Origin of the sequence: Bacillus pfraonensis (genome assembly GCF_050768835.1) — a bacterium.
Lineage (GTDB): Bacteria > Bacillota > Bacilli > Bacillales > Bacillaceae_G > Bacillus_A > Bacillus_A pfraonensis.
The window spans coordinates 57,672-165,281 of sequence record NZ_JAHCDO010000013.1 but is presented as its reverse complement, the minus strand read 5'-3'; the positions used below and the strand labels follow the sequence as shown (position 1 = coordinate 165,281).

Here is a 107,610-nt window from a genome sequence, read left to right as displayed (position 1 = left end):
TTTGTGAATTTTATTTTTGTATAGAATGGAGGGAGATTTCTTGACTGAACAAAAAGGATATGGATATGGCTGCGGTGGTCATGGAGGATTTGCTTTACTAGTCGTGTTGTTTATTCTGCTTATTATTATTGGAGCAAGCTGTTTTTATTAATTTGTGAATTTTATTTTTGTATAGAATGGAGGGAGATTTCTTGACTGAACAAAAAGGATATGGATATGGCTGCGGTGGTCATGGAGGATTTGCTTTACTAGTCGTGTTGTTTATTCTGCTTATTATTATTGGAGCAAGCTGTTGGGGTGGCGGATATGGTGGTTAAGTAACACCTTTCGCATCTCTTTAAAGTCAAATAATGGATTGCTTCACATTATGTGAAGCAATCCTTAACTCATATATCATATGTTTAAGATAATCTATATGTTCATTGTGAAAGGAGGAGAAAAAGTGAAATCTATGCCCTATTTCCCTAAAAACGCTTCATATCAATTGTCATCATCTATGACAAAGAATGAGGAATCAAAAATAAAAAATTCATCACAAAAAGAAATTATCGAACAGATAGCAAAAACAAAGAAATACATCCATCTTCCGCCAAATCAACCTTCTAAACAAACAACGAGTAAAGTAAATAAAACGCAAAAGCAAGATTTTAAATCTAATACCCCTTTCCCATTTCAAATTAATATTCCTTATTTCAATATACACTTAGATTCGACAGAACTGCTAAGTATCGCCAAATCTGTACTTATAGAAACGCTATTGAGGAAAATTAAGGATCCTGAATTTTTAATCAATATTTTAAATAGTGAAGGTGGAAATAAGTTACTTAATTTAGCAGGTAACTTTTTGAATGATAGCAATAAAACAACAGGAGAAAATACCAATGAGAAATAATTTTAATCATTTACGTTACCTTAAATTATAAATTTCTACTGTATTTGCTACTATTCCAAATCAAAAATAATCATATCATGCCCAACCTTCTTAATCCTGCTCCACTCTACCTTTACTTCTTGCTGTTCTCTTTTGAATCCACCCCATTTTCCAACTGGTATGATGAGGGCTTGAATCTTCCCATCTTTTTCATTAATTTCTAAATCAGCGTGACCTAAAACCCCCATTTTTTCTGCCCGCTCTAGGTCCACAATTTCTTTTCCACTTAATTCACTTAAACGCATATGACTCTCTCCTTTCTAAACATCTTTCATACAGTATCCTCAAATCCCATCCTATAATAAGTACGTATTCTACATGTCTGTAAAAAATACCAAAAAATGCGCTCCACTCCCCCCCATTCAAAAGTTTTATAATTACAAAAGCTTTGTACACAAAAAACCGCATCTCCTCGTAAGAGATACGGTTTTTTCTCCTTATTTCATTCCTTTTGGAAGCTCTCCATTCGGACTAATTAGCGCAGCAGAAAACTCATTTGTAAACATGTTGCGAATCAATTGATCCACATCTGTTTTCGTAACATTGTTCACACTCTCAATGATTTCATCAAGTGAACGATGCTTTCTTAGAAGCAATTCATTTTTACCATTACGGCTCATACGACTATTCGTACTTTCTAAACTTAACATCAGATTTCCTTTAAGCTGCTCTTTACTATTCACAAGTTCCTTCTCTGTAATACCTGTATTTTTTAACGTCTCTAGAGTTTCTTGCATTGTATCATATAGAGTATCCAATTGTTGGCTTCCTGTACCACCATAAAGTGTTAGCATTCCTGTATCTTCATAAGAAGAATGATAAGAGAACACTGAGTATGCTAAACCACGTTGTTCACGCACTTCTTGGAACAAACGGCTACTCATACTACCACCTAATATATTATTTAATACAATTAAGTTATAAATATCATCATGACCCATTTGCAAACCTTGGAATCCTAAACATAAATGAGCTTGTTCTGTTTCCTTTTTGCGAGCCACTTTATTAAAATGAAAAATCGGGCTATGTACTTGTTCACGATTTGTTGTTCCCTCGTAGTTACCAAAATATTGTTCCACTGTTTGCACAAATGCTTCATCAATATTTCCAGCAATCGAAACGACAACATTTTCAGGTGTATAATGATCTTTTATATATTGACGTAGTGTATCCCCTGTAAATGTTTCAAGCGTTTCTTCTGTACCTAAAATTGGGTATCCCAGTGGATGCGTTTCATAGGTCGCTTTTGTTAACATGTCATGTACGATATCATCTGGTGTGTCCTCGTACATTTTAATTTCTTCAAATACAACGTTCTTCTCTTTTTTCAATTCTTCCTCATCAAATGTGGAGTTAAAGAACATATCAGCTAACACATCAAGCGCATATTTTGCATGTTCATCAAGTACCTTTGCATAATAGCACGTGTATTCTTTTGAGGTAAATGCATTCACTTGACCACCAATGCTATCAAATGACTCTGCAATTTCTCTTGCACTACGTGTCTCTGTTCCCTTAAAAAACATGTGTTCTAAAAAGTGTGAAACGCCATTATTTTTTTCATTTTCATTTCTTGAACCTGCATGAATCCATATACCAATTGCAACAGAACGAACAGTTGGTATATTCTCCATAACAATTCTTACACCATTTTTACAAGTATATTTTTTAATCAAAAACTTTCCTCCTAATGCCAGTTTCTCTAAATAATTGCTATTATTTAATGATAACAAGTTTGCACATGAATGTCATGCAAATGTATTTAATCAATACGTTTTTCATCTAGTAATTCTGTAATATTCCCTACTTTATACCCTTGTTTTTTTAACTGTGAAATCATCGTATCTAGCGCCTCAGCTGTTGGAGATGTCGGATGCATCAATACAATTGCACCTGGGTGTACTTTCCCCATCACACGCTGGAGAATCACTTCAGGCTCCGGGCGTTTCCAATCGATTGTATCTACTGTCCACATAATAGTCCCCATCTTTAATCCATCCGCCACTTCTACAACTTCATCACGGAAACTTCCACTTGGTGGTGCAAACCATCGTACTTTTTGATTTGTAGCTGCCTCAATAATTTGATTTGTCTTTTGTAATTGCTCTAGTATTTGACTTTTAGACAGCGTTTTCATATCCGGATGTGTATAAGAATGATTTCCTACTTCTTGCTTTGCATCTACAATCATTTTTGCGAATCTTAAATTTTCTTTTACCCAGCGTCCTTCTAAAAAAAAGGTTGCCTTTACATCATGCTTTTTCAACGTTTCTAATATACGCGGAAGATACTCATTTCCCCATGCCACATTTATCGTTAATCCTACCATTTTTTTATGTGGATGCCCCCGATAAATAGGAGAAGGCGATAAATCTTCTAAATGCGTGTTTGGTGAAACTTCCCGATATACAAATTGCTTCTCATCAAATTTCCCTATTTTCTTCATGTTATTATATGACGCTTCAATATCAACCTCTTTACCATTATATCCTGGCGTAGCCTTCCAAATCTTATCAATTATTGCATTTTGCGGTGCAATTGAATATTGTTTGGCATGTTTCTGAATTTCCTCATAAAGATTATCATTTGCTAGCGCTGAATATGAGCATAAACTTATACAAAGAAAGAATACGGATATGAATATAACTATACGAGTTCTCATATAAACCCTCCCATTAACTATACAAATAAGAAAAATCCTTTTTCCTATTATCCTTGTTAATTTGAGCGTTATCATGAAAACTATACCTTTTTATCAATAAAAATCGATGCATCAAATATATTTTGTTTAACAAAAAAAGCCAGGAAACCTGGCTTTTTTACTTATTTTTGTTCTTGTGTATTTTCTTGTTTTGAAGCTTCTTCTTTTGCCGCTTCTTTTTCTTGCTCTTCTTTTAGCAATACTTTTCTAGATAAGTTTACACGACCTTGTTTGTCAATCTCGATAACTTTTACTGAAATCTCGTCGCCAATTTTTACAACGTCTTCTACTTTACCTACACGCTCAAGCGCAAGCTCAGAAATATGAACAAGACCATCTTTACCACTAAATAATCCAACGAAAGCACCGAATTTCTCGATACGTTTTACTTTTCCTAAGTAGATTTCGCCTACTTGTACTTCGCGAACGATATCTTCGATAATTTTCTTCGCCTTTTCATTCATTTCTTGATCAACGGATGAAATAAAGACTGTACCATCTTGCTCAATATCAATTTTCACGCCAGTTTCTTCAATAATTTTGTTAATTTGTTTACCACTTGGCCCAATAACATCACGGATTTTATCCGGATTGATTGTCATTGTAATGATTTTCGGAGCATATGCAGATAGCTCTTTGCGAGGCTCAGCGATAGCAGTTAACATGTGATCTAGAATATGCATACGACCAATCTTAGCTTGTTGCAATGCTTCTTCTAAAATTTCACGAGATAACCCATCGATTTTAATATCCATTTGCAATGCAGTTACACCATTCGCCGTACCTGCTACTTTAAAGTCCATATCACCTAAGTGATCTTCCATACCTTGGATATCCGTTAAAATTGTGTAGTGCTCACCAGATTTCACTAGTCCCATAGCAATACCAGCAACCGGTGCTTTTAATGGTACACCAGCATCCATCATGGCTAAAGTACTACCACAAATACTTGCTTGTGAAGTAGAACCATTTGATTCTAAAACTTCAGATACAAGACGAACTGTATACGGGAAGTCTTGCTCAGATGGAATAACAGGTTCAAGAGCACGTTCACCTAATGCACCGTGACCGATTTCACGACGACCTGGTCCACGCATTGGTCTTGTTTCACCAACACTAAAAGATGGGAAATTGTAATGGTGCATAAAACGTTTTGATTCCTCTACACCAAGACCATCTAAAATTTGCACATCACCTAATGCACCTAATGTACAAATACTTAACGCTTGTGTTTGTCCACGAGTGAATAAACCAGAACCGTGCGTACGAGATAAAATACCTACCTCTGATGCTAAAGGACGGATTTCGTCACTTTTACGTCCGTCTGGGCGGATTTTTTCAACTGTAATAAGACGACGTACTTCTTCTTTTACAATTTTATATAAAATCTCATGTACTTGTCCTAATACTTCAGCTTCAACTTCTTGCTCTTCATAATGTGCAATGACACGTTGCTTTACTTCATTAATTGCTTCTTCACGTGCATGCTTTTCATGTACTTGAATTGCTGCATGCATATCTTTCTCTGCCATTTCACGAATAGCTCTTTCAAGATCAGCATCGACTTCATAAAGCTTTACTTCTGTCTTTTCTTTTCCGACAGCTTGTACAATCTCTTCTTGGAAAGCAATTAGACGTTTAATTTCTTCATGACCGAACATAATTGCTTCTAACATTGTTTCTTCAGGTACTTGGTCTGCACCTGCCTCTACCATGTTAATTGCATCTTTTGTCCCAGCTACAACAAGGTGAATATCACTTTGTTCCTGTTGTTCTACTGTTGGATTAATAATAAATTCGCCGTCGATACGACCAACTGTCGCACCAGCAATTGGACCTTCAAATGGAACATCTGAAATCGATAAAGCTAATGAAGACCCCAGCATAGCCGCCATCTCAGAAGAACAATCTTGGTCAACACTCATAACGATGCTGACAACTTGCACTTCATTACGGAAACCATCTGCGAAAAGTGGACGAATTGGTCGGTCAATTAAGCGACTCGCTAAAATTGCTTTTTCACTTGGACGGCCTTCACGTTTAATAAAACCGCCTGGGATTTTTCCGACTGCATATAAACGCTCTTCATAGTTTACTGTAAGCGGGAAGAAATCTACATTTTTTGGCTCTTTTGATGCAGTTGCTGTAGATAGAACTGCTGTGTCGCCATATCTTACTAGTACCGCGCCGTTTGCTTGTTTTGCAAGTTGGCCTGTTTCAATTGTTAGCTGGCGACCAGCTAAATCTATCGAGAAGACTTGCTTTTCTTGACTCATTTAAGTACCCCTCTCAATTTAAAATATTCAATTCTTCTATGTAAATGGATGATATATCACAATATTCTTCCTCTAGTATTACCGAAATTTAAGTAAGCTATTAAGAGTAGAAGATATATTTTTACCTAACAAAAAAGCGGGAATATTCCCGCTTCTTTGACTATCGACGTAAGCCAAGCTTTGTGATTAATTCACGGTAGCGTGTGATATCGCTATTACGAAGGTAAGTAAGTAAATTACGACGTTTACCAACCATCTTTAATAGACCACGACGTGAATGATGATCTTTCTTGTGAGTACGTAAGTGCTCGTTTAGAGTGTTAATTTGCTCTGTTAGGACAGCAATTTGAACCTCTGGAGAACCAGTATCAGTCTCATGAGTTCTAAATTGTGCAATGATTTCATTTTTACGCTCTTGTGTTAAAGCCATCCTATTTCACCTCCTAATAATTAAACCCCCAATTACCTAGCAAGCGTCGGTGAGTCGCAATGCCAAGCAATGGTTGTCATAAAGTACATAACATAGAATACTACTTTTCATTGGAAAAAGCAAGCATATTCTTTGCTGTGCTAAAATATTCTTGTGCTGTTTTTTTATCTTTTGCAATTTGAGCAACTAGTTCGTCGATGCCATTAAATTTCTTCTCTTCTCGAATGCGCATATGCCACTCCACGGTAACAACCTGATCATATATGTCCTCATTGAAATGAAATAAATGTACTTCAATAGACAGTTTACGCTCATCTTCTTTAAAAGTTGGTTTATAACCAATATTACATACGCCATCATGCCACTCATCATGGACTTTTAACCTTACTGCATACACACCAACAGGTGGCAGAAGATATTCCTCACTTAAACCTACATTAGCTGTCGGAAAGCCGATTTGACGTCCACGTTTATCCCCGTGAACAACCGTTCCTTCTACTGTATAAGCTCTACCTAAAATAGATGGAATCTGTTCCATTTCTCCATTTCGGATTAGTTTTCGTAATACTGTGGAACTTACTTTTTCTTCTTGGAATTCAACTTTTTCAATCACGGTTTGTGTAAACTCCCCTCTTGCATGAAATGGTAAAGTCTCCATCGTCCCTTTTCCTAAACGTCCATATGAATAATCAAAACCTGCTACTACATGCTTTACATTTAGACCAATAATATATTCATCTACAAACTGTTGTGGCAGTAATCCAGCAAATGATTCATCGAATTTCACCACATATAACATATCAATCCCTAAATCTGCAATTACTTTTTCTTTAACGGATAGTGGTGTAATATACTCCACATGCGCTTCCTTTTTTCCTAATACAACAGATGGATGTGGATGAAATGTTATAACAGCACTTTTACATCCTCTTTCATCCGCTATTTTTTTTGCTGTTCGAATCACACGTTGATGTCCTAAATGAATGCCATCAAAAAATCCTAATGCCATTACAGTAGGTGGTAATTCTATTTTATTTTGTTTATGTGGATGAGTTAAATGAATAAGTTTCACGCTTGAATTCACCTTTTTCTGTAATAATCCTTCCAATAATCCATTATAGCTTTAGTTCCTGATTATTCACAAGTACTTTCATTGGCTTTAACATACCAGAGTGTTTTGGATGATGTTCATAAATTGCTAGACAACGTTCGTTTTTATCAAACACTGTAATAAATGGCGCTGTCACTTGTAATTCGTTCTTTAAAAACATCCCATTTTTTATTTTTTCTGCTTGTTTTTCATCTACAACCATTTTTGGAAATTTACTTAACGCCTCATCAATTGAGATAAAAATAGACTCTACTGTTCCATTTTGCATGTTTTCTTCAATTTCTTCAAATGATATGCAATCTTCTAGCAAAAATTCTCCTGAAGCTGTTCGCACAAGATGTGACATATGTGCTGGAAATCCTAATTTTTCACCAATCATAACCGCTAATGTTCTGACATATGTCCCTTTGCTACATGTAACACGGAAGCGGAATGAAATGTTTTTCCCTTCAAATACTTCACGATCATCAAGTAACACAAATTCATGAATTGTTATCGTACGAACTGGACGTTCTACTTCTTGTCCGGCTCTTGCATATTCATACAGTTTCTTTCCATTTACTTTTACAGCTGAATACATGGGAGGTACTTGCTCGATTGTACCTGTTAATTCTGCTAGTACAACTTCCACTTCCGCACGTGTAATAACGCGATTTACATCTTGTTTTTCTACTACCTCACCAGAAGCATCTTCAGTCGTTGTCGAAAATCCTAGTGTAACTTCACCTTCATATGTTTTCGTTTCACTTGTTAAAAATTGCGCAATTTTCGTTGCACGCCCTACACAAATCGGTAATACGCCTGTCACATCTGGATCTAATGTTCCTGTATGGCCAATTCTCTTTTCACGCAATATCTTTCTTAACTTAAATACACAATCGTGTGATGTCATTCCTTTTGGTTTATGTAATAGTAATACACCTTCCATATGTTCACCTCATCGTTATACTTTTGTAGAGGATGTTCAAGAAATCCGGTACAAATTGCAATCGCATTTCTTCATTTCGTCACCAGTCCTCATGTAAGTCTCAGTTATACGCTGTCTCCTTCTGGTCTCTTCACCTCGAAATGCTCCACTCTCTTTATCCTTCCTTTTGAACACTCACTTGTATGCAATACTTACTTTCCATTGAAAAAATGGATAGACAAATGTCTATCCATTATTCTTCACGTTTACCGTCTTTATTAATTTCATGTAAAAGTGTATCAATTCGATGACCATATCCGATAGATTCATCAAATTCAAAAGAAATCTCCGGTGTTTTACGAAGACGAATACGTTGGCCGATTTCTGAACGAATAAAGCCTTTTGCCTTCGCTAAGCCTTTTAATGTATTTTCTTTCTGTTCTTCGTCTCCTAAAACAGAAATATATACTTTGGCAATTTGTAAATCTCCACTCACTTGTACATCTGTTACTGTAACAAATCCAATACGTGGGTCTTTAATTTTACGACTAATAATATCGCCTAATTCTTTTTTCATCTGCTCGCCCACACGGTTTGCACGTAATTTCATAACCACTCACCTCATTCAATACCATTCCAATTGTGTTATCGTACGTTCAATTTCAGGAAATGAATCGATATACTCAAGTACACGATTCATTTCTTTTTCACAGACAACACGATTTGAGGATACGGAAACAATCGCAATTTCTGTGCGTTGCCATACATCTTGGTGTCCTACTTCAGAAACAGCTACATTGTAACGCTGTTTCACACGAGTTAGCACACGCTGTAAAATTGCTCGTTTCTCTTTTAAAGAATGCACATCATAAATCATACACTCGAATGAGAGTGAAGCGATAATCATCGCTTCACTTCTTCCATAATGTATGCTTCAATGATGTCTCCTTCTTTAAGATCGTTGTATTTCTCAATTGTAATACCACACTCGTAGTTTTGCGCAACTTCTTTTACGTCGTCTTTGAAACGTTTTAGCGTATCAAGTTGTCCTTCGTAAATTACTACACCATCACGGATAATACGAACACCGCTGTCACGCGTGATTTTACCGTCTGTTACGTAACATCCTGCAATTGTTCCAACTTTTGTTACTTTAAATGTTTGACGAACTTCCGCTTGACCAATTACTTTTTCTTCGAATTCAGGATCAAGCATACCTTGCATTGCTGCTTCAATCTCTTCGATTACTTTGTAAATAATACGATGCAGACGAATATCAACATTTTCTAACTCAGCTGTACGTTTCGCATTCACATCAGGACGTACGTTAAATCCGATTACAATCGCATTAGATGCAGACGCTAAAATAATATCAGACTCTGTAATCGCACCTACGCCTGTGTGGATAATTTTTACTTTTACACCTTCAACATCAATTTTACGAAGTGATGCTGCCATTGCTTCCACAGAACCTTGTACGTCTGCTTTTACAATTAGGTTAATCTCTTTTACATCGCCTTCTTGGATTTGTTGGAATAAATCTTCAAGGCTTAATTTAGATTTCTCACCACGCTGCGCAAGCAATGCTTGTTGTGCACGTGATTCACCAATTTGGCGTGCTTTCTTTTCATCAGCAAATGCCATGAAACGATCGCCCGCTTGTGGCACTTCATTTAAACCTGTAATTTCAACAGGGGTAGATGGACCAGCAACTTTCACGCGACGTCCAATGTCATTTACCATTGCACGAACACGTCCAAATGTTGTTCCAACTACAATTGGATCTCCAACTCGAAGTGTACCATTTTGAACAAGTAATGTTGCAATTGTTCCTTTTCCTTTATCAAGCTGTGCTTCAATTACAGTACCAGTTGCATAGCGGTTTGGATTTGCTTTATATTCTTCTACTTCACTTACAAGTAGAATCATTTCTAGTAAGTTGTCAATTCCTTCACCTTGAATTGCAGAAATTGGTACAAAAATTGTATCTCCGCCCCAAGCTTCTGGAACTAATTCGTATTCTGTTAATTCTTGCATTACACGGTCTGGATTTGCAGCTGGTTTATCCATTTTATTCACAGCTACAATAATTGGTACTCCAGCTGCTTTTGCATGGTTAATTGCTTCAACTGTTTGTGGCATAACACCGTCATCCGCTGCAACAACAAGAATTGTAATATCCGTTACTTGTGCACCACGTGCGCGCATCGTTGTAAACGCTGCGTGACCCGGTGTATCTAAGAACGTAATTTTCTTGTCATTTACTTCAACTTGGTATGCACCAATATGTTGCGTAATTCCACCAGCTTCACCAGCAGTTACTTTTGAATGACGGATCGAGTCAAGCAACGTTGTTTTACCGTGGTCAACGTGTCCCATAATTGTAACTACAGCAGGACGTTCTTTTAAGTTTTCTTCAGCGTCTTGCTCGTCGATAAATGTTTCAAACTCTGTTTCACTTACGATTACTTCTTCTTCTACTTCAATGCCATAATCAGCAGCGATTAACTCAATTGTATCTTTATCTAAATCTTGGTTAATTGTTGCCATAATGCCTAGCATAAAGAGCTTTTTAATAATTTCAGATGGCTCTTTGCTTAGTTTCTTTGCAAGATCACCTACTGTAAGTGTACCAGAGAAAGTGATTTTATCCGGTGTTTCTACCGTTTGTGTTTGCTGTCTTCCAGCAAAGTTTTCTTGACGTTTGTCTTCATTTCCTTTGCCTTTTTTCTTCTTCTTATTACTGTTCTTTTTACTACGAACAACTTTTTCTTCTACCTCAAACTCATCTGCAACAGAAGGCTTTTCTGCTCCAGTATTGTATTGATTATCTAATTTGTTTACTACTTCATCGTCTAACATTGTCATATGATTCGAAACCTCGATATTCATTTCTTTTAGTTTTGTAATAATATCTTTACTTGAGATATTGTGTTTCTTTGCATATTCATACACTCGAATTTTACTCATACCTTCACCCCCGGTAAGTTGTATCGAGCATGCTACGCAGCTTTTTCGCAAAGCCCTCATCTAACACAGCTACAACGACTCGCTCGTCTCTCCCAATCGCATGCCCTAATTGTTGTCGATTTTCGACTTTTCTCATTGGTATGTTGTAGTACGTGGTTTTATCTATGATGCGCTTTGTAGTGTTCACTGACGCATCTTCAGAAAGCAATACAAGCTTTGCTTTGCCACTTCGTACTTCTTTTAAAACGAGTTCTTCACCCGAAATTATTTTTCGAGCACGGTTTGCTAGTCCTAAAAACGATTTCCAATCGGACACTTATTTCGACTCCTTCTCAACAAGCTCGAGAAGTTCTTCATAAAGGGAACTGTCGACTTTCGCTTTTAGATGATGTTCCAAAATGTTTTTCTTCTGCGCTTGGATAATGCACTCTTTATCTTTTGACAAGTATGCACCACGTCCTGATTTCTTTCCAGTTAAATCAATGGACACTTCGCCCTCTTTGGAACGAACAATGCGAACGAGCTCGCGTTTTGATTTCATTTCTTGTGTTGCAATACATTTTCGTAACGGAACTTTTCGATTGCTCACAATCATCACCTCTATTCGATTTCGTCTTCAACTGAATCGAATGCGATCATGTTGTCTTCTTCTGTTACAATGCCAAGTTGCTTCGCATCAGACTCGCTTTTAATATCAATTTTCCAGCCAGTTAATTTGGCTGCAAGACGTGCATTTTGCCCGCGTTTTCCAATTGCTAATGAAAGCTGATGATCTGGAACAACAACAGTTGTTGCTTTTTCCTCTTCATTCACAAGTACTTTTACAACTTGTGACGGACTTAACGCATTTGCTACATATTCAACTGGATCGTTTGACCAGCGAACAATATCAATTTTTTCACCTTTTAGTTCATCAACAATGCGTTGTACACGTTGCCCTTTTGGACCTACGCAAGAACCTACTGGATCAACATCGATATTCTCTGCATATACAGAAATTTTAGAACGGTCGCCTGCTTCACGTGCTACAGAACGAATTTCTACAGTTCCATCATAAATTTCCGGCACTTCAATTTCGAATAAACGTTTTAAAAGACCTGGATGTGTACGTGATACGTAAATTTGTGGTCCTTTTGTTGTTTTTTCTACTTTTGTAATGAACACACGAATTCGATCATGTGGTTTATATTGTTCATTCGGCATTTGCTCACTTACTGGTAGTAAAGCTTCTACTTTTCCTAAGCTTACATAAATAAAACGAGCATCTTGACGTTGTACAATACCAACCATGATGTCTTCTTCGCGGTCACTAAATTCTGAATAAATGACACCGCGTTCTGCCTCACGTACACGTTGTGTCACAACTTGTTTTGCAGTTTGCGCTGCAATACGTCCGAAATCTTTTGGTGTTACTTCAATCTCTAATACATCACCATCTTGATAGTTCGGATTGATGTGTCTTGCTTCTTCTACAGAAATTTCAAGACGTGGATCAAACACATTATCTACAACGTCTTTACGTGCTAAAACTTGAATTGTCCCCACTTCTGGGTTAAAGCTAACACGTACGTTTTGTGCTTGGTTAAAATTGCGTTTATAAGCAGAGATTAAAGCTGCCTCAATTGCATCAATAATAATATCTTTGCTAATACCTTTTTCTGATTCTAATACGAGCAAAGCATCTAACAACTCAGTGCTCATGAAGATCCCCCTTCTTACTAAAACGTAACAGCAAGTCGCGCATTCGCAACTTTATCCATTGGAATTTGGATTTCTTTTTTACGTGTTTTAATTGTTAATAATAGTGTAATTGTTGTACCATCATAGGACAGTAGCTTGCCTTCAAACATCTTTTCACCATCAATCGGCTCATATGTTTTAACTGCCACTTGTCTTCCTACCGCTTGCTGGAAGTCTTTTTCTTTCTTTAATGGGCGTTCTGCTCCAGGAGATGATACATCCAAAAAGTAAAGATGAGGAATTGGGTCCTCTTTATCTAAAGCTTCGCTTAAACGTTCACTTACCGCACCGCATTCTTCAATGTCTACTCCTGTCTCAGAATCGATGAATACGCGTAGGAACCAGTCTTTTCCTTCTTTCACATATTCTACATCTACAAGTTCAAGATTTAACTCTTCAACAATCGGCTGCGCAAATGCTTCAACAACTTCTGTGACTTTCTTATCCATAAACAGCCTCCTTCCTGCCGCCATGTACCATTTGAAAGAAAAAGAATCCGCTCATACAGACGGTCTATCTTATTCTTTCTCGTTAGCTAACAAAAGCCCCTGCCGTTAAGCAGGGAATATCTGTCTTAGTATTACCAAATTTAAGAAGTAAAACTTGTAACAAAATATGTATATACGACAGAAATATCTCACCTACATACATAGGTAAAACATAGATAGTAACACGAAAGAGTGGGTTTCCCCACTCTTTTTTTTCATAAAATATACATGACATGGTTATCTCGGTTAATAGTATAACATAGCAAATACTGATTTGCAAAGACTTTTCCTGCCTGCTAGAACAGTGACAATTGGTTTTTGTCTGGCAAATCTCCTAAACAACCTTGGCTATCTAAATATTCAATAATTGTTTTGGAAATCTTACTACGTTGTTGCAAATCTTCTTTTGATAAGAATTCACCATTTTCACGTGCTTCAACGATACTTATGGCAGCGTTCGTACCAAGACCAGGTATTGCATTAAACGGAGGAATTAACGTCTCTCCATCAATAATAAAGTCAGTCGCGTGTGAACGATATAAATCAACCTTTTGGAATGAATAACCACGTTCACACATTTCAAGTGTCATTTCTAATACAGTTAGTAAACTTTTTTCTTTCGGTGCTGCATCTAACCCTTTTTGTGCAATCTCATCAATCCGCGCCCTGATTGATGCCGAACCTTTTGCCATCGCCTCTACATCAAAGTCATCGGCACGTACTGTAAAGTATGCTGCGTAGAACAGGAGTGCAAAATGCACTTTGAAATAAGCGATACGTACAGCCATAAGTACATAAGCAGCCGCATGGGCCTTAGGGAACATGTACTTAATCTTTTTACAAGAATCAATATACCAACCAGGTACATTGTTATTGCGCATTTCCTCTTCCCACTCTTCTGGTACACCTTTACCTTTACGCACGGATTCCATAATTTTAAACGCTAACGATGGATCTAATCCTTGATAAATTAGATAGACCATAATATCATCACGACAACCGATAACTTCGCTCAGTGTACATGTACCGTTATAAATCAGTTCATTCGCATTACCAAGCCATACGTCTGTACCATGGGATAGTCCAGAAATTTGGACTAGTTCTGAGAATGTCGTTGGCTTCGTCTCTTCTAACATCTGTCTTACGAACTTCGTACCAAACTCAGGAATACCAAGTGTACCTGTTTTACAATTAATTTGTTCTTCTGTTACACCTAAAGACTCTGGACCAGAGAAGATTTTCATTACTTCTGGATCATCGGTCGGGATTGTTTTCGGATCCACACCACTTAAATCTTGCAACATACGAATAACGGTCGGATCATCGTGTCCCAGTATATCTAGTTTCAACAAATTGTCATGAATCGAATGGAAATCAAAGTGCGTTGTTCTCCACTCCGCCCCTACTGAATCGGCAGGGAACTGAATTGGTGAAAAATCAAAAATATCCATGTAGTCTGGCACAACGATAATACCACCTGGATGCTGCCCCGTGGTACGTTTTACACCTGTACAACCTGAAACAAGACGATCAATCTCAGCGTTTCGAATCGTTAAATTATGATCATTGGCATAACCTTTTACATAACCGTAAGCCGTTTTCTCTGCAACTGTACCAATTGTTCCAGCACGATATACATAGTCCTCACCGAACAGTACTTTCGTATAGTTATGTGCTCGTGGTTGGTATTCTCCGGAGAAGTTCAAATCAATGTCGGGTACCTTATCTCCTTTAAAACCAAGGAACGTTTCAAACGGAATATCATGTCCATCTTTTACATATGGAACATTACATGCCGGACAATCTTTATCTGGTAAGTCAAAACCAGAACCTACAGAACCATCATTAAAGAATTCTGATTGCTTACACTTCGGACATACATAATGTGGTGGTAATGGGTTTACTTCGGTAATTTCCATCATCGTCGCAACAAATGATGATCCTACCGATCCACGTGAACCTACAAGATAACCGTCTACAAGTGATTTTTTCACGAGCTTATGTGAAATTAAATAGATAACGGCAAATCCATGTCCAATAATACTTTTTAATTCTTTTTCCAAACGGGCTTCTACAATTTCTGGTAGTTCTTCACCATAGATGCTACGTGCCATTTTATAACTCATATCACGTGTTTCATCGTCTGCACCTTCAATTTTCGGTGTGTATAGGTCATCTTTTACTGGATGAACGTCACCAATCAATGATGCAATCTTTTGTGTATTTGTCACAACAATTTCTTTTGCTTTCTCTTCTCCTAGGAATGAGAAGCAATCTAACATTTCATCTGTTGTGCGGAAATATACAGGTGGTAATGAATGACGATTTAATGGATTTGCCCCACCTTGCGAACTTACTAAGATTTTACGATACATTGCATCTTCTGGATCTAGATAATGTACATTCCCTGTCGCAACAACTGGTTTATCTAATGTTTCACCTAATTTTACTAAGTTGGAAATGATCGTTTTTAATTGTCCTTCATCTCGAACTAACTCAAGCTCTACTAAATGACGTAACACTTCTGGAGGCATTACCTCAATGTAATCATAAAATTGCGCAATCTCTTCTACCTCTTCAGGAGCCTTTTGCATCATCGCTTCAAATACTTCACCTTTATCACAAGCAGTACCTACTAATAAACCTTCACGATATTTTTTTAATAATGATCGTGGTATTCGTGGTACGCGGTAAAAATAATTGATATGTGAATATGAAACAAGTTTGTATAAGTTTTTCAAGCCTTCATCGGATGTTGCAAGTAAAGTTACATGGCTCGGTCTCCCGCGTTTATATGCATCTCCTTGCCCCATACTTTCATTTAATTGATCATGATATTCAAAACCTTTTTCAATTACATCCTTTAGCATCTTAACTAGTAAATATCCCGTTGCTTCTGTATCATAAATTGCACGGTGATGCTGTGTTAATTCAATGTCGAGCTTTTTACACATCGTATTTAAGCGGTGGTTCTTCATCTCTGGGAATAAGAATCTAGCTAATTCCAATGTATCAATAACTGGGTTCTTCGGCTTATCTAAGCCACATTTCTTAAAGCCTACATTTAAGAATCCCATATCAAAGCTTGCGTTATGGGCAACAAGTGTATGATCACCCATCCATGCTTCAAACTTTTTAAATACTTCTCCTACTTCCGGTGCATCAGTTAACATATCGTCTGTAATACCAGTTAATTCAATAATTGTAGCTGATAGCGGTTGATGCGGATTGGCAAAAGATTCAAAGCGATCAATAATTTCTCCGCCCTTCACTTTTACAGCGGCTAACTCAATGACCGTATCATATACAGCAGATAACCCTGTCGTCTCAACGTCAAAAACAACATATATTTCGTCTGCCAGTAATCGATGTGACTCATTATAAGCAATTGGAACACCGTCGTTAACTAAGTTGGCTTCCACACCATAAATCACTTTTATACCAGCTTTTTTACCAGCAGAATATGCTTCGGGGAAAGACTGCGCAACAGCATGGTCTGTAACCGCAATCGCTTCATGTCCCCATTTCCCAGCTTGTGCAACAAGCTTAGATACTCCGGTAACAGCATCCATTTGACTCATTGGTGTATGCAAATGTAGCTCTACTCGTTTTTCCCCTTCAGGTGCTTTATCTTTACGAGAAGGTCCTGTTATTTCGTTTATATCATTCGCAATCATGACTAAATCACGGACAAACGTATCATTTTGAACAGAACCTCGCGCTTTTACCCACATTCCTTTTTTCAATGATTGTAGAAGCGGAAGATCCTCTTTATCACGTGAGAACATTTTAATCATAATGGAATCCGTATAGTCAGTTATTTTTAAAGTTAATAACGTACGTCCACTACGAAGTTCTTTCGTTTCCACATGGAAGACATAACCTTGAACGGTTTTTCGTCTTTCTTCGTCTTGGATCTCACGCATCGGAGTGATTTCTTCATCAGGCTTAATAAGATACCCAAGTACAACTGGTCCTTCATGTACAATATCGCTTTCTTCAGCCTGTTTTTTCGCCATCTCTTCCATAGCTTGTATAACACGCTGACGATCCTCTTGTTGCGTTTGCTCACGAAACTTTTGAACTTCCTCATCATTTTGTTTTATATTTGTGTCAAGCTGAAAACGTGGGAATCCAAAGATCTCATATTGATCTCCTACTGGCTTCACAAGATTTTTCTTTAACGCAGTAGATTCTAGCTCATTATTCACATCCAGTAACAACCTCACTCCGTTCACACGTGGAAGCTGTGTTTTTAAATAGGCAAACATCGGAGAGAATGTGATTCGATCTGTGCAAAGAGGCCAATATGCCCTAACCTCTTCCTCTGTAAATTGTTTATTCTCTGTTTCTAGTGCAAATGACGTTTTTGCAATATGTGAAAATGACTGCTTTATCTGCGTTTCTAGCAATTCGTATAATTCTGTTGGCAAAATACGTGGCACCTGCAAATCAAAATGCCAACTTTTATTTGCTTTATCGACAACTAGTCTTTGTATGCCACCACCTTGTAAATATTGATTTATAAGGTCTTCAGGCATTTGCAACTGCTGGAGCAAAATTTGAAATCGCTCTTGTTGTTCATTTGTTAACGACATAAGCAACCTCCTTCCATTTGCTATTATAAAATGAAACTTCCAGCAAAGAAAGATTTCTCCCTTCTTCACTTACAAAGATTATTCTCCAAAGAAAGAGAAGGTACCTCATAACGAGGTACCTCTTCTTATTTTAAAATATTATTGATATATGTGCTAAGTTCTTCAACTTTCACTTCTGCAGATTCATTTGTAGCACGTACTTTTACTTCAACGATTCCTTCATCAGCCTTTTTACCAACTGTTACTCGAACTGGAAGACCGAATAAGTCTGCATCAGCAAATTTAACACCTGCACGCTCTGCACGATCATCTAACAGTACTTCATATCCTTGTTCTTGTAATGAACTGTAGATCGTTTCGCCCACTTCTCGCTGTGCATCAGACTTCATATTTACTGGAATCACATGTACATGGAATGGAGCTACAGCTTTTGGCCAAACCAAACCACTTTCATCATTAAACTGTTCAGCAATTGCCGCAACTGTACGAGATACCCCAATGCCGTAGCATCCCATGATAAGCGGCTTCGTTTTTCCATTCTCATCTAAGAATGTAGCATTCATTGCCTCGCTATAACGTGTACCTAATTTAAATACATGTCCAACTTCAATTCCACGCGCAAAACGAATTGTCCCATTTCCATCTGGAGATTGATCTCCTTCTTGGATGAAACGTAAATCTGTATATTGACTTACTTTAAAGTCGCGCTCTGGATTTACATTTACATAATGGAACCCTTCTTCATTTGCACCACAGCAACCATTTACAACCGCTGCTACAGCGTGATCAGCAATAACTTCAACATCACCTGTTACACCAATTGGACCTAAAGAACCTACTTCACAATTTAATAGACTTCTTACCTCTTCATGTGAAGCAAGTTCAACAACTGAAGCACCATATACGTTCTTCACTTTTACATCATTTACTTCGTGGTCTCCACGAACAAGTACAACAACAAACTTCTCATCTACTTTAAAGATCATAGATTTAATACAATGTGATGCTTCAATGTTTAAAAATGTAGATACTTCTTCAATTGCCTTTTGATCTGGTGTTGCTACTTTTTCAAGTTCTTTTTCTATTTCATCGCTCTTTGTATAAGAAGCAACAACAGGAGCCATTTCAATATTCGCTGCATAATCAGACGTATCAGAATACGCAATTGTATCTTCCCCTACATCAGATAATGCCATAAATTCATGTGTATCTTTACCACCCATTGCTCCAGAATCGGCAATAACCGCACGGAAATTCAAACCACAACGAGCAAAAATATTAGAATATGCTTGATATAAACGGCTATAAACTTCATCTAAACTTTCTTGTGTTGCATGGAAAGAATATGCATCTTTCATTAAAAACTCTCTTCCGCGTAATAAACCAAAACGTGGTCTTTGCTCGTCACGGAATTTTGTTTGGATTTGATATAATGTTAACGGCAGCTTTTTATAAGATTTAATCTCATCACGTACAAGGTCTGTAATAACTTCTTCATGCGTTGCTCCTAGCGCAAACTCACGATCATTACGATCTTTCATACGCATTAACTCAGAACCGTAAGAGTACCAACGACCTGATTCTTGCCATAATTCAGCAGCTTGTAATGCTGGCATTAATAATTCTACAGCTCCTGCTCGTTCCATTTCTTCTCGAACGATACGCTCCACTTTATGCAATACTTTTAGACCAAGTGGTAAAAAACTATAAATTCCAGAAGCATTTTGACGCATAAATCCTGCACGAAGTAGCAATTGATGACTTTTAATCTCAGCATCTGCTGGCACTTCACGTAATGTAGGACTAAATACCATACTTTGTTTCATCTATTCGCACCTCTTTATTTTACTCTCATACGCAGTAAAACCCCCCACCTCAGATCAGGTGAGGGATTACAACTCTCAGAGCTCTATTCATTTCATTCACTTTCCACAAAAAACATTGGGAATTTCACACTTACTACAAGTTTCACTTCATTTTACAAGAAAAACTTGCGAATGTCATTCCACGTGACAACTAACATAAGTAACATTAATAACGCAAAACCAATAAAGTGAACCATTCCTTCTTTTTGACGGTCAATTGGTTTCCCTCGCAGTGCTTCAATTAAGAAGAAGAACAAGCGTCCTCCATCAAGAGCGGGAACCGGTAATAAGTTAAATAAACCAAGGTTTATGCTTAAAACAGCTGCCAAGCTAAGAACACGAATGACACCATAATCTACTACTTGGTCTGTTAAATTATAAATTCCTACTGGACCTGATAAATCATTAATAGAAAACTGACCCGTTACTAATTTTACTAAGGAATCAAAAATTAGTTTTGTCCATGTATACGTCTGCTCAAAACCTGATTTAATAGAACCAAAAATAGATTTCTCTACAGGAGAGTAGACACCAATTCTACCAACCTTTTCTTTACCTTCTGTATCAGTTGATGGCGTTACTTTTACATTAAACTGTTCGCTATCACGTTTTACATGAAGCGTAATTTCTTTATTTGGGTGTTCCCGTACAATCGTTACAACATCTTTCCATGTGTTCGTGTCTTTTCCATCAATTGCTTGAATCATATCATCTTGTTTCAAGCCTGCTTGTTCTGCCACACTATCCTTCATTACTTTCCCAATCATTGGTTTGTCCACAGGAATACCTTGTACCAATCCAATAATAACAAAAATAACAAATGCAAGAATGAAGTTCATAGCAGGACCTGCAAAGATTGTTAATGCTCGCTGTCCTAACGTTTTAGAACCAAATTGCCTGTTAAACGGAGCGATTTGTATTTCTTCTCCTGCTGAAACAATACGAGCTTTTTCACTCACACGGAATGTTTGCAATTCCTCTTCATACTCTTCGTAACCAGAAATTGTAAGATTATTTTCTAAATCAGCTTGTTCTACTTCAATCACTCGAACATTCGGATACTTTTCGCGCCCGTCTAAAACTAATTTCATAACCTCTTCGTTTTCATTTAACACAAGTCCAACTTTTTTTCCTGGTTTTAATTCAACCGTTTCGGCATCCTCGCCAGCCATTCTAACATAGCCTCCAAGGGGCAGTAGCCGAACTGTATAAACTGTTTCATTCTTTTCAAATGAAAATATTTTTGGTCCAAAACCAATTGCAAACTCACGGCATAAAATACCTGCTCTTTTTGCGAAATATAGATGCCCTAGCTCATGGAAAAATACGAGTGCACCGAAAATTAATATAAAGGCAATCGCTGTATTCAATTCCATAACCACCTTTGCTAAATTTGTTCCATCACAAACCGTCTTGTGGCTGCATCAATTTCCTGAATTTCCTCTAAGCTCGGACGTGCAATGACATTGTGATGGTGCATTGCTTTTTCAATGAGGTCTTCTACTGTTAAGAAACCAATTTTCTTTTGTAAAAAGGCTGCTACAGCTACTTCATTCGCCGCATTCATTACTGCTGGCATGCTTCCGCCCATTTTTCCAGCTTCGTACGCAAAACGGAGGCAACGAAAACGTTCTTGATCCATTTTTTCAAAATGCAGTGTTCCGATTTCCCACAAATTTAACTGTTTTGTATCTAAAAGTGGTAATCTGTCAGGATATGTAAGTGCATATTGAATTGGTACACGCATATCTGGTGAGCCGAGCTGCGCCATTACACTACGATCTTCAAATTCAACCATAGAATGAATAATGCTTTCTTTATGTAAAACAACATCGATTTGCTCATAAGGTATGCCGAAAAGCCAATGCGCTTCAATCACTTCCAGCCCCTTATTCATCATTGTAGCAGAATCAATTGTAATTTTCGAACCCATTGACCAGTTAGGATGACGAAGCGCATCCTCTACTGTCACATGATGCAATTCATCTCTCGTTTTATCACGGAAACTCCCGCCTGAAGCAGTGATAACTAAACGAGAGATGCGTTTTTCATTTTCTCCATTCAAACATTGAAAAATAGCCGAATGCTCACTATCTACTGGAAGTAACGACACATTATGTTTGTGCGCAGCTTCCATAATAATATGTCCCGCAGTTACTAATGTTTCTTTATTTGCAATTCCAATTGTCTTTTTCGCCTCAATCGCACGAAGTGTAGGTAACAAGCCTACACTACCTACAACAGCAGTGATTACAACTTCTGCATCTGGGTGAAGAGCTACCTCTAATAATCCATCTTCACCGTAAACTACTTTTGTATTTCCAGAAACGGCTTGTAACCTTACAACATCTTCTTCTCTTTGTACAGAAACAAGCTGAGGAGAAAATTCTTGAATGACTTTTACTGCATATTCAATATTTTTCCCTACAGAAAAAGCAACGAGACGGAATTGGTCTGGGTGCGAGCGCAGTACATCTAAAGTTTGTGTTCCAATTGATCCACTTGCACCTAATAAACTAATGTTTTTCATAACTCCAACCCCTCGTTTTATTATGAAATGAAATGTAAGAAATGTAAAATCGGTAATACGAACAACCAACTATCTGTTCGATCTAATATCCCGCCGTGTCCAGGTAAGATTGTACCTGAATCTTTCACACCGTAATGACGTTTAAATGCAGACTGTACTAAATCACCAATTTGTCCAAAAATGGAGATCGCAATTGTAACAATAATTAGCATTCCAACATTTTCATGAACTGTGAAGAACATATTATATACAAAAGCAACGACAATCCCACAAACAATACCACCTAATGAACCTTCTATCGTTTTATTCGGACTAATCTCTGGCCATAATTTTCTTTTTCCAATTGCTTTCCCTATGAAATATGCGCCTGAATCAGTTGCCCAAATGACAAATAATGCATAAAACACATAATGGATTCCTGCTATTCTCGTTTCATTTAAATATAAGAACCCCATTGCAACATACGTTGTTGCCATAAGTAAAAATGAAGCATTGTCAAAAGTAAATGTATTCTTCGAAAGGACTGTATATGATAAAAGTAATAAAACAATCAAAAATGTGATTTCTAATTTATCTAATCCAATCCGGTCAAAAATACCTAGTGCATTACTTGGAACTAAAATAATCCATAATAATAATGCAGCTAAAAACGTTGGTACCGAAATAAGTGTAAGCTTGTTCATACGAACTAACTCATATAATCCAATAGAAGCAAGTACATACACTAAAACTGTAAAAGGCACGCCACCGTAAAATACGATGGGAATGAATAGCGCGGCAGCAATCACTCCAGTAATAATTCTCTGTTTCACTACCAAACCCTCTCTTTCTACACGCCTCCGAATCTGCGCCCTCTATGTTGAAAGTCTGTAATCGCATTTAGCAAATGTTCCTCGGTAAAATCTGGCCAATACACATCTGTAAACCAAAGCTCCGAATACGCAATTTGCCATAGCATGAAATTACTAATACGCAATTCCCCACTTGTACGAATAAGCAAGTCTGGGTCAGGTAAAGAACTTGTCATTAAATATGAAGAAATCATTTCTTCATTTATATCTTCTGAACGAACTTTCCCTTCTTCGCTGTCTTTCATCATATGTTGCACAGCAGAAACGATTTCATCGCGACTTCCATAGTTTAACGCAAAATTGAGAATTAATCCCGTGTTCTCTTTTGTATCTTCCATGGCCTTCTCCATCGCTCTGCGCGTATGCGTAGGAAGACGATCTTTTTGTCCAATTACTCGAACTTGTACATTTTCTTCAATCAATTCTGGTAAAAATGTACCTAAAAATTCTTCTGGAAGCTTCATTAAATAGTCGACTTCCTTTTTCGGTCTTTTCCAGTTCTCAGTAGAAAAAGCATAAAGGGTCAGCACTTTTACATCAAGTTTACTAGCAAATTTCGTAATTTTTTTTACTACTTGCATTCCTTCATGATGTCCAGCAATACGAGGCATTGCTCTTCTTTTCGCCCATCTTCCATTACCATCCATAATGATCGCAATGTGCTCCGGGATATATCCCTTTTTCACTTCTTCAATGAGATGATCAAACGATGTGACCTTTTTACCTTTAAAAAAAGGAAACTTTTTAAACATCATTCATACCCTCCAACAAGCAGACGTATGCCTAAAAGTGTAAAAAGACCCCCTTAAGAAGAGGGTCATATTTGCGAAGGTATCGCTATTACACTTCCATGATTTCTTTTTCTTTGTTTTTTGCGATTTCGTCAACTTTTGCAATATATTTATCTGTTTCTTTTTGGATATCTTCTGTGTACCCTCTTAAGTCGTCTTCTGTAATATCGCCAGCTTTTTCAAGCTTTTTAAGATCATCATTAGCATCACGGCGTACATTACGAACAGCAACTTTTGCTTCTTCAGCATATTTTTTAACAGTTTTTACTAGGTCTTTACGACGCTCTTCTGTTAACGCAGGGAATGCAATACGAATTACTGATCCATCGTTAGAAGGGTTTAAACCTAAATCTGCTTTTAAAATCGCCTTTTCAATATCACCGATAGACGTTTTATCATAAGGTTGAATGACAAGTAAACGCGCTTCAGGAACTGTAATGTTTGCTAATTGTACAACAGGTGTTGGCGCACCATAATAATCAACTTGTACCTTATCTAAAGCAGCCGCACTTGCACGACCAGCACGAACTGAAGCTAATTCGCGAGAATAAGCAGCTACTGCTTTTTCCATTTTTTCATTTGCAGTTTTTAAGACTTGTTGTCCCATATTTATTTCCCCCTTACAATTGTTCCAATATTTTCGCCTAAAACGGCACGCTTAATATTACCTTTTTCCATAACTGAGAATACAATTAATGGAATATCGTTATCCATGCATAAAGAAGAAGCAGTAGAATCCATTACTCCTAAACCTTCTTTTAATACATCTAAGTAAGTAAGTGATTCATATTTCGTTGCTGTTGGATCAATAGATGGATCTGCATTATATACGCCATCTACATTATTTTTCGCCATTAAAATAACGTCAGCTTCAATTTCCGCTGCACGTAATGCCGCAGTTGTATCTGTAGAGAAGTACGGGTTACCAGTACCTGCTGCAAAAATAACAACACGTTTTTTCTCTAAGTGACGAATTGCTTTACGACGAATGTAAGGCTCTGCAACCTGACGCATTTCAATAGAAGTTTGAACACGTGTTTGAATGCCAATGTTCTCTAAACTATCTTGAAGAGCTAATGAGTTCATAACAGTTGCTAACATGCCCATGTAGTCCGCTCCTGCACGATCCATGCCCATTTCGCTTCCAATTTTCCCACGCCAAATGTTACCGCCACCGACAACAACAGCAACTTCTACATCAAGTTCTGCAATCTCTTTCACTTGTTCTGCAACTGATTTAATAACAGCTGGGTTAATTCCAAATCCTTTTTCACCTGCTAAAGCCTCACCGCTTAGCTTTAAAACGACACGATTATACTTCGGTTTACTCATAATGAACCTCCAATTGCTTACATCTTTATTTTAAAAAAGGGAACACAAAGTGTTCCCTAATCTGTATTAGTTGTTACCTTTTACTTGGTTCATTACTTCTTCAGCAAAGTTGTCTTCGCGTTTTTCGATACCTTCACCAACAGCGTAGCGAACGAATCCTTTTACTGTTCCGCCTTTAGACTCAACGAACTGACGAACTTTTAAGTCAGGGTTTTTAACGAAAGCTTGGTCAAGTAAGCAAATCTCTTCGAAGAATTTACCTAAGCGACCCTCAACCATTTTAGCAACGATCTTTTCAGGCTTGCCTTCGTTTAAAGCTTGTTGCGTTAATACTTGACGCTCATGCTCAACTTCTTCAGCTGTTACAGCATCGCGGTCGATGTATTTAGGGTTAACTGCTGCAACGTGCATTGCTACATCTTTAGCAGCCGCTTCATCAGTAGAACCTTCAAGAACTGTTACTACACCAATACGTCCACCCATGTGTAAGTAAGCACCGAATGCATCTGCATCAGTTTTTGTTACGATTTCAAAACGACGAAGTGTAAGTTTTTCACCAATTTTAGCGATTGCTTCATTGATGTGCTCTTCTACTGTTTTGCCGTTTGCAATTGTTTGAGTCATAGCTTCCTCAACAGATGCAGGCTTGTTAACTAATAAGTGAGCTGCTAATTCTTTTGTTAAAGCTTGGAAACCTTCGTTTTTCGCAACGAAATCAGTTTCAGAGTTTAACTCTAAGATTAAAGCATCGTTACCGTTTGTTTCGATGTAAGTTAAACCTTCAGCAGCAATACGGTCTGCTTTTTTAGCAGCCTTAGCGATACCTTTTTCACGTAAGAAATCAATTGCTTTCTCCATGTCGCCATTCATTTCTGTTAAAGCTTTTTTGCAGTCCATCATACCTGCGCCAGTTTTTTCGCGAAGTTCTTTTACCATTTGTGCAGTAATTGCCATACTTTTCATCCTCCTAAAATATGTATTTATACCTTAAAAAAGGTGATAAAAGGCCGAACCCCTTATCACCTTTCCAAATTTGTTACGCAGTAACAGTTTCTTCACCTTGTTTTGCTTCAAGGATCGCGTCTGCCATTTTAGATGTAAGAAGTTTTACAGCACGAATTGCATCATCGTTTGCTGGAATTACGTGATCGATTTCGTCTGGATCACAGTTTGTATCAACGATACCGATGATTGGAATGTTTAATTTGCGTGCTTCAGCAACTGCGATACGCTCTTTACGAGGGTCTACTACGAATAATGCACTTGGAAGACCTTTCATATCTTTAATACCGCCTAAGAATTTCTCAAGACGCTCTAACTCTTTTTTAAGTTGAACAACTTCTTTCTTAGGAAGTACATCGAATGTACCATCTTCTTGCATTCTTTCGATGTCTTTAAGACGCTTGATACGCTTTTGGATTGTTTGGAAGTTTGTTAACGTTCCACCTAACCAACGTTGGTTAACGAAGTACATACCAGCACGAGTTGCTTCTTCTTTAATAGCTTCTTGTGCTTGTTTTTTTGTACCTACGAATAAAATGTCTCCACCTTCAGCAGCAATGTTACGCATTACGTTGAAAGCTTCTTCAACTTTTTTCACAGTTTTTTGTAAGTCGATGATGTAGATACCGTTACGCTCTGTGAAAATGTAACGTTTCATTTTTGGGTTCCAACGACGAGTTTGATGTCCGAAATGAACACCAGCTTCAAGCAATTGCTTCATAGAAATTACTGACATAATTTAGTTCCTCCTAAATGGTTTTTGATATCCTCCGTTTACTTCATCTCTAAGCGAAACTACAAGCGTAGCACCAACACTTAAATCAGTAAACGTGTGTACTTTGTACTGACACCACTGCTTACTATATCATAATGAAATATTACAATCAAGTCGAAAATGCGAACAATGTAAAACTTTCTTTTTCGTTATTAGTTTACTAATCTTTTTCAGTCCCAGTATTACCACTTTCCCTCCACTTCAAGCAACCTTTCACATCAAAGAACCAAAATCTGCCACCATAAAACTACAACAAATTTCTAAAAAATAATAAAAAGCCCTCCTCAAATGAGGAGAGCTTTCCTTAAACATTAGTTTGTTTTTAATTTAGCAAGCTCATGTAAAAACTTGTCATTTAATACTTTAATGTATGTTCCCTTCATACCTAAAGAACGAGACTCGATAACACCCGCACTTTCTAATTTACGAAGTGCGTTTACGATTACAGAACGAGTAATTCCTACGCGATCAGCGATTTTACTTGCAACAAGTAAACCTTCTGTTCCGTTTAATTCTTCGAAGATGTGCTCGATTGCCTCTAACTCACTATATGATAATGAGCTAATTGCCATTTGAACAACAGCTTTACTACGTGCTTCCTCTTCGATTTCTTCCGCTTTTTCGCGTAAGATTTCCATACCTACTACAGTCGAGCTGTACTCAGCAAGAATTAAATCATCATCTAAGAATTCTTGACCAAGACGAGCTAACACTAATGTGCCTAAACGCTCACCACCACCAACGATTGGTACAATTGTAGTTAAACCTTGACCGAATAATTCTTTGTTTTCTACAGGGAATGCTGTATATGCACTATTTACATCTAAGTTTGAAGATGTTTCTGTAATGTTAAATAAGCTTTGCGTATACTCCTCTGGGAATTGACGCTCTGCAAGCATTTGTTTCATACGCTCGTTTTCGATTTGTTGGTGAATTGCATATCCTAATAATTTACCGCGACGACTTACTACGAATACGTTCGCTTCAATTACTTCACACATTGTGTCTGACATTTCTCTAAAGTTTACAGGCTTTCCTGCTGCGCTCTGTAATAACGCATTTAATTTTCTCGTTTTTGCTAATAATTCCATTTCTAAACTTCCTCCTACATGTTACTCACATATTTTTTCATCACTTGGAAACTAGGGCGAGTCACCTGATGACACTATTACAAAATAAACTGGCTCACATCTTTATTTTTAGCAATCGTTGCTAATTTTTCCTCTACATATTGAGGGGTTATCGTTATTTTTTCTAACGTAATTTCAGATGCTTCAAACGATAAATCTTCAAGAAGCTTCTCCATAATGGTATGAAGTCTTCTCGCTCCAATATTATCCGTATCTTGATTAACTTGATAAGCAATCTCAGCAATCTTACGAATAGCATCGTCAGAAAATTCAATTTCTATACCTTCAGTTGCTAATAGTGCTATATATTGTTTCACTAAAGCATTATCAGGTTCTACAAGAATTTTAACAAAATCATCTACCGATAATTTTGTTAATTCCACTCGGATTGGAAATCTTCCTTGCAGTTCTGGAATCAAATCAGACGGTTTGGACATATGGAAGGCACCAGCCGCAATAAATAAAATATAATCTGTTTTCACCGATCCATATTTCGTTGCAACGTTCGATCCTTCGACAATTGGTAATATATCACGTTGCACACCTTCACGCGATACATCCACGCTATTCGACTGCTTACCAGCAATTTTGTCAATTTCATCAATAAAAATAATTCCGAGCTGTTCAGCACGATAAACAGCCTCTTGTGTAACTTCATCCATATCAATTAAGCGCTGTGCTTCCTCATTTGTCAAGACTTTTCTTGCTTCTTTTACAGAAAGTTTGCGTTTTTTGGTTTTTTTCGGCATAAAACTTCCTAATGCATCTTGGAAATTCATCCCCATTTGTTCCATGCCAGTTCCTTGTAACATATCAAACATAGAGGACTGTTGTTCCGTCACTTCAATCGATACAATTTCCTCTTCAAGTAAACCGGAAGCAAGTTTCTTTTCAACTTCTCGGCGCTTATTTTCAATTTCAGCGTTATCTTGTGTTTCAGATGTCTGATTCACATTTTGATTTCCGCCAAATAACATTTCTAACGGATTTTTGAATCCAGATTGTTTTTGCGGACTTGGCACCAAAATTTCAACAAGTCGTTGATTCGCTTGTTCTTCAGCCTTATCTTTAACTTTCACAACCAGTTCTTCTTTTACGATGCGAACTGAAGTTTCCACAAGGTCACGTACCATAGATTCTACATCTCGGCCGACATATCCAACTTCTGTGAATTTCGTCGCTTCAACCTTGATAAAAGGTGCTCCAACGAGCTTCGCCATTCGTCGTGCTACCTCTGTCTTTCCGACCCCTGTCGGTCCAATCATTAAAATGTTCTTTGGAGCAATTTCATCGCGTAAGTTTTCTGCTAATTTACTGCGACGATATCGATTTCTAAGCGCTACTGCAACTGCTTTTTTTGCATCTTTTTGCCCAATAATATATTGATCCAATTTTTCTACAATTTGACGCGGAGTAAAATGTAAATGCATATAAAATGCCTCCCTTACGATTCTACAATTCTTCCACAATAATGTTGTGATTTGTATACACACAAATGTCACCAGCAATTTCTAAACTGGCTTTGGCAATTGCTTTTGCTGTTAAATGTTCACTTGCATGTTGTTTTAAAGCTCGACCCGCTGCAAGCGCATAATGTCCACCTGAACCGATTGCTAAAATGCCATCATCCGGTTCTATTACTTCTCCTGTTCCTGAAACAAGAAGTAACGTTGTTTGATCCATAACGATTAACATCGCTTCCAATTGACGCAGCATTTTATCACCACGCCATTGTTTCGCCATTTCAACTGCAGCACGTTGTAGGTTTCCATTATACTCTTCTAATTTCCCCTCAAACATTTCAAAAAGAGTAAACGCATCTGCAACGGAACCTGCAAATCCAGCTAACACCTTCCCTTGAAATAGCTTTCGAACTTTGCGTGCTGTATGCTTCATCACAACGGCATTACCAAATGTCACTTGTCCGTCGCCAGCCATAGCACACTCTCCATTATGGTGAATGGCAAATATCGTTGTAGCGTGGAAATTTCCCATAGAAAAAACTCCTTTACATGTTTTTATAGCTTTAAAAGCAATTTATGCCCGTGGGTGGTGCTTCATGTAAACAGAACGTAATCTTTCTTTTGAAACATGCGTATAAATTTGTGTCGTTGATAAATTTTCATGACCTAATAGCTCCTGCACAGTTCGTAAATCTGCCCCTTCATCTAACATATGTGTAGCAAATGTATGCCTTAACATATGTGGACTTATTTTCATTGTAAGAGACGCTTTCTTAATGAGCTCATTTAAAATATAACGCACACCTCGATCTGTTAACGGCGTACCCTTTGCATTTAAAAACACCATTTGAGAGTGTTCCTCTGTTTTTTTAGCTAACTGTTTTCTCCCGTTTTCTATATAAGTAATTAAAGCATCTTGTGCATAACTTCCAAACGGAACGTACCTTTGTTTTTTGCCTTTTCCCATCACTAGAATTGTTCCTACCGAAAAATCAATATCAGCAAGTTGTAGACTTACACATTCGCTCACACGAATCCCCGTCGCATAGATAAGCTCTAACAAGGCTTGATTTCTTTGACCAAGTGGTGTTTCCGTTCCAGAAACTTCAAACAATTTCTCTAATTCTTCAACGTACAAAAACTTTGGGATTGACCATTCTTTTTTGGGGAGTGACGCAAGTGCAAATGGATTATCTTCTCGATATCCTTCACGCATCAGAAAACGATATAAACTTCGTAAACTTGATACTTTTCTCGCGACAGATTTACGGGCTAGCTTTTCATCGTGTAACGTCGTTAAATACAAACGAACATCTACATATGTAACATCTAAAAAAGAGGATATGCCTTCTCGCTCCATAAATTGCACAAAATGTTCTAAATCATTTTGATAACTTGCAATTGTATATTTTGAATAATTTCTTTCAATTTGTAAATATCCAACGAATAATTGTAACAATTTCTTCACATTCATATAACTCACCTCAATAAAGGCTACTAAATCGTATCACAACTCAGTAGCCTTTGCAAGAAATTTAACTAAATATTTACAAAATTTTGAATTGTTTCTAAAGCGCGTGTTGCGTATGCTTCGTTTCGCTCTTGTTTCTTTTTAATTTTCTTTTCTAACGGTGCAAATAAACCAAAGTTTGCATTCATCGGTTGGAAGTTTTTCGCGTTTGTTGCAGTAATATAATTCGCCATACTTCCCATTGCAGTTACAGGAGGTAATACAACAGGCTCTTCTCCCTTTACAAGACGCGCTGCATTAATACCTGCTAATAGCCCTGAAGCAGCCGATTCTACATATCCTTCTACACCTGTCATTTGTCCAGCAAAGAATAAATCATCACGATGTTTATATTGGTATGTTGGACGAAGTAACTTTGGTGAATTAATAAACGTATTACGATGCATAACACCATAGCGTACAATTTCTGCATTTTCGAGTCCAGGAATTAATTGTAATACCTCTTTTTGAGGTCCCCACTTTAAATGTGTTTGGAACCCAACAATATTGTATAATGTTCCTGCTGCATCATCTTGACGTAATTGAACAACAGCGTATGGTGTTTTACCTGTTTTCGGATCTTCTAGCCCCACTGGTTTCATCGGTCCAAATAACAACGTCTGTCTACCACGGCTTGCCATTACTTCTACAGGCATACACCCTTCAAAGAATACTTCCTTCTCAAATTCTTTTAATGGCACTGTCTCCGCAGCAATTAAAGCATCATAAAAACGGTCGAACTCTTCCTCTGTCATTGGGCAATTTAAATAAGCGGCTTCCCCCTTATCATAACGGGATTTTAAATACACTTTATTCATATCGATGCTTTCTTTTTCTACAATTGGTGCAGCTGCATCATAGAAATAAAAATAATCTTCACCCGTTAACTCTTTTAGTTGTGCAGAAAGATCTGGAGATGTAAGTGGACCTGTTGCGATAACAGTTGGCCCTTCTGGAATTTCTGTCATTTCTTCGTTCATCACAGTTACGTTTGGATGATTTTTCACATACTCCGTTACTTTTGCTGCGAATTCATGACGATCTACCGCAAGTGCTCCTCCTGCCGGAACAGAACACTCATCTGCCGCACGAATAATAACAGAATCCATTTTGCGCATTTCTTCTTTAATGACACCAACAGCATTTGTTAATGTATTTGCACGAAGTGAGTTACTACATACTAACTCGGCAAATTTATCTGTATGATGAGCTGGTGTTTGTCTTACTGGTCTCATTTCATATAATTTTACTTGGACACCACGTTTTGCAATTTGATAAGCGGCTTCACTTCCTGCAAGACCTGCGCCAATGACGTTTACTACTTGTGTTGTCATGTATTCATCACCTTTCCTTTTCTATCCCGAAAAAAATGTGAGCAGTTACGCTCACATTTGTTGTTCTTCTTCATAATCACAAGAAATACATTGTACTTGAACGCCTTTTTTCAGCTTCTTCTCTACGAGCATACCTTCACATTTCGGGCATTTCCGGCCAATCGGTTTATCCCAAGATACAAAGTCGCATTCTGGATACGTACCACATCCATAGAAAAGACGTTTCTTTTTATTGCTTCGACGTTCAATAATTTGGCCTTTATCACATTTGGGGCAAGTTACACCAATTTCTTTCACAATCGGTTTTGTATTACGACAATCTGGAAAATTAGAACAAGCCATAAACTTCCCGTATTTGCCCATTTTAAAGACCATCGGATGACCGCATAATTCACAATCTTCCCCAGCCGGTTCATCTTTAATTTCGACTTCACGCATCTCCTTTTCCGCTTTTTCTAAACGGGGTTCAAAGCCTACGTAGAAATCATCAACGATTTTTACCCAATTTGCTTTCCCTTCTTCTACTTCATCAAGGTTTTGCTCCATATTGGCCGTAAATTCAATGTTAATAATTTCTGGGAAAAACTCTAAAATAAGTTCAATTACAATTTCTCCAAGTTCAGTCGGAACAAATCGTTTATTGTCTAATGCAACATATCCTCGCTTTTGAATCGTTTCAAGTGTCGGTACGTAAGTAGACGGTCTTCCGATTCCAAGTTCTTCAAGCGTTCGAACTAAACGAGCCTCTGTATAACGTGGTGGCGGCTGCGTAAAGTGCTGCTTTGGCTCCACATCTTTTGAAAATACAGTTTCCCCTATTTCTAAAGGCGGTAGCATTTTATCCTTTTCTTCCGCACCATCATCTTTCGACTCCACATATACTTTCATAAAGCCTGGGAATTTCACTACTGATCCACTTGCACGGAATTGAACATTATTATTAATGAGTCTAGCTGTAACAGTATCCATTATAGCAGATGCCATTTGACTTGCAACAAATCGCTCCCAAATCAATTTGTACAAACGATGTTGGTCACGACTTAAGAAACTCTTCAGTTCCTCTGGCTTTCTCATCACAGAAGTTGGGCGAATTGCTTCATGCGCATCCTGTGCATTCGCTTTTTTTGCTTCCTTCTTCTTCTCTGTTCCTATGTATTCCGAGCCAAACGCTTCAGTAATGTAAGAGCGCGCTTCTTCTTGAGCTGTTTCTGAAATACGCGTTGAGTCTGTTCTCATATACGTAATAAGACCTACAGTTCCCTGTTTACCAATATCTATCCCTTCGTATAACTGCTGCGCAAGCATCATTGTTTTCTTTGCTCGCATATTTAATTTACGTGCAGCTTCTTGCTGTAAGGAAGACGTTGTAAATGGTAATGCAGGATTACGTTTCCGCTCTTTTTTTGTTACATTTTCAACTGAAAACGCATTGTCTTTCATTGTTTCAATTATGTCTTTTACTTGCTCTTCGTTTGTTAATTGAACCTTTTCTCCGTTTACACCGTAAAAAGATGCTTCAAATGTGTCTTTTCCTTTTACAAATTCTGTTTTAATTGTCCAAAACTCTTCCGGAATAAAACTTTGAATTTCTTTTTCACGATCAATAATTAAACGAACCGCTACAGATTGTACACGTCCTGCACTTAATCCTTTTTTGACTTTCTTCCATAATAAAGGACTAATATTATAACCAACAAGACGATCAAGTATCCGTCTTGCTTGCTGTGCATCGACTAAATCCATATTAATTGCACGAGGATGCTTAAATGACTCTTTAATCGCATCTTTTGTAATTTCATTAAAAACAACCCGGCAATCTGATTCAATATCCACATTTAGCGTATTGGCTAAATGCCAAGCAATCGCTTCTCCTTCGCGGTCTGGATCGGCCGCGAGATAGACTTTTTTTGCTTTTTTTGCTGCTGATTTTAAATCTTTTAAAACAGGACCTTTACCACGGATGGTAATATACTTCGGGGTGAAGTTATTTTTCACTTCTATCCCCATTTGACTTTTAGGTAAATCGCGAACATGTCCCATAGACGCGACGACTTTGTATTTTTTCCCTAAATATTTCTCAATGGTTTTCGCCTTAGAAGGCGACTCCACGATTACGAGGTAATCTGACATGCTAGTGCCTCCTTAAGAGGTGGATTCAAGTCTTCATTAATCTTATTGATTTCTCTTGTTTTTGTCAATCAAGAATGAGTATAACATACAGTGCCAATCTACCATTTGTCAATAATTGTTTAATAAAAACATAAAAATATACGGTTAATTTAAAAATTCTTCAAGAATATCCTCTGCTTTCTGAATAAGTTTTGCTCCTTGCTTTATGAGTTGGTTTGTTCCTGCTGCACTTTCCGTAAAAATAGGACCTGGAAGAGCGAATACCTCCCTATTTTGTTCTAAAGCGAGATCTGCTGTAATAAGCGAGCCACTTTTTGATTTCGCTTCCACTACTAGAACTCCTTTACAAAGACCGCTTATAATTCGATTTCTTTTTGGGAAATACCATTTTTTAGGTGGATAATGTGGCGGATATTCTGTTAATAACAGTACAGCATTCTTCCATATTTTATAAAAATACCAATTATCTTTCGGGTACATATACTGCAATCCATGGCCTAAGACAGCGATAGTAGAACTATGTTGCTGCACTGCGATTTGGTGAGCAATCGTATCAATTCCACTTGCAAAACCACTTACAATTAACCATTCTTTATCTATTAGCGGTTTTAAAAGAGATTGTATGCTCTCTTTCCCGTATAAAGAAGGTTTTCTTGTTCCAACTACTCCAATTTTATTTATTTTCCCTAATAATTCTCTCTTTCCTTTTCCATATAAAACGAAAGGCGGATCTGGTATTTCACGTAATAATTCCGGATAATCCTCATCCCATATTGTGACGTAAAAAATATGATTTTCTTCTAAATGACGTGTACATTGTGCGGGGATAGATGTTTGTAAGAAGCGAACTAATTCAGAAGATTTTTTCGGAGTTAATCCAGCATATTTTTCAAATTCCACGGAGCTAAAACTGTACAGTTTCTTTATCTCTGGATCTATACGCAGTAAGTTAGTTAATGCTTTCCAATGATCTGCTAATACATAATGAAGATGAAGCAATCGTTCCTTTTTCATCACCATTCTCCTTACCCATAATTTTTATTATGTAAACAAAAAAAGTGTAAAAAGACACCTTCTAGCACGAAGGTGTCTTTCAAAAAGATTAGTAGTTTTTACAAGTTTCAAATAATCCCTTTTCTTTTAAAACAGAGATTAAAGTTTCGCCCATAACAGCTGGTGTTTCAGCGACTTTGATACCACAAGCTTCCATTGTTTTAATTTTTTCAGCAGCTGTACCTTTGCCGCCAGAAATAATGGCACCAGCATGGCCCATACGTTTTCCTGCAGGCGCTGTTTGACCACCGATAAATCCAACAACAGGTTTTGTCATATTTGCTTTTACCCACTCAGCAGCTTCTTCTTCTGCTGTTCCGCCGATTTCACCAATCATAATAACAGCATGTGTTTCTGCATCTTCATTAAACGCTTTTAACGCGTCAATAAAGTCTGTACCATTGACAGGGTCACCACCGATACCTACAGCAGTAGATTGACCAATGCCTTCTTGTGTTAATTGATGTACAGCTTCATATGTCAATGTACCAGATCGAGATACAATACCTACATGGCCTTTTTTATGAATATATCCTGGCATAATACCAATCTTACATTCATCTGGTGTAATGACACCTGGGCAGTTTGGTCCAAGTAAACGTGTCTGTTTACCTACCATATATTTCTTAACTTGAACCATGTCTAATACAGGAATGCCTTCTGTAATACATACTACTAAGTCAATCTCTGCATCAACAGCTTCCATAATTGCATCAGCCGCAAAAGCGGGTGGAACGTACACAACTGAAGCATTTGCGCCCGTTGCTTTCACAGCATCTTCTACTGTATTAAAGACAGGTACACCTTCAATTTCAGTGCCGCCTTTACCAGGTGTTACACCACCGACAATTTTCGTACCATATTCAATCATTTGTTTTGTATGGAATAAACCTTGTGAACCAGTAATACCTTGTACAATAACTTTTGTATCTTTATTAACTAATACGCTCATTTTTCTCCCCCGCTTTCTATTAGCCCACTAGTGAAACAATTTTTTGCGCACCGTCTGCCATAGATTCTGCTGCAACGATATTTAAACCAGATTCATTTAAAATCTTCTTACCTAACTCAACATTTGTACCTTCCAGACGAACAACAAGTGGTAATTCAAGGCCTACTTGTTTTGTCGCTTCAATAACACCTTCTGCAATTACATCACATTTCATAATGCCACCAAAAATGTTAACGAAAATACCTTTTACATTTTTGTCAGAAAGAATAATTTTGAAAGCTTCTGTAACTTTTTCAGCTGTAGCACCGCCACCAACATCTAAGAAGTTAGCTGGATCGCCATGGTAATGTTTAATGATATCCATTGTTGCCATTGCTAATCCTGCACCATTTACCATACAACCAATATTTCCATCTAAAGGAATATAGTTTAAGTCGTATTTAGAAGCTTCAATTTCTTTCGGATCTTCTTCTTCAAGATCACGAAGTTCTAGAATGTCTTTATGACGATATAATGCATTAGAATCAAAGTTTAACTTTGCATCTAATGCCATAACTTTTCCATCACCTGTTGTAACAAGTGGATTGATTTCTGCAATAGAGCAATCTTTTTCGATATAAGCACGATATAATCCCATCATAAACTTCACAGCTTGTCCTACAAGCTCTTTTGGAATATTGATGTTAAATGCAATACGGCGTGCTTGGAAGCCTTGCAGACCTACTGCAGGATCAATATATTCTTTAAAGATTTTTTCTGGTGTTTTTTCTGCTACTTCTTCAATTTCTGTTCCGCCTTCTTCAGAAGCCATTAAAACAACTTGAGAAGTCGCACGGTCTAAAACTAGACCTACATAATATTCTTTTTTAATATCGCAACCTTCTTCAATAAGTAAGCGTTTTACTTCCTTACCTTCAGGACCTGTTTGATGCGTAACAAGCGTAGTACCTAAAATACTTTCCGCATATGTACGAACTTCATCTAAATTTTTCGCAACTTTTACACCGCCAGCTTTGCCGCGTCCACCAGCGTGAATTTGCGCTTTTACTACACATACATCTGTTCCTAATTCTTTCGCTGCTTCTACAGCTTCTTCAACTGTAAAGGCAACCTTCCCGTTCGGAACGCTAACCCCATAGCTTCTAAGGACTGCCTTACCTTGGTACTCATGGATATTCATGGTCCCATCCTCCCCTGTTTTCCTGTTTTACTCAAAAAGTTTTTTAATGTTTAAAAAACACTACATTGCCATTGTATAAAATGATTGCCACGCTGTCTACAATAAAGTGTCAGAAAACTGAAATCGCTTTATTCTTTTTTGAAAATAGTAATGTTAATATGCGAAAATAAAAAAATAAGCTGTGGATTCACAGCTTACTTTTGAATCATATCTTTAATTGGCGCAAATGTTTTTCGGTGTTCCTCTAACACACCATACGTTTCAATCGCTTGCAAATGTTGTTTTGTTCCATAACCCATATGCTGTTCAAAACCATATTCAGGATGTTTCTTACCTAGTTCCTTCATCATGTGATCACGTGTAACCTTTGCAATAATAGATGCGGCTGAGATAGAAATACTTTTTGCATCTCCTTTAATAATAGACGTTTGTGGAATTTGGGTAGGAAGTTTCATTGCATCAATTAATAAATGTTCTGGTGTACATGATAAATTTGCAATTGCATCTAACATTGCTTGTTTCGTTGCTTGATAAATATTTATTTCATCAATAACTTGTGGTGACACAATTCCAACACCAATTGCAATAGCTTTCTCTTTAATTTCATCATAAAAACGCTCACGTTTTGCTTCACTTAATTTTTTCGAGTCATTTAATCCTGGAATATAAAAATCTTCCGGAAGGACCACAGCTGCCGTTACAACAGGTCCTGCTAGAGGTCCCCTTCCCACTTCATCGATACCAGCAATGTATGTAAGTCCTTTTTCACGTAGCGTTTTTTCATACTTTGACATTTCAAAAAACTTTTCTTTTTCCTTTTGTTCTAACTCTTTTTGTTTATACCACTTCAAAATTAACTTTTGGACACCTTTCCGTTCGTCTTTCGTCAACATTTGAAACCGTTCATCTTCTTCATTCATAATTTCTTTTAGCAAACCTTCCACTTCTTGTATCGTAATTTTTTGCATCAGTGTACACTCCTTTTAAATACGGCCAAAAAGAAAAGACGCACAAACGCACGTCTTATACTTCTTCTACCTCTACTTCTTCTACAAATTCATCTGGTGTTTCAAATGTCATTTTCCCGAGTTTACCACCACGAAGTTCTCGAAGAACAAGTTCTGATGTTTTGTCATAATCAACAAGACCACCACCCATTAAGCAGCCTCTGTTCTTTCCAATCGCATCAAATAATTCTACGATGTCTTCTGGAATTAAATCTAATTTATAACGCTCTTGTAAGCGTTCTGGATAGTGTTTTTCCATAAAACGAAGCGCATAGACCGCTACATCCTGTAAATTTAAAATAGAATCTTTAATTGCACCAGTCGTCGCAAGACGAAGTCCTACTAATTCATCTTCAAATTTCGGCCATAAAATCCCCGGCGTGTCTAACAACTCCATTTCCTTACCTACTTTAATCCATTGCTGAGCTGTTGTAACACCTGGTCGATCACCTGTTTTCGCGATGTTTTTCTTTGCTAATTTATTGATTAACGTAGATTTCCCGACGTTTGGAATCCCAACGATTAATGCGCGAATCGCTCTCGGTTTAATCCCTTTTGCAATCATTTTATCAAATTTTTCTTTTACAAGTACTTTACATGCCGCTGTAATTTCTTTCATACCTTGTCCAGCTTGTGCATTAATCGAAATCGCTTTATGACCCTTCTCTTCAAAATAAGCGATCCATTGCTTCGTTAAACGATCATCTGCCATATCAGCCTTATTTAAAACGACTAATCTTGGTTTATGTGTAATAATTTCATCAATCATCGGATTTCGGGAAGATAAAGGTAAACGAGCGTCTACAAGTTCAATTACAGCATCGATTAACTTTAACTTTTCTGTTACTTGACGCCTCGCTTTTGCCATATGCCCTGGAAACCATTGAATTGCCATGTTGCCACCTTCTTTTTTTCATTTATTTCACAATACGTGCATCTTTTAATGGCCAATATAACATATTCGCTTTTCCAATTACTTGGTCCATCGAAATCGTTCCAATTGTACGACTATCTTTACTAAAACGACGATTGTCACCTAGTACAAACAATTGACCTTTTGGAACTGTTTTCTTACCTGTAATTTCTTCAAGTTTGAAATCATATGTAAGTGGTCCATCAGCAAGTTGTTTTTTCTGCTTGTCTAAATACGGTTCCTCATAAGGTTTTCCGTTAATATACAGTTTATCATTACGATATTCAACTTCATCGCCTGGTAAGCCGATAACACGTTTAATATAATCTTTTTCTTCTGTTGCTCGGAATACGATTATGTCAAAATGTTTCGGTTCTCCAATGTGATAGCCAATCTTATTGACGATCATTCGATCACGATCATGTAACGTCGGTGACATTGATACACCATCTACAAGAATTGGTGCAAAGAAAAACTGTCTAATGACACCAGCTAACACAACAGCAATCAAAATTGCTTTTATCCATTCCCAAAGCGAACTCTTCTCTTTCTTCATGTATTTCCCCTCCACAATTATGTAAGCTGCCCGTATTATATCAAAATTTCATATAGATTGGAAAAAGGGAGCTTGTGCATTTACAAGCTCCCATACATGTCTTATCGAATTTCTTTAATACGTGCTGCTTTACCGCGAAGGTTACGTAAGTAGTATAACTTAGCACGACGTACTTTACCACGGCGAAGTACTTCGATTTTCGCGATTCTTGGTGTGTGAATTGGGAATGTACGCTCAACACCTACACCGTAAGAAATCTTACGAACTGTGAACGTTTCACTAATTCCGCCACCACGACGTTTAATTACAACACCTTCAAAAAGCTGAATTCTCTCACGAGTACCCTCAACTACTTTTACGTGTACACGTAAAGTGTCACCAGGACGGAATGAAGGTAGGTCAGTTTTTAATTGGCCTTTTGTAATTTCTGCGATTAATTGTTGCATATTCAATTCTCTCCTTTAAACAGATGCTCTTATAAAGTCATTAATAAATTACAGCGGAACATCGTTAATACGGCTACTGCTTTCAGTAGCACAAATGTTATAATAGCATATTGCTAGGCCTGTTGCAATAGAAAATATATGAAGTTGTTATCGTTCTTCTTTAATCTGCTCAAGCCATTTTTTTTCTTGCTTCGATAACTCACGTTCTTCAAGTAAATCCGGTCTACGCGTATATGTACGGCGTAATGATTCCTTATGGCGCCATTCTTCAATATACTTATGATTTCCTGACATAAGTACATCTGGTACCTTCATACCACGAAAATCAGCAGGACGCGTGTAATGTGGATGCTCCAATAAACCAGTACTAAAAGAATCCTCAATCTGTGAATTCTGATTCCCTAGTACTCCCGGCAAAAGGCGTACAACACTATCTGTAACAACCATGGATGCTAATTCCCCACCAGTTAACACATAGTCACCAATAGAAATTTCATCCGTTACAAGATGTTCACGAATTCGCTCATCATACCCTTCATAATGACCACACACAAAAATAACATGTTCTTCGCTAGCAAACTCTTCTGCCTTTTTCTGTGTAAAGCGTTCTCCTTGCGGGCACATTAACACAACTCTTGGTTTACACTCTGTGTCCTTCGTTAATTCTTCTACAGCATCAAAAATGGGTTGCGGAGTTAAAACCATACCCGCCCCACCGCCGTACGGGTAATCATCTACACTGTTATGCTTGCTTGTTGTATAATCACGAAAATTTACAACCCTAAGCTCCACTGCCTCTTTTTCTTGTGCTTTTTTTAAAATCGAAGATCCAAACACACCAGTGAACATCTCTGGGAATAATGTTAAAATATCAATTTTCATTATAGCAATCCTTCCATTACATGAATGGTTACTAGTTTATTTTCGATGTTAACTTGCAGTACAACATCATCAATGTATGGAATTAAAAGATCTTGCCCTTTCGGACGCTTAATTACCCATACATCGTTTGCACCAGGAGATAGAATCTCTTTAATTGCACCTAGCGGTTCTCCATCCTCTGTTACAACTTTACAACCAATAATTTCATGATAATAATACTCACCTTCAGCAAGCTCGCCCAATTGCTCTTCCGGTACCTTTAATAAAGAACCTTTAAACTTCTCCACTTCATCTACATTGTTATAGCCTTCGAATGTCAATAAATCAAATGTTTTATGTTGACGATGAGAAGTGATTTTTACTGGGAGTGGTTCTGTTCCTCTATCTCCCCATATGTATAACGTATTCCCTACCTTATATCGCTCTTCCGGAAAATCAGTACGAGAAATGACACGGATCTCTCCTCTAACACCATGAGTATTTACAATTTTCCCTACGTTAAACCATTTTGTCATAAACAGCATGTCACCCCTGTTTTCTATATATTTTAAGCATCTCCATTCCATATATGGAACATGCAACTTCTCTTAAAATGTTAAAAAAGGGAGAGGAATAAATCCTCGCCCTTTTCACATTTATTGAATTTCCAGTGTAACTTTTTCATGATTATGATGTCCCACTGAATACAAGAGCATTCGAATCGCCTTTGCAACTCGCCCTTGCTTTCCAATGACTTTCCCAACATCCTCAGGATGTACGGTTAATCGATACTTTATCTCTCCGCTGCAAAGTTCCTGTGTAACCTTTACATCTTCAGGATGATCTACAAGAGGCTTGACGATCGTTTCGATTAACCCTTTCATAGCCATTGCCTCAATTACTTACCTTGTTTAGATAAGTGGAATTTCTCCATGATACCTTGGTTAGAGAAAAGATTACGAACTGTATCAGATGGTTTCGCACCGTTTCCTAACCATTTTAATGCTGCTTCTTCGTCGATTTTCACTTCAGCTGGTTGAGCAACTGGGTTGTAAGTACCGATTTCCTCGATGAAGCGTCCGTCACGAGGAGAACGAGAATCTGCAACAACTACACGATAGAAAGGAGTTTTTTTAGCTCCCATACGTTTTAAACGAATTTTAACTGCCATTTATAAAGCACCTCCGAATTTATTTCACACAGATAATTATATTAGCAAAAAGACTATTGCTTTGTAAAGTATTTTTTCTTAACAGAGCCATCTTTTTTTCCTTACATAAATGGAAACTTCAATCCACCTAGTCCTTTTTTCTTACCTTTTTGCATGCCTGTCATCGTCTTCATCATTTTCTTCATATCTTCAAACTGTTTCAGTAGACGATTGATTTCTTGTACGGTTGTACCGCTACCTTTGGCAATACGTTTTTTACGACTAGCATTGATTATTTCCGGTTGTTCTCGCTCTAAGATTGTCATAGAACGAATAATTGCCTCAATATGCCCAATTTGTTTTTCATCAACTTGTGCATTTTTCAGCCCTTTAATTTTATTTGCACCAGGAAGCATTCCTAGCAATTCATCAAGCGGTCCAAGTTGACGCACTTGTCCAAGTTGCTCAAGGAAATCATCAAGTGTAAACGAAAGCGTACGCATTTTTTGCTCAAGTTCTTTTGCTTTTTCTTCATCAACTGTAGCTTGCGCTTTTTCAATTAATGTTAGAACGTCACCCATCCCTAAAATACGAGATGCCATGCGTTCAGGATGGAACGCTTCAATTGCATCTAACTTCTCACCCATACCAGCAAATTTAATTGGTGTGTTTGTTACTGCTTTAATAGATAATGCTGCACCACCGCGCGTATCACCATCTAATTTCGTTAAAACAACACCTGTTAAACCTAACTGTTCATGGAAGCTTTGTGCAACATTGACCGCATCTTGTCCTGTCATCGCATCGACAACTAGGAAGATTTCATCCGGTTTCGCAACTTCTTTCACTTTCGCTAATTCATCCATTAGGTCTTCATCAATATGCAGACGACCTGCCGTATCGATTAAAACATAATCATGATGATCTTCTTTTGCTTTTGCAATCGCTTGTTTCGCAATTTCAACAGGACTTACTTGATCTCCTAATGAGAAAACAGGCATGTCCAATTGCTTCCCTAATGTTTCAAGCTGTTTAATTGCTGCAGGACGGTAAATATCTGCCGCAACAAGCATCGGTTTACGATTATGCTTTTTACGAAGCAAATTCGCTAGCTTACCTGTTGTCGTTGTTTTACCTGCCCCTTGAAGTCCAACCATCATAATAACAGTTGGTGGCTTATTAGCGACAGCGATTTTACTTTGCTCTCCGCCCATAAGTTCTGTCAGTTCTTCCTGTACAACTTTAATTACTTGTTGTCCAGGTGTCAAACTTTTCATTACATCTTGTCCGACAGCACGCTCAGACACACGCTTTACAAAATCTTTTACTACTTTAAAGTTAACATCCGCTTCTAAAAGAGCAAGACGAACTTCTCTCATCATTTCTTTCACATCGGCTTCAGAAACTTTTCCTTTGCCGCGGATTTTTTGCATCGTCTGTTGAAGTCGGTCGGCTAATCCTTCAAATGCCATATTGCCGCCCTCCTAATCTAATTTTTCGATAGCTTCAACAACTTGTTTCATTTCTTCATTCACATGCTCTTCTTCGCTGATTAGCTGTTTAAGCTTTGCAACAAGTCGCTGTCGCTCTTGAAACTTTTGAAGTAATACTAATTTTTCTTCATATTCTTCAAGCATCGCTTCAGTCCGTTTAATGTTATCATACACGGCTTGGCGACTTACATCAAATTCTTCCGCAATTTCACCAAGAGATAAATCATCTAAATAATAAAGCGACATATAACTTCTTTGTTTTTGCGTTAACAACGATTGATAAAAATCAAATAAATAATTCATTCTCGTTGTTTTTTCGAGCATGTTGGATCATCCTTTGTTAAGTGATTTCCCTTTACATGGATTAGTTTACATGGAGTATAAAAGAGTGTCAAGTTTTTTTCTTAACATCTTATATTTTTTATAAAAAAGAAGCGGGAATACCGCTTCTTTCACTTTATACTTCTTCTTTTTCTACTAAGTTCGCAAATAAACCATACACATATTGTTCTGGATCAAATTGCTGCAAGTCGTCCATTTGCTCTCCAAGTCCAACAAACTTCACTGGTACGTCCATCTCATTACGAATTGCTAATACAATACCACCTTTAGCAGTTCCATCTAATTTCGTTAAAACAATACCTGAAACATTCGTTGCTTCGCGGAATGTTTTTGCTTGACTTAAACCATTTTGTCCTGTCGTTGCATCAATAACAAGCAAAACTTCATGAGGAGCACCGGGAACTTCGCGTTCAATAACACGTTTTACCTTTTCTAGTTCTTTCATTAAGTTTACTTTATTTTGTAAGCGCCCTGCCGTATCACATAGCAAGACATCTACTTTACGTGCTTTTGCTGCTTGAACAGCATCATACATAACAGCTGCTGGATCGGAACCAGACCCTTGCTTAATTACTTCCACACCAACGCGATCTCCCCATACTTCTAGCTGTTCGATCGCTCCTGCACGGAACGTATCCCCTGCTGCTAATAAAACAGACTTACCTTCTGATTTAAACTTATGAGCCATTTTACCAATTGTTGTCGTTTTTCCAACACCATTAACACCAACAAATAAAATAACCGTTAATTGATCTTGCTGCATGTTAATTTCATTACTAAACTCTTCATCACCTTTGTAAATTCCTACTAATTTCTCTGAGATAACAGCTTGTACTTCCTTTGGATCTTGAATGTTACGACGCTGCACTTCTTCTTTCAGCTGATCGATAAGCTCCATTACTGTTGCAACACCAACATCTGCACCAATTAAAATTTCTTCCAATTCTTCAAAGAAATCCTCATCAACTTTACGATAGCGATATACTAAATCATTTACTTTATCCGCAAATGAATTTCTCGTTTTTTCTAACCCTTGTTTAAATTTTTCTGTTACAGTATCTGTTTGTTTTGAAATTTTTTCTTTCAACTTTTTAAAGAAACTCATTCTTCTCATCCTTCCTATTCGCTTGTAACAAGCTCTTCTTCTCCGTCACCTAACCGAACGGACACAAGCTTAGAAACACCTGATTCTTGCATTGTTACCCCGTACAGTACATTGGACTCTTCCATTGTACCTTTTCGGTGTGTAATAACAATAAACTGCGTTTCATCACTAAATTTCTTCAAATACTGCGCGAAACGAGCTACATTCGCTTCATCAAGAGCAGCCTCCACTTCATCTAGTACGCAGAACGGAACAGGCCGTACTTTTAAAATACCAAATAGCAATGCAATTGCAGTTAAAGCACGTTCTCCACCTGACAATAAACCTAAGTTTTGCAATTTCTTACCTGGTGGCTGCGCTACAATATCAATGCCCGTATTTAATAAATCTTGCGGATTCGTCATTACTAAATCTGCTCTTCCGCCTCCAAATAATTCACAGAATACAGATTGGAACTCTGTTCGAATCGCTTGGAATGTGGTAGAAAAGCGTTTTTTCATCTCTTCATCCATTTCTGTAATAACTTGATGTAACGTTGCCTTCGCTTCTTCCAAGTCATCCCTTTGCTCTAGTAAGAATGTATGCCTTTCAGCTACACGTTCATATTCATCGATTGCGCCTAAGTTCACTGTTCCAAGCTCTTCAATGGATAATTTAATTAATTTTACCTTTTTACGCGCATCCTCTGCAGGCATCATCATTGTATATTTCAGTTTTGCTGCTTCAAATGAAATCGTATACGTTTCACGTAAATGTTGCAACCTATTTTCCAATTCAACATCAAGACGATTGATTTTCACCTCTTGATCTTTTAGAATCTCAAGAACATATTTATGTCGCCCTTTTGTTTCTTTTACTTCACGTTCTATATATTCTACCCGTTCCTGCAGAGTTAGACGTTGCTCACGACGAGAACTAATTAATTCTGATGTTTGATTTCGATCGTGCGCTTTCTTTTCAATCATATTGGTAATTTGCTCTTCACCACTCGAATTGGATGTCATTTCTTGCTTTAAGAACGCTAAATCCTCTTTTGTTTTTACAAGCGTTCGCTGCGCTTCTTCTTGTTCTTTCGTTAAGCGATCCACTTTTTCTTTTTGGTTGGACAAACGTTGCTGCTTTTCTGCAGCTTGTACTTTCAGCTCCGTCATCTCCGTTTGAATTTTTTCTTTCGAAGAATGTTGCTCGCTTTTCTGCTTTGTTAAGGCAGCAATTTTTCCATCCAGCTCTGTGATATCTTTTTGAAGACTCGCTAAAATTCCTTCTAACTCTTCTTTACGCCCTTGCATCCTAACTTGATCTTGTAAAAAGCCTTCTATTTCTAAATCATAGATAGACAAACGATCATTAATACGATGCTCTTCTAACTCTAGCTGATTAATTTCTTCTTTTAATTTTTGCTCATCTACGCGCTCTTGTTCTACATCGTAACGTAACTCTTTTATTTTAGCTTCTTTTTCTTGAATTTCTTGTTTTAGCGCTTTAACGAAGTTTTCTAACTTAGAAGTTTTGTCTTCCATTTCAGCAAGCTTCTTACTCCACTCTTCTAATTCTCGCTGACGTCCTAATAAAGAAGATTTCGCTTGTTTTACAGCCCCACCAGTCATAGAACCACCAGGATTCACAACATCGCCTTCCACCGTTACAATACGGTAACGATATTGCAACTGCTTCGCTAACTCATTTGCACCTCTTAAATCTTTTGCAACAACAACCGTTCCTAATAAATTCGAAACTATGTTTTCATATTTATTATTATAATGTACCAATTCTGCTGCGACGCCTACAAACGATGGATGTTGCTTTACCATTCTTAGTTGTTCAAAGGTTAATGACCTTCCCTTAATAACAGCCTGCGGTAAAAACGTTGCACGTCCATGGCGATTTTGCTTCAAAAAGGCAATTGCCATGCGAGCATGCTCTTCTGTTTGTACAACAACGTGTTGCATCGCTGCACCAAGTGCAATCTCCATTGCAATTTCATATTCTTTCGGTACAGTAAGCAGCTCAGCTACCGCACCTTCAATGCCATGTAACTTACCTTCACGGGCCTTCAATACTTCACGTACACCTTGATAAAATCCAGAATAATCCTCTTGCATCTCTTCTAACATTTCTTTTCTAGAACGCGCTTGTTGAACAAATTGATACGCTTGATACAATTTTGTTTCATTTTCACTATATTGCGCCTTACATTTTCCAAGCGCCGCTTCTGTTTTTTGTATATTTGTGATAACGCTTGTAACTTTCTCTTTTACTTGCTCGTAACCCTCTACAAGTTTTGCCTTTTTAGCTGTAATTTGCATACGCATTTGTACATATTTTTCATTTTCTTCATCAAGGCGTTGATTTTTAGAGTTTTGTTGTTTAAATTGTTCCTCAAGCATAGATAGTTCGTTACGATGACTTGCTTGTTGATTTAAAAGTTCAATGTAATCCCCTTTTAAATGCTCAATTTTCTCTTCCAGGTTTTCTGCATATGTAGAAAGAAGTTTCTCATTTTCGTGCAGCTTCTGCTCTAACTCTTTTACATGGTTTGCGAAATTCATGAGTTCTTCCGTACTTGTTTCGATTTCTCCATCATAAACCTTAGTTTTTTCTGTTAACTCAATAATTAACTGTTCAAGCTGGGCACAATGCGTTGTTGCATTTTGTTTTCTTTCCTTTAACAATTCACGCTGTCCCTCTAACTTTTCTAACTCTTTACTAGAAAGAAGGAGGACTTCTTGCAAGGAATCTACAGATTCATCAATTGCTTGCAATTGTCCACGTAATTCCTCGAGCTCTGCTTCACTTTTTTGTAAATGCGTTGACATTTTTACTTCTTCATCTTTATTGTGTCCAAACTGTTTTCTAAGTGCTTCCCATTTTTCATGTAATTCTTCAATTTCATATACAATGAGAGCGGCTTCTACTTTTTCCAGTTCTTCTTTTTTCTCAAGATAGTCTTTCGCAATAGAGGCCTGTTTTTCGAGCGGCTCTACTTGACTACTTAGTTCATGAATAATATCTTGCACACGATTTAAGTTTTCTTGAGTTTCTGCTAATTTACCTTCAGCTTTCTTTTTGCGAAGTTTATATTTTAATACACCCGCCGCTTCTTCAAATACACCACGACGTTCTTCAGATTTACTACTTAAAATTTCTTCTACTTTCCCTTGACTAATAATCGAGAAGGCTTCTCGTCCCATACCAGAGTCCATAAATAAATCAACAATATCTTTTAATCGACAGGACTGTTTATTAATAAAAAAGTCACTATCTCCTGAACGAGAAACACGGCGTGTTACACATACTTCATTATATTCAATCGGCAAACGCTGATCTTCATTATTTAAAGTTAATGTTACCTCTGCAACATTAACTGCTTTTCGCGTATCGCTTCCTGCAAAAATAATATCCTCCATCTTTGCACCGCGTAATGATTTTGCCGATTGTTCACCAAGTACCCAGCGGATTGCATCGGTAATATTACTCTTTCCACTTCCGTTCGGACCAACTACAGATGTTACACCCGGAACAAAATCAACAGATACACGCTCTGCGAAGGATTTAAATCCTGCTATTTCTAATCTCTTTAAAAACACGAAAGGCCTTCCCCCTATTCTCCGTTGTTATAGTCTATATCTGTAAAAACAAGCTACTGCACGGATTCATATTTATCTTTTTATATCCAAATAAAAATAAAGTTTCATTCTATGCACAAGGAATCCCCCTCATGTAAAGGGGGATTCCTTATGATTGTTCTTTTAACTTTTTCAACGCCTCTGCAGCAGCTTGTTGTTCTGCCTCTTTTTTTGACTTACCGCTACCAAGACCAAGAGCCACGCTATTTAGTGTAACACGTGACACAAATTCTCGATTATGAGCAGGTCCTTTTTCTTGCAAAATTTGATACTCAATATTACCGCTACCATCACGCTGAATTAATTCTTGTAATTGACTCTTGTAATCCATCACATGAGAAAAAGCACCTTCATTAATTTTTGGATATACGATTTCTTTTAAGAATCCCCACACTGTATCCAATCCTTGATCAAGATAAAGGGCACCAATAAACGCTTCAAAGACATCCGCTAATAAAGCCGGTCGTTCACGCCCACCTGTCATTTCTTCACCTTTTCCTAATAGAACTAGATTCCCAAATGACAATTCATTCGCAAAGCGGACAAGAGATGGCTCACACACAACAGCCGCACGCAACTTTGTTAGTTCTCCTTCGCTCATTGTCGGATATTTTTGAAACAAATACTGCGATACAGTTAGTTCTAATACAGCGTCTCCAAGAAATTCAAGACGTTCATTGTCTTCATGTGGCTTTTTTCGATGCTCATTCACATACGATGAATGCGTAAATGCTTGAATCAATAATTTTTCGTCTGTAAACGTAATACCTATTTTTTGTTGAAACGTTTTAAAAGCTTCACGATATTTTGTTTCATATTTTTTTTCTCTATATTTTCGGTACGGCATAGGTCCCTCCAGATATAAGCTGAGAAAGCCCCGCTATAAAACGGGACTTCACTCAAACATTATAGATGACTCTCTATGTAAGTCACAGCATCGCCAACAGTAGCAATTTTTTCTGCTTCTTCATCAGAAATTTCCATTTCAAACTCATCTTCTAATTGCATTACAAGTTCAACTACATCTAGGGAGTCTGCTCCTAAATCTTCTTTAAAGCTTGCAGCTGGTACTACTTCTGTTTCTTCTACTCCTAAACGATCCACGATGATTTTCGTTACACGCTCTAAAACATCTGCCATAATTCATTCACCTCCCCTCAAATATTATATTAAATATTTCACAAAAAAACTAGGTGAAATCGTTTCTTTTATTACATTACCATACCGCCATCAACATGCAGAGTTTGTCCTGTAATATATTTGCTGTGATCAGCAGCAAAAAATGTTACAGCATTCGCAATATCTTGCGCTTCTCCAAACTTAGCAGCAGGGATCAATTTCAACATTTCTTCTTTTAAGTTTTCTGCCAGTACGTCCGTCATATCGGTAGCAATAAATCCAGGAGCGATGGCATTTACAGTTATATTTCTACTAGCTAATTCTTTAGCAGACGTTTTTGTCAATCCAATTACACCTGCTTTTGCAGCAACGTAATTCGCTTGACCAGGATTTCCTGTAACACCAACAACAGAAGCAATATTAATAATACGTCCATGACGTTGACGCATCATGTAGCGAGATACGGCTTTCGTACATAAGAATACACCTTTTAGATTTGTATTAATAACTGTATCCCATTCTTCTTCTTTCATACGCATTAATAAATTATCTCTCGTTACTCCTGCATTATTCACAAGAATATCCACTTGTCCAAATGTGTCTACAGTTTGTTTTACCATATTTGCAACATCTTCACTATTAGCAACATCAGCTCTTACTGCGATTGCTTCTGAGCCAAGTTTTTTTATTTCATCGACTACTTCATTTGCTTTTCGCTCATTACCAGCGTAGTTCACTACAACCGTCGCACCTTGCTTCGCTAAATCAATTGCAATTGCACGACCAATCCCGCGTGATGCGCCTGTTACTAATGCTACTTTCCCTTTTAACATCCGCTTTCTCCTCTCAAATTTGAAATGGTATCTTTCAATGTCTCTTCATCATATATCGCATATACTTTCACAGATGGAGCGATTGATTTCATAAGACCAGCTAGCACTTTTCCGGGTCCAATTTCAATAAATGTGTCTACCCCTTGTTCTACCATACGTTCAATCGATGGGTACCATAAAACAGGTGAATAGAGTTGTTCAATTAGCTTTTCTTTAATCTCTGCGCTATGCGTAATACAATCTGCCGTAACGTTTGCAACAACTGGAACATTTGCATTTTGGATTGTAATTTCATTTAAAACACCTTGAAATTTTTTAGCTGCTGGTTTCATTAAGGAAGAATGGAACGGACCACTCACACGGAGCGGAATTGCTCGTTTTGCACCTTTTTCTTTCACTCTTTGAGAAGCGAGTTCTACTCCTTGTTTCGTTCCAGAAATGACAATTTGCTTTGTACTGTTCATATTAGCAATTTGCACAGCATAACCTTCATTTGTTACTTCTTCTGTAACTTGTTTCAGAACATCTGGATCCGCTCCTAAAATAGCGGCCATTGCCCCTTCTCCACTCGGAACAGCTTCTTCCATATACTCACCACGTTTTCTCACAGCATACACAGCATCGTCGAATGTCAATGCTCCAGCTGCTACAAGCGCACTATACTCCCCCAAACTATGTCCTGCCACATAGTCTGGTGTAATATCATATTCTTTCAAAGCTGTTAAAATCGCAAAGCTTGTCGTCAACAATGCAGGCTGTGCATTTGTCGTTAGTGTCAGTTTTTCCTGTGGCCCTTCAAAAATCAGCTCTGAAAGAGACTCCTGTAAAACTTCATCTGCTTTTTGAAATACTTTTGCAACCTCTTTATGATTCTCTGCTAACTGTCTACCCATTCCAACTGCCTGTGAACCTTGGCCCGGAAAAAGAAATGCTAGTTTTCCCATTTCAAATCCTCCTCTTATTGAAGCGGCTCTTTCTCCATTACACTTGAAATTGTAGGAATTACTTCTTTCGCTACCATCTCTCTCGTTTGACGAATCGCACTGAATATCGATTGATCATTAGAAGAACCATGAGCCTTAATGACCGGAGCTTTTAATCCAAATAATGCTGCTCCGCCATACTCCGAATAATCCATTTTATCTTTTAATACCATAAGTTTTGGTTTTAATACTGCTGCTGCTAATTTGCTTGTAAATGAACTCATTAATTGTTCTTTTAGCATAGAGAATAACGCAAGTGCTGTTCCTTCTAATGATTTTAATGCTACATTTCCAGTAAAACCATCACATACAACTACATCTGCTACACCTTGTAGTAAATCTCTTGATTCAACATTTCCAACAAAGTTAATCGGTGCATCTTTTAACATAGCAAATACTTGTTTTGAAAGATCGTTTCCTTTACCATCTTCTGTACCAACATTTAAAAGGCCAACACGTGGATTTTGAATCCCTCTTACTTTTTCAGCGTAAACAGAACCCATAACCGCGTATTGATATAAATGAATTGGTTTTGCGTCGACATTCGCTCCAACATCTAGCATAACAAAGCCTTCTCCATCAACAGTTGGCATTGTGGGTGATAAAGCAGGTCGTTCAATCCCTTCCATCCGTCCTACCACAAACAATCCAGCAGCCATTAAAGCTCCTGTGCTGCCTGCTGATATACAAGCATCTGCTACACCTTCCTTTACTTGCTGTGCTGCAAGTACCATTGAAGCTTGTTTTTTACGGCGAACAGCTCTTACTGGCTCGTCCGTCGCTTCAATCATTTCGTCTGTATGAAGTATAGTAATACGCTCTTCATTTGTTAAATGCTGACGAATTTCCTCTTCTTTCCCTACTAGGGTAATATGTAAATCCGAATATTCCTTAATAGCTTTCATTGCTCCTAATACAACTGCTTTTGGAGCATGATCGCCGCCCATTGCATCTATTGCGATTTTCATAAATTGTTACCTTCCTCACTATAATTACTAGATCGATACATTTCAAAAGTGCCTGAAAAAACAAGTTCTTCGCCAACAAAGCTACGCACTTTGACAACCGTCCGACCTTTATCATTCTCCACATCTTCAACGCGAGCTTTAGCAATAACGCGTTCTCCTAATTTTACAGGACGAATATATCGAATGGTAGACTTTGCAGTTAAAGCTAGCTCTTCATCAATAACCGCAACAGCTAGTGAGTTTGCTTGGGCAAATAAATGATGCCCACGTGCAATTTGATTTCTTTTAAATACATGCTCTATTTTTACTTCAAAAATAGAAATAGCGTGTCTATCTAATTCTATATCAATAATTTCACCAACAACCTCTTCTAACGGTAAAGACTTTACATCTTCTTCATGCTGCTTCGTCGCTACATGCTTAATCCGCTCTCGTAGTTCAGGAATAGATAATTCCATACGATCCAGGCGAACTGTTTGTATGCTCACTTGAAACTGCTCTGCCAACTCTTCATCCGTTATGAACGGGTTCGCTTCTATTGTTTGCTGTAATACTAATTGTCTTTCTTTTTTGTTTCTTCTTTTTTTCATACCGCACCATCCATTTTTATGACTAGGTACTAACAGTAGTATATAATCATTAAAAGTAGAATGCAACAAAAAATTTCGCACATTCGACTTTTAATCAAGCTTTTCTCCTTGAAACACACCTGTTCCTTCAAGATACACGCGAAGCGGCGCATACTGCTCGTTATGCCAAAACGCTTCTGAATCAACCAGTATGGCTGCATCTTGTCTCGCTGTTTCCAACGCTCGATAATCATGTACCATATCAGCTACCTTAAACTCTGGCAGACCACTTTGTTTACTTCCAAAGAAATCTCCAGGACCTCGTAACTCTAAATCTTTTTCCGACAATACAAATCCATCATTTGTTTCCGTCATAATGCGCATTCGCTCTTTTCCAGTTTCCGATTTCGGATCTGCAATTAATAAACAATACGACTGCTCACTTCCACGACCAACACGTCCTCGAAGCTGATGCAATTGTGATAAACCAAAGCGCTCCGCATCATAAATTACCATTACGGTTGCATTTGGTACGTTAACACCAACCTCAACTACCGTTGTCGAAACAAGAATTTGCACTTTATTTTCACTAAATTGCTCCATTACATCTTCTTTTTCTTGAGAAGATAGACGTCCGTGCATTAATCCAACCTGAAATTTCCCTTGATAGTGATGCAACAGCATACTATGCAAATCAATTGCATTTTGCACATCAAGCTTCTCAGATTCTTCAATAAGCGGACAAATGACATAAGCTTGCCTCCCCTTCTTCACTTCCTTTTCTACGAAGCCAAGGACACGCTCTAACATATCATGTTTTGCCCAATACGTTTCAATCACTTTACGTCCAGCTGGCATTTCATCAATAATAGAAACATCCATCTCTCCAAAAGCAGTAATCGCCAATGTACGAGGAATTGGTGTCGCCGTCATAAACAGCACATCTGGACTTTCACCTTTCTCCCGTAAAACGCGGCGCTGCGCCACACCAAAACGGTGTTGTTCGTCAGTAATAACAAGTCCAAGCCTATGGAAAATGACCTCATCCTGAATTAAAGCATGTGTCCCAACAAGAATATCTATTTCTCCTTGTTCAAGTTTTGCTAAAATCTCACGACGACGTGCCCCTTTAACTGAACTTGTTAATAATTCTACAGTCATATTAAAATGAGAAAATGTCTCTGCTAGCGATTGATAATGTTGTTCAGCTAAAATTTCTGTAGGAACCATTAACGCACCTTGATAATGTGCAAGTTTTGCTGCATAAAGAGCAATTGCAGCTACGACCGTTTTTCCCGATCCAACATCCCCTTGTAATAACCGATTCATCCGGTACGGGGACTGCATATCTTTCATAATCTCAGAAACAACGCGGCGCTGCGCACCAGTAAGTGGAAATGGAAGTGCATCAATGAACTCTTCTAATTCTTTCATTGAAATCTCCTTTTTCGTTCCCTTCGAACTCTCTCTTTCCATTTTACGAAGAGCTTGCATTTTGAGCTGAAATAAAAAAAATTCTTCATATACAAATCGACGACGCGCCTGCTTTAAATCTTCTTGACCAACCGGGAAATGCAGTGCCCGAAGAGCTTCATATCGTGGCAACAACTTGTAACGACTCAGTAAACCATCTGGCAATACTTCAGTTATGGAGTTACCGTATTCTTTTAAAGCTTGCGCAATAAAACGACGCATTTGTTTTACTGTTAATTTCCCTTTTACTGAATACACAGGTTCCACTTCTTGTTGACGTACGACTGGACCAAAGTGAAGCTCAGACACGGAAATCGTTTGACGATGCTGATCCCATTTACCAGTAATCGCCACCGTTTCATCAAGCTTCAATTTTTGCTTATAATACGGTCTATTAAAACATACAGCCGTAATTAAATACCGACCAACAAGTATACGAACAGTAAGACGCGATTTTTTCTTCCCGTAGTATTGTAATAGAGGAGCACTATGTACCTTCCCTTCCACTGTTACACGCTCTTCATGCTTCACTTCTGCCAAATCTTTCATCGCGTAATCTTCATAACGGTACGGAAAATGCTCTAATAGATGGGAAACTGTATAAATTCCCATCTCATGTAATAATTCAGATGTTTCTTCCCCGACTCCCTTTACATCCGTAACAGGAATTTGTACAACTTCATTCAAGATTTTCACGCTCCGTCACATCATTTTTCTTTATTTCATCCTCGTTTAATCTTGCGGAATTATTTTCACATGTAATACATAGCAACTATCTCAAGTTCTATCTTAATTGCAATCGTTCTCTTCCACCTGTTCTATTCTATCATAGGCATTCGAAAGGAAACTACTCTTACATCTTTACTCACTATAATATTCACTGCTTCTCTACTGACATCCCTTTGTATACGAAAGAAAAGAGCCTTACTATAATAGTAAGGCTCTTTTTATCATCAATATGCTAGCCTTTTGAATAAGAACCATAGACAATATATGTCATTTGTTCTTGCTCATTAGCAAGTAAACAATTTATCCCTTAGAAGAACTTTATCTTATTCTACAGAGAAAATGAAAGAATATACAGGTTGATTTCCTTGATGAACTTCTACCTCTACATCTTCAAACTTCTCTTCTACAAATGCAACTAACTCTGCAACCTCTTCATCTGCTGCATCTTCACCTTGCAAGATCGTTACGATTTCAGAATCTTCATCAATCATACTTTCTAGCAATTGCTTCGCTGCACCTACTTTTTTAGCATTTGTAGATACAATCTTTCCATCTGCAATGCACATGAAATCATCTTTTTGAATTGATACGCCGTCAATTTCCGTATCACGAACTGCATACGTAATTTGACCTGTTTTCACATGCGTAAGCGCTTCTTTCATATTCTCTTCATTTTCTTCTAGCGTTCCAGCTGGGTTAAATGCTAACATAGCTGCCATCCCTTGCGGAACAGTTTTCGAACGCACTACAATAACTTCTTGATCAACAACAGAAGCAGCTTGTTCTGCAGCCATCACAATATTACCATTGTTCGGCAAAATGATAATTTTTTCAGCATTCGCTTCTTCAATTGCCTTCACGATGTCCTCCGTACTTGGATTCATCGTTTGACCACCTTCGATAACTTGCGTTGCACCAATGCTCTCGAATAAGTTCTTAATTCCAGATCCCATCGCTACAGTTACAATACCATATGGTTGTTTCTCTTTCACTGGAGTTACTTTTTCAGGCATTGTCGCTGGCTCATCTAATAAAGCAGTATGCTGTTCACGCATATTTTCTACTTTAATCTTGATTAAACTACCATAACGTTGACCATAGTTCATCGCATCTCCTGGATGCTCCGCATGAATATGAACTTTTACGATTTCATCGTCTGATACAACAAGTAGAGAATCTCCATATACGCTAATATCTTCACGGAATTTTTGTTCCGAGAAATTATGTTCCTTTACTTTTTCAGGCTCTAATTTCACCATAAATTCTGTACAATATCCGTATTTAATGTCTTCTGTACTCAATTGGCTTTGTACACTACGGTGATGCTCCGCACGTACCATTTCATTCATAGATGGTTGCGCTGGTACATCAGAAGAAATTGTTTCTCCTTTTAAATCAGCTAAAAAGCCTTCATATACAACTACAAGACCTTTACCACCGCTATCTACAACGCCAACTTGTTTTAATACAGGTAATAAATCTGGCGTACGATTTAACGATGCATTTGCTTCTTTTACAACGTCTTCCATAAACAAAACAAAGTCGCGCTGTTTTTTCGCAACTGTGACTGCATATTTACCCGTTTCTCTTGCAACTGTTAAAATCGTTCCTTCAATCGGCTTCATAACCGCTTTATACGCCGTTTCTACACCAGCTTCTAAAGCTGCTGCAAAATCAACTGTTGTTAATTCTTCTTTTTGCTCAATAGATTTAGAGAAGCCACGGAACAACTGGGATAAAATAACACCTGAGTTACCACGGGCTCCCATTAATAATCCTTTTGCTAAACTTACGCCGACTTTACCAGCATGCTGCGAAGGATTTGCTTTCACTTCACGCGCGCCTGAAGTCATTGATAAATTCATATTTGTACCGGTATCGCCATCTGGAACTGGAAAAACGTTTAATGCATCAACAAGCTGAACATTGTTTGTTAAATTATTCGCTCCTTGAATAATCATTTGTGATAAACGTTTCCCATCAATTTTTTGAATTGACACAGATTTTCCTCCTTAATGCACATTACAAGTTTATTACTTTAACTCCTTGTACGTAGATGTTTACAGAATCTACTGCTAGTCCTACCGTTTGGTCTAATGTATATTTTACTTTCGTTTGGACGTTATGTGCTACCTCTGAAATTTTTGTACCATAGCTCACAATGATATACATATCAATATGTACTTCATCTTCTTCTTTACGAACAATAACGCCTCTAGTGAAGTTTTCTTTTCGTAAAATTTCTGTTAATCCATCTTTTAATTGATTTTTTGAAGCCATACCAACGATACCGTAGCAATCTACAGCGGCACCTCCAGCAATCGTTGCAATTACATCTGTACTAATATCAATTTGACCGTACTTCGTTTTAATTTCAATTGACATCTCTTTTCCCCCTTCATAAATGGTGAAAGTGAGCTAGACTACTTTAATTACTATCATATAATCTTTTTAAAGAAAATTCCATCGTTCTTTCTTTTCGCTCTCATATTTTATAGTTATTATTACACTTTTCTACGATGAGCAAAATAGTCCATTGTTATTATACAACATGTACTACTATAATATGTCAAGTGATTTTTCTTGATTTCTACTTTTCTTTACTGAAGTTTAGTGTCAAGTAATTTTTCTTGATTTCTTTTTTATACACTGTTGCATTCTCTTTTTAGTTGTGTTAAATTATAGTAGTGTTTTTAGCATCGCATAAAAGACTAACATTGAAAAATTACGTATGGTAAGGTAGTTAAGGGAGGGAAATATAGATGGCTCGTGTTTGTGCTATTACTGGAAGAAAAGCTCGTTCTGGTAACTCTCGTTCTCACGCAATGAACGCTACAAAACGTAAATGGGGCGCTAACCTTCAAAAAGTTCGCGTACGCATCGACGGTAAAGTTCAACGTGTTTACGTTTCTGCTAGAGCATTAAAATCTGGCAAAATCGAACGTGTTTAATAATAAAAAAAAGAGCCACTAGGCTCTTTTTTTATTATCCTCATGAAAAAAGCACCATTAATGGTGCTTTTTTAGTCCTTTTTAAAGGTATTTAACACCGCGCGAACAATTCCACCAAGAAATTTAGGTAACTTAATTGTATAAAATCTCATGGTTTCCCTCCTAATCCCCATTACTCCACTTGTTTACTATATGATGCAAGTAGCAAAAGTGTTTCTTCAATCAGTGCTTCTTATCACCATTAATATGCCAGAAGTAAATGAAAAAGTACCTTTTTCCGCAATGAGTTCATTACTAATACAAAGCGTCGATCCCCATTCTATCGTTTTATCAGCAAGAGGATATTTAAAGCCTCGAAGTGTAATACCGTTTACAATTTCCGTAACAGGTACAAAAGATACATATGGAAATTGCTCCTTTTCTTCAATTATATATGTACCTACTTTTTTTACAGAGATTTCGTTTTTATGATCAACAATATACATTTCAGTATCCGCTTCCAGTCCTTTTAAAAGCATTTGTATATTCGCTAATCCGTGATCAAGCCTTCCACCTGTAGCTCCAAAAATACGAATCAATTTTGGTTTTTGCTCCAATGCCCAATGAATCGCAATTTCTAAATCCGTTTGATCTTTTTCACGAGGAACAATATGCAACTCATCTGTTTGCTTTTGCATCCACTCTAATTCTTCTTCTGTAACTGAATCATAGTCACCAAATGCAACAGTCGGCATGACCCCTCTTTGCAACAAACGATATACCCCTCGGTCAACCGCTGCCCATATCACTTCCTCATTTTCATATAAAGAGAAATCAGCACAGTATTCCTCAGGCCCTCCAGCTAAAATATGAATAATCATCTTTTCTTCCCCTTCTATAGAAAAAGGCAATCTGCCAGTCGGTAGATTGCCTTTTCACATTTTTCCCATTCTAACAGGTCATGAAAATTTTCTTACATCTATTCCTTATCCACGAATTACGCGAATTGCCTCACCGCGGTCTTTTTGATTGTATACTGCCGATCCAGCTACAAGAACATTTGCCCCTGCTTCTACACACAACCTCGCAGTCTCAGCATTTACACCACCATCAACTTCGATTTCTACTTGTAAATTACGCTCTTTGACCATTTCTGCAACTTGCTTAATTTTCGGTAATACAGAATGAATAAACTTCTGTCCACCGAAACCTGGATTTACTGTCATAAGCAATACCATATCAATATCTTCTAATACATTTTCGATCATTGAAACTGGTGTATGTGGATTTAATACAACTCCAGCTTTAATACCATGTGATTTAATTAATTGAATCGTACGATGTAAATGTGGGCAAGCTTCCACATGAACAGTAATAATATCCGCTCCAGCTTTTGCAAAAGTAGGGATATAGTTATCAGGGTGTTCAATCATTAAATGTACATCTAATGGTAACGATGTAATTGGACGAATTGCCTCTACAATTAATGGACCGATTGTAATGTTTGGAACAAAGTGTCCATCCATTACATCGACATGGATATAATCCGCTCCGCCTTTTTCTACATCTTTAATTTCTTCCCCTAATTTCGAAAAATCTGCTGATAAAATCGATGGTGCAATTTTAATCATAACTAATACCTCGGCTTTCTCTCTCTAATTTCTTCTACGAATTGTTTGTAATGTTCGTAACGGTAATGAGTTATCTTTCCTTCCTCAACCGCAGCTTTCACCGCACATTTCGGTTCCGAAAGATGTGTACACCCTCTAAATTTACAGTATTGACTCTCTTCTTTCAACTCTGGAAAACAATGTGTAAGATCTTCGACTTCTATATCAATAAAATCCAAGGAACTAAACCCTGGTGTATCTGCCACAAGCCCACTTCCAACCGCAATTAATTCTACGTGCCTTGTCGTATGCTTACCACGCCCTAAATGCGAAGAGATATCATTTGTTTTCAGCGCTAAATCTGGGCGTAATACGTTTAACATGGACGATTTTCCTACACCAGATTGTCCTGCAACCACTGATACACAGCCTTCTAAAAATGGTTTTAAAATATCAATACTTTCTGATGTGTTGATAGAAGTAAATAACACATCATATCCCATTTCACGATAATCCTTTGCATAAGATTCAACGGTTTCTCGCATTTTTTCACTAACTAAATCCATTTTACTAATACAAATAATCGGTTTAATGTTATGATATTCAATTAAAACTAGAAACCTATCTAACAATCCAGGGTTAAAATCTGGTTCAACTGCTGAGAAAACAAGGATTGCTTGATCAACATTGGCGATTGGCGGTCTAACAAGTTCATTCTTTCGCTCAAAAACCTCCAAAACATAACCTTCATTCGGATTCTCTGCTTGAAAAATCACTTGATCTCCTACAAGCGGTGTAATTTTATTTTTTCTGAATACACCACGACCACGGCATTGTGTAATACCACCTTCATGCTGCACATAATAAAAACCACTTAAAGCTTTTATAATTTTTCCTTCTGCCATATAACTCTCCTTTATTCTATATAAAGTGAAATGATTACCAGTGCCTAATTAAGTAGGGTTATATACTAGCCCTCTCTCAAAACCTTGAGGCGGAGCACTGAGATAAAATTGACTGTTTACCAGTTTAGATTACCCTTTATATACCTACTTCACCTTTAGGCTGTTCCTCTATTTCAAATCACAATTTCTCGTCCTTTTTCTGCCTATGTTAACAGCATAACAGGCACGAGCAACAAATTCCACTGTCCATACAAAGAAGGTGGAATCCACTAAATGGAGACACACCTTTACTCGGCCGGATATGGCACTTCTTTATCAATGATTGTTGTTCCATCTCGAACAATCTTATAATGTCCTTTTGTTCCTTCTTGAATCGCAAATTCTAAAGAAATAGTAGTTGATTCCGTTATCGTTCGTGTTTCAATCGGCTTATCCATTTTTTGCGCCATATCTTCTTTATAGATTTCTATTGTCTGCGGCTTTTTCTCCCCTTCTACAGGAGACTCATATGGGATTGAAATATTATCTACTTTTACAGTCTTCGTTACTTTCGGTTTTGGCCCATCTGATATAGTAACCGTTACTTTATCTCCTTCTTTTAACGGTGTTCCCGGTTTTGGTGATTGCGAAATCACTAAACCTTTCTCAACTGTATCCGAATAATCTCTTTTTATATTAGAGATCAGTTTATTTTCATTCAAATAGCTATTCACATAATTTTCGGTCCAACCCGAAAAATCACCAAGCCTAATTTGATAAGGACCCTTACTTATCCAAACTTTCACATCTTGCTCCGCTTCCACAATCATTTGATCAGCGGCTGGACTCTGGTCTAAGATTTGACCTTTCGGTTTATCGCTTTCAATATAGGATGGAACGATAATTTTATATTTTCCTTCTAATTCGTCCTTCAAACTCTCAAAATCTTTTCCGATTAAATTACTCATTTTGTTCTTTTTTTTCCCACCGGATTGATAGATTGTGATTTTAGAACTTTCCTTTACAACTCTTCCTGCTACTGGATTTGTTTTAATTACTTTCCCAGCTTCAACATCATCTGTATAAATAATGTTGGGCTCAGCAACTTCAAATCCTTTCTCAACAAGAGCATTAACAGCAGTCTCATACTTCATACCAGATACATCCGGGATTTTCACATCTTTTGGTATAAAGAATCCTGGAATTACAGTAAGAGCTAACGTTATACCAATTGCTAAAAGTACAAATGTTGTAATTAGTACTTTCAACCATTTATTACTTCGCTTTTTTTCCACCTTTGGTTTGGCTTCTTCATTTTTTATCTGTCCATCCGCTTTGTTTCCATTCAGTACAATTGTTTCATCACTTACATTTCCAAACAATTGCTCTTGTTGAATAATCGGAATGGCCTTCGTCGCTTCCATATCTTCCGGTATATAAAACGGTTGTTCATTAATACGTTCTGGATATAGTGCTGTTTCAACATCTCTCTTCATCGCATTAGCAGACTGATATCGATGAAATGGATCTTTTGCAGTTGCTTTTAAAATAATATTTTCTACACTTTGCGGAATATCTGGATTCCAGCGTTTTGGAGACGGTGTTTCATTCTGTAAATGTTTTAAGGCTATCGCAACTGCGGACTCCCCTGAAAATGGTTGTCGCCCTGTTAACAATTCAAACATAACAATACCTAGTGAATAAATGTCCGATTGTTTATTCGCTATCCCTCCGCGTGCCTGTTCTGGAGACAAATAATGAACCGAACCGAGCACTGAGTTCGTATGTGTTATCGTCGTTGCACTTGTAGCTGTCGCAATTCCAAAATCGGTTACTTTCACAACTCCATCATTCCGAATTAGAATGTTATGTGGCTTTATATCTCGATGTACAATTTCAAAATGATGAGCATGTGCCATTGCAGATGTTAACTGTTCCATAATATCAAGAGCTTCTCCTATAGGTAACATTCCACGCTGATTTATGTATTGCTTCAATGTTTGCCCAGGTACATACTCCATAACAAGATAATAAATCCCATCTTCTTCCCCAACATCATACATACTCACAATATTCGGATGCGACAACGTTGTAACAGATTGCGCTTCTCGATGGAAACGTTTAATAAACTCATCATTATTTGCATAATCGAGTCGTAATATTTTTACCGCTACATCCCGGCCCAGTATATCATCATGAGCCAAATATACATTGGCCATTCCTCCGCCACCAATCATTTTCAGTAGCTTGTAGCGGTCATTTAGGCGTTTTCCAATCAGCACGTTGTAATTCACCTACTTTCGTTTGCCGAACCCGTATAATCAACAATGACAAGGGTAATATTATCTTCTCCACCACGATCATTCGCAAGTTGAACAAGACACTCTCCCTTTGTCTCGAGTTGTTCGTTTAATAGCAAAATTTTTCGCATATCATCCATAGCAACTTTATTTGATAATCCGTCAGAGCAAAGAAGCAGTTGATCATTTTCTTCTAACACTAATGTTTTCACATCTAATCCAACTTTTTCTTCTGTTCCAAGCGCTCGTAAAAGCACATTCTTTTTTGGATGATATTCTGCATCTTCTTTTGAAATCTCACCATACCTCACCAGTTCATTTACAAGTGAATGATCTTCAGTTATAAGTGAAATCTCTCCATCTGATAACATGTAACAACGACTATCTCCTATATGTCCAATTGTTACAAATCCCGCCGTACAAATCGCAACAATAACAGTAGTTCCCATACCATTACATTCCGTATGCTTCTTCGAGTATTCGTATACTCTCTCGTTAATCATTTCAACATTTGTATGTAACCATTCTTCTGCTTTTTTTGGTGTATCCATATTATACGTTTGCTTCCAATAATCATGAAATAATTGAATGGCCATCGAGCTAGCAACATCGCCTGCTCGATGACCTCCCATTCCATCAGCTACTACAGCTAAAATATCTCCATCTAAATTATGAAAAACTCCTGCACTATCTTCATTATGTTGACGAACTTTACCTTTATCCGATAGAAACACGGCTTTCATCTTGTCACCTCGTCTCTTCTTTGCGCTCCTTTGCACGCAACTGACCGCAGGCAGCATCAATATCATGACCTTGTTCACGGCGAATCGTTACATTCACTCCACGGTCTTTTAGCGTTTTTTCAAATAAGAAAATTTGCTCACGTGGCGTTCTTACATAATCACGTTCTGGTACGTAGTTTACCGGAATTAAGTTCACATGACACTTTACACCTTTTAATAATTGAGCAAGTTCTTCAGCGTGCTCAACTTGGTCATTTTCTCCTCCAAATAAGCCATATTCAAATGTAATACGACGCCCCGTTCTATTTACATAATATTTAATAGCTTCCATTAAATCCGGCAATTTATAAGCACGGTTAATTGGCATTAATTTTGAACGTAATTCTGTATTTGGAGCGTGCAATGAAATCGCAAAATTAATTTGCAAATCTTCTTCAGCGAACTTATAAATTTTTGGGATAATTCCACTTGTTGAAACCGTCATATGACGTGCACCAATATGAATCCCTTTCTCATGGTTAATAATTCGTAAGAACGACATTAAATTATCGTAGTTATCAAACGGCTCACCAATACCCATTACAACAAGGGAACTCACGCGCTCTTCCGTTTCATCAAGCGCACGCTGCACTTCCACTACTTGTGCTACAATTTCCCCAGCTTCTAGATTTCGTTTTAAACCACCTAGTGTAGATGCACAAAACGTACATCCAATACGACATCCGACCTGCGTTGTTACACAAATGGAATTTCCATATTCATGTCGCATTAATACTGTTTCAATAGAATAACCATCGTATAGTTGGAATAAAAATTTAATCGTTCCATCTGAAGATGTTTGTTTTACTAACGTATTTAAAGTAGTTATATCAAAGGAATTCGACAATTTATCACGCAATCCTTTGGAAAGGTTTGTCATATCCTCATAATTTTTCACTCGTTTTTTATATAACCAATCAAAAATTTGACCTGCACGGAATTTCGGTTCCCCTTGTTCCTTTAACCAATCTTGCATTTCATGAAGTTGTAAAGAGTAAATAGATGGTTTTTTCGTTTCTAGATTTTTCTTTTGTTTTCTTACAGTCGTTTCCATGATGCTACACCTTCTTTCTTAAACAAGCAATATAAAAGCCATCTGTTGCAAAATAATGCGGTAAAATTTGTACTTGTCCTTCATTTATATAAGGACGTAACTTTTCTGGCATGCGCTCTTTTATAGTAGTATCCCATTCAAATTCAGGATGTTCTTGTAAAAATTGCTCTACTACTTGTTCATTCTCTATTTTTTCAATTGTACACGTACTATAAACAAGGCGACCACCTGCTTTTAACAGAGGAGCTACCTTTTCTAGTATCGATAGCTGAATTGTCGACAGTCTTTCACTATCTCCTTTTCCTTTACCTAATTTAATATCAGGTTTACGTCTAATTACACCAAACCCAGAGCAAGGTGCATCTACTAATATTTTATCAAAACTTTCATTTCCAAAATACTCTTGAACTTTTCTAGCATCAAGTGCCTTTGTTTCAACATTTTCTAGACCAAGGCGCTTCGCTTGTTGCTGAATTAAACGAACTTTATGTGGATGCAAATCAAGTGACATTACCTGTCCAGTTCCCTTTAAGCGTTCTGCAATATGTGTTGTTTTTCCGCCAGGTGCCGCGCAGCTATCTAGAACCATATCTCCTTCTTCTGGTTCTAGAGCGCGCGCAACAAGCATAGAGCTTTCATCTTGAATAGAAAGGAAGCCTTTTTGAAATGCTTCTGTATGTGCTACATTTCCTTTTTCAATTTGAATAGCATCTTCAGATAAATCTCCATGTTTTGCTTCTACTCCTTCATTTTGTAACAAGACCATCGCTTCTTCTACTGTTCCTTTATCAACATTTACACGCGCAGCTGAAACAGGTGGAATTAAGTTCACTTCACACATTTTTTTTGCTGTTTCTAAATCATACGCTGTCGTCCATTCTTGTACAAGCCACTCTGGATGACTCGTTGCAACAGCAAGACGTTTTATTGGATTTTGTATTTCCTCTAAAGCAGGCACACCTTCACGTTGAATGGAACGCAATACGCCGTTTACCATGCCTGCAATCCCTTTATGACCACGTTTTTTTGCGATTTCAACCGCTTCATGAATTACCGCTCTTTCTGGAACACGGTCTAAATATAACATTTGATATAAGGAAAGACGTAGTAAAACTTTCACCCATGCCTCTACCTTTTTTCTTAAAAATGGTTGTAAATAGTAATCAAGCGTATCTCGGCGTTGAATCGTTCCATATACAATTTCTGTTAATAGACCGATATCTTTTCGATCAATCGCGCTTTTTTCAATTAAATTATTTAAAAGCAAATTGCTATAAGCACCGCTTTTTTCTACTTGCATTAAACCATCAAGAGCTAACTCACGAACATTTTGTCTCATGCGTCTTCTCCTAACTTCGTACCAATTTCAAGTTTTGCTCCACGTAAAAATTGCGAACAACTCATACGTTTTTTACCAGATGGCTGCAACTCAGTAATTTTCACTCCAGTTTCATTTCCTGTCGCCACAACGAAACCATCTTCTTCAATTGCTACAATAGAACCCGCTTCAGCCTGCATGGTTAAAGGAACTTTTTCGCCCCACCATACTTTTACAACTTGTTCTGCTAAAGTTGTATAAGCAACTGGCCATGGATTTAAACCGCGAATATGATTGTAAACCTCTTCTCCTGTTTTCGTCCAATCAATCTTTTCTTGCTCACGTTTAATATTGTAAGCAAATGTTACTTTATCCTCATTCTGCTTAATCGGTTCTAACTTTCCTTGTATTAAAAGTGGAACTGTTTTCGATAATAAGTGTGCTCCTGCCTCACTCAATTTATCAAATAATGAGCCCGTTGTTTCTCGTTCTTCAATTTCCACTTCTACTTGCGTTAAAATATCACCAGCATCTAATTTTTCTACCATATACATAATTGTAATACCTGTTTTTTCTTTTCCTTGCATGATGGAATAATGAATTGGTGCACCACCACGAAGTTCTGGAAGTAATGAAGCATGAACATTAATGCATCCATACTTTGGTGCTTCTAAAATTTCGTTTGGTATAATTTGTCCGAACGCAGCTGTTACAATTAAGTCCGGCTCTAATGCCAATACTTTTTCATATTCATCTTTTTCACGAATTTTTAACGGTTGTAACACCGGGATACCATGTTTTTCCGCTTCAACCTTAACAGGTGTTGGTGTCATAACCTTTTTTCTACCTACTGGACGATCAGGCTGCGTTACAACACCAATTACATCATATCCATCCTCAATAAGACGACGAAGCACCGGTACAGAAAAGTCCGGTGTTCCCATAAATACTACTTTTATCATTCAAAAACCGCTCCTTTTACATCTCTTCTAATTCGTTTTCCTCATAATATCTGGTCACTTTTGATGTAAATAATACACCGTGCAAATGATCGATTTCATGTTGGATTGCGCGTGCTAGAAAATCATCTGCCTCTAATAAAAAGATTTTACCACGACGATTTTGCGCCCGTACCTTAATATACTCCGCACGTTCCACTTCACCATAAAGTCCCGGAAAGCTTAAGCAGCCTTCGGGACCTACTTGTTCACCGCGTTTTTCTAAAATAACCGGATTAATCAACTCGATTTTTCCCGTATCATCACCAATATCAACAACTGCCACTTGCAAACTTACGCCAACTTGTGGTGCCGCTAAACCAACACCATCTGCAACTAACATTGTTTCGTGCATATCTTTTAACAAATTCACTAACTTTTTATCAAAGTTCATTACCCGTTCACATGGGGTTTCTAATACTTCATCTGGATGCTTTACAATCTCTAAAACTGCCATATTTTCCTCCGCTACATTAACATTGTTGGATTAAAGTCGATTGAGATCTGCAAATCTTTTTGCATTTCCGCTTGATAATGTTCATTCACCATTTTGAGCACGTACTTTAAGTTTGGTTCCCGCTTGTATTTTATCATGCATTGGTATCGATATCTATCTTTTATCCTTGGAATTGCTGAAGCAACTGGTCCTAGCACCATTGTTTGCTGCAAGCAATGCGTTCGTAAATAACCGACAATTTTTTCCGTTACTTGTACTGCTTTTAATAACTCTGGATGCGAAACGGTTACAAGCGCAACATAGTAGTACGGTGGATATTGCCTCATTTTTCTCATTTGCATTTCTTGTTCGAAAAACACATCGTACTGCTGATCTTTTGCTAATTCTACGCTATAGTGCTCTGGCGTGTACGTTTGAATTACTACCTCTCCCGGTAATTCATGCCGTCCTGCACGTCCACTCACCTGTGTTAATAACTGATACGTTTTTTCACTTGCCCTGAAATCTGGTAAATGCAGCATCGTATCAGCTGTCAAGACACCAACAAGTGTAACCTTTGGAAAATCAAGCCCTTTCGCAATCATTTGTGTACCAAGTAAGATATCTGCTTTCTCTTCACCGAACGCTTTTAATAGCTTTTCGTGCATGCCTTTACGGCTCGTCGTGTCAACATCCATACGGATAACCCGTGCCTCTGGAAATAACTTTGTAATTTCTTCTTCTACCTTTTGTGTTCCTGTACCAAAGAAACGAATATATGAACTATTACAAGCAGGACAAGCATTTGGCATACTTTCCTCATAACTACAATAGTGGCACTTTAAACGATGATTCATTTTATGATAAGTGAGTGATATATCACAATGAGGGCATTGTACGACATAACCACAATCACGGCACATAACAAATGTTGAATGACCTCTTCGATTTAAAAAAAGCACCATTTGTTCTTTCTTTTCTAATCGATCCGCTATTTTCTCATGAAGTAATTTAGAGAACATAGAGCGATTTCCATCCCGCAGTTCTTCACGCATATCAACAACTTCTACTGTCGGCAAAGCCTGTTCATTCATACGCTTTTGCATTGTTAATAGCTCATAAACGCCCTTCTTCGCTCTAGCAAATGATTCAAGTGTTGGTGTTGCACTGCCGAGTACGATGGGACAATTATGATATTGACCTCTCCAGACGGCGACATCTCTAGCGTGATACTTTGGATTATCTTCTTGTTTATAGCTTGATTCATGTTCTTCATCAATAATAATAATTCCTAAATTTTCAAATGGCGCAAAAATAGCAGAGCGTGCTCCAACGACCACCTTTACTTCTTTTCGTAAAATTTTCCGCCATTCATCATATTTTTCCCCAACAGAAAGCGCGCTATGAAGAACCGCAACTTGCGAGCCAAATCGTCCTTTAAAACGGTCCACCATTTGCGGCGTTAACGCAATTTCTGGAACGAGGACAATGGCTTCTTTTCTTTTTTTTAACACCGCAGCAATGGATTGCAAATACACTTCTGTTTTACCGCTTCCTGTAACACCATATAGTAAAAATGGATTATATGTTTCATTTTCAATAGATGACAAAATAGGTGTAATCACTTGTTTTTGTTCATCTGTGAGTGGAAATGGCTTTGTCTGTTCAAAAGCCTCATCGTCATATGGATTACGATATACTTCAACATATTTTTCTAAAAGCAATCCTTTTTTCACAAGCGACTTTATTGGTGCATCTGTTATTTGTAGTTCTTCTGTTAGCGTTTTTAATGCCACACTGTGATAATTTTCTACAAAGTAATACAGTACATCTTGCTGCTTTTTACTTTTTAGTTCAAATGCAGCTGCCTCTAATTGTTCCTGTGGCAATTCTGGCTGAACCACTCTTTGTTTCTTCTTTTGCACTTTATCCTTTACTTTATAGATGACTTCAATCGTTCCACTTGTTATCTCTTTTTGAATCGTACGATACATATGTGGATGCGTGGCAATTTCTTCCCAATCTATCGCTTCTTTTCCTTGAAACCAATCACGGATTTCCGGCGCTACTTCTTCTGGTTTATGGAGCTGTAGTCGCTTTTTATACGTTGCTTTTATTGCAGTTGGAAGCATAACTTGAAAAGCTGAAATTGTATAACATAACGTTTCATCCGTTAGCCAAAATCCAATTTTCAACAATTCTTCATTTAAAACTGGGGTAACATCTAGTATTTCATGTAATGCTTTTAACTTCTTACTTTCCACATCAACTGAATCTTTTATTTCAATAATAAAACCTTGTAATTTTCTTGGACCAAATGGAACGACTACACGCATACCTGTTTGTACAATATCTTCCCATTTCTTTGGGATAACATAATCAAACGGGCGGTCTGTTTGACGTGCCGGTACATCAACGATTACACTTGCAAATTTCATACATAATCCTCTTCTAACATCACTTCGATTTGCAGTAAGATTTCACGTGCAACTTCTTTCTTTGTTAAAAGAGGCAGTCGAATAACTTCTCCATCTTTTCTATACATTGTTACAATATTCGTATCTGTACCAAATCCTGCTCCTTGTGCTTTTACATCGTTCGCAACAATCATATCCGCATTTTTTTCACGCAATTTTTTCGTTGCATATTCTTCTATATTTGTCGTTTCAGCGGCAAAACCGACAAGTACCTGATGTTCTTTTTTCTCACCGAGTGTTTTCAAAATATCGATTGTTCTTTCTAATTCAATAACAGCATCGCCATTTTGCTTTTTCATTTTCTGATCATGTACAATTTTTGGGCGATAATCTGCTACTGCAGCTGTTTTAATGACAACATCCATAAATCCATAATGTTGCATGACGGCTTCTAACATTTCTTGTGCAGATTCTATCTGCACAGTTGTTACATTTACAGGCGGTGTTATCGCAGTCGGACCTGAAACAAGAATGACATCCGCTCCTAAATTAGCCGCAACTTCAGCTAGAGCATAACCCATTTTCCCTGAAGAAAAATTTGTCATAAAACGTACTGGATCAATTTTTTCTCGAGTTGGGCCAGCTGTTACTAAAATTCTCTTCCCTTTTAATGGTTTATATTCCGAAAAAGCTCCTTGCAATCGAGCAAGAATTGTTTCCGGTTCTTCTAATCGACCTTTCGCAACATATCCACACGCTAAAAAACCTTCCCCAGGCTCAATAAATGTATATCCTAACGATTTTAACGTCATCATATTCTTTTGAACAATTTTATTTTCATACATATGCACATTCATAGCAGGTGCAATCCAAACTGGTGCTGTAGTAGCTAACAATGTTGTTGTAATCATATCATCAGCAATACCATTTGCTAGTTTTCCGATACAGTTCGCTGTCGCTGGAGCAACAAGTACAACATCCGCCCAATCTGCTAAATCAATATGAGCGATAACTGCAGAATCTTTTTCATCAAACGTATCCGTGTATACATCATGGCGAGAAAGCGCTTGAAATGTAAGAGGTGTAACAAACTTCATCGCTGATTCACTCATCATTACTTTTACAAGTGCTCCTGCTTGTGTTAATTTACTTGTTAACGCAGCCGCTTTAAAAACAGCAATGCCTCCTGTTACACATAGAAGTATCTTTTTTCCTTTTAGCATATGACTCGTCCTCTTTCTTTTTCAAACTTATTCTGTTGAAATATATTTATTTTAGCTTGTCAGCGCTAGCAGTTCACGAAATAAAACCTATTTCTTTTTAGCTCAGTTCTATCGTAAAAAAATAACAACCTACTTGTAAATAGGTTGTTACCGTTACATAGAAAAGTATAAAGTCTATGTTTTCATTTGTCGAAGAGAATGCCTTACTCAGACACTTTCTCTTCGCTTGGTACATAATTTAACGATTCTGCGTCAATTTCTTCTAATGCTTTACCCACACATTTATGAGAAACAGGCTTTTCAACTGCACAGTCGTTAGCCATTTGCATTTCGCGAGCACGTTTTGCTGCTACTGTTACTAATGTATATTTAGAGTCGATTTTTTTTAGTAATGAATCAATTGATGGATTTAACATATTATATACCCTCCGTCATTTCTTTGTAATATTTTGCTACTCTTTCGCGGCGGCAATGTTCACCAACCACAATAGCTTTAATTCGTTCACAAGCAAGTTCTACTTGATCATTTTCTACCACATAGTCATAAGCGTCCATCATTTCGATTTCTTCTTTTGCTACAGTTAAACGATTTTCAATTACATCTTCAGTCTCTGTACCACGACCTACGATTCGGTTCTTTAGTTCTGATAGGCTTGGAGGAGCCAAGAAAATAAATACACCTTCTGGGAAGGCCTTCTTCACTTGAATTGCTCCTTGAACTTCAATTTCTAAGAACACATCTTTACCTTCTTGTAATGTCTTTTCGACATAATCAATTGGTGTCCCATAGTAATTTCCAACGAACTCTGCCCACTCAAGTAACTTTTCATTACGAATCATTTCTTCAAACTCTTCTCTCTCTTTAAAGAAATAATCTACACCATCCACTTCACCCTCACGTGGTTTACGTGTTGTTACTGAAATAGAGTATTGAAATTTTGTATCTTCATGGCTGAACAGCTCTTTACGAACTGTCCCTTTCCCAACGCCAGAAGGTCCTGAAAGAACGATGAGCAACCCTCTTCTACTTCTCATAAATATGTAAAACCTACCCTTCCTCACTTAAATCTTCTTTATTATTTAAACGATGTGCAATCGTCTCTGGCTGAATTGGACTTAATACAATATGCCCATCATCCATAACAATAACCGCCCTTGTTTTTCTCCCATACGTAGCATCAAGTAACACGTTATGTTCACGCGCTTCCTGTACCGTTCGTTTAATAGGAGCTGACTCCGGACTTACAATAGCAATAATTCGATGAGCAGATACGATGTTTCCATATCCAATATTTAAAAACCGCATGGCCATAGTTTGCGCCTCCTAGTAAGTCTATCCGATTTCTCCACCACGTATAACTTTATATATTTTTTGACAGCTACTCAATATTTTGTACCTGTTCACGAATTTTTTCAAGGTTATTTTTCATTTCTACAACATATTTTGAAATTGTTAAGTCGTTTGCCTTAGAGCCAATCGTATTAATCTCTCGATGCATCTCCTGTACAATAAAGTCCATTTTTCTTCCAACAGGCTCCGCAATCTCAAGCGCTTCACGAAATTGATCTAAATGGCTTTGTAAACGAACTAATTCTTCATGAATATCCGAGCGCTCTGCAAACATCGCTACCTCGGTTAATAATCGTTGCTCATCTAAATCCTGATTATGTAATTCTTTCAAGCGACTTTCTAATCGTTCACGATATCTTTGAATAACAATTGGGGCATGCGGGATAATCGCATTCACACAATTGTGAATTTCTTGTAAACGATATGCTATGTCTTTATGTAATCGTTCTCCTTCGCCGTCCCTCATCGTTTTTAACATACGAGCAGCTTGGCGAACAGCTTCATATAAATTTTGCTCAAATTGTTCATTTACATTTTCCATTTCTTCAATCGTCGTTACTTCTGGCATTGTCATTAATTGTTGAAGTGTAATGGAATCTTGTAATTGAAATTTCATTTTCACGTCTTCCATAATGGATTTATACTGCTCAAGAAGCGGCCAATTCACACTTAACTTTCTTTCAACAAGCCCTTCCCCAGTAATAATAATGGACACTTCAATACGCCCACGGCGAACTTGTTCTGCAATTAACTTACGAATTTTATCTTCAAAAACCATCATTTGTTTCGGAAGTCGAATGTTCATCTCTAAAAAGCGATGATTCACTGACTTCATTTCTACTGTAATTTGAAAAGCGTCGTTTTCCACCTTCGCTCGTCCAAATCCTGTCATACTAGAAATCATCTTTATCACATCCAAGGCATGAAATAACTCAATGAAAAAGGTAATAGAGATGCAACTCTACTACCTTTTGTAAATTATATCACATTTTCATATCATTGACTATTTCAAGTTTAGTCCTTTCTTATATAATACAGGCTTCTTTTTCTCCTTTTTCCCTGTCAATAAAGAGCCGACTAATAAAAATGTTGGAATAGACGATAAACCAACGATTAATAACCAATCTCTCGCTTGAATTGGCATTGTACTAAAAATCGGTTGCAATGGTGGATAATAAATAACCACAAGCATTAATAACACCGAAATAATAACTGCTCCAACTAAATATATATTTCCAAAAGGATTACGATGGAATATAGAGTGTTCACTCCGGCAGTCAAATACATGGATAAGCTGTGCTAAAACAAGTGTAGCAAAAGCTACTGTTTGCGCGTATTTCAATTCATTTGGGTGCTGATTAAACGCAATAATAAATGCAAGTAAGGTTACAATACCAATTAAAAATCCTCGGCTCACAATTTTCCAAGCAAGCCCCCTTGCAAACACCCCTTCTTTCGGATGCCTTGGATTTCTGCGCATAACATCCCCTTCAGCTTTATCTAACCCAAGTGCCATTGCTGGTAAACCATCTGTTACTAAATTCACCCATAAAATTTGAATCGGAACCATTGGAAGTGGCAGTGCGAGCATCATCGCAAATAACATTACCAAAATTTCCCCAACATTTGAAGCTAATAAATAACGAATGAATTTCCGAATATTTTCATATATGTTTCTACCTTCTTTAATTGCCGATTTAATTGTAGCAAAATTGTCATCTAACAATACGAGAGAGGAAGCTTCTTTGGCCACATCCGTTCCGGTAATTCCCATCGCAATCCCGATATCAGCTGTTTTAATAGCCGGAGCATCATTCACTCCGTCACCTGTCATCGCCACAATATGATCTTTATTTTGAAGGGCCTTTACAATTTTCAATTTATGTTCCGGTGATACACGTGCAAACACATAAGTATCTTCCACAATATCTTCTAGTTCATCTACAGACATGCTTGCTAACTCTACACCCTCTACAACGCGACCATTTGGTGGTAAGATTCCTAGTTGTTCTGCAATAGCCATTGCTGTCACTTTATGATCTCCTGTAATCATTACCGTTTTAATACCAGCCTCTTTACACTCTTTTACAGCCTGTTTTACTTCTGGTCTTGGCGGGTCTATCATTCCTTGTATCCCGACAAGCATAAAATCTTTTTCTACTTCTCTTTCATGTTCAATTGAATCCGTTACCTTTAATGGCTTAAACGCCACTGCAATTGTTCTGAGCGCTTGACTCCCAAGACTATGAATAGCCGCCTGTACTTCTTTACGGTATAATTCACTTAAAGGTTGCTGTTTATTTCCCCACAAGATGGTTTGACTCATTTGTAAAAGAACATCAGGTGCTCCTTTTGTGACTACAAATTTTTTACCCTCACGATCCCGAACGATAACACTCATCATCTTACGTGTGGAATCAAAAGGGAACTCATGAATAACTTCAAACTTCTCTTTTAATGCTTCACGTGATATCCCAGCTTTCATTGCTGCTGCAACAAGCGCACCTTCTGTCGGATCCCCATCTAAGACATACGTTTTTTTCTTCTTTACTATGTTAGCATTATTGCATAGACATCCAAATGTTAACAGTTGATATAACGACCTTGCAGATGCTGGATTAATCTTCTGTTCACCTTTCATGAATGCCCCAACAGGCTCGTACCCTTGCCCTGTTACATGCCATGTTTCGCCGCCTGACCACATATGCGTGACCATCATTTTATTTTGCGTCATCGTTCCTGTTTTGTCTGAACAAATAACAGAAGCACATCCTAAAGTTTCGACAGCTGGCAATTTCCGTACAATCGCTCTTTTCTTAATCATACGTTGTACACCAAGTGATAATGCGACCGTAACAATCGCTGGTAGTCCTTCGGGAATTGCTGCAACAGCAAGTGACACACCCGCTAAAAACATATGATACACTTCATTTCCTTGATAGACCCCAGCTAATACGACAAGCGCTGTTAAAATAAGTGCCACAATGATTAGAATCTTTCCGAGTTGTTCCAACCTTCTTTGCAGCGGTGTTTCCATTTGTTCCGCATTTTGTAACATATTCGCAATCTGTCCCATAGCCGTATTCATTCCTGTTGCTACTACTACACCGACTCCAGAACCTCTCGTTATCATTGTCCCCATAAATGCCATGTTTTTTTGATCCCCAATCGCAACATCTTGACCTTTCAATGCTTCCACTTTCTTTTGAACAGGTACAGATTCACCTGTTAATGCCGATTCTTCAATATATAAACTAGATGCTTCAATAAGACGAATATCAGCTCCAATACGATCCCCGCTAGAGAATTTAATGACATCCCCAAGAACAAGTGCTTTTGATGGTGCCTTTATCCATTTTCCATTTCGTAAAACTATCACTTGCGGGGCGGCTAGTTCCTTTAAAGCTTCAAGTGATTTTTCTGCTTTTCGTTCCTGAAAAAAACCAAGAATCCCATTAATAATCACAATTGCTACAATCGCAATTGCATCAATATACTCTCCTAAAAATGCTGAAATAATCGTTGCACCAAATAAAACAAGTACCATAAAATCTTTAAATTGTGATAAAAATACAACGATTGCAGAAGGCCGCTTTGCTTCTTGTAATTCATTTGGACCTAGCTTCTTTAAGCGCCCTTCCGCTTCTTGCTCTGAAAGTCCTACTTTCACATTCGTATTCGTTCTTTCTTCCACTTCATTTGCACGCATTTCATACCAATTCATCTCGCTATCGACCTCCTGATTGCAGACATGCTCTAATGAAAGCTTATTCAGCCCCGTCCAAAAAAATGCTATAATTAACATTTAGTTAGAAAGGAGTGTTCATAATGGCATTCGATGGATTATTTACAAGAGCGATTACACATGAAATTGAAAATTCTCTTCAAACAGGAAGAATTTCAAAAATATATCAACCTTCAAAATATGAGATTTTGTTACATATTCGAGCGAATGGAAAAAATCAAAAATTAATTCTTTCCGCGCATCCTACATATGCACGTATGCACCTTACAACTCAAAGCTATGATTCACCGGCGTTACCACCAATGTTTTGCATGCTTCTTCGTAAACATTTAGAAGGTGGATTTATTGAAAAAATTGAACAAATCGATTTAGAACGAATCATTCAAATTACCGTTCGAAGCCGTAACGAAATTGGTGATGAATCGTTAAAAACATTAGTCGTTGAAATTATGGGCCGTCACAGCAATATTATTTTAGTAGACGCGAAAACGAATATTATTTTAGATAGCCTAAAGCACGTTTCTTTAGCGGTAAACCGCCATCGTACTGTATATGCTGGAGCTGAATATGTTGCACCACCAGCTCAGCATAAAATCAATCCCTTGCAGATTGAAACAAAAGATGAATTTATTAGGCCACTAGACTTTTTAGCGGGAAATATGGATAAACAACTTGTAGGAGCATTTATGGGGATTTCTCCGCTATTCGCAAAAGAAGTTGTAAAAACAGCTGGTATGGTAAATGAAAAGGCATTATCAGAAGCATTTTTCACATTCCAAAAACCACTGCAAGTACACCAATATGAACCAACAATGATAATAGCAAACGGAAAAGAATTCTTTTATTTATTCCCTCTTTCTCACTTACAGGGAGATGAAAAAACATTTTCATCCGTTAGTGAGCTATTAGATCGCTTCTTCTTTGGGAAAGCAGAGCGCGATCGTGTAAAACAGCAAGCTCATGATTTAGAACGATTTATGCATAACGAAAAAACAAAAAATGAAAAAAAATTAATAAAGTTAGAGAAAACTTTACAAGATGCAGGAAAAGCAGACAAATTCCAATTATTCGGAGAGCTTCTTACAGCTAACATGTATGCATTAAAAAAAGGTGACAAAGAAATTGAAGTTGTGAACTACTACGATGAAAATAGTCGAACTGTAAAGATTACGTTAGATCCACTCAAAACACCGTCAGAGAATGCACAACGTTATTTCCAAAAGTATCAAAAAGCAAAAAATTCTGTCGCGATTGTAGAAGAACAAATTGAAAAAACAAATGAGGAGATCCTTTATTTTGATAGCTTACTGCAACAAATGGAAGCTGCTTCTTCAAAAGATATTGAAGAGATTCGCGAAGAATTAGCTGAAGAAGGTTATATGCGTAACCGCAAATCAAAGAATGCAAAGAAAAAACCTACAAAACCAGTGCTTGATAAATATATCGCTAGTGATGGAACTGAGATTTTAGTTGGTAAAAATAATAAACAAAATGATTATTTAACAACCAAATTTGCACGTCGTGATGAAATTTGGTTACATACGAAAGATATTCCTGGTTCTCACGTTGTCATTCGTTCATTAGAACCTACTGAAGAAACGTTATTAGAAGCTGCTAAACTCGCTGCTTATTACAGTAAAGCAAAAGATTCTAGCTCTGTTCCTGTAGATTTCACAAAGATTCGTCATGTCAAAAAACCGAGTGGTGCAAAACTTGGTTTTGTTACATATGATAATCAACAAACATTGTATGTAACACCAGATGCCGATACGGTGATGAAATTAAAAGCTTAAGATTATAGGAAACACAAACACGCAATGATTGTGAGTAATCACTGCGTGTTTTCTTATAAAATTATATAATCCGTCTTTAATAAAAACTCTACCGCCTCATCTCCCCTCCATTATGCCAATATAAATGATAAAAAAATTGACATTTTATATGTTTCATGTAAAAAATATAGACACAAATGAGAGTTATTATCCCTTAACTTTTCGATATCTTAGGTAGTAATCGTTTCTTATACAAAGAAAATCACATTGGCACAATTATTGCTTCATATAGAAGGTGAAAGGGAGGAATCAAAATGACTTCAAGAATAGAGAAAATACAAGAACAACTAGATTAATATGGAGTAGACGGACTACTCATTACAAAAAAGGAAAATCGCCAGTATGCAACTGGATTTACAGGTAGCGCTGGAACCGTATTACTATCCGCAACTAAAGCTGTATTCATTACAGATTTCCGCTATGTCGATCAAGCAAAAACACAGGTACAAGAATCTGAAATCATTATGCATAAAGGAAACATGGAACAAGAGATTGCAAATCAGATAACCAGATTAAACATCAAAAAGTTAGCCATCGAAAAAACAATATGACCTTACAACGATATAGTGCGTTAAGAAAATATACAAGCATCGACCTTGTACAAGTAAGTGAACTAGTAGAAACAATCCGTGCTATTAAAGAAGAGTCCGAAATCGAAACGATTAAAATTGCAGCGTTTCAATCACTGCCTGATGAATGGTTATATAAAACGACACCATTTTGACACGATAAACCTGCAAATAACTATTTCAAATGGTTTCATGTCTTTGAAGACGAAATTAATCATCGGGGACAAATTCGATTGATTAAAAAAATGCAAAAGGCTCATTCTATAAAATAATAAAAAGTGCTATCTCTTAGCGAGGTAGCACTTTTTATGTTTTAGATTCGTTATCTACTAATAGTTTCCCATTTACTTTTGTGACAATTATTCCAACCACCAATAAAATTACAATTAAATATACTAGTTCAGCAAAAAATAGCCACCCTTGAAAGATTGGCATCCTATTTATTTGTTTGTTACCTGCCATTAATATGAATGGTAGTGTAGATACTAAAATGACCAACTCAGTTCCTACAACAATCTTCTATTTTCTACTATATGTTTTTAATTCATCCCAACGACCTATGAATGCGCACACCGCACCTACTGCAAGAATAACTGCTATCCAATCACTATCTATAAAACTCCTTAAAACAATAGATAACAAGAAACAAATTATTACACCATAAAAACCTATTTTCTTGAGCATAAGCCTCTCCCTTTATTCCATTTTTAGGATTATTTGTATTTTAACATCCATTTTTCAACTTGTCATTACAGTACATGAAATTATATTTTTTCTTTCTTCCTATGCACACACACTCACATTCCTTTCATAAAATAAACTACACAAATGCCTAAAGGATGTGAGCATAATGGGAGTAGACTTAACACTTCTGCACGCCGAAATTTTTTACCCGTCATAATTGGGTTAATCGTCACCACAATTGTAGCGATGTTCCTTTTATGACCGTAAGTAAGTTTTTCTTTGCTTGTGGTTCTCTTTTTAATTGTTGAAATAAACCGATTTTAACAAGGTTTTTCAAATTCTATGCCGAAATTATACTAAGAGAGCAATTATTTTAAAACGTTAATAAGAAGCACATTACTTCTTAAGAAAAGGGGACATAACCATGAGTGAATTCATTTTCGTCTTATTTATTTGTCCATTACTTATTTTTATCGTTTCAGTAATTGGGACGCGTAAAACAAGAACGTATTATGTGATGCCAATTGTAACGTTTGCTATTTTTCTTATATTAGGAGTTACATTGTTTCCCCCATCCTTTTTCTTTTGGGTCGGCATGTATAGCATTTTCTCATTTATCGTTTCTTATATGACTTTATTATTTGTAAAAGGATATGAGGTTATAAAAGGGAAACACTAATATCTTTTATATAGTCATTTTAAAAATATGATAAATAAAAATTAAACATTTAATAATTCTATTTGTTCTTATACAAGCAAAAAGTTGACTTACTTTCCAAATAAAGGAAGTCAACTTTTTTTTACTTTTTCTATTCATTTGGATAATATATTGTCATACTCATTCTAGCCAATGTTTCTCCAGAATTATAATATGTATGTGGTCGATCTGCCTTAAATCTAATAGCATCCCCACTTTTTAATTGATACTCAGCCTCACTTACGCGAATCGTTACTTCTCCATCAAAAACAGTGATAAATTCCTCCGTTCTTTCTTTATGAGAATCAGAATGTAATATGCCTTCTTTTTCAATTTCAACAGAATATACTTCGAAACGTCTATCCTCTTGGAACGGAAAATGAGGATAGACTCTATATCTCCCACCGTCTTCAGACAATACTTGAATTTCATTTCTTAAAACAACTGTAGTATCAGGCTGCGGATTATTTATTAAAGAAGTGAAGGAAACCTTTAATCCATTCGCTATTTTCCAAATCGTCGTCAAAGTTGGGCTTGACTCCCCCCTTTCAATTTGCCCAATCATCGCTTTACTGACCCCGCTTAATTGAGAGACTTTTTCTAAACTTAATTTTTCCTTCTCCCTAATCGCTTTTAAATTTTTGGCAAGAATAAGATGAATTTCTTCCATAAAAAATCACTCCTATACCATTTACACTATAACGTCCGTTATGTATAATAAAACAAATAACGTTATAGTGTTCATTTTGGATATTATAACATACATCCATAAAAGGGAGGGTTAACAATGCCTTTATTTTCGTTTTTGTTATTTGTTGTTATTAGTAGTTTTACTCCAGGCCCCAATAATATTATGGCAATGACATTTGCGAATAAACATGGTCTAAAAGAAACATTTAAATTTTGTTTAGGAGTTAGTTTTGGATTCTTCGTCCTCACGTTATTATGTAGTATTTTTAATATTATTCTCACTAACGCGATGCCAATCATTGAAACTCCTTTAACTTTTTTAGGTGTAGGTTATATGTTATATTTGGCTTTTAAAACACTCACCAGCCGTGGGACTTCTAAAGAAAATGCGGATAGAGATCAAAACCTTTTCTTCATCGGTATCTTATTACAATTTATTAATCCAAAAGGAATTCTTTTCGGACTTACCGTCGTAGCAACTTTTATTATCCCCTATTACAATTCATATTCTAGTTATCTTCTTTTCTCCTTATTTTTAGGAATAGTCGGTTTAATGAGTACATTTAGTTGGAGCCTCTTTGGAGCGATGTTTCAAAAGTTTTTATTGCAATATAGGAAACAATTTAATATCGCCATGGCGGTTTTATTAGTATTTAGCGCTATATCCATTCTTCTACAGTAAGTATCTTTGAAATCACAAAAAATCCCTATCTATCACATTTGTTTCTCATAAAAAACACGACCGCGTTTCCCCCGCGGTCGTGTTTTTTAGAATTACGCTGTAATCCAAGCCTCATCAACTGGATTTTTACGCCATTCTTGTAATTTTTTCGTTTCAGCTTGTCCAATCATACCTTTTTCTGCTGCCACTTCAGTTAATGTGCTGTAGTCACTTAAAGAATATGATGCTACGTTTGCTGCTGCTAGTTTTTCTTTTCCTGCTTCAAGCTCATATGTGAAGATTGATACGATTCCTAATACTTCACAACCCGCTTCGCGAAGTGCTTCTACACAAGTAATTGCACTACCACCAGTTGAAATAAGGTCTTCTACTACAACTACTTTTTGACCTTTTTCTGCTTTTCCTTCAATTTGATTCCCTTTACCATGACCTTTTGCTTTACTACGTACGTAGCACATTGGTAAATCCATACGATCACTTACCCATGCTGCGTGCGCAATACCCGCAGTTGCTGTTCCTGCAATAACTTCTACAGTTGGGAAGTGCTCTTTAATTAACGTCTCTAATCCTGAAGCAATCGCTTGACGCACTTTTGGATAAGATAATGTTAAACGGTTATCACAATAAATTGGTGATTTCATACCAGAAGACCATGTAAATGGATCATTTGGTTGTAAAAATACTGCTCCAATTTCTAATAAATGCGATGCGATTTCTTTTTTCATATTGTTACACCTTCCCACTGTTGTTTTACTGTTTTATACGCTTCAAGCGGATTTTCTGCTTTTGTAATACTACGTCCAACTACGATGTAGCTTGAGCCAAGTTCCCTCGCACGTTTCGGTGTTGCTACGCGCACCTGGTCATTTACATCATCACTTGCCAGACGAATCCCCGGTGTTACTGTTACAAATTCATTTCCGCATACTTCACGTAATTTTGGAACTTCAAGTGTTGAACAAACAACTCCATCAAGTCCACTTTCTTTCGTTAATTTTGCATAATGAGCAACCGCTTCTTCTAACGTTTTCTCAATGCCGATCTCTTTTTTCATCATAGCTTCCGAAGTGCTTGTTAGTTGTGTAACTGCAATACAAATCGGTCTCTCTTTTCCTTCTTGTTTACCTTCCTCTAATCCCTCAAGCGCAGCTTTCATCATACTGCTTCCCCCAGCAGCATGAACATTTACCATATCAACGTCTAGACTAGCTAGGCTGCGCATTGCGCTTTTGACTGTATTCGGAATATCATGAAGCTTTAAATCTAGAAAAATTTGATGTCCTTTTTCTTTTAAATACGTAATGATAGCAGGTCCCTCTTTATAAAATAGTTCCATCCCAACTTTGACAAATAACTGTTCCTCTTCAAAGTGGTTTAAAAACTGTTCTACCTCTGCTTTACCTGGAAAGTCCAGTGCAACGATTAAAGACTTTGACATGTTTATTTCCAGCTCCTTCCCCGACATTCCGAAATATGATCAAATCCTAACTCATCTAATAACGCTGGTAATTCTTCAATAATTGTTGGACATACGAACGGATCAACAAAGTTCGCTGTACCAACTGCAACTGCACTTGCACCAGCGTAGAAGAACTCAATTACATCTTCCGCTGATTCAATACCGCCCATTCCGATAATTGGAATGTTAACCGCCTGACTTACTTCATGTACCATACGAATCGCCACTGGCTTAATGGCAGGGCCTGATAATCCGCCTGTACGGTTTGCTAAAATTGGTTTTGCTGTTTTTAAATCTAGACGCATACCAAGCAATGTATTAATCATCGTTAAACCATCAGCACCTGCATTTTCGATCGCCTTTGCAATCTCCACAATGTTTGCCACGTTCGGTGACAATTTCACATATACCGGTACTTCAGAAACCTCTTTTACTCGCTTCGTTAAATCAGCAGCAATTTCTGGGACGGTCCCAAAAGCAATACCACCCGTTTTTACGTTTGGACAAGAAATATTTAATTCTAGCGCATGAACATTTGGTGCTTTCGAAATTTCCTTTGCTACTGCTACATAATCCTCAGCTTGTGAACCAGCAACATTCGCAATAATAGGAAGATCGAATTGCTCTAACCATGGTAATTCGGAAGTCATTACCTTTTCTAACCCAGGATTTTGAAGTCCGATTGCATTTAACATTCCACCTGGTGTTTCTGCAACACGAGGCGTTGGATTTCCATAACGAGGGTGTTCTGTCGTTGCTTTAATCATAATTGATCCAAGCATGCTTAAATCATAAAACTGTGCATACTCACGACCAAATCCGAAGCAACCAGATGCTGGGATGATTGGATTTTTTAATGATAATCCTGGTAATTCAACTTGCAATCTGTTCATAGTACAACCTCCCCGATTGGAAATACTGGCCCGTCGCTACACACCTTTTTGTAAGAATGTCCACTTGGATCTTCTTGCAAGTGGCATACACAGGCGAAACATGCTCCAATACCACAACCCATACGTTCTTCTAATGAAATGTAGGCTTTTTTCTCTTTATAACGACCTTCTAATGCACGTAACATCGCTAAAGGTCCACATGAGTATAAAATGTCAAATTCGATTCCATATGCGTCAATTACATCTGTTACAAATCCCTTTGTACCATGTGTACCATCAACTGTTGCTACATACGTATCGCCAAGTTCTGCAAATTTCTCTTCATAGAAGACAACATCTTTCGTTTGGAAACCTAAGATGTGGATCACACGTACACCTTTTGCAACAAGGCGTTGTGATAGCTCATAAAGAGGTGGGACACCAATTCCGCCTCCTACTAACAGAGCGGTTTGCCCAGCTTCTGCTTCTTCTACAGGAAATCCATGGCCTAACGGTCCTAATACGTCTACAAGTTCACCTTGTTTTCTCTTTGCTAGCGTTTTTGTTCCTTGTCCTTCTGCACGGTATAGCATTGTAAATTCGTTTTTCTCTTGATCAACGTTACAAATGCTAATTGGGCGGCGTAGCAGAGGCGTAATGCCTTCTGCTACTTTAATGTGTACAAATTGCCCTGGTTCGTTCATTTGCTGTACAAGATCACCTTGAAGCACTAATTCGTAAATGTTTTTTGCGATTTCTGTTTGATTAACGACGATCATATTTTGCTTTTGCATCATGCATGTACCACCTCGTGAAGCTTTGTTGGCGCAATTTCTTTCATTGAGTGAGCTGAGAATGTCATGGATTCTAATACTCTTAAAATCGCTCTTGTTGTATCAAGTGATGTTAAGCAAGCTACACCATTTTCTACAGACTCACGACGAATGCGGAAACCATCACGCGCTGGCTGTTTTCCTTTTGTTAATGTATTGATAACAAACTGCGCTTTTCCTTGACGAATGATATCAAGTAAGTTGTAGTCTTCAGAATCAATTTTGTTTACAACTTGCACTGGAATGTTTTGTTCTGTTAATGATTTTGCTGTTCCAGCTGTTGCTAATAAGTTATAGCCAATTTCATGGAAGCGTTTTGCAATTTCCATCGCTTCTTCTTTATCTTTATCCGCTACAGTAATGATTACTGATCCGTGCGTTGGAATGTTAATTCCAGAAGCAACTAGCCCTTTGTATAATGCTTTTTCAAGTGTTAAGTCTTTACCCATTACTTCCCCTGTTGATTTCATTTCAGGTCCTAATGTTGTATCAACTGAGCGTAGTTTCGCAAATGAGAATACCGGAGCTTTCACATACACTTCTTTCTCTTCTGGGTGATAGCCAGTTCTATAGCCTTGTTCTACAAGGTTTTGACCTAAAATAACTTTCGTTGCCACATTCGCCATCGGTACACCTGTAATTTTACTTAAGAATGGTACTGTACGGCTCGCACGTGGGTTTACTTCAATTACATACACTTGATCTTTGAATACTACAAACTGGATATTTAGTAATCCAACAATGTTTAATCCTCTTCCAAGTGCAATTGTATTTTCAATAATTTGTTCTTTTAGTTTTGCAGATAAGCTTTGTGGTGGATATACTCCGATTGAGTCACCAGAGTGAACTCCAGCGCGTTCAATATGTTCCATAATACCTGGAATGAATACATTCTCACCGTCTGAAATTGCGTCTACTTCAATTTCTTTACCAACCATGTAACGGTCAATTAATACTGGGTGATCAGCATGAACTTTTACTGCATTTTTCATGTAGTGCAGTAATTCTTCTTGACGATATACGATTTCCATCGCACGTCCACCAAGTACGTAAGATGGTCTTACTAATACTGGATAACCAATTTCTTCAGCAATTGCTACCGCTTGTTCTACAGTCGTTGCTGTTTTACCAACTGGTTGCGGGATACCAAGCTGCGTTAATGCTGCTTCAAACTTATCACGGTCTTCTGCACGGTCTAGATTTTCAAGTGATGTTCCTAAAATTTTCACACCATGCTCTTCTAATTTCGCCGCTAAGTTAATTGCCGTTTGTCCACCAAACTGAACGATAACACCTTCTGGTTTCTCTAAGTCGATAATGTGCATTACATCTTCAATTGTTAATGGTTCAAAGTATAATTTGTCAGAAATACTGAAGTCTGTTGAAACCGTTTCTGGGTTATTATTAATAATAATCGCTTCATATCCAGCTTCTTTAATTGCCCATACAGAGTGAACTGTTGCATAGTCAAACTCAACACCTTGACCAATGCGGATTGGACCAGACCCTAGTACAACTACACTCTTACGATCTGTCACAATTGACTCATTCTCATCACCGTATGTGCTGTAGTAATAAGGTGTTGCAGATTCGAATTCTGCTGCACAAGTATCTACCATTTTGAACACTGGTGTCAGATTGTTTTCTTTACGCATATCGTAAATTTCACGCTCTTTTTTATTCCAAGCAGCTGCAATGTAGTGATCACTGAAGCCCATTTCTTTTGCAGATTGTAATACTTCCATGTTACCTACATTTTCTTTTACCTTACGTTCCATATTTACAATGTTTTCAACTTTTTGTAAGAAGAAGAAGTCCATTTCACACCATGAATTGATTTCTTCTTTCGTTACACCTTGACGGATTGCTTCTGCTACAATAAACAGGCGCTCATCATCGGCTTTAATAATACGTTTTTTCATTGTTTCTTTATCAAGCTCTTTTAAGTGATCTAACTCTAGGTGGTAAATACCAAGCTCTAAAGAACGAACTGCTTTTAATAATGATTCTTCTAAGTTACGTCCGATTGACATAACTTCACCAGTTGCCTTCATCTGTGTACCAAGCGTTCTGTTCGCTGATTCAAACTTATCAAATGGCCAACGTGGAATTTTTGAAACAACATAGTCTAATGCTGGCTCGAAACATGCATATGTTTTTTGCGTTACTGGGTTTACAATTTCATCTAATGTTAAGCCGACTGCAATTTTCGCTGCTAACTTCGCAATTGGATATCCAGTTGCTTTAGATGCAAGTGCAGATGAACGACTTACACGTGGATTTACTTCGATTACATAGTATTGGAAGCTATATGGATCAAGTGCAAGCTGAACGTTACATCCACCTTCAATCCCTAATGCACGAATGATTCGTAATGAAGTGTTGCGTAACATTTGATACTCACGATCACTTAATGTTTGGCTCGGTGCTACAACAATTGAATCACCTGTGTGAACCCCAACTGGATCGATATTTTCCATGTTACATACTACAATTGCGTTATCATTTGAATCACGCATTACTTCATATTCAATTTCTTTACAACCAGCAATACTTTTCTCTAATAGACATTGTGTTACTGGACTATGTTTTAAACCACTTGTTACGATTTCAATTAACTCTTCTTCATTATGGCAAATTCCGCCGCCCGTTCCTCCTAATGTGAATGCTGGACGAACGATTACTGGGTAACCAATTTCTTTTACAAACCCATATGCTTCATCAAGGTTATGAATAATTTCACTTGGTGGTGTTGGTTCATTTAAATCTTGCATTAATGTACGGAATAAATCACGATCTTCCGCTTGCTCGATTGCTGATAATTTTGTTCCTAATATTTCAACTCCGCACTCGTCAAGTACGCCTGATTTTGCAAGTTCAACAGCCATGTTTAAGCCTGTTTGACCACCTAATGTTGGCAAGATTGCATCTGGACGTTCTTTACGAATAATACGGCTTACGAATTCTAATGTTAATGGCTCAATGTATACTTTATCTGCTGTTGCAGTATCCGTCATAATTGTTGCTGGGTTAGAGTTAACAAGGATTACTTTGTAACCTTCCTCTTTCAGAGATTGACAAGCTTGTGTACCAGAGTAGTCAAACTCCGCTGCTTGCCCAATTACAATTGGTCCTGATCCGATTACTAAAATTGTGTTAATGTCTAGGCGTTTTGGCATAACTCTTCCCCTTCTTTCTTGAAGTTTTCAATCATTGTTAAGAAATCTTCGAATAAATCATTTGCATCTTCTGGTCCTGCTGAAGCTTCTGGATGGTATTGTACTGTAAATGCTGGGAACTTCTTATGACGAAGACCTTCTACTGTTCCATCGTTTAAAGCAACATGCGTAATCTCAAGTTCTGTATTTTTAACTGATTCTTCTTCTACTGCATAACCATGGTTTTGAGATGTAATTGCTACTTTTCCAGTTGCAAGATGTTTTACTGGATGATTTAAACCACGGTGACCAAATTTCAACTTACTTGTATTCGCACCAGATGCTAGCGCGAACAATTGATGTCCTAAGCAAATTCCGAATAAAGGAACTTTACCGATAATGTCTTTTAACATTTCGATTGCTTCTGGTACATCTTTTGGATCTCCAGGTCCATTACTTAACATAATTCCATCTGGGCTAAGGCGTAAAATTTCTTCTGCTGTTGTATTGTAAGGTACAACAATTACATCACAATCGCGTTTATTTAATTCTCGTAAAATACCATGTTTCATTCCGAAGTCAACAAGTACAACACGATGACCACGGCCTGGGCTTGGATATGGATCTTTTGTTGACACGCGTTTTACATGATCTGTAAATACTGTCGCTTTTAATTGGCTCACGATATATTCTACATCCGCGTCCATGTTGCAAAGGCGTCCACGTAATGTACCGTATTGACGAATTTTTCTTGTTAATTTTCTCGTATCAATTCCTGCTAAACCTGGAATGTTTCTTTCTTTTAAATACTCATCTAACGAAATCTCATTTCGGAAGTTAGATGGGTGATCACATATTTCGTTTACGATTAAACCATTTACAGATGGGTGAATTGATTCAAAATCGTCACGGTTAATGCCGTAGTTTCCGATTAATGGATACGTAAATGTTACAATTTGACCGCAATATGATGGATCAGATAATGTTTCTTGATATCCTGTCATTCCTGTTGTAAATACAACCTCACCTGACTTTTCGATTTCACCGCCGAAACCTTTTCCAATTAATACTGTTCCATCTTCTAAGATAAGTTGTCTTTTCATACTAATGCACTCTCCTTTTGCCATGCGATCTTACCGCTAACTAATGTCATAACTGGCCATCCTTGACACTTCCAGCCTGCAAATGGCGTATTCTTTCCTTTTGATAAGAATGTTGTTGGATCAATCTCTTCTTCTTGTTCTAAATCAATAATTGTAATATCAGCCGCTCTTCCTTCTTTCAGGCGACCTGCTTCTAAACCAAATGTATCAGCTGGTTTTTCTGTTAAGAATTGAATTAACTGTTCTAATGTGATAATTCCTTTTTTCACAAGATTTGTATACAGCAGTGGGAATGCTGTTTCAAAACCAGTAATTCCAAATGGTGCTCTTTCAATACCTTGCGCTTTTTCCTCTGTAGCATGTGGTGCATGATCTGTTGCAATGATATCAATTGTTCCATCTAATAATCCTTCAATTAACGCTGCATGGTCTTCTTTTCCACGAAGCGGTGGATTCATTTTAAAGTTTGGATCAACTGATGGGATATCATCTTCACATAGTACTAAGTGGTGCGGTGTTACTTCCGCTGTCACTTTAATTCCAGCACGTTTTGCATCACGAATCACTCGTACAGACCCTTTTGTACTTACGTGACATACGTGATAGTGACAATCCGCTGCTTCTGCAAGTAAGATGTCCCGGGCAATATGTACAGATTCACATACTGATGGGATACCGTTTAATCCATGTTCCTTAGAAAACTTCCCTTCATGTACACAACCTTTATTAATAAGTGTATTTTCTTCACAGTGTGCAACGACTGCCATATTTAATTTCGCTGCACGTTTCATAGCAGCAAGCATCATACTTGCATCTTGTACGCCTACTCCGTCATCAGTGAAAGCAAATGCCCCAAGTTCTTTTAACGTTTCAAAGTCTGTCATTTCAGAACCTGCTTGGCGTACTGTAATTGCTCCGTATGGTAATACATTTACATGTGCTTTTTCTTTAATACGTTTTTGTAAATCTTCCATATGCTCTTTGCAATCTGGGACTGGGCGTGTATTTGGCATTGCACAAATTGTTGTGAATCCACCTTTTGCTGCTGCAAGTGTACCAGTTTCAATTGTTTCTTTATGTTCACCACCCGGTTCGCGAAGATGAACGTGTACATCTACTAGTCCAGGTGCGATTAATTTTCCGTTCACATCGATTACTTCAGCATTATCTGCCGTAATATTTTCTGCTACTTTCGCAATTTTACCGTCTTGTATGAGAAGATCTGTTGCTACAATTTTTCCTTCTTCATTTAGATACCGACCATTTTTAAACAAATAATTCATGTTTCATTCCTCCTAATACATTTGGTAAGGCGCGTTTTAGTACAGCCATTCTTACGTAAACTCCATTTTCCATTTGCTTGAATATGCGTGAACGCTCACACTCAACAAGTTTACTTGCAATTTCAACATCACGGTTTACGGGAGCTGGATGCATAATAATGCTTCCTTCTTTCATACGCTTCTCTCTTTCCACTGTTAATCCGTGTTTCTCATGGTACTCTTTCATAATGTCTGTTTCATAATGATCATGACGCTCATGTTGTACACGAAGTAGCATCATCACATCAACCTCTGGAACAAGTTCATCTAAGTCTTTGTAAGTTCCAAATGTGTTTTCTTCATCTTTCCACTCTTCTGGACTTGCGAAGTAAATTGTCGCACCAAGTTTCGTTAATGCTTCTGCATTAGAACGTGCTACTCGGCTATGGCGAATATCCCCTACTATCGCAATCTTCAAACCTTCAAATCTGCCAAACTCTTGTTTAATTGTTAGAAGATCTAGTAAGCACTGCGTTGGGTGATTTCCGCATCCATCACCAGCATTCAAGATCGGGATATTTACCTGATCTTTTAGCTCATCAAAGTAGCGATCTTGCTCATGGCGGATGACTACCGCTTTTGTTCCGATTGATTCTAGTGTTCTTATCGTGTCGTATAAAGTTTCTCCTTTTTGTACGCTAGATGAATCTGCTGAAAAGTTTAATACATCAAGCCCTAACCTCTTCTCAGCAACTTCGAAGCTAAATCTCGTTCTCGTACTATTTTCAAAGAACAAGTTCGCTACAAATGTTTGCTCTGTTTTTTTTAGTTCTTTTCCATTCGCAAAATCTTCTGCGTCTTTTAGGATTTCTGAAATTTCTTGCTCCGATAATTCACTCATCGTTAACAAATGGTTCATCGTCATCCCTCATCTTTCTAATTTTTATAATAACACTTCTGAATTTATATAACAATAACTGCATAAAAATACCCTAGTCATGTGAGACTAGGGTGCAAGAAAGAAGCCACCCTTTTCGGTCTCACAGGACTGAATTAAAAGGTTGTTTTATGAAGCAATCTGCTTAGATTGTTTTGTTTGTTTTATTTCTGGTAGTAGTAGATTTAACAGTACACCTACAATTGCTGCTAGTGCCATTCCTTCTACTTGGAATGATTCTCCGACATGGAGTACCGCCCCACCAATACCGATTACAAGTATAACCGATGCGATCATTAAATTGCGTTTGTCGCTTAAATCTGTTTTATCATCTACCATCATGCGTAAACCACTTGATGCGATTACACCGAAAAGTAAGATTGATACTCCGCCCATAACTGGTGTTGGAATCGAATGAATCAGTGCTGAAATCTTACCGATAAACCCAAACATAATCGCAAATACTGCTGATCCGATGAATAAGTATACACTGTAAGCTCTCGTAATTGCTAACACGCCGATATTTTCACCGTATGTTGTATTCGGCGGTCCACCTATTACAGATGCGATTAATGTTGCTACCCCATCCCCAAAGATTGAACGATGTAAACCTGGTTTTTCAATTAAATCTCTCTTAATAACATTTCCAAGTACAATTTGATGTCCGATATGTTCTGAGATTGTTACGAGTGCAACTGGTACCATTAAGAGTACAATCTTCCATGAAAACTCTGGAGTATATGTTACAAATGGTACTGTGAAGTCTGGTACATCAAACCATTTTGCCTCAGCTACCGGTTTTAAATCTACAAGCCCTTGGAAGTAAGCAAAGATATATCCCCCGATGATTCCAAGTAAAACTGGTATGATGCTGAAAAACCCTCTTCCGAATATGGAGCAAATGATTGTAATTGCTAATGTTACTAACGCTACTGAGAAATGTGTAAAGCTATACTTTCCACCTGCATCATTCATCGCCATATTAACCGCTGTATGTGCTAGTGCTAATCCGATAACCATTACGACTGGACCCACTACGATTGGTGGAAGTAATTTCATAATCCACTCAGATCCTGATTTCTTAATTCCGATTGAAATTAAGAGATAAACAAGTCCCGCTAGTAACCCACCAAGCATTGCTGCTCCCGGCCCACCAGCTGTTTTTGCTGTAATAATTGGTGCGATAAATGCGAATGATGATCCTAGATATGCTGGCACTTGACCTTTTGTTATAAGAAGGAACGCTAGTGTTCCTAATCCACTTGAAATTAAAGCAACTGATGGATTCAGTCCTGTTAAAAATGGAACAAGCACTGTTGATCCGAACATCGCAAATAAATGTTGTATACTTAAAAATAACCATTTTCCGGGCTTCGGTACTTCATGAATGTCTAACACTGGCTTTTGTTCCATTGTTACATCCTCCTTCAGTTTAAAACTTTGCAATAAAAAAACTCTTTGTGACTGTGCACAAAGAGTCCTATACTTTCGTATGTCAAATTTGACATACGAAAGTCAAGACCCTTTGGCAGCCTCACAGGACTACATTTAAAAGGGTTTTACTTATCGTATATACTTACTCGATCTTGCTGATCTGTCTCTTGCAAATCAACTTCAATACGTTCTTCACTTGATGTTGGAATGTTCTTCCCTACATAATCAGCGCGAATTGGTAATTCACGATGACCTCTGTCTACAAGAACCGCAAGTTGGATTTGTGATGGTCTACCTAAATCCATAAGAGCATCCATTGCCGCTCGAACTGTTCTTCCTGTATATAATACATCATCTACAAGGATTACCTTTTTCTTCGTAATATCTACAGGGATATCCGAACCTTTTACTAACGGTTCTTTATTTTTTGATTGAAGTGTTAAATCATCACGATATAGTGTAATGTCTAATTCCCCTACTTCAATCTCTTTTCCTTCAATTTGACCAATGCGTTCTGCTAAACGCTTTGCAATAAAGATACCACGTGTTTTAATTCCGACAAGAACACAATTATCAACACCTTTATTACGTTCCACAATTTCATGACTAATACGTGTTAAAGCGCGGCGAATCATTTGGTCATCTAAAACGACAGCTTTTTCTTGCATGCTCTACACCTCCAAGCTTTTTTCTTGCGTGAGAGGAATGGTATAAAAAAAGTCCTCTCAGCGTGTGCGAGAGGACTTTTGAAAAAAGGGTACAACATACCCTAAGTATTTCAAACCGTTACCTTCTCAACCTCACGGGGCTGTGTTAAAGGATCATTATTTAACTGTAGTCAGTATCTCAGTTTTCTTATGATTTGTCAATACTATTTCCGTAAAATATTTAGCGTTTCTTCAAATACTTCTGGAATCGGTGCCTCAAACTCAACATATTCACCAGTACGAGGGTGATCAAATCCTAAAATCCCTGCATGAAGCGCCTGTCCATTTATATCTAATGTTTTTTTCGGACCATATTTGGGATCTCCTGCAAGTGGATATCCAATATATTTCATATGAACACGAATTTGATGCGTACGCCCTGTTTCTAAACGACATTCAACAAGTGTAAAGTCCTTGAACCTCTCTAACACTTGGAAGTGTGTAACAGCATGTTTCCCATTTTCATCAACCGTCATACTTTGACGATCCTTTTTATCTCGAGCAATCGGTGCATCAATCGTTCCTTTATCATGTGGAATCATCCCATGAACAATTGCTTTATATCGTCTTGTAACTGTTTTTGCCACAAGCTGATTGACAAGAGATTCATGTGCCATATCATTTTTAGCAACCATTAATAAACCAGAGGTGTCTTTATCAATACGATGCACAATACCAGGGCGCATTACACCGTTAATCCCTGATAAATCAGTACAATGATACATTAGTCCATTTACAAGAGTACCACTTGTATGTCCAGGAGCTGGATGTACAACCATACCGCGTGGTTTATTAACAACTAATACATCTGCATCCTCATAATAAATTTCTAAGTTCATATCTTCTGCACGAATATCTAGTTCTTCTGGTTCTGGGATTGCTACTGCAATTTCATCGTTTTCTTTTACTTTATAATTTCCTTTAATGGTGTTTCCGTTTACAGTTACGACACCATCTTTAATCCATTGCTGCACTTGTGTACGTGACCACTCATTATTGACACTGGCAACAAACTTATCAATCCGTTCATTTTTTTGTTCTTTTGCAACTGTTACTTGTACTACTTCGCTCATTCATTTACTCCTTCATTTTCTTTCCTTCTAATAATGTTTGAATAATAATCAATACAACCCCTATACATAAAGCTGAGTCAGCTATGTTAAATACCGGATAATTGTATGAAAAAATATACACGTGAATGAAATCCACCACTTCTTGTCTAAATACACGATCAATAAAATTGCCAATTGCTCCGCCTAAAATAAGACCTAATGAGACCCCTAAGAGCTTATCTGTTTTTGCATATTTTTTCATATAAAATACGATAAATCCTACAAAAACAACTGTAATAACATAGAAGAACCACATTTGACCTTCTAAAATACCCCAGGCAGCTCCTCTATTCCGATGTGATGTTATGTATAATACATTATCGATAATCGGGATACTTGTACCTAATTCCATGTTCTTTACAATTAACCATTTCGATACCTGATCGACAGTAATGACAAATAAGGCTATTAAATAATATATCATTTTCATTTCCCCCACAAAGACAGTGTACCTCAAAATTTTAGCATAGCTACGGCCTTTTCACAATGAACCTTTACGGAAGAATAAAATAAAACGAAAAAAGGTAATATAATATCGTTGTGCCTATCAAATATTTACTTTATCATACAAAAACTCATGAACTGTACGTGCTGTTGGCATCATTTGCATTTGCTTTACAGGAATATATCTCCCAGTTTCTTCACAAATTCCATACATATCGATTTCCATTTTAAATAATGCTCGTTCCACATCTTTTAAATCTTCTCTTATATCATGTAAAAATAATTTCTTTTTCGCATCTTCCTTCATTTCATACCCTATCTCTTGTCCAAATTCCACATGATACGTGCGCATCGCTTCTTTTGCCAGTCGCTCCTGTAATTCTTTTTTCATCAATTGCAATTCTTCTTTGATTTCCATGTAGATTTCATTCACGTGTACATTCCTCCCGGCTGCAATGTACCGTTAGTGTGTCCGAAATTTTCTCACTTACCGCTCACACATTTTTCCTTCATAGGAAAGTGCTTAAAATCCAATAGAAACCTTTAACAATCAAATTCTCGATACATCTACCGCATGCCAAGAAAAATCTTTACTGAATACAAAAAAACTGACTGCAGTAATTAGCAGTCAGTTTTTTACTATCACATCATTATTTCACATAATTTTCTTTTACAACTGTCGCACAACGCTCACATAATGTTTCATGTTCAGCGTCTTTACCAATTGTTTCAGAAACAACCCAGCAACGTTCACATGTTTCACCAGTTGCCTGCGCTACAACAACAGCTGTATGCTCATATTTCGGAGCATCTGCTGGGGCCTCTTCCATTGTGCCACCAAGTTTGTACTCAGAAACAATAAACAATTGTTTTAAATCTTCGCTGATAGACTCTAACATTTGTTTCATTTCTGCAGTTGGATAAAGTGTAATACTTGCATTCAATGACTTACCAATTACTTTTTCATTACGAGCAACTTCTAACGCTTTTAATACGTCGTCGCGAAGTGTCATAAATGCATCCCATTTTGTTTTTAACGCTTCAGCACCTTCTACTTCCACTGCTTCTGGCATATCAGTTAGCTGAACACTTTCTTCTACAACACCAGGAATATATGGCCATACTTCATCCGCTGTATGAGGTAAAATTGGTGTTACAAGCTTTGTTAATGCAACAAGAACATCATAAAGTACTGTTTGAATTGCACGGCGGTCCGAATGATTCGCAGCTTCAATATATAAAATGTCTTTTGCAAAATCTAAATAGAATGAACTTAAATCAATTGTACAGAAATTATGAATTGCATGATACACGGCCGCAAAATCATATGTTTCATATGCTTCTTTTACTTTTGTAATTAAGTCATTTAATTTCACTAGCATATATCGATCTACTTCACGTAGTTCAGTTTTTGCTACTGCATCTTGACCTGGATTAAAGTCAGATAAGTTTCCTAATAAGAAACGGAATGTGTTACGGATTTTACGATATACTTCTGCAACTTGTTTTAAAATATCATCTGAAATACGTACATCAGATTGATAGTCAACAGAAGATACCCATAGTCGTAAAATATCTCCGCCTAATTGATCCATGATTTTCTTCGGTACTACAATGTTTCCGATAGATTTACTCATTTTACGGCCTTCACCGTCTAGTACGAACCCATGACTTAGAACACCTTTATACGGCGCTTTACCAGTTACTGCAACTGCTGTTGATAATGAAGAGTTAAACCAACCACGGTATTGGTCAGATCCTTCTAAGTATAAATCAGCAGGACGCTGCAAGTCCTCACGCTCTTCTAGAACAGCTTGGTGAGAAGAACCTGAATCAAACCATACGTCCATAATGTCTGTTTCTTTACGGAATTCACCATTTGGACTAGATGGATGTGTAAATCCTTCTGGTAATAACTCTTTCGCTTCACGCTCGAACCATACGTTAGAACCATTCTCACGGAATAGGTCCGCTACATGATTGATTGTTTCATCTGTAATGATTGGATCACCATTCTCTGCATAGAAGACAGGAATTGGTACACCCCACGCACGCTGACGAGAAATACACCAGTCACCACGGTCACGAACCATATTATGAAGGCGAGTTTCACCCCATGCTGGTACCCACTTCGTTTCTTCAACAGCTTGTAATAATTCACTGCGGAATGCTTCAATCGATGCAAACCATTGCGCTGTCGCACGGAAGATAATTGGTTTTTTCGTTCTCCAGTCATGCGGATAAGAATGCGTAATAAATGTTAATTTTAATAACGCACCAACTTCTTCTAGTTTTTCCGTAATTGGTTTATTTGCTTTATCATAGAATAAACCTTCAAATCCAGGTGCTTCACTTGTTAATACACCTTTATCATCAACCGGACAAAGAACTTCTAATCCATATTGTTTACCAACAAGGAAATCGTCTTCCCCGTGTCCAGGTGCTGTATGTACACAACCTGTACCAGCATCTGTTGTAACATGCTCTCCAAGCATAACTAAAGAATCACGATCATAGAATGGGTGCTTCGCAACTGTATACTCAAGTTCGCTACCTTTAACTGTTTTCACAACCTCAGTATTTTCCCACTCTAATGTTTTCGCAACTGTATCAAATAGTTCAGAAGCGATGATATATTTTTCATCATTTACTTTCACAATGCTATATTCAAGTTCTGGGTGAACAGAAATACCTAGGTTTGCTGGTAGTGTCCAAGGTGTTGTTGTCCAAATAATAAATTTCTCGTCACCTTCTAATACATTTTTCCCGTCTTTTACAGGGAATGCTACGTAAATAGATGCTGACTTCTTATCTTTATATTCAATTTCAGCTTCAGCTAAAGCAGATTCACTTGTTGGAGACCAATAAACTGGCTTCTGTCCTTTATAGATATAACCTTTCTTCGCCATTTCTCCAAACACTTTAATTTGCTGCGCTTCATATGCTGGCTCTAACGTAATATATGGACGATCCCAATCAGCACGCACACCTAGACGTTTAAACTGCTCACGTTGGCGATTTACTTGTTCATATGCATACTCTGCACATAATTTACGGAATTCTGCAACCGTCATTTCTTTACGCTTTACGCCTTTATTTGTTAAAGCTTGTTCAATTGGTAGACCATGTGTATCCCAGCCTGGCACATATGGTGCACAGTATCCAGTCATCGATTTGTAACGAACAATAAAATCTTTTAATACTTTATTTAACGCATGTCCCATATGAATGTCACCATTCGCATATGGAGGACCATCATGCAGCACAAATAAAGGACGACCTTTTGTATGTTCTTGTACTTTTTCGTAAATATTCATCTCAGCCCATTTTTCTTGCATTGCAGGCTCACGTTTTGGTAAATTCCCACGCATTGGGAATTCTGTTTTCGGCATTAGTAATGTATTTTTGTACTCCATGCTTATTTCCTCCTCGAATGTATAAAAGAAAGACCCTAAAAAATGGAATAAAAAAGAGACCTTCTCATCCCCAAAAAGGGACGAGAAGGTCTCCCGCGGTACCACCCTAGTAGACCATGCATGTATGCATTAGTCCTCTTTATATTCTTAACGCGAATATACGCCTACGCTTACTTTTTTGGTTCAGCGTGGAACTCCAGGGTGATATTCCCATTTATCTCCTTATCCTGAGCTTACACCATCCTCAGTTCGCTATATAAGGTGTGAAAAAGGTACTTATCCCTATCTTCGTTTTTCTTAATAAATATGTTGTTTAAAATTATATGTAATAATGAGAAAAACGTCAAGCTTACACTGTTTCTTCTTTCTTTAACAGCTCGTCCACTTCTTCTTCTAACTCAATTAATTTGTCCCAATCATCATTGTTCAACATTTCAAGCTGTGCTTCTAATAGCATACGGAAACGCGTGCGGAATACTTTCGCTTGTTTCTTTAGCTCTTCAATATCAAATGCAACTTTTCTTGATTTTACTAAAGCTTCATTAATGATACGATCTGCATTTTTTTCTGCTTCACGAACAATTAATTTTGCTTCTTTTTGTGCATTACGCTTTACTTCTTCCGCTGCTTCTTGTGCAACAACGATAGATTTATTTAACGTGTCTTCAATGTTAGAGAAATGATCTAATTTCCCTTCTAGCTGAGCAACTTTTTCTTCTAATGCTTTCTTCTCACGAATGACCAATTCATAATCCTTGATAATTTGATCAAGAAACTCATTTACTTGATCCTCATCATAGCCACGGAATCCGCGACCAAATTCTTTGTTATGAATATCTAATGGTGTTAACGGCACAAACGCCACCTCCAAGTAGTTATCTAAATTTTCCTCTTTTAATTATATCTTTTCTTCGACAAAACAAGAGATTTTCCTTCTAAAAAACCAATCATTTTAGTATACCATACAAAACTCTCCATTTGTCGCGCTTCGTTTTTCCTTCTATAGAAAATAATTTACTTCGGCCATGTCCCCTAACTGAAAACACATCACCTGGAAAACACTCGTATGCAGTTTGCTCAACCGTTTTCCAATTCACTTTCACAAGACCGTTTTTTATAAACGGCTGTACTTTCTGCCGTGATACATGGAGCATTTCAGCTAGCAGGACATCTAATCGAAGTGATGAAACAGTTCCAGACTGTTCTCTCCATTCTTCTTGCAATCGTAATACTCGATCTGCTTGTACAGAGGAGAGTGAGACCTTCATTTTCCCTATCGATTGTAAATTCATTTCAATGTACGAAACAATTTCTTTTGCAACTATAATTTGGGCGCGATTTTCTTGAAGCAAAATATCACCGCATTTTTCTCTCGTTAGACCAAGAGACATAAATGCACCTAATATTTGCCTATGTTCAAGCGTATAAAACTTGGAAGGATAGTCAATTTCTAATACTTCAACTTGAAAATCTTCTTCTTTTAAATCGAGATAACTCGGGTAAATAAGAGCTCTTTTTCTTTCCGCTTTTGGCGTAGCACCATAAAGTCGTAAAGTCGCATCTCCTTGATTGCCAATTATCGTAGCAACAATTTGTTGCTGGCGCGGATCAAGAAAATCCGTTAATTTCACTTGATGATATTCTTCAGCCATCTGTTTCCATTCTAACGCTTTATCAACAAAGACCGCTTCTTCAGGTCTAAAATGCTCATAGATGTTCATTCATTTAACCTCTTATTACAGGAAATAATTAAACAAACTTACTAAACCACTACTAGCCAATCTCAACGCAATAATTGCAACAATTGGAGAAATATCAATCATTCCAAAAGGCGGGATGAATCTCCGAAACGGCTCTAAATACGGTTCACAAATACGCGATAGAAAATCACCAAATGTTGATTCTCTTGCCCCTGGAAACCACGATAGGAGAATATAGATAATAAGCGCCCAGGAATAAATCTGGATGATCCAAAGCAATGCTTCTAAAATAATCGTCATGGCGTATTACCACCTCTTTATATTTGTCTCTTCCTCTTCACCGAACAACTCAGAAATGGCCCCAACAATATCTACAGTCTCAGGTGTACAAATAAATGTTTTCGGTCCTAGTTTTTGAATATCCCCGCCTATAGCGTATACAGTACCACTTAAAAAGTCAACGATACGCACAGCTTGATCTGTTGACATTCTTTGCAAATTAATGACAACCGCTCTTCTTCCCTTTAAATGATCCGCAATCCCTTGTGCTTCCGAATATGTACGCGGTTCTAACAAAACAACTTTAGAAGACTGTTTTGCTGTTTCAATACTTACAATATTTTGTTTCGGCTGTGCTTTCGTAAGTGGAATATCCTGCTGCTCTGGGGGATCTTGTTGTTTTTTCATTTCAGCTTGCTCCTTTTCCTTTTCGTAAGCTTCTCGCTCTTCAGGTGTGTCAAAAAAGAAGTATTTTACTTTTGACCAACTCATAATAACATTCTCCTTCCTTTTACGCTTTTCCTACTAAAATCGTTCCCAAACGAATATATGTAGCACCTTCTTCAATTGCAATTGTATAATCATTTGACATTCCCATCGATAGTTCTTTACACGGAGCGTATGGTAACCCTAGTTCTTGCACTTGTTTTTGCAAACCACGCAATGCCTTAAAACAATGACGAATCTCTGCTTCTTCCCCAGTAAATGGTGCCATTGTCATTAATCCAACAACTTCAATTTTATCAAATTCTTGCAGAGCACGAATAAATGTAATTGTTTCTTCAACTGCTATCCCTTGCTTTGATTCTTCAGATGATGTTTTTACTTGAACAAAACATCGAACCTGCTTTGTAGCACGTTTTTGAATTTCTTTTGCAAGTGAAATGCGATCTAATGAATGCAAATAATCAATCTCATTAATAATTTCTTTTACTTTTCTCGTTTGTAATGAACCGATGAAATGCCAATTTACTTTTGAACCAAAATGCTCATACTTCTGTAAAAAACCTTCATTACGATTCTCACCTAAATCAGTAATTCCAGCTTCTATTACTTCATTTGTTTTTTCAATTCCTACTGTTTTTGTTACTGCAACGAGCTTAATCTCTTCTACCAAGCGCTCTGCTCGTTCACACGCTTTTTTGATTTCCTCATTTACAAATGCTAAATTCTCTTGCACTACCACTTGTTTTCAATCCTCCTTAAAGCCTATGAAACTCAACATTCTTCCTGTTTTTCCTCGATCACGACGATGTGAGAAAAACAATTGTTCTTCACAGCTTGTACAAAGAGACGACATCACAATATGCTCATCTTTTATGCCCGCCTGTAAGCATAATATACGATTGATTTCTTTTAAATCAATTGCATATTGTCCGTCTGAAATCACGTTATATGGAACAGGTCCGTTTACCGCTTGTTTTGCTGCTGATAATACACGATCATCAACTACATAACAGCAGGACCCAATGGCTGGTCCAATTGCAACATAAATCTCATGAGCTGGCACTCCTTCTGCACTCCACTTTTGAATCATTTCTTTTGCAATTTCTTTTACAGTTCCTTTCCATCCAGCATGTGCAAGTCCTATCATACCATGCGATGGTGCATAGAAATAGAGTGGAACACAATCGGCATAGCAAGATGTTAAACATACATCTCTATCAGTCGTATAAATACCATCTGTATTTGGAATACCATCTTCATATAAGTAGATTCCTCGCCCTTTTTCCCCTTGTCCTACTTTTTCAACGTGACGATCATGAACTTGCTCTGAACAAATCCAATTTTCTAATGGTTTTTGTAGCTTGTCCGCTAAAATACGTCTATTTTCATGAACATTCTCCATCGTATCATTCACATGTAATCCTAAATTCATCGCCTGGAAGGAGCCTGTACTTACTCCACCATCTTTCGTCGTAAATCCTGCAGTAATATTTCCAAGTTCTTTCCACGCTTGTAAATATAATATACCGTCCTCATATATAAATGGTTCTCTCATAAAGCGGCTCCTTTTAATAAAATAACATAAAAAAGCATGGTACTTCCTGTCTATTTTACCATACTTTTATTTTTCCATAATGACAACATAAAAAAAAGAGGAATTTGTAATATTCTTTAAGAAATTGTCGGTGTTTGTATTGATTCTGTTACAGAATTGACATGATCAGCTCTTACTAATATGACATCCTCTCCAATTTTTACAATTTGCTTCCATGGAATAACAAACTCCGCCTCTTTCCCAAATATACCTAGCATTCGTGCCTGTTTTGAAATAATAACAGCTTGAATCTTCCCAGTGTTCATATCAATATCTATATCGCTAATGTTTCCAAGCTTTTTTCCATCAGAGACATTTACAACATCCTTAATTTGAAACTCTGAAATCCGCATCATTGTCATTCTCCCCTTCTATGTCACTATTTGTAGTTGATAAGTCTTCTCCTTCAATTTTACTTTATTGTTATTATATGAACACGTAATCTTTCCTATGAACAGAATCTCGAGGCGCGCAACATAAAAAAGTCTCATCTTAACCGATGAGACCTTATCCTTGAATTGTCTTATTCATTTGTTTAATTGCTGATTTTTCAAGGCGTGATACTTGTGCTTGAGAAATTCCAATTTCTTCGGCAACTTCCATTTGTGTTTTCCCTTGAAAAAAACGTTTTCGAATAATCATTTTTTCACGATCATTTAATCGTTTCATTCCTTCTTTCAATGCCAATTCTTCGACCCATTGCTCGTCCCTTTGTTTATCATCACTTAGTTGATCCATTACAAATATAGGGTCGCCCCCATCATTATAGATTGGTTCAAATAATGATACTGGATCTTGAATGGCATCAAGTGCAAAAACGATTTCTTCATGTGTCACTTCAAGCACTTTTGCAATATCCATTGCCGTTGGCTCTTTTGAATTTTCAGCAATTAACTTTTCTCTTACCTGTAATGCTTTATACGCGATATCTCGCAGTGAACGAGAGACGCGAATTGGATTGTTATCACGTAAATATCTACGGATTTCCCCAATAATCATTGGCACAGCATATGTTGAAAATTTAACATTTTGGCTTAAGTCAAAGTTATCAATGGATTTCATAAGTCCAATGCAGCCGACTTGAAATAAATCATCAACAAATTCTCCTCTGTTGTTAAATCGCTGAATGACGCTCAGTACAAGGCGTAAGTTTCCATTTACTAATTTTTCTCTTGCGCTAGTCTCTCCACTTTGCATTTCTCGAAATAATTTACGCATCTCTTCATTTTTTAGTACTGGAAGTTTAGCTGTATCAACACCACAAATCTCTACTTTGTTTCTCGTCAAAGTGTTCCCTCCTATCGGGAGTTGCTGTACAGTGTAAAGTATCTCCTTTGGAGGGAATTTTATGCATATCGTTTTTTTCTCTCAACTTTAAAGAAAAATACTAGAAAACCAATCGGAATACCGATTGGTTTTCTATACTTCCCTTAATACTATTAGCTTGTAAAGGGATTCTTTATACCATTTTATTAAATTCTTTTCGAAGCCTTTTTATAATTCTCTTTTCAAGTCGAGAAATATAAGATTGTGAAATTCCCAGCATATCTGCCACGTCTTTTTGTGTTTTTTCTTCTCCCCCTGCAAGACCAAAACGAAGCTCCATAATCTGCTTTTCACGATCATTTAATTGATGTAGTGCTTTCATAAGAAGATGCCTATCTACGGTAGCCTCTAAATCTTTTGTAATAATATCATCATCGGTTCCAAGAACATCTGACAATAATAACTCATTTCCATCCCAATCTATATTTAAGGGTTCATCGAATGATACTTCAGAGCGGTTTTTATTATTTCTACGTAAGTGCATTAAAATTTCATTTTCTATACAACGTGATGCATACGTTGCTAACTTTATTTTCTTTTCGGGATTAAATGTGTTCACAGCTTTAATAAGCCCAATTGTTCCTATACTAATTAAATCCTCAATATTAATTCCTGTATTTTCAAATTTACGGGCTATATACACAACAAGCCGTAAATTACGTTCAATGAGTAATGACCGTGCCGCTTGATCACCTTTTGGCAATTTATTAAGGAGTACTTCTTCTTCCTCTTTTGTTAAAGGCGGCGGCAATGCCTCACTTCCACCGATGTAGTAAATTTCATCGGTCTTAATCCCGAGTTTCAACAATACTTTATACCAAAGATATATGAAATAAAATTTTATTTTCGCCATATTCTCCCACCTTTCATAATTAAGCAATTGTCACTTTTGGTGATATCAACATTTTCGGATGTATAATACATTGATACTCTCCATTTGTAGACAATTGCTGCGTATTTAAACCAATTAATACTTTGTTTACAATCATATCGCTTCCTTCATGATGAATTTGAACAACATCTGGTTTAATTGCCCATAAAAACTGATGATCCACTCCTACAGCCCGGAAAGGAATGAAACGTAGCCTCGTTGCCCAACCTGAATCATTTTCTGGTATTTGTGGAATCTCTGTTTTGGAATAGATCTGTTCTGTCAACCATGTTGGTAAACAATCTTCTAATGATGATACATGCATAATCATAACGGGAGTCTTCGTTAAAGGGTCATAAAGCTGATTTCCACTATCAATTAATCCATCTAGTTTCATTTCATTTTCGGCAAGTCTAATATTCACTTGTACAATTTGGTCATAATGAATTTTAGTCACTTCTACATTTTCAATACGTTTTTTTGAAAAGTAATAAATAATTGGAAATCCCAAAATAACAAATATCCAACTTACTGGATCACCATAAGAAATTGCTTTCGCCTGAACTAATCCATCGACCATTTCGTTCGTTTTTAGGAAAAAATGAGTTCCAATTAATCCTCCTCCTACCATAAATGTTACAAAATAAAAGGTAAAAACAGTTTGTGTATAATTTCTAAAAGTAGAAAAACCAAATGCTGTATACACAATAAGTAACGAGTACAATAGTTTCATAATTGGGTGTGTCATCATAGAAGCAAAAGGAGTAAAGGCAAAAATAACAATTGTAGAACCAATAAAAGCTCCTAGCACAAGCCTCCATCTTTTGATCTTCTTTTTCAACACAGTTGCTGTTAATAAAAGTAAAAGAAAATCAATGCAGGCGTTTAACAACCAAACAGCGTCGGCGTAAACAACCAAACCATTCACCTCTTTTTTTGAGTTGAGACTAGTATAAAGCATATCCAATAGGAAAGTGTGTCAATTTATGGAGGGGTTTTTTTGTTATTTTGTGGTTTCCAGACATAATCTGTCGTGAGGCATATATTGCAAGCCTGCAAATAATAAACTTTTTCTGTAATCTTCATCTAGCTTTCTTGCTTTCTATATTTTAGAGGATAATCTTACTATATAAATACAAATAAAAAAACATATAAAACCTTTCTTTTTAGATGAGAGAGAGCATCCAACTATGGATAGAAGCGATCAGGGTATTTTTTAGCCCCATGCCATGTGAAAACAGAATGAGTGAATGGAGATCTCCCGTTGCTTTCATAGCCGGGACTTATGTATTGGAAAAATCAAAATGAATTTATATATTTACAAATAGCACGATAAAAGCTTTCATCTGAAAACATTTAAGGTTATGTAATAAAAAAGAAAGGAGCCATTGGCTCCTTTCTTTCTTATCGTCTACGACGGTTACGTAAAAATGCTGGAATATCAATATCATCTGAATCTGTATTACGTTCATGCACAACAGGCTCTTCACGTTTCACTTCGCGTTTTACTTCACGTTGTTTTGATGGTTGAGCTGCTGGTTGTTGCTGTTGCGCGTGATTTGTAGTTGCTGTAGGACGTACAAATGGTTTTGGCGGCTGAACTGTAACACTATCATCAAAACCAGTTGCAATTACAGTAACAACAATTTCATCTTTTAAACTCTCATTAATTACAGAACCGAAAATCATATTTACTTCTGGATCTGAAGCTGAAGCAACGATATCTGCCGCTTCTTGCACTTCATATAGGCTTAAATTTGTGCCCCCAGTAATATTCATAAGAACACCTTGTGCACCATCGATAGATGTTTCTAATAATGGACTAGAAATCGCGCGTTTTGCTGCTTCTGCCGCACGGTTTTCACCAGTTCCAACACCAATACCCATTAACGCAGAACCTTTGTTAGACATAATTGTTTTTACGTCTGCAAAGTCTAAGTTAATAAGACCAGGTGTAGCAATTAAATCTGAAATACCTTGTACACCTTGTCGTAATACGTTATCCGCTTCACGGAACGCTTCAAGCATTGGTGTATTTTTATCTACAATTTCTAAAATACGATCATTCGGTATAACAATGATTGTATCTACATTATCTTTAAATGCTGCAATCCCAGATATAGCCTGAGTTGCACGTTTGCGACCTTCAAATGTAAATGGGCGTGTTACAACACCAACTGTTAACGCGCCTAGTTCCTTTGCGATTTGTGCGATAACTGGTGCTGCACCCG

104 protein-coding genes, 3 pseudogenes and 1 other annotated feature (1 of these 108 cut by a window edge) are annotated in these 107,610 nt (G+C 37.3%); of the genes and pseudogenes, 9 read left to right on the top strand and 98 right to left on the bottom strand.

Annotated elements, in window-relative coordinates; genetic code table 11:
* The first annotated feature begins 40 nt into the window (after positions 1 to 40).
* The 3 genes from KFD70_RS14540 (at position 41) to KFD70_RS14530 (ending at position 892) form a co-directional block, all read left to right on the top strand.
* Positions 41 to 151 carry a YjcZ family sporulation protein gene (locus KFD70_RS14540; protein ID WP_431613211.1) on the top strand — a complete coding sequence of 37 codons (111 nt, stop codon included), beginning with the start codon at positions 41 to 43 and terminating at the stop codon, positions 149 to 151.
* Positions 152 to 191: 40 nt separating this feature from the next.
* Entirely contained in the window at positions 192 to 317 is a 126-nt protein-coding gene (locus KFD70_RS14535; RefSeq protein ID WP_431613210.1) for a YjcZ family sporulation protein, read from the top strand.
* 134 nt (positions 318 to 451) lie between these two features.
* Positions 452 to 892, top strand: coding sequence for a hypothetical protein (locus KFD70_RS14530; RefSeq protein WP_336452211.1), 441 nt, complete (start codon positions 452 to 454; stop codon positions 890 to 892).
* A 50-nt stretch (positions 893 to 942) separates the two neighbouring features.
* Here KFD70_RS14530 and KFD70_RS14525 read toward each other — a convergent pair whose 3' ends face one another.
* From KFD70_RS14525 to KFD70_RS14260, 54 genes are all read right to left on the bottom strand, one after another.
* Complete coding sequence (locus tag KFD70_RS14525; RefSeq protein WP_174101866.1) at positions 943 to 1,176, bottom strand: YlmC/YmxH family sporulation protein; 234 nt, start codon at positions 1,174 to 1,176, stop codon at positions 943 to 945.
* Between the two features lie 192 nt (positions 1,177 to 1,368).
* Positions 1,369 to 2,607, bottom strand: coding sequence for a M16 family metallopeptidase (locus KFD70_RS14520; protein WP_336451987.1), 1,239 nt, complete (start codon positions 2,605 to 2,607; stop codon positions 1,369 to 1,371).
* Between the two features lie 86 nt (positions 2,608 to 2,693).
* Positions 2,694 to 3,593, bottom strand: a complete 900-nt coding sequence (locus KFD70_RS14515; RefSeq protein WP_336451988.1) for a polysaccharide deacetylase family protein — start codon at positions 3,591 to 3,593, stop codon at positions 2,694 to 2,696.
* Positions 3,594 to 3,754: 161 nt separating this feature from the next.
* Entirely contained in the window at positions 3,755 to 5,908 is a 2,154-nt protein-coding gene (gene pnp / locus KFD70_RS14510) for a polyribonucleotide nucleotidyltransferase (protein ID WP_336451989.1), read from the bottom strand.
* Positions 5,909 to 6,068: 160 nt separating this feature from the next.
* Positions 6,069 to 6,338, bottom strand: coding sequence for a 30S ribosomal protein S15 (gene rpsO, locus KFD70_RS14505; protein ID WP_001229392.1), 270 nt, complete (start codon positions 6,336 to 6,338; stop codon positions 6,069 to 6,071).
* Positions 6,339 to 6,438: 100 nt separating this feature from the next.
* Positions 6,439 to 7,410, bottom strand: a complete 972-nt coding sequence (gene ribF / locus KFD70_RS14500; protein ID WP_336451990.1) for a bifunctional riboflavin kinase/FAD synthetase — start codon at positions 7,408 to 7,410, stop codon at positions 6,439 to 6,441.
* Positions 7,411 to 7,453: 43 nt separating this feature from the next.
* On the bottom strand, positions 7,454 to 8,377 hold the full coding sequence (truB, locus tag KFD70_RS14495) for a tRNA pseudouridine(55) synthase TruB (RefSeq protein ID WP_336451991.1): 924 nt from the start codon (positions 8,375 to 8,377) through the stop codon (positions 7,454 to 7,456).
* 232 nt (positions 8,378 to 8,609) lie between these two features.
* Entirely contained in the window at positions 8,610 to 8,966 is a 357-nt protein-coding gene (rbfA, locus tag KFD70_RS14490; protein WP_002173084.1) for a 30S ribosome-binding factor RbfA, read from the bottom strand.
* A gap of 15 nt (positions 8,967 to 8,981) precedes the next feature.
* On the bottom strand, positions 8,982 to 9,263 hold the full coding sequence (locus KFD70_RS14485; protein WP_017151268.1) for a DUF503 domain-containing protein: 282 nt from the start codon (positions 9,261 to 9,263) through the stop codon (positions 8,982 to 8,984).
* On the bottom strand, positions 9,260 to 11,326 hold the full coding sequence (infB, locus tag KFD70_RS14480) for a translation initiation factor IF-2 (RefSeq protein ID WP_336451992.1): 2,067 nt from the start codon (positions 11,324 to 11,326) through the stop codon (positions 9,260 to 9,262). The genes KFD70_RS14485 and infB overlap by 4 nt, the downstream gene beginning before the upstream one ends.
* 4 nt (positions 11,327 to 11,330) lie before the next feature.
* Positions 11,331 to 11,642, bottom strand: coding sequence for a YlxQ family RNA-binding protein (locus KFD70_RS14475; RefSeq protein WP_336451993.1), 312 nt, complete (start codon positions 11,640 to 11,642; stop codon positions 11,331 to 11,333).
* A complete protein-coding gene (gene rnpM, locus KFD70_RS14470) occupies positions 11,643 to 11,915 on the bottom strand; it encodes an RNase P modulator RnpM (protein ID WP_017151265.1) in 273 nt (90 codons plus the stop codon).
* Positions 11,916 to 11,926: 11 nt separating this feature from the next.
* A complete protein-coding gene (gene nusA, locus KFD70_RS14465) occupies positions 11,927 to 13,027 on the bottom strand; it encodes a transcription termination factor NusA (protein ID WP_017151264.1) in 1,101 nt (366 codons plus the stop codon).
* 17 nt (positions 13,028 to 13,044) lie between these two features.
* Entirely contained in the window at positions 13,045 to 13,515 is a 471-nt protein-coding gene (rimP, locus tag KFD70_RS14460) for a ribosome maturation factor RimP (RefSeq protein WP_336451994.1), read from the bottom strand.
* 335 nt (positions 13,516 to 13,850) lie between these two features.
* Positions 13,851 to 18,152 (bottom strand): PolC-type DNA polymerase III, encoded by a 4,302-nt coding sequence (locus KFD70_RS14455; protein ID WP_336451995.1) that lies wholly within the window; start codon positions 18,150 to 18,152, stop codon positions 13,851 to 13,853.
* 125 nt (positions 18,153 to 18,277) lie between these two features.
* Positions 18,278 to 19,978 carry a proline--tRNA ligase gene (locus KFD70_RS14450; protein WP_336451996.1) on the bottom strand — a complete coding sequence of 567 codons (1,701 nt, stop codon included), beginning with the start codon at positions 19,976 to 19,978 and terminating at the stop codon, positions 18,278 to 18,280.
* Positions 19,979 to 20,130: 152 nt separating this feature from the next.
* Entirely contained in the window at positions 20,131 to 21,387 is a 1,257-nt protein-coding gene (gene rseP, locus KFD70_RS14445; RefSeq protein ID WP_336451997.1) for an RIP metalloprotease RseP, read from the bottom strand.
* A gap of 17 nt (positions 21,388 to 21,404) precedes the next feature.
* Complete coding sequence (gene dxr / locus KFD70_RS14440; RefSeq protein ID WP_336451998.1) at positions 21,405 to 22,547, bottom strand: 1-deoxy-D-xylulose-5-phosphate reductoisomerase; 1,143 nt, start codon at positions 22,545 to 22,547, stop codon at positions 21,405 to 21,407.
* A gap of 20 nt (positions 22,548 to 22,567) precedes the next feature.
* Complete coding sequence (locus KFD70_RS14435) at positions 22,568 to 23,359, bottom strand: phosphatidate cytidylyltransferase (protein WP_336451999.1); 792 nt, start codon at positions 23,357 to 23,359, stop codon at positions 22,568 to 22,570.
* Positions 23,360 to 23,376: 17 nt separating this feature from the next.
* Positions 23,377 to 24,153 carry an undecaprenyl pyrophosphate synthase gene (gene uppS / locus KFD70_RS14430; protein ID WP_336452000.1) on the bottom strand — a complete coding sequence of 259 codons (777 nt, stop codon included), beginning with the start codon at positions 24,151 to 24,153 and terminating at the stop codon, positions 23,377 to 23,379.
* An 85-nt stretch (positions 24,154 to 24,238) separates the two neighbouring features.
* A complete protein-coding gene (gene frr, locus KFD70_RS14425; protein WP_336452001.1) occupies positions 24,239 to 24,796 on the bottom strand; it encodes a ribosome recycling factor in 558 nt (185 codons plus the stop codon).
* 2 nt (positions 24,797 to 24,798) lie between these two features.
* Positions 24,799 to 25,521: a UMP kinase gene (pyrH, locus tag KFD70_RS14420; protein ID WP_336452002.1), complete on the bottom strand. Its 723-nt coding sequence runs from the start codon at positions 25,519 to 25,521 to the stop codon at positions 24,799 to 24,801.
* Between the two features lie 66 nt (positions 25,522 to 25,587).
* Entirely contained in the window at positions 25,588 to 26,475 is an 888-nt protein-coding gene (gene tsf, locus KFD70_RS14415) for a translation elongation factor Ts (RefSeq protein ID WP_336452003.1), read from the bottom strand.
* 82 nt (positions 26,476 to 26,557) lie between these two features.
* Positions 26,558 to 27,259, bottom strand: coding sequence for a 30S ribosomal protein S2 (gene rpsB, locus KFD70_RS14410; protein WP_012094919.1), 702 nt, complete (start codon positions 27,257 to 27,259; stop codon positions 26,558 to 26,560).
* Positions 27,260 to 27,609: 350 nt separating this feature from the next.
* Positions 27,610 to 28,389: a GTP-sensing pleiotropic transcriptional regulator CodY gene (codY, locus tag KFD70_RS14405; protein ID WP_000421288.1), complete on the bottom strand. Its 780-nt coding sequence runs from the start codon at positions 28,387 to 28,389 to the stop codon at positions 27,610 to 27,612.
* 77 nt (positions 28,390 to 28,466) lie between these two features.
* The gene (gene hslU, locus KFD70_RS14400; protein ID WP_336452004.1) at positions 28,467 to 29,858 is read right to left on the bottom strand and encodes an ATP-dependent protease ATPase subunit HslU; all 1,392 of its coding nucleotides are present in this window, start codon (positions 29,856 to 29,858) and stop codon (positions 28,467 to 28,469) included.
* A 22-nt stretch (positions 29,859 to 29,880) separates the two neighbouring features.
* Positions 29,881 to 30,423, bottom strand: coding sequence for an ATP-dependent protease proteolytic subunit HslV (hslV, locus tag KFD70_RS14395; RefSeq protein WP_003199482.1), 543 nt, complete (start codon positions 30,421 to 30,423; stop codon positions 29,881 to 29,883).
* Between the two features lie 42 nt (positions 30,424 to 30,465).
* Entirely contained in the window at positions 30,466 to 31,365 is a 900-nt protein-coding gene (xerC, locus tag KFD70_RS14390; protein WP_336452005.1) for a tyrosine recombinase XerC, read from the bottom strand.
* A 65-nt stretch (positions 31,366 to 31,430) separates the two neighbouring features.
* Entirely contained in the window at positions 31,431 to 32,735 is a 1,305-nt protein-coding gene (gene trmFO, locus KFD70_RS14385) for an FADH(2)-oxidizing methylenetetrahydrofolate--tRNA-(uracil(54)-C(5))-methyltransferase TrmFO (protein WP_336452006.1), read from the bottom strand.
* Positions 32,736 to 32,786: 51 nt separating this feature from the next.
* The gene (gene topA / locus KFD70_RS14380; protein WP_336452007.1) at positions 32,787 to 34,865 is read right to left on the bottom strand and encodes a type I DNA topoisomerase; all 2,079 of its coding nucleotides are present in this window, start codon (positions 34,863 to 34,865) and stop codon (positions 32,787 to 32,789) included.
* A gap of 144 nt (positions 34,866 to 35,009) precedes the next feature.
* Positions 35,010 to 35,879, bottom strand: coding sequence for a DNA-processing protein DprA (gene dprA, locus KFD70_RS14375; protein ID WP_336452008.1), 870 nt, complete (start codon positions 35,877 to 35,879; stop codon positions 35,010 to 35,012).
* An 88-nt stretch (positions 35,880 to 35,967) separates the two neighbouring features.
* Positions 35,968 to 36,870, bottom strand: a complete 903-nt coding sequence (gene sucD, locus KFD70_RS14370) for a succinate--CoA ligase subunit alpha (RefSeq protein ID WP_336452009.1) — start codon at positions 36,868 to 36,870, stop codon at positions 35,968 to 35,970.
* A 19-nt stretch (positions 36,871 to 36,889) separates the two neighbouring features.
* On the bottom strand, positions 36,890 to 38,050 hold the full coding sequence (gene sucC, locus KFD70_RS14365) for an ADP-forming succinate--CoA ligase subunit beta (RefSeq protein ID WP_003199470.1): 1,161 nt from the start codon (positions 38,048 to 38,050) through the stop codon (positions 36,890 to 36,892).
* 194 nt (positions 38,051 to 38,244) lie between these two features.
* Positions 38,245 to 39,018: a ribonuclease HII gene (gene rnhB / locus KFD70_RS14360; protein ID WP_336452010.1), complete on the bottom strand. Its 774-nt coding sequence runs from the start codon at positions 39,016 to 39,018 to the stop codon at positions 38,245 to 38,247.
* Between the two features lie 55 nt (positions 39,019 to 39,073).
* Positions 39,074 to 39,952 (bottom strand): ribosome biogenesis GTPase YlqF, encoded by an 879-nt coding sequence (gene ylqF / locus KFD70_RS14355; RefSeq protein WP_336452011.1) that lies wholly within the window; start codon positions 39,950 to 39,952, stop codon positions 39,074 to 39,076.
* A 22-nt stretch (positions 39,953 to 39,974) separates the two neighbouring features.
* Complete coding sequence (gene lepB / locus KFD70_RS14350; RefSeq protein ID WP_336452012.1) at positions 39,975 to 40,526, bottom strand: signal peptidase I; 552 nt, start codon at positions 40,524 to 40,526, stop codon at positions 39,975 to 39,977.
* Positions 40,527 to 40,627: 101 nt separating this feature from the next.
* Positions 40,628 to 40,972, bottom strand: coding sequence for a 50S ribosomal protein L19 (rplS, locus tag KFD70_RS14345; RefSeq protein ID WP_017151244.1), 345 nt, complete (start codon positions 40,970 to 40,972; stop codon positions 40,628 to 40,630).
* A gap of 147 nt (positions 40,973 to 41,119) precedes the next feature.
* Positions 41,120 to 41,854 (bottom strand): tRNA (guanosine(37)-N1)-methyltransferase TrmD, encoded by a 735-nt coding sequence (gene trmD / locus KFD70_RS14340; protein ID WP_336452013.1) that lies wholly within the window; start codon positions 41,852 to 41,854, stop codon positions 41,120 to 41,122.
* Complete coding sequence (gene rimM, locus KFD70_RS14335) at positions 41,854 to 42,369, bottom strand: ribosome maturation factor RimM (protein ID WP_336452014.1); 516 nt, start codon at positions 42,367 to 42,369, stop codon at positions 41,854 to 41,856. Before rimM ends, trmD begins: the two co-directional genes overlap by 1 nt.
* A 120-nt stretch (positions 42,370 to 42,489) precedes the next feature.
* Positions 42,490 to 42,717, bottom strand: coding sequence for a KH domain-containing protein (locus KFD70_RS14330; RefSeq protein WP_174101817.1), 228 nt, complete (start codon positions 42,715 to 42,717; stop codon positions 42,490 to 42,492).
* 14 nt (positions 42,718 to 42,731) lie between these two features.
* On the bottom strand, positions 42,732 to 43,004 hold the full coding sequence (gene rpsP, locus KFD70_RS14325) for a 30S ribosomal protein S16 (protein ID WP_000268748.1): 273 nt from the start codon (positions 43,002 to 43,004) through the stop codon (positions 42,732 to 42,734).
* A 101-nt stretch (positions 43,005 to 43,105) separates the two neighbouring features.
* Complete coding sequence (ffh, locus tag KFD70_RS14320) at positions 43,106 to 44,455, bottom strand: signal recognition particle protein (protein WP_336452015.1); 1,350 nt, start codon at positions 44,453 to 44,455, stop codon at positions 43,106 to 43,108.
* Between the two features lie 12 nt (positions 44,456 to 44,467).
* Positions 44,468 to 44,800, bottom strand: coding sequence for a putative DNA-binding protein (locus KFD70_RS14315; protein WP_000891062.1), 333 nt, complete (start codon positions 44,798 to 44,800; stop codon positions 44,468 to 44,470).
* Between the two features lie 133 nt (positions 44,801 to 44,933).
* A complete protein-coding gene (ftsY, locus tag KFD70_RS14310) occupies positions 44,934 to 45,923 on the bottom strand; it encodes a signal recognition particle-docking protein FtsY (RefSeq protein WP_174101814.1) in 990 nt (329 codons plus the stop codon).
* Between the two features lie 14 nt (positions 45,924 to 45,937).
* Positions 45,938 to 49,510: a chromosome segregation protein SMC gene (gene smc / locus KFD70_RS14305; protein ID WP_336452016.1), complete on the bottom strand. Its 3,573-nt coding sequence runs from the start codon at positions 49,508 to 49,510 to the stop codon at positions 45,938 to 45,940.
* A 148-nt stretch (positions 49,511 to 49,658) separates the two neighbouring features.
* The gene (rncS, locus tag KFD70_RS14300; RefSeq protein WP_336452017.1) at positions 49,659 to 50,396 is read right to left on the bottom strand and encodes a ribonuclease III; all 738 of its coding nucleotides are present in this window, start codon (positions 50,394 to 50,396) and stop codon (positions 49,659 to 49,661) included.
* Positions 50,397 to 50,455: 59 nt separating this feature from the next.
* Complete coding sequence (acpP, locus tag KFD70_RS14295; RefSeq protein ID WP_000786063.1) at positions 50,456 to 50,689, bottom strand: acyl carrier protein; 234 nt, start codon at positions 50,687 to 50,689, stop codon at positions 50,456 to 50,458.
* A gap of 71 nt (positions 50,690 to 50,760) precedes the next feature.
* Entirely contained in the window at positions 50,761 to 51,501 is a 741-nt protein-coding gene (fabG, locus tag KFD70_RS14290; RefSeq protein ID WP_336452018.1) for a 3-oxoacyl-[acyl-carrier-protein] reductase, read from the bottom strand.
* Positions 51,495 to 52,445, bottom strand: a complete 951-nt coding sequence (gene fabD / locus KFD70_RS14285; RefSeq protein WP_336452019.1) for an ACP S-malonyltransferase — start codon at positions 52,443 to 52,445, stop codon at positions 51,495 to 51,497. Before fabD ends, fabG begins: the two co-directional genes overlap by 7 nt.
* A 14-nt stretch (positions 52,446 to 52,459) precedes the next feature.
* Positions 52,460 to 53,452 (bottom strand): phosphate acyltransferase PlsX, encoded by a 993-nt coding sequence (gene plsX / locus KFD70_RS14280; protein WP_336452020.1) that lies wholly within the window; start codon positions 53,450 to 53,452, stop codon positions 52,460 to 52,462.
* Positions 53,449 to 54,042 (bottom strand): transcription factor FapR, encoded by a 594-nt coding sequence (gene fapR, locus KFD70_RS14275; protein ID WP_336452021.1) that lies wholly within the window; start codon positions 54,040 to 54,042, stop codon positions 53,449 to 53,451. Before fapR ends, plsX begins: the two co-directional genes overlap by 4 nt.
* Before the next feature lie 90 nt (positions 54,043 to 54,132).
* Entirely contained in the window at positions 54,133 to 56,181 is a 2,049-nt protein-coding gene (gene recG, locus KFD70_RS14270; protein ID WP_336452022.1) for an ATP-dependent DNA helicase RecG, read from the bottom strand.
* Positions 56,182 to 56,546: 365 nt separating this feature from the next.
* Complete coding sequence (locus KFD70_RS14265) at positions 56,547 to 58,223, bottom strand: DAK2 domain-containing protein (protein WP_336452023.1); 1,677 nt, start codon at positions 58,221 to 58,223, stop codon at positions 56,547 to 56,549.
* A gap of 22 nt (positions 58,224 to 58,245) precedes the next feature.
* Entirely contained in the window at positions 58,246 to 58,608 is a 363-nt protein-coding gene (locus KFD70_RS14260; protein ID WP_336452024.1) for an Asp23/Gls24 family envelope stress response protein, read from the bottom strand.
* A 377-nt stretch (positions 58,609 to 58,985) separates the two neighbouring features.
* On the opposite strand from KFD70_RS14260, the gene rpmB reads away from it, so the two are divergent.
* Complete coding sequence (gene rpmB, locus KFD70_RS14255) at positions 58,986 to 59,174, top strand: 50S ribosomal protein L28 (RefSeq protein ID WP_000124776.1); 189 nt, start codon at positions 58,986 to 58,988, stop codon at positions 59,172 to 59,174.
* A 71-nt stretch (positions 59,175 to 59,245) separates the two neighbouring features.
* On the opposite strand, the gene spoVM is transcribed toward rpmB, so the two are convergent.
* The 17 genes from spoVM to KFD70_RS14170 form a co-directional block, all read right to left on the bottom strand.
* Entirely contained in the window at positions 59,246 to 59,326 is an 81-nt protein-coding gene (gene spoVM / locus KFD70_RS14250) for a stage V sporulation protein SpoVM (RefSeq protein ID WP_001213600.1), read from the bottom strand.
* 66 nt (positions 59,327 to 59,392) lie between these two features.
* Complete coding sequence (locus tag KFD70_RS14245) at positions 59,393 to 60,034, bottom strand: thiamine diphosphokinase (protein ID WP_336452025.1); 642 nt, start codon at positions 60,032 to 60,034, stop codon at positions 59,393 to 59,395.
* A gap of 105 nt (positions 60,035 to 60,139) precedes the next feature.
* Entirely contained in the window at positions 60,140 to 60,784 is a 645-nt protein-coding gene (rpe, locus tag KFD70_RS14240) for a ribulose-phosphate 3-epimerase (RefSeq protein ID WP_336452026.1), read from the bottom strand.
* Positions 60,785 to 60,786: 2 nt separating this feature from the next.
* Positions 60,787 to 61,668 carry a ribosome small subunit-dependent GTPase A gene (gene rsgA, locus KFD70_RS14235; protein WP_336452027.1) on the bottom strand — a complete coding sequence of 294 codons (882 nt, stop codon included), beginning with the start codon at positions 61,666 to 61,668 and terminating at the stop codon, positions 60,787 to 60,789.
* 287 nt (positions 61,669 to 61,955) lie between these two features.
* Positions 61,956 to 63,929 carry a Stk1 family PASTA domain-containing Ser/Thr kinase gene (pknB, locus tag KFD70_RS14230; RefSeq protein ID WP_336452028.1) on the bottom strand — a complete coding sequence of 658 codons (1,974 nt, stop codon included), beginning with the start codon at positions 63,927 to 63,929 and terminating at the stop codon, positions 61,956 to 61,958.
* An 8-nt stretch (positions 63,930 to 63,937) separates the two neighbouring features.
* On the bottom strand, positions 63,938 to 64,690 hold the full coding sequence (locus KFD70_RS14225) for a Stp1/IreP family PP2C-type Ser/Thr phosphatase (RefSeq protein WP_336452029.1): 753 nt from the start codon (positions 64,688 to 64,690) through the stop codon (positions 63,938 to 63,940).
* A gap of 4 nt (positions 64,691 to 64,694) precedes the next feature.
* Positions 64,695 to 65,783 carry a dual-specificity RNA methyltransferase RlmN gene (gene rlmN / locus KFD70_RS14220; protein ID WP_336452030.1) on the bottom strand — a complete coding sequence of 363 codons (1,089 nt, stop codon included), beginning with the start codon at positions 65,781 to 65,783 and terminating at the stop codon, positions 64,695 to 64,697.
* A 4-nt stretch (positions 65,784 to 65,787) separates the two neighbouring features.
* Positions 65,788 to 67,122, bottom strand: coding sequence for a 16S rRNA (cytosine(967)-C(5))-methyltransferase RsmB (gene rsmB / locus KFD70_RS14215; RefSeq protein WP_336452031.1), 1,335 nt, complete (start codon positions 67,120 to 67,122; stop codon positions 65,788 to 65,790).
* Complete coding sequence (gene fmt, locus KFD70_RS14210; RefSeq protein WP_336452032.1) at positions 67,119 to 68,063, bottom strand: methionyl-tRNA formyltransferase; 945 nt, start codon at positions 68,061 to 68,063, stop codon at positions 67,119 to 67,121. The genes rsmB and fmt overlap by 4 nt, the downstream gene beginning before the upstream one ends.
* Before the next feature lie 16 nt (positions 68,064 to 68,079).
* A complete protein-coding gene (gene def / locus KFD70_RS14205; protein WP_003199655.1) occupies positions 68,080 to 68,556 on the bottom strand; it encodes a peptide deformylase in 477 nt (158 codons plus the stop codon).
* 11 nt (positions 68,557 to 68,567) lie between these two features.
* Positions 68,568 to 70,973 carry a primosomal protein N' gene (gene priA / locus KFD70_RS14200; RefSeq protein WP_336452033.1) on the bottom strand — a complete coding sequence of 802 codons (2,406 nt, stop codon included), beginning with the start codon at positions 70,971 to 70,973 and terminating at the stop codon, positions 68,568 to 68,570.
* Positions 70,970 to 72,175: a bifunctional phosphopantothenoylcysteine decarboxylase/phosphopantothenate--cysteine ligase CoaBC gene (gene coaBC, locus KFD70_RS14195; RefSeq protein WP_336452034.1), complete on the bottom strand. Its 1,206-nt coding sequence runs from the start codon at positions 72,173 to 72,175 to the stop codon at positions 70,970 to 70,972. The genes priA and coaBC overlap by 4 nt, the downstream gene beginning before the upstream one ends.
* A gap of 203 nt (positions 72,176 to 72,378) precedes the next feature.
* A complete protein-coding gene (gene rpoZ, locus KFD70_RS14190) occupies positions 72,379 to 72,591 on the bottom strand; it encodes a DNA-directed RNA polymerase subunit omega (protein ID WP_174101784.1) in 213 nt (70 codons plus the stop codon).
* A 1-nt stretch (position 72,592) separates the two neighbouring features.
* On the bottom strand, positions 72,593 to 73,210 hold the full coding sequence (gene gmk / locus KFD70_RS14185; RefSeq protein WP_174101783.1) for a guanylate kinase: 618 nt from the start codon (positions 73,208 to 73,210) through the stop codon (positions 72,593 to 72,595).
* A 13-nt stretch (positions 73,211 to 73,223) separates the two neighbouring features.
* The gene (remA, locus tag KFD70_RS14180) at positions 73,224 to 73,487 is read right to left on the bottom strand and encodes an extracellular matrix/biofilm regulator RemA (RefSeq protein ID WP_001251459.1); all 264 of its coding nucleotides are present in this window, start codon (positions 73,485 to 73,487) and stop codon (positions 73,224 to 73,226) included.
* A 67-nt stretch (positions 73,488 to 73,554) separates the two neighbouring features.
* Positions 73,555 to 74,430, bottom strand: coding sequence for a YicC/YloC family endoribonuclease (locus KFD70_RS14175; RefSeq protein WP_336452035.1), 876 nt, complete (start codon positions 74,428 to 74,430; stop codon positions 73,555 to 73,557).
* Positions 74,431 to 74,529: 99 nt separating this feature from the next.
* Positions 74,530 to 77,250, bottom strand: coding sequence for a calcium-translocating P-type ATPase, SERCA-type (locus KFD70_RS14170; protein ID WP_336452036.1), 2,721 nt, complete (start codon positions 77,248 to 77,250; stop codon positions 74,530 to 74,532).
* 104 nt (positions 77,251 to 77,354) lie between these two features.
* On the opposite strand from KFD70_RS14170, the gene KFD70_RS14165 reads away from it, so the two are divergent.
* Entirely contained in the window at positions 77,355 to 79,064 is a 1,710-nt protein-coding gene (locus tag KFD70_RS14165) for an Rqc2 family fibronectin-binding protein (RefSeq protein WP_336452037.1), read from the top strand.
* A 293-nt stretch (positions 79,065 to 79,357) separates the two neighbouring features.
* Positions 79,358 to 79,824 (top strand): annotated as a pseudogene (locus tag KFD70_RS14160) (aminopeptidase P family N-terminal domain-containing protein); the annotation flags it as partial.
* A 154-nt stretch (positions 79,825 to 79,978) separates the two neighbouring features.
* On the opposite strand, the pseudogene KFD70_RS14155 reads toward KFD70_RS14160, so the two are convergent.
* Positions 79,979 to 80,356: pseudogene (locus KFD70_RS14155) on the bottom strand (YoqO family protein).
* Between the two features lie 189 nt (positions 80,357 to 80,545).
* Here KFD70_RS14155 and KFD70_RS14150 point away from each other — a divergent pair.
* Positions 80,546 to 80,617 (top strand): annotated as a pseudogene (locus KFD70_RS14150) (transporter); the annotation flags it as partial.
* Positions 80,618 to 80,780: 163 nt separating this feature from the next.
* Positions 80,781 to 81,035, top strand: a complete 255-nt coding sequence (locus tag KFD70_RS14145; RefSeq protein ID WP_431613209.1) for a YbeF family protein — start codon at positions 80,781 to 80,783, stop codon at positions 81,033 to 81,035.
* A gap of 130 nt (positions 81,036 to 81,165) precedes the next feature.
* Here the strand turns inward: KFD70_RS14145 and KFD70_RS14140 are convergent, their stop codons facing one another.
* Complete coding sequence (locus tag KFD70_RS14140; RefSeq protein ID WP_336452040.1) at positions 81,166 to 81,723, bottom strand: helix-turn-helix domain-containing protein; 558 nt, start codon at positions 81,721 to 81,723, stop codon at positions 81,166 to 81,168.
* A 117-nt stretch (positions 81,724 to 81,840) separates the two neighbouring features.
* Between KFD70_RS14140 and KFD70_RS14135 the strand changes: the two genes are divergently transcribed.
* Positions 81,841 to 82,425 carry a LysE family transporter gene (locus tag KFD70_RS14135; RefSeq protein ID WP_336452041.1) on the top strand — a complete coding sequence of 195 codons (585 nt, stop codon included), beginning with the start codon at positions 81,841 to 81,843 and terminating at the stop codon, positions 82,423 to 82,425.
* A 92-nt stretch (positions 82,426 to 82,517) separates the two neighbouring features.
* Here KFD70_RS14135 and pyrE read toward each other — a convergent pair whose 3' ends face one another.
* From pyrE to ftsZ, 25 genes are all read right to left on the bottom strand, one after another.
* A complete protein-coding gene (pyrE, locus tag KFD70_RS14130) occupies positions 82,518 to 83,150 on the bottom strand; it encodes an orotate phosphoribosyltransferase (protein ID WP_336452042.1) in 633 nt (210 codons plus the stop codon).
* On the bottom strand, positions 83,147 to 83,863 hold the full coding sequence (gene pyrF, locus KFD70_RS14125; RefSeq protein WP_336452043.1) for an orotidine-5'-phosphate decarboxylase: 717 nt from the start codon (positions 83,861 to 83,863) through the stop codon (positions 83,147 to 83,149). Before pyrF ends, pyrE begins: the two co-directional genes overlap by 4 nt.
* Positions 83,864 to 83,865: 2 nt before the next feature.
* Positions 83,866 to 84,777 (bottom strand): dihydroorotate oxidase B catalytic subunit, encoded by a 912-nt coding sequence (gene pyrD / locus KFD70_RS14120; RefSeq protein WP_336452044.1) that lies wholly within the window; start codon positions 84,775 to 84,777, stop codon positions 83,866 to 83,868.
* Positions 84,774 to 85,553: a dihydroorotate oxidase B electron transfer subunit gene (pyrK, locus tag KFD70_RS14115; RefSeq protein WP_336452045.1), complete on the bottom strand. Its 780-nt coding sequence runs from the start codon at positions 85,551 to 85,553 to the stop codon at positions 84,774 to 84,776. The genes pyrD and pyrK overlap by 4 nt, the downstream gene beginning before the upstream one ends.
* Positions 85,550 to 88,768, bottom strand: coding sequence for a carbamoyl-phosphate synthase large subunit (gene carB, locus KFD70_RS14110; protein ID WP_336452046.1), 3,219 nt, complete (start codon positions 88,766 to 88,768; stop codon positions 85,550 to 85,552). Before carB ends, pyrK begins: the two co-directional genes overlap by 4 nt.
* The gene (locus KFD70_RS14105; protein WP_336452047.1) at positions 88,753 to 89,850 is read right to left on the bottom strand and encodes a carbamoyl phosphate synthase small subunit; all 1,098 of its coding nucleotides are present in this window, start codon (positions 89,848 to 89,850) and stop codon (positions 88,753 to 88,755) included. Before KFD70_RS14105 ends, carB begins: the two co-directional genes overlap by 16 nt.
* The gene (pyrC, locus tag KFD70_RS14100; RefSeq protein WP_336452048.1) at positions 89,847 to 91,133 is read right to left on the bottom strand and encodes a dihydroorotase; all 1,287 of its coding nucleotides are present in this window, start codon (positions 91,131 to 91,133) and stop codon (positions 89,847 to 89,849) included. The genes KFD70_RS14105 and pyrC overlap by 4 nt, the downstream gene beginning before the upstream one ends.
* On the bottom strand, positions 91,117 to 92,031 hold the full coding sequence (gene pyrB, locus KFD70_RS14095; protein ID WP_336452049.1) for an aspartate carbamoyltransferase: 915 nt from the start codon (positions 92,029 to 92,031) through the stop codon (positions 91,117 to 91,119). Before pyrB ends, pyrC begins: the two co-directional genes overlap by 17 nt.
* A gap of 147 nt (positions 92,032 to 92,178) precedes the next feature.
* Positions 92,179 to 93,462 (bottom strand): uracil permease, encoded by a 1,284-nt coding sequence (uraA, locus tag KFD70_RS14090; RefSeq protein ID WP_336452050.1) that lies wholly within the window; start codon positions 93,460 to 93,462, stop codon positions 92,179 to 92,181.
* Positions 93,463 to 93,608: 146 nt separating this feature from the next.
* Entirely contained in the window at positions 93,609 to 94,151 is a 543-nt protein-coding gene (gene pyrR / locus KFD70_RS14085; RefSeq protein WP_174103535.1) for a bifunctional pyrimidine operon transcriptional regulator/uracil phosphoribosyltransferase, read from the bottom strand.
* 203 nt (positions 94,152 to 94,354) lie between these two features.
* Positions 94,355 to 95,263, bottom strand: coding sequence for an RluA family pseudouridine synthase (locus KFD70_RS14080; RefSeq protein ID WP_336452051.1), 909 nt, complete (start codon positions 95,261 to 95,263; stop codon positions 94,355 to 94,357).
* A gap of 4 nt (positions 95,264 to 95,267) precedes the next feature.
* Positions 95,268 to 95,726 carry a signal peptidase II gene (gene lspA, locus KFD70_RS14075; RefSeq protein WP_336452052.1) on the bottom strand — a complete coding sequence of 153 codons (459 nt, stop codon included), beginning with the start codon at positions 95,724 to 95,726 and terminating at the stop codon, positions 95,268 to 95,270.
* 123 nt (positions 95,727 to 95,849) lie between these two features.
* Positions 95,850 to 96,179 carry a TraR/DksA C4-type zinc finger protein gene (locus KFD70_RS14070; protein WP_336452053.1) on the bottom strand — a complete coding sequence of 110 codons (330 nt, stop codon included), beginning with the start codon at positions 96,177 to 96,179 and terminating at the stop codon, positions 95,850 to 95,852.
* Positions 96,180 to 96,396: 217 nt separating this feature from the next.
* The gene (ileS2, locus tag KFD70_RS14065; RefSeq protein ID WP_336452054.1) at positions 96,397 to 99,162 is read right to left on the bottom strand and encodes an isoleucine--tRNA ligase; all 2,766 of its coding nucleotides are present in this window, start codon (positions 99,160 to 99,162) and stop codon (positions 96,397 to 96,399) included.
* Positions 99,163 to 99,235: 73 nt separating this feature from the next.
* Positions 99,236 to 99,460: a binding site (T-box leader), on the bottom strand.
* A 51-nt stretch (positions 99,461 to 99,511) separates the two neighbouring features.
* Positions 99,512 to 100,018 (bottom strand): septum site-determining protein DivIVA, encoded by a 507-nt coding sequence (gene divIVA, locus KFD70_RS14060; RefSeq protein WP_016116021.1) that lies wholly within the window; start codon positions 100,016 to 100,018, stop codon positions 99,512 to 99,514.
* Positions 100,019 to 100,109: 91 nt separating this feature from the next.
* Entirely contained in the window at positions 100,110 to 100,883 is a 774-nt protein-coding gene (locus KFD70_RS14055; RefSeq protein WP_336452055.1) for a YlmH family RNA-binding protein, read from the bottom strand.
* Positions 100,884 to 100,898: 15 nt separating this feature from the next.
* A complete protein-coding gene (locus tag KFD70_RS14050; RefSeq protein WP_336452056.1) occupies positions 100,899 to 101,162 on the bottom strand; it encodes a YggT family protein in 264 nt (87 codons plus the stop codon).
* Between the two features lie 6 nt (positions 101,163 to 101,168).
* Positions 101,169 to 101,633, bottom strand: a complete 465-nt coding sequence (locus KFD70_RS14045; RefSeq protein WP_003199801.1) for a cell division protein SepF — start codon at positions 101,631 to 101,633, stop codon at positions 101,169 to 101,171.
* A 19-nt stretch (positions 101,634 to 101,652) separates the two neighbouring features.
* Positions 101,653 to 102,327 carry a YggS family pyridoxal phosphate-dependent enzyme gene (locus tag KFD70_RS14040; protein ID WP_336452057.1) on the bottom strand — a complete coding sequence of 225 codons (675 nt, stop codon included), beginning with the start codon at positions 102,325 to 102,327 and terminating at the stop codon, positions 101,653 to 101,655.
* Positions 102,328 to 102,333: 6 nt separating this feature from the next.
* On the bottom strand, positions 102,334 to 103,143 hold the full coding sequence (gene pgeF, locus KFD70_RS14035; protein WP_336452058.1) for a peptidoglycan editing factor PgeF: 810 nt from the start codon (positions 103,141 to 103,143) through the stop codon (positions 102,334 to 102,336).
* A 116-nt stretch (positions 103,144 to 103,259) separates the two neighbouring features.
* On the bottom strand, positions 103,260 to 103,538 hold the full coding sequence (locus tag KFD70_RS14030; protein ID WP_174103545.1) for a YlmC/YmxH family sporulation protein: 279 nt from the start codon (positions 103,536 to 103,538) through the stop codon (positions 103,260 to 103,262).
* Between the two features lie 151 nt (positions 103,539 to 103,689).
* The gene (gene sigG / locus KFD70_RS14025) at positions 103,690 to 104,469 is read right to left on the bottom strand and encodes an RNA polymerase sporulation sigma factor SigG (protein WP_336452059.1); all 780 of its coding nucleotides are present in this window, start codon (positions 104,467 to 104,469) and stop codon (positions 103,690 to 103,692) included.
* Between the two features lie 172 nt (positions 104,470 to 104,641).
* Positions 104,642 to 105,361, bottom strand: a complete 720-nt coding sequence (sigE, locus tag KFD70_RS14020; RefSeq protein WP_174099297.1) for an RNA polymerase sporulation sigma factor SigE — start codon at positions 105,359 to 105,361, stop codon at positions 104,642 to 104,644.
* Between the two features lie 19 nt (positions 105,362 to 105,380).
* A complete protein-coding gene (gene spoIIGA, locus KFD70_RS14015; RefSeq protein ID WP_336452060.1) occupies positions 105,381 to 106,298 on the bottom strand; it encodes a sigma-E processing peptidase SpoIIGA in 918 nt (305 codons plus the stop codon).
* A gap of 485 nt (positions 106,299 to 106,783) precedes the next feature.
* Positions 106,784 to 107,610 carry the 3' portion of a cell division protein FtsZ gene (gene ftsZ / locus KFD70_RS14010; RefSeq protein WP_336452061.1) on the bottom strand. 331 nt of this gene lie beyond the right edge of the window, so the window shows 827 of its 1,158 coding nt (coding positions 332–1,158); its start codon lies beyond the right edge, outside the window; its stop codon occupies positions 106,784 to 106,786.

What these genes read in the sequence shown, in the direction of transcription:
- KFD70_RS14330 (WP_174101817.1), bottom strand. Translation starts at nt 42,717, where the DNA reads ATGAAAGGGTTAATCGAAACGATCGTCAAGCCTCTTGTAGATCATCCT.
- rpsP (WP_000268748.1), bottom strand. Translation starts at nt 43,004, where the DNA reads ATGGCAGTTAAAATTCGTTTAAAACGTATGGGAGCTAAAAAAACTCCT.
- pyrD (WP_336452044.1), bottom strand. Translation starts at nt 84,777, where the DNA reads ATGAACAGATTGCAAGTTGAATTACCAGGATTATCATTAAAAAATCCA.
- ylqF (WP_336452011.1), bottom strand. Translation starts at nt 39,952, where the DNA reads ATGGCAATTCAATGGTTTCCAGGGCATATGGCAAAAGCGAGGCGTCAA.
- dprA (WP_336452008.1), bottom strand. Translation starts at nt 35,879, where the DNA reads ATGAAAAAGGAACGATTGCTTCATCTTCATTATGTATTAGCAGATCAT.
- sigE (WP_174099297.1), bottom strand. Translation starts at nt 105,361, where the DNA reads ATGGCGAAAATAAAATTTTATTTCATATATCTTTGGTATAAAGTATTG.
- xerC (WP_336452005.1), bottom strand. Translation starts at nt 31,365, where the DNA reads ATGAATGTGAAGAAATTGTTACAATTATTCGTTGGATATTTACAAATT.
- KFD70_RS14105 (WP_336452047.1), bottom strand. Translation starts at nt 89,850, where the DNA reads ATGAAAAGACAACTTATCTTAGAAGATGGAACAGTATTAATTGGAAAA.
- plsX (WP_336452020.1), bottom strand. Translation starts at nt 53,452, where the DNA reads ATGAAAATCGCAATAGATGCAATGGGCGGCGATCATGCTCCAAAAGCA.
- rsmB (WP_336452031.1), bottom strand. Translation starts at nt 67,122, where the DNA reads ATGAGACAAAATGTTCGTGAGTTAGCTCTTGATGGTTTAATGCAAGTA.
- fapR (WP_336452021.1), bottom strand. Translation starts at nt 54,042, where the DNA reads ATGAAAAAAAGAAGAAACAAAAAAGAAAGACAATTAGTATTACAGCAA.
- tsf (WP_336452003.1), bottom strand. Translation starts at nt 26,475, where the DNA reads ATGGCAATTACTGCACAAATGGTAAAAGAACTTCGCGAAAAAACTGGC.
- rimM (WP_336452014.1), bottom strand. Translation starts at nt 42,369, where the DNA reads ATGACAAAATGGTTTAACGTAGGGAAAATTGTAAATACTCATGGTGTT.
- KFD70_RS14030 (WP_174103545.1), bottom strand. Translation starts at nt 103,538, where the DNA reads ATGATGCGGATTTCAGAGTTTCAAATTAAGGATGTTGTAAATGTCTCT.
- trmD (WP_336452013.1), bottom strand. Translation starts at nt 41,854, where the DNA reads ATGAAAATTGATATTTTAACATTATTCCCAGAGATGTTCACTGGTGTG.
- codY (WP_000421288.1), bottom strand. Translation starts at nt 28,389, where the DNA reads ATGGAATTATTAGCAAAAACGAGAAAATTAAATGCGTTATTACAGAGC.
- hslU (WP_336452004.1), bottom strand. Translation starts at nt 29,858, where the DNA reads ATGCATTTACATTTTACTCCGCGTCAAATTGTAGAAAAATTGGATCAA.
- pnp (WP_336451989.1), bottom strand. Translation starts at nt 5,908, where the DNA reads ATGAGTCAAGAAAAGCAAGTCTTCTCGATAGATTTAGCTGGTCGCCAG.
- rplS (WP_017151244.1), bottom strand. Translation starts at nt 40,972, where the DNA reads ATGCAACAATTAATCGCAGAAATTACAAAAGGCCAATTAAAAACTGAC.
- KFD70_RS14515 (WP_336451988.1), bottom strand. Translation starts at nt 3,593, where the DNA reads ATGAGAACTCGTATAGTTATATTCATATCCGTATTCTTTCTTTGTATA.
- rlmN (WP_336452030.1), bottom strand. Translation starts at nt 65,783, where the DNA reads ATGGAAACGACTGTAAGAAAACAAAAGAAAAATCTAGAAACGAAAAAA.
- fabD (WP_336452019.1), bottom strand. Translation starts at nt 52,445, where the DNA reads ATGGGAAAACTAGCATTTCTTTTTCCGGGCCAAGGTTCACAGGCAGTT.
- ftsY (WP_174101814.1), bottom strand. Translation starts at nt 45,923, where the DNA reads ATGAGTTTCTTTAAAAAGTTGAAAGAAAAAATTTCAAAACAAACAGAT.
- lepB (WP_336452012.1), bottom strand. Translation starts at nt 40,526, where the DNA reads ATGAAGAAAGAGAAGAGTTCGCTTTGGGAATGGATAAAAGCAATTTTG.
- KFD70_RS14530 (WP_336452211.1), top strand. Translation starts at nt 452, where the DNA reads ATGCCCTATTTCCCTAAAAACGCTTCATATCAATTGTCATCATCTATG.
- rncS (WP_336452017.1), bottom strand. Translation starts at nt 50,396, where the DNA reads ATGCCGTACCGAAAATATAGAGAAAAAAAATATGAAACAAAATATCGT.
- uraA (WP_336452050.1), bottom strand. Translation starts at nt 93,462, where the DNA reads ATGGAACAAAAGCCAGTGTTAGACATTCATGAAGTACCGAAGCCCGGA.
- spoVM (WP_001213600.1), bottom strand. Translation starts at nt 59,326, where the DNA reads ATGAGATTTTATACAATTAAGTTACCTAAATTTCTTGGTGGAATTGTT.
- rsgA (WP_336452027.1), bottom strand. Translation starts at nt 61,668, where the DNA reads ATGGCAGAAGGAAAAATTATAAAAGCTTTAAGTGGTTTTTATTATGTG.
- KFD70_RS14485 (WP_017151268.1), bottom strand. Translation starts at nt 9,263, where the DNA reads ATGATTATCGCTTCACTCTCATTCGAGTGTATGATTTATGATGTGCAT.
- rimP (WP_336451994.1), bottom strand. Translation starts at nt 13,515, where the DNA reads ATGGATAAGAAAGTCACAGAAGTTGTTGAAGCATTTGCGCAGCCGATT.
- KFD70_RS14175 (WP_336452035.1), bottom strand. Translation starts at nt 74,430, where the DNA reads ATGATTTCTAGTATGACAGGATTTGGACGAGCGAAGGTGGAAAACGAC.
- gmk (WP_174101783.1), bottom strand. Translation starts at nt 73,210, where the DNA reads ATGAGAAGTAGAAGAGGGTTGCTCATCGTTCTTTCAGGACCTTCTGGC.
- rnhB (WP_336452010.1), bottom strand. Translation starts at nt 39,018, where the DNA reads ATGCAAAAAATTACGATACAAGAAGTGGAAGGTTTGCTAAAAGAAATT.
- trmFO (WP_336452006.1), bottom strand. Translation starts at nt 32,735, where the DNA reads ATGACAACACAAGTAGTAAACGTCATTGGCGCAGGTCTTGCAGGAAGT.
- nusA (WP_017151264.1), bottom strand. Translation starts at nt 13,027, where the DNA reads ATGAGCACTGAGTTGTTAGATGCTTTGCTCGTATTAGAATCAGAAAAA.
- acpP (WP_000786063.1), bottom strand. Translation starts at nt 50,689, where the DNA reads ATGGCAGATGTTTTAGAGCGTGTAACGAAAATCATCGTGGATCGTTTA.
- uppS (WP_336452000.1), bottom strand. Translation starts at nt 24,153, where the DNA reads ATGATGTTTAAAAAGTTTCCTTTTTTTAAAGGTAAAAAGGTCACATCG.
- coaBC (WP_336452034.1), bottom strand. Translation starts at nt 72,175, where the DNA reads ATGCTAAAAGGAAAAAAGATACTTCTATGTGTAACAGGAGGCATTGCT.
- sucD (WP_336452009.1), bottom strand. Translation starts at nt 36,870, where the DNA reads ATGAGCGTATTAGTTAATAAAGATACAAAAGTTATTGTACAAGGTATT.
- KFD70_RS14225 (WP_336452029.1), bottom strand. Translation starts at nt 64,690, where the DNA reads ATGAAAGCCGTGTTTCTATCGGATAAAGGTAAAGTTCGTCAACATAAT.
- carB (WP_336452046.1), bottom strand. Translation starts at nt 88,768, where the DNA reads ATGCCAAAACGCCTAGACATTAACACAATTTTAGTAATCGGATCAGGA.
- sucC (WP_003199470.1), bottom strand. Translation starts at nt 38,050, where the DNA reads ATGAATATCCATGAGTACCAAGGTAAGGCAGTCCTTAGAAGCTATGGG.
- KFD70_RS14455 (WP_336451995.1), bottom strand. Translation starts at nt 18,152, where the DNA reads ATGTCGTTAACAAATGAACAACAAGAGCGATTTCAAATTTTGCTCCAG.
- pyrH (WP_336452002.1), bottom strand. Translation starts at nt 25,521, where the DNA reads ATGAGTAAACCGAAGTATAATCGTGTCGTTTTAAAGCTAAGCGGTGAG.
- pyrC (WP_336452048.1), bottom strand. Translation starts at nt 91,133, where the DNA reads ATGAATTATTTGTTTAAAAATGGTCGGTATCTAAATGAAGAAGGAAAA.
- ileS2 (WP_336452054.1), bottom strand. Translation starts at nt 99,162, where the DNA reads ATGGAGTACAAAAATACATTACTAATGCCGAAAACAGAATTCCCAATG.
- pyrK (WP_336452045.1), bottom strand. Translation starts at nt 85,553, where the DNA reads ATGATGCAAAAGCAAAATATGATCGTCGTTAATCAAACAGAAATCGCA.
- KFD70_RS14050 (WP_336452056.1), bottom strand. Translation starts at nt 101,162, where the DNA reads ATGACGATTATTTTAGAAGCATTGCTTTGGATCATCCAGATTTATTCC.
- KFD70_RS14245 (WP_336452025.1), bottom strand. Translation starts at nt 60,034, where the DNA reads ATGATTATTCATATTTTAGCTGGAGGGCCTGAGGAATACTGTGCTGAT.
- pgeF (WP_336452058.1), bottom strand. Translation starts at nt 103,143, where the DNA reads ATGAGAGAACCATTTATATATGAGGACGGTATATTATATTTACAAGCG.
- hslV (WP_003199482.1), bottom strand. Translation starts at nt 30,423, where the DNA reads ATGGGAAATTTCCACGCTACAACGATATTTGCCATTCACCATAATGGA.
- KFD70_RS14140 (WP_336452040.1), bottom strand. Translation starts at nt 81,723, where the DNA reads ATGGAAGAAATTCATCTTATTCTTGCCAAAAATTTAAAAGCGATTAGG.
- rpsB (WP_012094919.1), bottom strand. Translation starts at nt 27,259, where the DNA reads ATGTCAGTAATTTCTATGAAGCAATTGCTTGAAGCTGGTGTTCATTTC.
- KFD70_RS14170 (WP_336452036.1), bottom strand. Translation starts at nt 77,250, where the DNA reads ATGAATTGGTATGAAATGCGTGCAAATGAAGTGGAAGAAAGAACGAAT.
- rbfA (WP_002173084.1), bottom strand. Translation starts at nt 8,966, where the DNA reads ATGAAATTACGTGCAAACCGTGTGGGCGAGCAGATGAAAAAAGAATTA.
- remA (WP_001251459.1), bottom strand. Translation starts at nt 73,487, where the DNA reads ATGGCCATGCGGTTTTTAAATATTGGATATGGAAACATCGTATCTGCT.
- rpoZ (WP_174101784.1), bottom strand. Translation starts at nt 72,591, where the DNA reads ATGTTAAATCCATCAATTGATTCATTACTAAAAAAAATCGACTCTAAA.
- rpsO (WP_001229392.1), bottom strand. Translation starts at nt 6,338, where the DNA reads ATGGCTTTAACACAAGAGCGTAAAAATGAAATCATTGCACAATTTAGA.
- KFD70_RS14260 (WP_336452024.1), bottom strand. Translation starts at nt 58,608, where the DNA reads ATGTCAATTGAAATTAAAACGAAGTACGGTCAAATTGATATTAGTACA.
- rpmB (WP_000124776.1), top strand. Translation starts at nt 58,986, where the DNA reads ATGGCTCGTGTTTGTGCTATTACTGGAAGAAAAGCTCGTTCTGGTAAC.
- dxr (WP_336451998.1), bottom strand. Translation starts at nt 22,547, where the DNA reads ATGAAAAACATTAGTTTATTAGGTGCAAGTGGATCAATTGGAACACAA.
- KFD70_RS14525 (WP_174101866.1), bottom strand. Translation starts at nt 1,176, where the DNA reads ATGCGTTTAAGTGAATTAAGTGGAAAAGAAATTGTGGACCTAGAGCGG.
- lspA (WP_336452052.1), bottom strand. Translation starts at nt 95,726, where the DNA reads ATGATATATTATTTAATAGCCTTATTTGTCATTACTGTCGATCAGGTA.
- KFD70_RS14165 (WP_336452037.1), top strand. Translation starts at nt 77,355, where the DNA reads ATGGCATTCGATGGATTATTTACAAGAGCGATTACACATGAAATTGAA.
- pyrF (WP_336452043.1), bottom strand. Translation starts at nt 83,863, where the DNA reads ATGTCAAAGTCTTTAATCGTTGCACTGGACTTTCCAGGTAAAGCAGAG.
- KFD70_RS14045 (WP_003199801.1), bottom strand. Translation starts at nt 101,633, where the DNA reads ATGAGTTGGTCAAAAGTAAAATACTTCTTTTTTGACACACCTGAAGAG.
- pyrR (WP_174103535.1), bottom strand. Translation starts at nt 94,151, where the DNA reads ATGCAAGAAAAAGCTGTCGTTTTAGATGACCAAATGATTCGCCGCGCT.
- KFD70_RS14145 (WP_431613209.1), top strand. Translation starts at nt 80,781, where the DNA reads ATGAGTGAATTCATTTTCGTCTTATTTATTTGTCCATTACTTATTTTT.
- fabG (WP_336452018.1), bottom strand. Translation starts at nt 51,501, where the DNA reads ATGTTAAAAGGGAAAGTAGCATTAGTAACAGGCGCATCACGCGGGATT.
- KFD70_RS14450 (WP_336451996.1), bottom strand. Translation starts at nt 19,978, where the DNA reads ATGAAACAAAGTATGGTATTTAGTCCTACATTACGTGAAGTGCCAGCA.
- ffh (WP_336452015.1), bottom strand. Translation starts at nt 44,455, where the DNA reads ATGGCATTTGAAGGATTAGCCGACCGACTTCAACAGACGATGCAAAAA.
- KFD70_RS14080 (WP_336452051.1), bottom strand. Translation starts at nt 95,263, where the DNA reads ATGAGCGAAGTAGTACAAGTAACAGTTGCAAAAGAACAAAAAAATGAA.
- pyrB (WP_336452049.1), bottom strand. Translation starts at nt 92,031, where the DNA reads ATGAACCATTTGTTAACGATGAGTGAATTATCGGAGCAAGAAATTTCA.
- KFD70_RS14135 (WP_336452041.1), top strand. Translation starts at nt 81,841, where the DNA reads ATGCCTTTATTTTCGTTTTTGTTATTTGTTGTTATTAGTAGTTTTACT.
- pyrE (WP_336452042.1), bottom strand. Translation starts at nt 83,150, where the DNA reads ATGAAAAAAGAAATCGCATCGCATTTATTAGAAATTGGAGCAGTATTT.
- priA (WP_336452033.1), bottom strand. Translation starts at nt 70,973, where the DNA reads ATGAAATTTGCAAGTGTAATCGTTGATGTACCGGCACGTCAAACAGAC.
- infB (WP_336451992.1), bottom strand. Translation starts at nt 11,326, where the DNA reads ATGAGTAAAATTCGAGTGTATGAATATGCAAAGAAACACAATATCTCA.
- rpe (WP_336452026.1), bottom strand. Translation starts at nt 60,784, where the DNA reads ATGATTAAAATTGCACCATCGATTTTATCAGCAGATTTTTCGAAATTA.
- fmt (WP_336452032.1), bottom strand. Translation starts at nt 68,063, where the DNA reads ATGATAAAAGTAGTATTTATGGGAACACCGGACTTTTCTGTACCGGTG.
- def (WP_003199655.1), bottom strand. Translation starts at nt 68,556, where the DNA reads ATGGCAGTTTTAGAGATTGTAAAGCATCCAGATGAAGTATTAGAAACC.
- frr (WP_336452001.1), bottom strand. Translation starts at nt 24,796, where the DNA reads ATGGGACAACAAGTCTTAAAAACTGCAAATGAAAAAATGGAAAAAGCA.
- topA (WP_336452007.1), bottom strand. Translation starts at nt 34,865, where the DNA reads ATGTCAGATTACCTCGTAATCGTGGAGTCGCCTTCTAAGGCGAAAACC.
- truB (WP_336451991.1), bottom strand. Translation starts at nt 8,377, where the DNA reads ATGGAAGGTGTATTACTATTACATAAACCAAAAGGAATGACATCACAC.
- KFD70_RS14315 (WP_000891062.1), bottom strand. Translation starts at nt 44,800, where the DNA reads ATGCTCGAAAAAACAACGAGAATGAATTATTTATTTGATTTTTATCAA.
- KFD70_RS14055 (WP_336452055.1), bottom strand. Translation starts at nt 100,883, where the DNA reads ATGAACATCTATGAGCATTTTAGACCTGAAGAAGCGGTCTTTGTTGAT.